Source organism: Peribacillus frigoritolerans, assembly GCF_001636405.1.
Classification (GTDB): Bacteria; Bacillota; Bacilli; order Bacillales; family DSM-1321; genus Peribacillus; species Peribacillus frigoritolerans.
Genome location: NZ_KV440950.1, coordinates 5,001 through 120,343, shown reverse-complemented (window position 1 = coordinate 120,343; position 115,343 = coordinate 5,001). Strand labels below are relative to the sequence as shown.

The window sequence follows — 115,343 nt, the reverse complement described above, 5'->3', positions numbered from 1 at the left end:
TACGGTACTAAGCGTCCGAAAGCAGCAAAAAAATAATCTAAAACCAAAATTGAACTTTCTTGAAAGGAGGAAATATAATGCCTCGTAAAGGACCTGTAACGAAAAGAGACGTATTACCAGATCCAATATATAATTCAAAACTTGTGACTCGCTTAATCAACAAATTAATGGTTGATGGACAAAGAGGTAAATCACAAAAAATTCTTTACTCTGCATTTGATTTAATCAAAGAACGTACTGGCAATGAGCCGATCGAAGTTTTCGATCAAGCACTTAAAAACATCATGCCTGTACTAGAAGTAAAAGCACGCCGTGTGGGTGGAGCTAACTACCAAGTACCAGTTGAGGTGCGTCCAGACCGTAAATCGACTCTAGGACTTCGTTGGTTAGTAAACTACTCTCGCCTTCGTGGAGAAAAAACGATGGAAGAGCGTTTAGCTTATGAAATCATGGATGCTGCCAACAATACTGGAGCAGCAGTTAAGAAACGTGAAGATACACACAAAATGGCTGAAGCCAACAAAGCTTTCGCACATTATCGCTGGTAAGATTAATCACTATAAAATCCTTATAGAAGGAAGGAGAAAGACAAATGGCAAGAGAGTTCTCCTTAGCAAACACTCGTAATATCGGTATCATGGCTCACATCGATGCTGGTAAAACGACAACAACAGAACGTGTTCTATATTATACTGGTAAAATTCACAAAATCGGTGAAACGCACGAAGGTGCTTCACAAATGGACTGGATGGAACAGGAACAAGAACGCGGAATCACGATCACTTCCGCTGCAACAACTGCGCAGTGGAAAGGTCACCGTGTAAACATCATCGATACACCGGGACACGTAGACTTCACAGTTGAAGTTGAACGTTCTTTGCGCGTACTTGATGGAGCTGTAGCTGTACTTGATGCCCAATCAGGTGTTGAGCCTCAAACTGAAACGGTTTGGCGCCAAGCTACAACTTATGGTGTACCACGTGTCGTATTCGTAAATAAAATGGACAAAATCGGTGCAGACTTCTTGTATTCAGTTGGAACTATCCACGATCGTTTACAAGCTAACGCTCACCCAGTTCAGTTACCAATCGGAGCAGAGGATCAATTCTCTGCAATCATTGACCTAATTGAAATGAAAACTCATTTCTACGGTAATGACCTAGGAACTGATATCACTATCGGTGAAATTCCTGAAGAACACCGGGAATTAGCTGAAGAATACCGTGAAAAGTTAATTGAAGCAGTAGCAGAAGTTAATGAAGACTTAATGGAAAAATACCTTGGCGGCGAAGAAATCAGCATTGCTGAATTAAAAGCAGCCATCCGTACAGCAACCGTTAATGTTGAATTCTTCCCAGTTATCTGCGGATCGGCTTTCAAAAACAAAGGTGTTCAATTAATGCTTGATAACGTTATCGACTTCCTTCCTTCTCCATTGGATGTACCAGCTATCAAAGGTACATTACCGGATTCAGAAGATGAAGTTGAACGTCATTCAGATGATTCTGAACCGTTCTCTGCTTTAGCGTTTAAAGTTATGACTGACCCTTACGTTGGTAAACTTACATTCTTCCGTGTGTACTCTGGTACACTAGAATCAGGATCTTATGTAATCAACTCAACTAAAGGAAAACGTGAGCGTATTGGACGTATCCTTCAAATGCACGCAAACAGCCGTGAAGAAATTTCTACTGTATATGCAGGAGATATCGCAGCAGCCGTTGGTTTGAAAGATACTACAACTGGAGATACTCTATGTGATGACAAGAACCAAGTAATTCTTGAGTCCATGGTATTCCCAGAGCCAGTTATCTCTCTATCAGTTGAGCCGAAATCAAAAGCAGACCAAGACAAAATGTCTCAAGCTTTACAAAAGCTTCAAGATGAAGATCCAACATTCCGTGCGCATACTGACCAAGAAACTGGTCAAACGATCATCGCTGGTATGGGTGAACTTCACTTGGACATCCTTGTTGACCGTATGCGTCGCGAATTCAAAGTGGAAGCAAACGTTGGTGCTCCTCAAGTAGCATACCGTGAAACTTTCCGTGGCTCAGCTAAAGTTGAAGGTAAATTCGTTCGCCAATCTGGTGGTCGTGGACAATTCGGACACGTATGGATCGAATTTGGTCCAAACGAAGAAGGTAAAGGATTCGAATTTGAAAATGCTATCGTCGGTGGTGTAGTACCACGTGAATATATCCCTGCTGTACAAGCTGGATTAGTTGATTCACTTGACCGTGGTGTACTTGCTGGTTACCCGCTAGTCGACATCAAAGCTAAATTATTCGACGGATCTTACCATGACGTTGACTCCAATGAAATGGCATTTAAAATCGCTGCATCTATGGCACTTAAAAATGCAGCATCTAAATGTAGTCCTGTCATCCTTGAACCGATCATGAAAGTGGAAGTAGTTATTCCAGAAGATTATCTAGGCGACATCATGGGAGATATCACATCTCGTCGTGGTCGTGTAGAAGGTATGGAAGCTCGCGGTAACACGCAAATGGTTAAAGCGATGGTTCCACTATCTGAAATGTTCGGATATGCTACATCTTTACGTTCTAACACTCAAGGACGCGGAACATTCTCTATGCACTTCGATCATTATGAAGAAGTACCTAAGAGCATTTCTGAAGAAATCATCAAAAAAAATAAAGGTGAATAATTGATTTTCATCTCTTATTAAAGTATAACTATCTTATGTAAGCTGTGATGGAAGAATTAGTCTTCTTTCACAGCCCCTATATACTTAATTTTTTATTTATAATTTTAAGGAGGAATTCCTAATGGGAAAAGCTAAATTTGATCGTTCAAAACCGCACGTTAACGTTGGAACAATTGGTCACGTTGACCATGGTAAAACAACTCTAACTGCTGCAATCACAACTGTACTTGCTAAATCTGGTGGAGCTGAAGCTCGCGCTTATGACCAAATCGATGGTGCTCCAGAAGAAAGAGAACGTGGTATCACAATCTCTACTGCACACGTTGAGTACGAAACAGCTACTCGTCACTATGCACACGTTGACTGCCCAGGACATGCTGACTATGTTAAAAACATGATCACAGGTGCTGCACAAATGGACGGCGGAATCCTAGTAGTATCTGCTGCTGATGGCCCAATGCCACAAACTCGTGAGCACATCCTTCTTTCTCGTCAAGTAGGTGTACCATACCTAGTAGTATTCATGAACAAATGCGACATGGTAGATGACGAAGAACTTCTTGAATTAGTAGAAATGGAAATCCGTGATCTACTATCTGAATACGAATTCCCTGGCGATGACATTCCAGTTATCAAAGGATCTGCCCTAAAAGCTCTTCAAGGAGACGCTGCTTGGGAAGAAAAAATCCATGAATTAATGACAGCTGTTGACGAGTACATCCCAGAACCAACTCGTGACACTGACAAGCCATTCATGATGCCAGTTGAGGATGTATTCTCAATCACTGGTCGTGGAACAGTTGCAACTGGTCGTGTTGAGCGTGGACAAGTTAAAGTCGGTGACGTTGTTGACATCATCGGTTTCAACGAAGAGTCTAAACCAACAACTGTAACTGGTGTTGAAATGTTCCGTAAACTTCTTGACTATGCTGAAGCTGGTGACAACATCGGTGCACTTCTTCGTGGTGTATCCCGTGAAGATATCCAACGTGGACAAGTTCTTGCGAAACCAAGCACTATCACTCCACACACAAAGTTCAAAGCTGAAGTTTATGTTCTTTCTAAAGAAGAAGGTGGACGTCACACTCCATTCTTTACAAACTACCGTCCTCAGTTCTACTTCCGTACAACTGACGTAACTGGTATTTGTAACCTTCCTGAAGGCGTAGAAATGGTTATGCCTGGAGATAACATCGAAATGACTGTAGAACTTATCGCTCCAATCGCTATCGAAGAAGGTACTAAATTCTCTATCCGTGAGGGTGGACGTACTGTAGGCGCTGGCGTAGTTGCTACAATCCAAGAATAATTGATTGATAAAACAATATTGGAAGGGACGCCTTCCGGAAGAAGCAGATGGGACGCCATCTGCTTCTTTTTTATTTGTAAAGAATATTCATTCTTTCTTCTATAATAACTGGAGTTTATTTAATGGGTTTCTTGATAATTACAAATGAAGAAAATGGATACGAAAGACCTCGTAGAATGTACTTGTAAATACTTGTGATAGTATGTATAATAATAAAAGTGTGTTGCACAAGAAAAAATATAAGTTTGACTTGCATTTCACTTGTGTTATATGTATAATAGACAATGTTGGTCTTTGACTGCGATGATATGGAAGGTTGCTGACACACCCGGCCGCTTTGCCATGGCGAGTGTGTGGGAAATTTCCATTGAGAAGGTCTATTTTAAAATAGGCGAAAAGGAGGGAAAATTATGGCAAAACAAAAAATTCGTATCCGTTTAAAAGCATATGATCACAGAATCCTTGATCAATCTGCTGAGAAAATTGTTGAAACTGCAAAACGTTCTGGTGCGGCTGTATCTGGTCCGATTCCATTACCTACTGAAAGATCGGTATACACGATCCTACGTGCGGTTCATAAATACAAAGATTCTCGTGAACAATTCGAAATGCGTACGCATAAACGTCTAATCGACATCGTTAACCCAACTCCACAAACAGTTGACTCATTGATGCGTTTAGATTTACCATCAGGCGTTGACATTGAAATTAAATTATAATTCATATAAATATGAACAATTACTCTAGGAGGTGTGACTTATGACCAAAGGAATCTTAGGAAGAAAAATCGGTATGACTCAAGTTTTTGCTGAAAACGGTGAACTTATTCCGGTAACAGTTATCGAAGCTGCTAATAACGTGGTTCTTCAAAAGAAAACTGTTGAAACTGATGGCTATGAAGCAGTTCAAGTTGGTTTTGAAAACAAACGTGAAAAGCTTTCTAACAAACCTGAAAAGGGCCATGTTGAAAAAGCAAATACTACTCCTAAGCGCTTCATTCGCGAATTCCGCGGAACGGATCTTACTGAATATGAGATCGGTCAAGAAGTCAATGTTAGTATTTTCGCTGAAGGCGATTTAGTAGATGTATCAGGAATTTCAAAAGGTAAAGGTTTCCAAGGCTCTATCAAGCGTCATGGACAATCTCGCGGACCTATGTCTCATGGTTCTCGTTACCACCGTCGCCCAGGTTCAATGGGTCCTGTAGCTCCAAACCGCGTATTCAAAGGTAAACTTTTACCAGGACGTATGGGTGGAGATCAAATCACTGTTCAAAACTTAGCTATCGTTAAAGTTGATGTTGAACGTAACCTACTATTGATCAAAGGTAATGTACCTGGTGCTAGAAAAGCATTGATCAAAGTTAAATCTGCTGTTAAAGCAAAGTAATTTCTGAGAAAGGAGGAGCAATAGAATGCCAAAAGTTACATTGTTCAACCAAACAGGTTCACAAGTTGGCGACATCGAACTAAATGAATCCATCTTTGGTATCGAACCTAATAATCACGTATTATTTGAAGCAATCATCATGCAACGAGCTTCCTTACGTCAAGGAACTCATAAAGTTAAAAACCGTTCTGAAGTTGCAGGCGGTGGACGTAAACCTTGGAAACAAAAAGGAACTGGACGTGCGCGTCAAGGTTCTATCCGTTCTCCACAATGGCGTGGCGGTGGCGTTGTTTTTGGACCAACTCCAAGATCTTACGCTTACAAGCTACCTAAAAAGGTACGTCGTTTAGCTATTAAATCTGCATTGTCTGCAAAGGCATTGGAAGAGAACATTTTGGTACTTGAAAGCTTGTCTTTCGAAGCTCCAAAAACAAAAGAGTTTGTAGCGGTACTTAAAAACCTTTCTGTAGATACTAAAACGTTAGTGGTTACTGACGGTTTAGATGAGAAAGTTGCTCTTTCTGCACGTAACATCCCTGGTGTTACTGTAGTTGAAGCTGATGGTCTTAATGTTCTTGATGTTGTTTCACACAACAAATTGATCTTGACTAAATCAGCTGTCGAAAAAGTAGAGGAGGTGCTTGCATAATGGATGCACGCGATATCATTAAGCGCCCCGTAATCACTGAACGCTCTTCAGACATAATGGCTGAAAAGAAATATACTTTTGAAGTTGATGTTAGAGCTAATAAAACTCAAGTTAAAGATGCTGTTCAAGAAATTTTCGGCGTTAAAGTTGAGAAAGTAAACATCATGAACTACAAAGGTAAATTCAAACGCATGGGCAAACATGCAGGCTATACTAACAAGCGCCGTAAAGCTATTGTTAAATTAACTGCTGACAGCAAAGAAATCGAGCTATTCGAGGCTTAATTCATTAGAGAAGGAGGGAAATACAAATGGCGATTAAGAAGTATAAACCTACCTCTAACGGTCGACGTAATATGACAACTTCCGATTTTGCTGAGATCACTACAGACAAACCGGAAAAATCATTACTTGCTCCTTTACACAGCAAAGGCGGCCGTAATAACCAAGGTAAGTTAACAGTTCGTCATCAAGGTGGCGGCCACAAGCGTCAATACCGTATCATCGATTTCAAACGGAATAAAGATGGTATACCAGGACGCGTTGCTACTATTGAGTACGATCCAAATCGTTCTGCAAACATTGCATTAATTAATTACGTTGATGGAGAAAAACGTTATATCCTAGCTCCGAAAAACCTAGAAGTAGGTTTGGAAGTTATGTCAGGTCCAGAAGCTGACATCAAAGTGGGTAACGCACTACCTCTAATTAACATCCCAGTTGGTACAGTAATTCATAACATCGAGCTTAAACCAGGAAAAGGTGGACAATTAGTCCGTTCAGCAGGTACTTCTGCTCAAGTACTTGGTAAAGAAGGCCGTTATGTACTTGTACGTTTAAACTCAGGTGAGGTTCGTATGATTCTTGCTACTTGCCGTGCTTCAATCGGTCAAGTCGGTAATGAACAACATGAACTTATCAACATTGGTAAAGCTGGCCGTAACCGTTGGTTAGGTAAACGCCCAACAGTTCGTGGATCTGTAATGAACCCGAATGATCACCCACACGGTGGTGGTGAAGGTAAAGCGCCAATCGGACGTAAATCACCAATGTCTCCATGGGGTAAACCTACTCTTGGATTCAAAACTCGTAAGAAGAAAAATAAATCCGATAAATTTATCGTACGTCGTCGTAAAAAATAACGGGATTGAGCTACGGTTCATAAATAGAACCGTAGAACAGTCACGAAGGGAGGTACTCGCATGGGTCGTAGCTTAAAAAAAGGGCCTTTTGTTGATGATCATTTATTGGTAAAAGTTGAAAAATTAAATGAAGCTGACAAGAAACAGGTAGTAAAAACTTGGTCTCGTCGCTCAACAATCTTCCCGCAATTCATCGGACACACAATCGCCGTTTATGACGGTCGTAAGCACGTGCCGGTTTATGTAACAGAAGATATGGTAGGTCACAAACTAGGCGAATTCGCGCCTACACGCACTTATAAAGGTCACGCAAGTGATGACAAGAAAACAAGACGTTAATGAGAGGAGGGCATCTCATGCAAGCTAAAGCTGTCGCTAAAACAGTTCGTATTGCTCCTCGTAAAGTGCGTTTAGTCGCAGATTTAATTCGAGGAAAACAAGTAGGTGAAGCAGTAGCGATTCTTCGCTTAACACCAAAATCTGCTTCTCCAGTCGTAGAAAAAATTCTGAAATCTGCTATCGCAAATGCAGAACATAACTACGAAATGGATATTAATAACCTAGTCGTTTCAGAAGCATACGTTAATGAAGGACCAACATTAAAACGTTTCCGTCCTCGCGCTCAAGGTCGTGCGAGTGCAATTAACAAACGTACTAGTCATATTACAATCGTTGTATCAGAAAAGAAGGAGGGGTAATCTGTGGGTCAAAAGGTAAATCCAATCGGTATGCGTATCGGGATAATCCGTGACTGGGAATCCAAATGGTACGCTGATAAAGACTACGCAGTTCTTTTGCATGAAGACATCAAAGTTCGTGAATATATCGCGAAACGTCTAAATGATGCTTCTGTTTCAAAAGTTGAAATCGAGCGTGCAGCTAACCGTATCAATGTATCTGTCCACACTGCTAAACCAGGAATGGTTATCGGTAAAGGCGGTACTGAGGTCGAAGCACTTCGTAAAGCTTTGAACCAGTTGACTGGCAAAAGAGTTCATATCAATATCATCGAAATTAAAAGAGCAGATCTTGACGCAAAATTGGTTGCAGAAAACATCGCTCGTCAATTAGAAAACCGCGTTTCATTCCGTCGTGCTCAAAAGCAAGCTATCCAACGTACTATGCGTTCTGGAGCAAAAGGAATCAAAACTCAAGTTTCTGGTCGTCTTGGCGGTGCTGATATTGCTCGTGCTGAACATTACAGCGAAGGAACAGTTCCACTTCACACACTTCGTGCAGACATAGACTATGCTCATGCTGAAGCAGATACTACTTACGGTAAGCTAGGCGTGAAAGTTTGGATCTACCGTGGAGAAGTTCTTCCTACTAAGAAGAAATCTGAGGAAGGAGGAAAATAATATGTTATTGCCAAAACGCGTAAAATACCGTCGTGAACACCGCGGTAAGATGAGAGGGATGGCTAAGGGCGGCACTGAAGTTCACTTCGGAGAATTTGGACTTCAAGCTCAAGAAGCTTCCTGGATCACGAACCGTCAAATCGAAGCAGCTCGTATTGCGATGACTCGTTATATGAAACGTGGAGGGAAAGTTTGGATCAAAATCTTCCCAAGCAAACCTTACACAGCTAAGCCGCTTGAAGTACGGATGGGTTCCGGTAAAGGTGCTCCTGAAGGATGGGTAGCAGTTGTTAAACCGGGCAAAGTTATGTTTGAAATCTCTGGTGTATCTGAAGAGGTGGCAAGAGAAGCATTGCGCCTTGCAGCACACAAACTTCCAATCAAATGCAAGTTTGTAAAAAGAGAGGAAATTGGTGGTGAAACAAATGAAAGCTAATGAAATCAAAGATCTAACCACTGCTGAAATTGAACAAAAACTAAAATCTCTTAAAGAAGAACTATTTAATCTTCGTTTCCAGTTAGCTACTGGACAACTTGAAAATACAGCTCGCATCCGTGAAGTTCGCAAATCGATTGCTCGTATGAAAACAGTTGTTCGTCAAAGAGAAATCGGTGTCACTAATCGATAATGAATGGAGGTTTGCAGAATGAGCGAACGCAACCAACGCAAAATCTACACTGGACGCGTAGTATCCGACAAAATGGATAAAACAGTTACAGTTGTTGTAGAGACCTATAAAAAGCATTCTTTATACGGTAAACGCGTGAAATATTCTAAAAAGTTTAAAGCTCATGACGAGCTAAACGAAGCTAAAGCAGGCGACGTAGTACGTATCATGGAAACTCGTCCACTTTCAGCTACAAAACGCTTCCGTCTTGTAGAAGTAGTAGAAAAAGCAGTAATCATTTAATCTAGTTCGGATTAAGCTAATTCCGAAGGGAGGTACCGTACATGATTCAACAAGAATCTCGTTTAAAAGTCGCTGACAATTCAGGTGCTCGTGAAGTGCTAACAATTAAAGTCCTAGGTGGTTCAGGCCGTAAGACTGCAAACATCGGTGATATCATCGTTTGTACAGTTAAACAGGCAACACCAGGAGGCGTTGTTAAAAAAGGTGAAGTCGTTAAGGCTGTTGTTGTCCGTACAAAACGTGGTATGCGTCGTCCTGACGGTTCTTACATTCGTTTCGATGAAAACGCATGTGTAATTATCCGTGACGATAAGAGCCCACGTGGAACACGTATTTTTGGACCTGTTGCTCGTGAATTACGTGACAATAGTTTCATGAAGATCGTTTCTCTTGCTCCAGAAGTTCTATAATATGTAAAATTTGTATAAAGCCTTTCAAGGAGGTGCCAAGCTAATGCATGTTAAAAAAGGTGACAAAGTCGTAGTCATCTCTGGTAAGGACAAAGGCAAACAAGGAACAATTCTTTCTGCATATCCGAAACAAAATCGTGTACTTGTTGAAGGAATTAACATCGTGAAAAAGCATTCAAAGCCATCTCAACTTAATCCACAAGGTGGAATTATCAGTAAAGAAGCTGCTATTCACGTATCCAATGTAATGCCACTTGATCCTAAATCAGGTAAACCGACTCGTGTTGGATATAAGATCGAAAATGGTAAAAAAGTACGCGTAGCTAAAATATCAGGTGAATCTTTAGATAAATAAGTCATAAATGAAGGGAGGTACACTAAGCAATGAGCCGCCTTAAAGAAAAATTCAAAAGTGAAATTACACCGTCATTGATGGGTAAATTCAACTATCAATCAGTAATGCAAGTACCAAACATTGAGAAAATCGTTATTAACATGGGTGTGGGTGACGCAGTTTCTAACTCGAAAGCTTTAGATACAGCTGTTGAAGAACTTACATTGATCACAGGTCAAAAACCAGTTATAACAAAAGCAAAAAAATCAATCGCAGGTTTCCGTTTGCGTGAAGGTATGCCTATCGGAGCGAAAGTTACATTACGTGGTGAGCGTATGTATCAATTCCTTGATAAGCTAGTATCTGTATCTTTACCGCGTGTACGTGATTTCCGCGGCGTTTCAAAGAAATCCTTTGACGGACGTGGAAACTATACATTAGGCGTTAAAGAACAACTTATCTTCCCTGAGATTGATTACGATAAAGTGAGCAAAGTTCGTGGTATGGACATCGTTATCGTAACGACTGCCAACACTGACGAAGAAGCTCGTGAACTACTTACTCAAGTTGGAATGCCGTTCCAAAAGTAATCTCTAAATAAAGGGAGGCGAAATCGTGGCTAAAAAGTCTATGATCGTAAAGCAAAAACGCGAACAGAAGTTTAAAGTACAAGAATATACACGTTGCGAACGTTGCGGACGTCCACATTCTGTATTACGTAAATTTAAACTTTGTCGTATTTGTTTCCGCGAACTTGCATATAAAGGACAAATTCCTGGCGTTAAAAAAGCTAGCTGGTAAAACCCGAGTTTGGGAAGGAGGTAAAATATAATGGTCATGACAGATCCTATTGCAGATATGCTTACTCGCATCCGTAATGCGAATATGGTTCGTCACGAAAAACTGGAAGTTCCTGCTTCAAAGATCAAAAAGGAAATTGCTGAGATCTTAAAAAGTGAAGGCTTCGTACGTGACTTTGAATTAATCGAAGACAACAAACAAGGTATCATCCGTATCTTCTTAAAATACGGTGCAAACAACGAACGTGTTATCACTGGTCTAAAACGTATCAGCAAACCTGGTTTGCGTGTATATGCAAAAACTGGAGAGGTACCACGCGTTCTTAACGGTTTAGGTATCGCAATTGTTTCTACTTCTCACGGAGTTTTAACAGACAAAGAAGCTCGCTCTAAACAAGTTGGCGGAGAAGTTTTAGCATACGTTTGGTAATACATTTTCACAAGAATGGAGGTGCACATTATGTCTCGTATAGGTAAAAAACCTATTGAAATCCCTGCAGGCGTAACAGTTACTGTTACTGGAAGTGAAGTAACTGTTAAAGGACCTAAAGGTGAATTATCTAGATCATTCAGTCCTGACCTTTCAATCGTTGTTGAAGAGAACGTGTTAACTGTAACACGCCCGTCTGACGAGAAGACTCACCGTTCTTTACACGGTACTACTCGCGCGCTTATCTCTAACATGATTGAAGGTGTATCAACAGGTTTCGTAAAATCACTTGAACTTATTGGGGTTGGGTACCGTGCACAAAAGCAAGGTAACAAGCTTATCCTTAACGTAGGATATTCCCACCCTGTAGAAATAGAGCCAGAAGCTGGCGTTGAAGTCGAAGTTCCTTCTAATACAAAAGTAATCGTAAAAGGTGCAAGCAAAGAACGTGTAGGAGCATTAGCAGCTAATATCCGTGATGTTCGCCCGCCTGAACCGTATAAAGGTAAAGGTATCCGTTACGAAGGCGAATTCGTTCGTCGTAAAGAAGGTAAAACAGGTAAGTAATGCCGCATAAGTAAACGAAAGGAGTGACGTAAATGATTACGAAGCTTGATAAAAATGCTACTCGTCAGAAAAGACATGCGCGTGTACGTGCTAAGCTTTCTGGAACAGAAGCTCGTCCTCGTTTAAATGTGTTTCGTTCAAACAAACACATTTACGCACAATTAATTGACGATGCAAAAGGCGTAACATTGGCAAGTGCTTCAACTCTTGATAAAGAGATCGGTATCGAAGCAGGTAGCAATGCTGAAGCAGCTCAAAAAGTTGGCGAACTTATTGCGAAACGTGCTGTTGAAAAAGGTTTCAAAGCTGTGGTTTTTGACCGCGGTGGTTACCTCTTCCATGGTCGTGTTAAAGCATTGGCTGACGCTGCTCGTGAAAACGGCTTAGAATTTTAATGGATAAGGAGGGACATAACAGATGCGTAGCATTGATCCTAATAAATTAGAACTTGAAGAACGCGTAGTTACAGTAAATCGTGTAGCTAAAGTTGTTAAAGGCGGACGTCGTTTCCGTTTCACTGCACTAGTTGTTGTTGGTGATAAAAATGGTCATGTTGGATTTGGTACTGGTAAAGCTCAAGAAGTTCCGGATGCTATCCGTAAAGCTATTGAGGATGCTAAGAAAAATCTAATTACTGTACCAATGGTTGGTACTACTATTCCTCACCTTGTGAACGGTCGCTATGGCGCAGGTCACATTCTATTGAAACCAGCTTCTGAAGGTACAGGAGTAATTGCTGGTGGTCCTGTTCGTGCGGTACTTGAATTAGGCGGAGTTAGCGATATCTTGTCTAAATCACTAGGTACTAATACACCTATTAATATGGTTCGCGCAACAATTGAAGGATTGAAGCAATTGAAACGTGCTGAAGACGTAGCTAAGTTACGTGGAAAATCAGTACAAGAACTGTTAGGATAAGGAGGGAAATCGAATTATGGCTAATAAATTAGAAATCACCCTCACTCGCAGCTTGATTGGTCGTCCTGAAGATCAACGTGTTACAGTTAACACTTTGGGTTTACGCAAAATGCATCAAACGGTTGTTCAAGAAGATAACCCTGCGATTCGCGGTATGATTACCAAAGTTGCTCATCTTGTTACTGTAAAAGAACAATAAAATAATTTTTAACTTAACAAGGAGGTGCCAACATGAAACTTCATGAGTTAAAAGCTGCAGAAGGTTCTCGTAAAGAACGTAAACGTAAAGGTCGCGGTATTGGATCTGGTAACGGTAAAACAGCAGGTAAAGGACACAAAGGACAAAACGCTCGCTCCGGCGGCGGTGTGCGTCTTGGATTTGAAGGGGGTCAAACTCCTCTATTCAGACGTTTACCTAAACGTGGATTTACCAACATCAACCGTAAAGACTATGCTATCGTGAACCTTGATACGTTAAATCTTTTCGAAGACGGTACTGAAGTAACACCAGCTCTTCTACTTGAGACTGGCGTTGTAAGTAAAGAAAAAGCAGGAATCAAGATTCTTGCCAAAGGAAGCATTGAGAAAAAGCTTACTGTTAAAGCTCACAAATTCTCGTCTACTGCTAAAGAAGCTATCGAAGCTGCTGGCGGTAATACAGAGGTGATCTAATGTTTCGCACGATCTCCAATTTTATGCGCGTGGGTGAAATAAGGAATAAGATTATTTTTACCCTTCTAATGTTAATCGTCTATCGCATCGGTACATTTATACCTGTACCGCATGTGAATGCCGATTTTCTCGCTGAACAGGACCAGCTGAGCGTCATCGGGCTTTTAAACACCTTTGGCGGCGGGGCACTGCAAAACTTTTCCATTTTAGCGATGGGTATCATGCCGTACATCACGGCATCCATTATCGTTCAGCTGCTACAGATGGATGTTGTTCCTAAGTTCACTGAATGGTCTAAACAAGGGGAAGCAGGGCGCCGTAAATTAGCGCAATTCACTCGTTACTTCACTATTATCCTAGGATTTATCCAAGCAGTTGGAATGTCCTATGGGTTCAATAATATGTCAGGTGGACAGTTGATTGAAAATCCTGGAATTGCAACATACTTGCTTATTGCGACTGTCTTAACGGCAGGAACAGCTTTTCTTTTGTGGTTAGGGGAGCTGATCACTGCTAAGGGTGTGGGTAATGGGATTTCCATCATTATCTTTGCTGGTATCGTAGCTAGTTTGCCTACTACGGCAAATCAGATTTACGCACAGCAATTTGAAAATGCCGGTGATCAATTATTCTTACGAATCATAACGATTATCCTCATAGTTTTAGCAGTATTAGCAATCGTGGTTGCTGTTATCTTCATTCAGCAGGCATTACGTAAAATTCCTATTCAGTATGCGAAACGTGCTGCGGTAGGTCGTACGCAAATGGGTGGCCAGTCTACTCATTTACCATTGAAAGTAAATGCTGCGGGGGTTATTCCGGTAATCTTTGCAATGGCATTTATTATTACTCCCACTACAATCGCTTCTTTCTTTGGAAAGAACAGCGTGACTAGCTGGATATCAACAAATCTTGATTACACCAAACCAATTGGTATGATCATATATGTTGCTCTTATCATTGCTTTTGCGTATTTTTATGCTTTCATTCAGGTTAATCCTGAACAAATGGCTGAGAATTTGAAAAAGCAAGGTGGCTATGTGCCGGGGATTCGTCCAGGTAAGAGTACACAAGAATATTTAACACGTGTTTTATACCGTTTGACGTTTGTAGGCTCGATATTCTTGGCCATCATTGCCGTTTTACCGGTATTTTTCATTAAGCTTGCTGATCTACCTCAATCTGCACAGATTGGTGGTACCAGTTTGCTGATCGTAGTCGGGGTTGCCCTTGATACGATGAAGCAGCTGGAATCACAACTTGTGAAGAGACACTATAAAGGCTTTATAAAGTAATGAGTTTTGGGAACGGCTTGTTCCCTTTACCCATTATAGAGTTTGAGGGGGAAGAAAATTGAATCTAGTGTTAATGGGTCTGCCGGGTGCTGGTAAAGGCACTCAAGCTGAACAAATCGTAGAAAAATATAATATCCCTCATATCTCTACTGGAGATATGTTCCGAACAGCTATCAAAGATGGAACAGACCTAGGTCTAAAGGCGAAATCATTCATGGACAAAGGCGAATTGGTACCTGATGAAGTTACCATTGGCATCGTACGTGAGCGTTTAAGCAAGGAAGACTGCCTAAGAGGATTTTTGCTTGATGGATTTCCACGTACTGTGGCACAGGCAGAGGCACTTGAAAGCATTCTAACTGATTTAGATCGCAATATGAATTTTGTCATTAATATCGATGTTGATAAAAGCATCTTAATGGAAAGATTGACAGGGCGTCGTATTTGCAAATCATGTGGTGCGACATACCATCTTGTATTCAATCCTCCTGCTAAAGATGATGTATGCGACCGCTGCGGCGGAGAATTATATCAACGTGCCGACGATAATGCTGAAACGGTTCAAAATCGCTTAGATGTGAATTTGAAACAAACCAAGCCACTTCTTGATTTCTACGGAGACAAAGGTTACTTGGTCAACATTAACGGACAGCAAGATATTAATAAGGTATTTGAAGATATCGATGTGTTGCTTGGTGCTTTACAAAATTAATCATATGTATTGATTTATGAAATTCATACCATTTTTATAACTTACTAGTTAAACTTGGTGCATTCCTATAATACAAAGGGTATAATGGATTTCGCGAGAGCATTCGCACATTTATTAATCAGGTTCTTGTACTTGGTATTCCCTGAATTGGGCGATTACTTTTTAAGTGATCTTCATGGACATATCCGGTCGGCAAAATTGATGAAGAAATGCAGTGACTCTATTGGGATTCCTAAAGAGTCGTGATATAGAGGGTTGAAAGAAGCTATGTCAGGCGTGCGCCTTTCAAACATCTCCCATGCTATTCAAACCTATGTCGAGACTAATTGCTTCTCTATTTCGAGAGTATGTCGGTCACGGAATCGGTCAAGACTTACATGAGGACCCATAAAATCCTCATTTCGGTCCAACTGATAAAGGTCCTCAGTTAAAGCCTGGTTCTACAAAATGGTGAATACTTGATGCAGAATTGTAAGACTTATGAGGATAATTGGACTGTAGTAATGTTGACGGAAAGATGTGCACCTTTAATAGGTTCACGCATAGAGAAGGGAGAATCACTTTAATGGCGAAAGATGATGTAATTGAAGTAGAAGGCACAGTACAAGAGACTTTGCCAAATGCAATGTTTAAGGTAGAATTAGAAAATGGTCATACTGTTTTAGCTCATGTATCCGGTAAAATTCGTATGCACTTTATTCGCATTTTGCCTGGAGATAAAGTTACGGTTGAGCTTTCCCCGTATGATCTAACTCGCGGCAGAATCACATACCGGTTCAAATAATCCGGTTACGCTCCGATCTGTATAAGGAGGTTAGATAGCAATGAAAGTCAGACCATCAGTCAAACCAATCTGCGAAAAGTGTAAAGTTATCCGCAGAAAAGGTAAAGTAATGGTTATTTGCGAAAACCCTAAACATAAACAAAAACAAGGCTAAATAGAAGGAGGTGCACTCAAGCATGGCACGTATTGCTGGAGTAGATATTCCCCGTGACAAACGTATTGTTATCTCATTAACATATATATATGGTATTGGAAAACAAACAGCGATCAAGATTCTTGCAGAAGCAGGCGTTTCTGAAGAAACTCGCGTTCGTGACTTAACGGAAGACGAATTGAACAAAATTCGTGATATCATTGACAAGCTTAAAGTAGAAGGCGACCTTCGTCGTGAAATCTCCCTAAACATCAAACGTTTAATGGAAATCGGTTCATACCGTGGTTTACGTCACCGTCGTGGTCTTCCTGTTCGCGGTCAAAATACAAAAAACAATGCTCGTACGCGTAAAGGACCTCGTCGTACAGTAGCTAACAAGAAAAAATAATTAGTAAAGGAGGTTACTTTTCATGGCACGTAAAACTAATACACGTAAACGTCGTGTGAAAAAGAATATAGAAACTGGTATTGCACATATTCGTTCAACATTCAATAACACTATCGTTACGATCACTGACTCTCATGGTAATGCTATTTCTTGGTCAAGTGCTGGAGCTCTAGGATTCCGTGGATCTCGTAAATCCACTCCATTTGCTGCACAAATGGCTGCTGAAACAGCTGCTAAAACATCAATTGAACATGGTATGAAAACTCTTGAAGTTACAGTTAAAGGACCTGGTGCTGGACGTGAGGCTGCCATTCGTGCACTTCAAGCTGCTGGCCTAGAAGTAACTGCAATTAAAGATGTAACTCCAGTTCCACATAACGGATGCCGTCCACCAAAACGTCGCCGTGTTTAATTTTTCTGTATAGATTTTGTATTCCTGTCAATAATGGGATATAATACTGAGTTTGCGTTCTTACAGAGGATTAATTTTCAGTTGTTGCGCACAGCGGGAACGTATACATGGGGAATTTCGGTTTAAGTGACTTGTTTACTTGCCGGGGTTTTGACGTTTTGAAGGAGGGTTTATTGATGATCGAAATAGAAAAACCAAAAATCGAAACGGTTGAAATCAACGACGATACCAAGTACGGTAAATTCGTCGTAGAGCCACTAGAGCGTGGGTATGGTACTACATTGGGTAACTCCTTACGTCGTATTCTTTTATCCTCACTCCCAGGTGCTGCTGTCACAGCTATACAAATTGATGGAGTGCTACATGAGTTCTCAACAATTGAAGGCGTCGTGGAAGATGTAACATCTATCATTCTTAATGTGAAAAAACTAGCTCTTAAGATTTACTCTGATGAAGAGAAGACGCTGGAAATTGACGTTCAGGGTGACGGAGTCATCACGGCTGCTGATATCACTCATGATAGTGATGTAGAAATTCTTAATCCGGATTTATATATTGCTACAATTGGTAAAAACGGTCATATGCGTATGCGTTTATCTGCACGTCGCGGCCGCGGCTACACTCCTGCTGTTCAAAACAAGAGAGAAGACCAGCCAATTGGTGTAATTCCAATCGATGCTCTTTACACTCCGGTTTCACGCGTATCTTTCCAAGTTGAAAATACACGTGTTGGACAGTTGTCTAACTTTGACAAGTTAACGTTTGATGTTTGGACTGATGGCAGTACTGGTCCGCAAGAAGCGGTAGCACTTGGAGCTAAGATTTTAACAGAGCATTTAAATATCTTTGTTGGTTTAACCGATGAAGCTCAAAATGCTGAAATCATGGTTGAAAAAGAAGAAGATCAAAAAGAAAAAGTTCTTGAGATGACGATCGAAGAATTAGACCTTTCTGTTCGTTCTTACAACTGCTTGAAACGTGCTGGAATCAATACCGTTCAAGAGCTAGCTCATAAAACGGAAGAAGATATGATGAAAGTACGTAATCTAGGTCGTAAATCACTTGAAGAAGTGAAAGCGAAACTAGAAGAATTAGGCTTAGGTCTTCGTAAAGACGACTGATAACATGGCGGAATCAATCCATTATGTTGTGAGCCTTGTTATTGACACACAATATAGAACTTCAACAAAGGAGGGAATCTCTAATGGGTTACAGAAAGTTAGGACGCACTAGCGCACAACGTAAAGCATTACTTCGTGATTTAGCTACGGATCTTATTATCCATGAGCGCATTGAAACTACTGAAGCACGTGCAAAAGAATTACGTTCTGTAGTAGATAAAATGATCACTCTTGGTAAACGTGGTGACTTGCATGCACGCCGTCAAGCTGCATCTTTCATCCGTAACGAAATCGCTGACGCTGAGAATGGCACAGATGCCCTTCAAAAATTATTCAGTGACGTGGCTCCACGTTATGAAGAACGTCAAGGTGGATACACTCGTATCATGAAAGTTGGTCCACGCCGCGGTGACGGTGCACCAGTCGTGGTTATTGAATTAGTTTAATAACAACGATGAAAAAGGGCGGGACAAATGAATATACTCACTTGTTCTATGCCCTTTTTCTTTTTTTAAATAGAAATTCTGTACTTTAGAAATTCGCATTGAGTGTTACGATGGCTGGCGGAACCTGTATCATGCAGGGAGCCTTCACGTCTAGCTCAAGCATCCCTTCCCGCTTTTGATAAGCGATTATAAGAAAACCTGTTTTTCGTAACAGGCCCGCTGTTAGCTGCTCTTAATTTACCGAAAATTCTTTCGGTGGAAGGGGTGCAGCGTTTTTTTATATTTTCAGAAGGAAAAACTACTATATTTATATTGAGTGAGCAGAGCTTAGTTTAGGCGAGTGCAGTCGAGGATGAGGAGGGCCACATGGTGAAGAAGCTGGTTTCTTTAAATAATATTGTTTTTAAATATGAGGGTCAGTCTCGAAACGCCTTGGATGATGTTTCTTTTGATATTCATCAAGGGGAGTGGCTAGCGATAGTCGGACATAATGGTTCTGGCAAGTCGACATTAGCGAAGTTATTGAATGGCCTTCAGTTCGCTAACTCAGGTACCATTACGATTAATGATCAACTTTTGACAGAAGAATCCGTTTGGGATGTGCGCCAGAAAATTGGCATGGTTTTTCAAAACCCAGATAATCAATTTGTAGGCACTACAGTTCAGGATGATGTGGCTTTTGGTTTAGAAAACGCCGGTGTTTCTCAGCAGGTTATGGTGGAGCGTGTTCATGGTGCGTTAAATAAGGTTAAGATGAATGCCTTTCTTAATCAAGAGCCGCACCATCTATCCGGCGGTCAAAAGCAAAGAGTGGCCATTGCAGGTGTAATAGCCTTGCAGCCAGACATAATCATCTTAGATGAAGCAACCTCCATGCTTGACCCAAGAGGCCGTGAAGAAGTGCTTGAAACAGTTAGGGAATTAAAACAGGAAAACGAGATCACTGTCATATCAATCACCCATGATCTTGAGGAAGCTGCGAAAGCCGATCGAATGATAGTCATGAACCAAGGTCGGTTATATCGTGAAGGATCGCCTCAGGATATTTTTGAGTTAGAGGAAGAATTGATTGCTCTTGGACTGGATATTCCCTTTTCAGTGAAACTAACCAAGGAGTTACAAAAAAATGGTGTTCGTGTAGTTGATGGGCATTTGACAGAGGAAGAGTTGGTGAAGGATTTATGCGAATTACACTCGATGATGTAGAATACCGCTATCAGGTGAATACTCCTTTTGAACATCTAGCCCTTCATGATGTCAACATTTCAATGGAGCCGGGAACCTATACCGCAATCATCGGGCATACAGGGTCCGGGAAATCCACGCTACTGCAGCATTTGAATGCTCTTTTAAAACCGACGAAGGGTCGGGTTTTCATTGGGGATCGGACGATTGAAGCCGGAAGAAAAGAAAAGGCTTTGCGGCCAATAAGACAAAAGGTCGGAATTGTTTTTCAGTTTCCGGAACATCAGTTATTTGATGAAACGGTTGAAAAGGATATATGTTTCGGTCCTATGAATTTTGGCGTTTCTGAAATCGATGCAAAGAAAATGGCCAGGAAAGCCATCGCGCAAGTCGGATTGAATGAGGAAGTTCTTGAAAAGTCTCCATTCGACTTATCCGGCGGACAAATGCGACGGGTGGCCATCGCTGGGGTACTTGCCATGGAGCCTGAAGTATTGGTGCTTGATGAGCCTACAGCGGGACTGGATCCTCGAGGACGCAAAGAAATCATGGATATGTTTTATGATCTGCATAAAGCAAGGGGCATTTCAACGATTCTGGTGACCCATAGCATGGAGGATGCAGCCAAGTACGCTGATGACATCATCATCATGCATAAGGGTACGGTGTTCAAAAAAGGAACCCCCCAGGAAATTTTCTCAGAGCCGGAACAATTAATGGAGCTAGGCCTGGATGTTCCTGATACGGTCCGCTTTCAGCTAAAGCTCCAGAAGGAACTTGGTGTTCGATTTGATCATCCGTGTCTTAATATCGGTGATTTAGCGATAGAAATAGATAAAGCCATGAAACGGGGGAACCGCTGATGCTGGATAAAATGATTATCGGGCGTTATGTCCCTGCAAATTCATTGATGCACAAGATGGACCCAAGGGCTAAACTGCTCCTCGTGTTCCTGTTTGTTTGTGTCGTCTTTTTGGCGAATAATGTCGTTTCTTACGGTTTGCTTGCTGTATTCACCATCCTTTTGATCAGTCTTTCCAAAATACCGCTTCGCTATCTTTATAATGGGTTGAAGCCAATCTTTTTCTTGATCGTATTTACATTCCTTCTCCATATATTGTTTACGAAGGAAGGGGAATTGCTTTTTGAATACGGTTGGTTTGAAATCTATGAAGGCGGTTTGATTCAAGGTTTTTTCATATCCATTAGATTTACTTTACTAATCCTTGTTACGTCACTTTTAACTTTGACGACATCCCCGATATCCATTACAGACGGGATGGAAGAGCTGTTGGGACCTTTGAAAAAGTGGAAGATGCCTGTACATGAACTGGCATTGATGATGTCCATTGCCCTTCGATTCATCCCGACGCTAATGGAGGAAACGGAAAAAATCATGAAGGCCCAAACTGCAAGGGGCGTTGACTTTTCATCTGGCCCGATAAAGGACAGGGTTAAATCGATTGTACCTCTGCTGGTTCCTTTATTTGTCAGTTCGTTCAAACGGGCCGAGGAACTGGCAACTGCCATGGAATCAAGAGGATACCGTGGCGGGGAAGGCCGCACGAAATATCGCCAATTGAACTGGAAGACGAGTGATAGTCTTTTGATGGTCTCAATAGGTGTTCTAACGGTCATGTTATTTTTATTACGTTCATAATAAGGAAGAGAACTATGCCAAAATATAAATGTGTGATCGCTTATGACGGCACGGATTTTGCTGGCTATCAGGTGCAGCCTGAGAAACGCACCATACAAAGTGAATTCGAGGCAGTCTTGGCCCAAATGCATAAAGGCACAATTATAAAAGTGACTGCTTCAGGCAGGACAGACTCAGGGGTCCATGCAAAGGGGCAGGTACTTCACTTTGAGTCGCCCCTTACATTCCCTACTGAAAATTGGATAAAGGCGTTCAGCGCGCTTCTTCCGACCGATATCATCGCTCTGGAAGTCGATATCGTGCCTGACGATTTTCATGCGAGGTTCCATACTACTGGGAAAGAGTACCGTTATATCGTAGCCCGTTCGAAACTGCGGGATCCGTTTAAGCGGAATTACGCCTATCATTATCCATACCCTTTAAATGTGGAGGCGATGAGGGAAGCAATCTCCTATTTGATAGGGACACATGACTTTACAAGTTTTTGTTCGGCAAAAACGGAAGTGGTCGATAAAGTTCGAACCATAAAAGAAATGGATTTTGAAGAGAGCGATGATTTCCTGGTTTTCCGCTTCGTTGGCGAAGGCTTTTTATATAATATGGTGCGTATCTTGGTTGGGACGCTCCTGGATGTCGGCAGCGGCAAGATGTCACCCCATGATATGAGCGGGATTTTGGACAAGAAGGACCGCAGCTTTGCAGGGAAAACAGCACCTGCCCAGGGCTTGTATTTATGGAAAGTATTTTACAAATAAAAATATTTTCAAAGTGATACCAGTTTTTTTACAAATGGGTAATGGGCTGAAATCAGTAATGGAGCGGTTTGATGCGATACTGAGCTTTTCCTGGAGTTGCAGAGAGTGTTTTATAGACAACTTATCCTAGTGTAACATTCCCTTGACAATGAATCTGGGAGAAGTTAATATAATATGGTATGTATTTTAATCCCACGATAAGCCCCGGAAGTTTATTGTGATTGAAAATAAATATAAAAAATTAAAAAGTTTTTTAGGAGGTTAACCATGCGTACGACATTTATGGCGAAAGCTAATGAAGTAGAACGTAAATGGTATGTGATTGACGCTGAAGGCAAAACTTTGGGTCGCCTTTCTACTGAAGTAGCATCCATCTTACGTGGTAAACATAAACCAACTTTTACACCGAACATTGACACTGGTGATCATGTAATTCTTATCAATGTTGAAAAAATCCATTTGACTGGTAAAAAATTGACTGACAAAATTTATTACCGTCACACTATGCATCCAGGCGGTCTTAAAACTAGAACTGCTCTTGAAATGCGTACAAACTACCCTGAGAGAATGCTTGAACTTGCTATCAAAGGTATGCTTCCAAAGAATTCTCTTGGTCGTCAAATCTACAAAAAATTACACGTATACGCTGGAGCTGAGCACCCACACGCTGCTCAACAACCAGAAGTATACGAATTACGCGGATAATCACTAAGGAGGTTACTATCTTGGCACAAGTTCAATATTATGGTACTGGTCGCCGTAAGAGCTCAGTAGCTCGTGTACGTTTAGTACCAGGCGAAGGTCGCATCGTTATTAACGGTCGTGACATCAATGAATATATTCCTTTTGCAGCATTACGTGAAGTTGTTAACCAACCACTAGTTGCAACAGAAACTACTGGAAATTACGACGTTCTAGTAAACGTTAGCGGTGGTGGATATACTGGTCAAGCTGGAGCAATCCGTCACGGTATCGCTCGTGCATTGCTACAAGTTGATCCAGAATACCGTCCATCTCTTAAAACTGCTGGTTTACTAACTCGTGACCCACGTATGAAAGAACGTAAAAAATACGGTCTTAAAGGCGCACGTCGTGCACCTCAGTTCTCAAAACGTTAATTCTATTACCGTTTCGAAAGGCTCTCAACCATATTGGTTGGGGGTCTTTTTTTTGACCAGAAATAATAATAAAGCATATCCGTGATCTCCCGGATATGCTTTATTTTAAATACTTCGGTTAACAATCTTAGTTTTGAGATTCACCTTCACCTTTATTGATTGCGGCTTTTTTCGGCATGAAGCATGCTATTATTAATGCCACAAAAGATAAGGCCAGCATGAAAACATAGGCATCACTTGAGCCAAGGATGGAAGCTAATGCCTCTAGTCGTATAGCTGTAATGTTTTCATTTTCCATTGATAGCTCAGAGGCATGTGAAGTTGCCTGCATTGTATATACTGTGATGACAACTGCTGTTCCGATGGCACCTGACAATTGGCGAATGGTATTATTTACAGCTGAACCATGGGAACCCAATTCTCTTGGTAAAGCATTCAACCCTGCTGTATTTAATGTCATGGTAATGAAGCTCAAACCAATTCGTAATATTATGGTACGAATCATGATATACATATACGTCGTTGAGTCGCTTATATCTATGACTCCCCACATCGAAACAATGATGAATACCAAACCTGTAATAAAGAGTGGTTTGGCGCCGTATTTATCAAACATTTTACCTGTGACTGGGGATAAGAAGGCATTAATCACAGCTCCGGGTAATAGCAGTAAACCTGCTTCAAATGCTGTAAAACCTCGTCCATTTTGCAAGTAGATTGGTAAAAGGATCAAATCCGCATACATGATCATCGTAATTAGTACATTGATGAAGGATGTAAGCTTGAAAGTTTTATACTTGAATACAGTTAAATTTAATAGTGGATCGCTCGATTTCATTTGACGTAAACAGAATAGAGCCGACACGATCATTCCGACGATTATTGCAGTGATGACAACGGGATCATCCCATCCCTTGCTTCCTGCGCTACTAAATCCAAATAATATACAGCCGAAACCAATCGTTGATAAAATGACACTTGTAATATCCAATTTTGCTTTTGTTGTCTCTGTAACATTCATTAAATATTTGAACGCTAGAACGATGACGATTAGTAAGAATGGGATTAACCCAATGAATAGCCATCTCCATGAAACATATTCAATGATAAAACCAGATAAGGTAGGGGCAATGGCCGGGGCAAAAATTATCGCAAAGCCGATTGTCCCCATGATGCTTCCGCGCTTTTCGCTAGGATATAAATATAAAATAACCGTCATCATTAGAGGTATAATAATCCCGGCACCGATTGTTTGAATCATTCTGCCCGTTAACAGCACGCCAAAATTCCCTGCACATGCGCAAAGTACAGAGCCGATGAACAAAAGAACATCGAGCTAATAAAAAGCTGCCTTGTTGTAAACCGTTGCATTAAAAAGGCAGTGATTGGCACAAAAACACCGTTCACTAGCATAAACCCTGTAGATAACCATTGTACAGTTGCAGCCGTTACATCAAATACTTCCATTAATCCACTCAATGCAACATTTAATAAAGTCTGATTTAATGTTGATAAAAAGCAACCGGCAATCAGTACGATTAATAAAACTTTTTTATTTCTTTCGGTAATGTCCATCGTAAACCCCTTCGTTTTTGACTTGCATTCTCAACACCGTGTCGATAAAATCGATGGTAACAAAAATATATGTTACCTACCATGAACAGTTTTCTTGAAAATGTTCACTAATCGACATAGAAATATATGCTGTTGAGAAAGTTAAAGAAAATCTATAAAGGAGATTAAAATGTCTATACCTAAAAAAGAAGATCCTCGTACAATTCGCTCGAGGGAAATGTTTAAAGACGCTGTCATTGCTCTCTTATGCGAGGACCCCATTATTTCGAATTTAACGGTCCGGGAAATCGCAGCCAAAGCAGGGCTGAATCGGACAACATTTTACCTGCATTATCAGGATATTCAAGATTTATTAACGCAAATCACCGATGAGATTCTAAATGAGCTATCTGAGAAAGTTTTTGCTTTAATACATGCAAAAGACTTATCGGAAAAACAACAGCTAACAAAATTGCTTGATTATTTATATATTCATCGAAATTATTTACTTATTTTATTTAAAACGAATCAGTTTGAAGAACAATTGTTTTCATTATTAAAGCAATTAGTAGAAATAAGAAGGAAGAATACCAAAGAGGATTTACCTGCTGATTATGTTGATATTGACATTAAAACGGCCTCATTGGCAGGCATTATAATATGGTGGTTAAGAAAGGGGCTTCATTTTAGTTCGGATTATATTGCCAATCAAATTTATTTAATGTACAGAGTGCAATGATTCTTAATCCGTTAGAATGAATTTGAATTTCATTAATTCTTTTTAATGACCGGATATAATATGACCCACAACATGCTCCATGCACCCTTCTGCGTCATTATATAAATCCCTGCCAGTCTCCAGCCACAATGCGATTTTACCCCGTGGGGAGGGTGCTTCGGATGTTGGGGCTGGTAGGTACCATTTGTTTACACATGAGTTTATTTGTGGAATACTGAATTATTTGTAAAATCGATATTTATTAAGTCTCTGTTTAGGAGTATGATGATACTTAAAAAAAGAAAGAGGACTTCATATGAATTCAACATACTCACCGATTGAAACAACTAAAACAAAAGCCTTGGTCATCAATGCACTATTCATCGCGTTAACCCTTGTAGCGACCATGTTCATCAACATCAAGCTCCCAATAATGGGTAACGGCGGCCTGGTCCATTTGGGCAACGTTCCCCTTTTTATAGCAGCCTTGGTATATGGCAAAAAAACAGGGGCGATAGCAGGCGCCTTCGGTATGGCCTTCTTCGATCTATTCTCCGGTTGGGCAGCATGGGCACCGTTTACATTCGTCATCGTCGGAGCAATGGGCTATCTAGCAGGCCTAATATCCGAAAAGGTACCGGGCAAAAGAGAACTTGTATACACTTTGGCCGTTGCCGTTGCATTGATCATAAAAATCGTGGGCTATTATTTTACTGAAGTTATCCTTTACGGTAACTGGATACAGCCATTTGGCTCCATCCCCGGAAACGTAATGCAGGTCGTAATAGCCGGAATAATCGTCGTGCCTCTAGCTGGCCGATTAAAGAAAAGGGCTGGACAGATATAAAGTGAAACGAATATAGGAAGCCATTCAAACTTTGTGTAGTACCAGCGACTGGATATACTGTGCTTTATGAACCTCTGGCAGTTCATCCTGCTAAGTAGGTATGTATTTAAATAAATTCGCTATTATAAAATGTAATATCATGTGAGATAAGGACATCCGTTTACCACGGATGTCCTTTTTATCGATAGATCACAAAGCTTGCTTGAATTTAAGTAAGAACACGACATGAATAATCAGGTGTGATCAATGTAAGGCATGCGCAGTGAGCTACCCAAGTCGCAAGGTCCGCCTCGGGTAGCATCCTAAATTAACGGGTTACGGGTGCGAGTAAATATCATCCGAAATGTTTGGGCTGTCCTTTTAAGCTTCTTATGGAAGATAGAATATGAAAGGCATTTCAATTACCTGTTGAACCTATCCTCATTATTTTTTGCCAATGGAATAAATGAATGGTTCAAAATAGAACGCTAAAACTAAATTATGTCTTGGGAAATAATTTTGGGAAATGGGGAATTGCCCCGGAGGTGAATTATGGCTGTGATATTAGGTTTACAGGAGATGCAAAGGGAAAGGCAATTGAAGTTCGAACGCAGGTTGCTCAGGGAACTTTCTATCGAGGATATGAAGGGGAGGATTCAGCGTTACTTCGGACAGGATTTGATGGATGTTTTGGAGGAAGGCTACTTCGATGTTGCCATCGAAGCTTATTTATTAGGAGCGAACTATAGTAAGTTTGGCTATTATGGGGAGTCGGAAGATGATGTAAGGTCCAGGTGCTGGAAGGAAGAGAAGTTTCTGGTCGATACTCTTTTTAACTTTATTTTGTATTGGCGGGAAGTTACAGCGAATAACGCCTTCGATGAAGGATTGTTTTATTGTTGTGAAGGATTTGTGGGGGATTGGTGGCTGGACGGTTTTAAGACTGGAGAGAAACGATATAAAATGAAATTGCATTAAGAAGGCAAAATCCCATTCCTTGTTCTAATTCCATGGTTTGTCCCATACTTTTTAGTAGAGAGATCATGGAAGGGGAACGGTCATGCGCAGAAAGCTGAAATATACAGGAATCGCTATGGGATTGTTTGTCCTTTTTTTAATTGTGACTTTTAAATTCGTAGAAGATGATTCTTGGGACTCCTGGAACCTTCCGTTGGCCGGGAAGGTCATCATTCTTGATGCAGGTCACGGGGGAATGGACGGCGGGGCAAATGTACAAGAGATAATGGAAAAGGAAATTGCCCTTTCCGTTTCATTAAAGGTCAGGGACTATTTGCAGGAACAAGGTGCACTTGTCATCATGACCCGTGAGAAGGATGAGGATCTGGCACAGGGTAATACAAAGGGGATCCGCCAGCGAAAACAGGAGGACTTAAGGAATCGGGTTAAAATGATCAATGATTCGGAAGCGGACTTATTCTTAAGCATTCATCTGAACTCTTTTCCATCGGCGTCATCGAAAGGTGCCCAAACCTTTTATACAAGCAGGTTTGAGGAAAATGAACAGGTGGCTAAATTCATTCAGACTGAAATCATCAGAAACCTGGAAAATACAAAGCGTGATGCAAGAACGATCAATCATGTGTATTTGATGAATTATGCTAAGAAACCAGGAGCGCTTGTGGAAATTGGCTTTCTTTCCAATTCTGAGGAAAGGGAACGCCTTATCAGCGATAAATATCAGGAAAAGATTGCCAGTTCAATTTATATGGGGATTTTACGGTACTTCACAGAAGAAAAACTATCGGATGACGAGTGATGTCGGGGTCTTGTAAGGTACAAGGCCTTTTTATCATGGGGAAATAATCTGGCCCAGCATACAAGGCAGATAATAAGTTTTCTTTCGGTAATATGTTATACTGAAAAATGGGAAAATAAAATTCAAAGGGGTGCTCGACTTGTTAACAGAAGAGAAAGTACTGAATTTATTAAAGGATCTTAAAGACCCTTTTCTACATAAAAACCTTGAAGAGACAAATGGAATTATAGAAATCAAAATAAAACCTGAAAAGAATCATGTAAGCGTTAAACTTGCGATTGCGAAAACGGGGACTGCCGAGCAAATGCAAATGCAATCCGAAGTTGTGGACTTGCTGAAAGCGAACGGAGCGGAATCGGTAGGCATCCGTTTCACGGAACTTTCAGAAGAGGAATTAGCCAAGCATCGTGAAAGCATTCCCCAGGGTGAGGCGGACCAAGGTTTGCTTGGACCTAACAGTAAGACAGAATTCATCGCGATCGCCAGTGGTAAAGGCGGAGTGGGAAAATCTACGATCTCAGTGAATTTTGCCACTTCACTTGCTCGTCTAGGCAAAAAGGTCGGACTGGTTGATGCCGATATTTACGGATTCAGCGTACCTGATATGATGGGGATAACAAAACGACCGGTTGTTCGCGGGGAAAAAATCATCCCTGTAGAACGGTTTGGCGTTCAAGTTATCTCAATGGGCTTTTTTGTAGAGGATAACGCGCCGATCATCTGGAGAGGGCCAATGCTGGGTAAAATGCTTAACAGTTTCTTTAATGAAGTGGAATGGGGAGATTTGGACTATTTGGTCCTTGACTTACCGCCGGGTACAGGCGATGTTGCATTGGACGTGCATACGATGCTCCCTTCATGTAAAGAAATCATTGTTACGACACCGCATCCGACTGCAGCCTTCGTTGCTGCAAGAGCTGGTGCCATGGCCATCAAGACAGAACACGAAGTCATTGGTGTCATAGAGAATATGTCATTTTTCGAAAGTAAAACGACCGGTGAAAAGGAATATGTATTCGGAAAAGGCGGCGGAGAGAAGCTTGCAGAAGAGCTTCGTACAGAAGTTTTAGGTCAACTTCCCCTGCAACAGCCAGATTGGAACGAAGAGGACTTTGCTCCATCCATTTACGCAGCGGACCATAGGCTTGGCAGGATTTACGAAGATATTGCTAAAAAGGTCATTGAAAAACTGCAATAAAAAGAAGGCTGATTCCGATTGGGAATCAGCCTTCTTACATTCTTTTTACTTTTTCTCCTTCTCGGCCGCTTTTGTGGCTGCTTTATCCAATTTCTCTTGCATTTTCGCTTGGACGAGAGGACTCTCCATGGTCTCGATGATCAGTTCTTTATAAACCGATCGCATTTCCTTGGTTTTTAATAATTTATTCATTTCTTTTTCCATATCCGGTTCTTTCATTATTTCCATGAGCATTCCACGATACTGAGGATCAGCAGTTAAGTCCTTCAATACCTTTTTATGTTCGTCTTCTAATGCTTTAGCATAAGCGGAAGCAAATTCAGGATCACTAAATGTCTTTTTCCAAAATTCCTTCCCTTTATCTGAAGTGACCATATCTTCAATGGATTTCTTAATGGCATCCGAATCCATAATGAGTTCAGCTTTCGTTTTATCATCAGTAATGATATCCTGGATGGCTTTTTTTCCATCATCTGTCTTCAAGATATCGACGACCATTTTCTTTGTCTCTTCGTACTCCATTTTTTCTGCGCCTGCTCCATTTTGAGCACAACCGGAACAAACGAGTAAGAATGACGTGAAAAGCAAAGCAACTCCCACTCTCATACGCAGGGCCCCTTTCATCCTTCTTACTGTTAATATGGTTCCAATCGGCGATATTATTCCTTGGTGGAATAAGTGGATTTTTCCAAATTTGGTTGGTACAATTAAGGAAATGAATAGAAATGTATGGAGGAAAACAATGAACAGCCGTAATTTAGTTAAATTGTTTTTAACAACATTGCTTATAGGTGGCGTAACTGGTGGAGTTGTAGGGTTCTTGGCTCGATGGAGTGAGTTTAAGCCTTATTTTTCTTCTTTTGAAGTCAGTGCCATCCTATCAACTTTTATTTGGTTATTCGGTGTTGGATTAATTTTCAGTGTCATAAGCCAAGCCGGCTTTTTTGCCTATTTAACAATACATCGTTTTGGTCTGGGGATATTTAAAAGCGCTTCCTTATGGAATGCCGTTCAACTTGTACTCATTCTTTTTGTTGTATTCGATCTTGTTTACCTGCGATATCTTAGCTTTGGTTCAGGCGAGGGAATCAGTTCGTATATCGTGTTAGCATTGGTTGTATTGGCCGCAGGGCTTATTACAGCTTATTTCAAAATGAAACAAACGAATAAACAGTCTTTCATACCGGCCTTGTTTTTCATGGTCGTGGTAACGGTATTGGAGTGGGTACCTGTCCTGAAAACCAATGATGAAGGCTGGCTTTACTTCATGCTGCTTCCATTGCTAGTCTGCAATGCTTATCAATTACTGATCCTTGGCAAATTGATTGAAATTTCACAAAAGGAATTGGCCGATAGAAGAGAGCGTAAGCAAACTCCAGCAAAGGGAAAGATGAAAGCCGGTCAATTAGGTAAAGGCAGCTAACCAATATGTAGGCTGGACCTTACATAAAGAAGTCAAAACAGAAAAACTGCGTACTAAAGGTTCAAGGAGACCATTAGTACGCAGTTTTTTAAGTCAGCGGACTTCCTCACTGCTTGCCGAGGAATTGGAAATCATCTCTGAAACGTTAACGAAGTTTAAATTTTTTGATCGAAGTTCACTTAATAACTCCGGTAATGCTTTATTCGTTTGTTTTGCTGAGTCTGAAGCATGTAATAAAATGATATCACCTTTTTGGGCCTTGGTGATGTTCTGTATGATCCGATCCACACCTGGATTGGTCCAATCCTTCGAATCGATGCTCCAATGGACAACGGTATATCCAAATTTCTCGCTGATCTTCAAGAGTCGTTTATCAAAGTGGCCGGTGGGAGCGCGTAAAAGTTCTATATTCTTTACATTAAGTTTTTTAAATGCTTCCTGGGCTTTAGAAATATCCCGGATGATTTCTTGATCTTCCATTTCGGTATAATCCTTATAATCGTAACCAAGCATGCCGATTTCATACCCTTCTTTCACAATTTCAGCTACTATGTCAGGGTGACGTTCTGCCCAAGATCCCGAAAGGAAAAAAGTGGCCGATTTAATCTTTTCTCTTTTTAATGTCTCTATTATCGGAGCGGCTTTCTCATCACCCCAGCCAATATTGAACGTGATCGCAACATTCTTTTCCCCTTTATAAACCGCTTTCGGCCCATCTTCCGTTGAAAAAACGGGGGCATGAAGAATGTTTTGTACAAAAAGAAACCAAGCGGTAAAAAGTGCGGTAAGCAAAATTAACGAATAATACTTGATGTTCTTGGCTTGAAGCACCATGAAAAATTTCATTAATCCATCCCCTTGTCCAAAGTACTCTTGTCTTCAAATTTATGCGCGAGGATTATTGTTATGCAAAAAAATGGGTTGAAAATTCATAAAATTGATAGGAATGGGGAAAGATGTCTGATGGAGGTGTGAACCATGCTCGGTTTATTGATCAATGACAAAGAAAAAATGGAATTGGAGTACCTTTTAAAAAGAGAGATGGATGAAATACTATTCGATTTACAGGATGACAGAATCGATCACTTAGTCAAAAGGGCAATAAACGAGAAATATAACATCCTTTTCAGGCTGTTTAAAAGAGTGAGCACCGAGGAGGAAATCCTAATGTATATGAAGGGGAAATCGAATTTATCCAAGTGGAATCAGTCATGAAATTTAAAAGTGAATTAAATTCAAAAAACCTATTGACTATTGATTTATACGCTGGTATATTATAAAAGTTGCTGCAACGTCAAAGCATTTGAAAAAGATTGATAAAAACTTTTTTAAAAAAAGTTATTGACGAAGTGGTAATAAGATGTTAAGATATTAAAGTCGCTAAGAGAAATGGCGAACAAATTGCTCTTTGAAAACTGAACAAAACAAAGCGCCAACGTTAAATTTTAAGTGAGCACACACTATCAAAAAAGCAAATGAGCAAGTCAAACATTTCTTCGGAGAGTTTGATCCTGGCTCAGGACGAACGCTGGCGGCGTGCCTAATACATGCAAGTCGAGCGAATCGACGGGAGCTTGCTCCCTGAGATTAGCGGCGGACGGGTGAGTAACACGTGGGCAACCTGCCTATAAGACTGGGATAACTTCGGGAAACCGGAGCTAATACCGGATACGTTCTTTTCTCGCATGAGAGAAGATGGAAAGACGGTTTACGCTGTCACTTATAGATGGGCCCGCGGCGCATTAGCTAGTTGGTGAGGTAATGGCTCACCAAGGCGACGATGCGTAGCCGACCTGAGAGGGTGATCGGCCACACTGGGACTGAGACACGGCCCAGACTCCTACGGGAGGCAGCAGTAGGGAATCTTCCGCAATGGACGAAAGTCTGACGGAGCAACGCCGCGTGAACGAAGAAGGCCTTCGGGTCGTAAAGTTCTGTTGTTAGGGAAGAACAAGTACCAGAGTAACTGCTGGTACCTTGACGGTACCTAACCAGAAAGCCACGGCTAACTACGTGCCAGCAGCCGCGGTAATACGTAGGTGGCAAGCGTTGTCCGGAATTATTGGGCGTAAAGCGCGCGCAGGTGGTTCCTTAAGTCTGATGTGAAAGCCCACGGCTCAACCGTGGAGGGTCATTGGAAACTGGGGAACTTGAGTGCAGAAGAGGAAAGTGGAATTCCAAGTGTAGCGGTGAAATGCGTAGAGATTTGGAGGAACACCAGTGGCGAAGGCGACTTTCTGGTCTGTAACTGACACTGAGGCGCGAAAGCGTGGGGAGCAAACAGGATTAGATACCCTGGTAGTCCACGCCGTAAACGATGAGTGCTAAGTGTTAGAGGGTTTCCGCCCTTTAGTGCTGCAGCTAACGCATTAAGCACTCCGCCTGGGGAGTACGGCCGCAAGGCTGAAACTCAAAGGAATTGACGGGGGCCCGCACAAGCGGTGGAGCATGTGGTTTAATTCGAAGCAACGCGAAGAACCTTACCAGGTCTTGACATCCTCTGACAACCCTAGAGATAGGGCTTTCCCCTTCGGGGGACAGAGTGACAGGTGGTGCATGGTTGTCGTCAGCTCGTGTCGTGAGATGTTGGGTTAAGTCCCGCAACGAGCGCAACCCTTGATCTTAGTTGCCAGCATTCAGTTGGGCACTCTAAGGTGACTGCCGGTGACAAACCGGAGGAAGGTGGGGATGACGTCAAATCATCATGCCCCTTATGACCTGGGCTACACACGTGCTACAATGGATGGTACAAAGGGCTGCAAACCTGCGAAGGTAAGCGAATCCCATAAAGCCATTCTCAGTTCGGATTGCAGGCTGCAACTCGCCTGCATGAAGCCGGAATCGCTAGTAATCGCGGATCAGCATGCCGCGGTGAATACGTTCCCGGGCCTTGTACACACCGCCCGTCACACCACGAGAGTTTGTAACACCCGAAGTCGGTGAGGTAACCTTCATGGAGCCAGCCGCCTAAGGTGGGACAGATGATTGGGGTGAAGTCGTAACAAGGTAGCCGTATCGGAAGGTGCGGCTGGATCACCTCCTTTCTAAGGATAATTACGAGAGCGCTTTTGTTTTGTTCAGTTTTGAATGAGTAATTCATTCAAATAGGAAAGACGAACATCACGATGTGATGGATTCTTTCTGCTTTGTTCCTTGAAAACTAGATAATAGATAGAAGGCAATTAATTTTTTTCAAAGCATCTGTAAGATCTTTTTTAACGGTTAAGTTAGAAAGGGCGCACGGTGGATGCCTTGGCACTAGGAGCCGATGAAGGACGGGACTAACACCGATATGCTTCGGGGAGCTGTAAGTAAGCTTTGATCCGGAGATTTCCGAATGGGGAAACCCACTGTTCGTAATGGAACAGTATCTTTACCTGAATACATAGGGTACTGAAGGCAGACCCGGGGAACTGAAACATCTAAGTACCCGGAGGAAGAGAAAGCAAACGCGATTTCCTGAGTAGCGGCGAGCGAAACGGAATTAGCCCAAACCAAGAGGCTTGCCTCTTGGGGTTGTAGGACACTCAACATGGAGTTACAAAGGAACGGGGTAAATGAAGCGACCTGGAAAGGTCCGTCGAAGAAGGTAAAAACCCTGTAGTTGAAACTTCGTTCCCTCCTGAGTGGATCCTGAGTACGGCGGGACACGAGAAATCCCGTCGGAAGCAGGGAGGACCATCTCCCAAGGCTAAATACTCCCTAGTGACCGATAGTGAACCAGTACCGTGAGGGAAAGGTGAAAAGCACCCCGGAAGGGGAGTGAAATAGATCCTGAAACCGTGTGCCTACAAGTAGTCAAAGCCCGTTAATGGGTAATGGCGTGCCTTTTGTAGAATGAACCGGCGAGTTACGATTTCATGCGAGGTTAAGTTGATGAGACGGAGCCGCAGCGAAAGCGAGTCTGAATAGGGCGAATGAGTATGAGGTCGTAGACCCGAAACCAGGTGATCTACCCATGTCCAGGGTGAAGTTCAGGTAACACTGAATGGAGGCCCGAACCCACGCACGTTGAAAAGTGCGGGGATGAGGTGTGGGTAGCGGAGAAATTCCAATCGAACCTGGAGATAGCTGGTTCTCTCCGAAATAGCTTTAGGGCTAGCCTCAAGATGAGAGTATTGGAGGTAGAGCACTGATTGGACTAGGGGCCCCCAACGGGTTACCGAATTCAGTCAAACTCCGAATGCCAAATACTTATTCTTGGGAGTCAGACTGCGAGTGATAAGATCCGTAGTCGAAAGGGAAACAGCCCAGACCACCAGCTAAGGTCCCAAAGTATACGTTAAGTGGAAAAGGATGTGGAGTTGCTTAGACAACCAGGATGTTGGCTTAGAAGCAGCCACCATTTAAAGAGTGCGTAATAGCTCACTGGTCGAGTGACTCCGCGCCGAAAATGTACCGGGGCTAAACGTATCACCGAAGCTGTGGATTGACACCGTATGGTGTCGATGGTAGGAGAGCGTTCTAAGGGCGTTGAAGTCAGACCGGAAGGACTGGTGGAGCGCTTAGAAGTGAGAATGCCGGTATGAGTAGCGAAAGAAGGGTGAGAATCCCTTCCACCGAATGCCTAAGGTTTCCTGAGGAAGGCTCGTCCGCTCAGGGTTAGTCGGGACCTAAGCCGAGGCCGAAAGGCGTAGGCGATGGACAACAGGTTGATATTCCTGTACCACCTATACATCGTTTGAACGATGGGGGGACGCAGAAGGATAGGGTAAGCGCGCTGTTGGATATGCGCGTCCAAGCAGTTAGGCCGGAAACGAGGCAAATCCCGTTTCCATTAAGGCGGAGCTGTGATGGCGAGGGAAATATAGTACCGAAGTTCCTGATTCCACGCTGCCAAGAAAAGCCTCTAGTGAGATGTAAGGTGCCCGTACCGCAAACCGACACAGGTAGGCGAGGAGAGAATCCTAAGGTGTGCGAGAGAACTCTCGTTAAGGAACTCGGCAAAATGACCCCGTAACTTCGGGAGAAGGGGTGCTTTTTAGGGTGAATAGCCCAGAAAAGCCGCAGTGAATAGGCCCAGGCGACTGTTTAGCAAAAACACAGGTCTCTGCGAAGCCGCAAGGCGAAGTATAGGGGCTGACACCTGCCCGGTGCTGGAAGGTTAAGGGGAGAGGTTAGCGCAAGCGAAGCTTTGAACCGAAGCCCCAGTAAACGGCGGCCGTAACTATAACGGTCCTAAGGTAGCGAAATTCCTTGTCGGGTAAGTTCCGACCCGCACGAAAGGTGTAACGATCTGGGCACTGTCTCAACGAGAGACTCGGTGAAATTATAGTACCTGTGAAGATGCAGGTTACCCGCGACAGGACGGAAAGACCCCGTGGAGCTTTACTGCAGCCTGATATTGAATTTTGGTACAGCTTGTACAGGATAGGTAGGAGCCTGAGAAGCCGGAGCGCCAGCTTCGGTGGAGGCGTTGGTGGGATACTACCCTGGCTGTATTGAAATTCTAACCCGCGCCCCTTATCGGGGTGGGAGACAGTGTCAGGTGGGCAGTTTGACTGGGGCGGTCGCCTCCTAAAGAGTAACGGAGGCGCCCAAAGGTTCCCTCAGAATGGTTGGAAATCATTCGTAGAGTGTAAAGGCACAAGGGAGCTTGACTGCGAGACCTACAAGTCGAGCAGGGACGAAAGTCGGGCTTAGTGATCCGGTGGTTCCGCATGGAAGGGCCATCGCTCAACGGATAAAAGCTACCCCGGGGATAACAGGCTTATCTCCCCCAAGAGTCCACATCGACGGGGAGGTTTGGCACCTCGATGTCGGCTCATCGCATCCTGGGGCTGTAGTCGGTCCCAAGGGTTGGGCTGTTCGCCCATTAAAGCGGTACGCGAGCTGGGTTCAGAACGTCGTGAGACAGTTCGGTCCCTATCCGTCGCGGGCGCAGGAAATTTGAGAGGAGCTGTCCTTAGTACGAGAGGACCGGGATGGACGCACCGCTGGTGTACCAGTTGTCTTGCCAAAGGCATAGCTGGGTAGCTACGTGCGGACGGGATAAGTGCTGAAAGCATCTAAGCATGAAGCCCCCCTCAAGATGAGATTTCCCATGGCGCAAGCTAGTAAGATCCCTGAAAGATGATCAGGTTGATAGGTCAGAGGTGGAAGCATGGTGACATGTGGAGCTGACTGATACTAATAGATCGAGGACTTAACCAACGCTTTTAAAAAAATGAAATACCTTCTTATTATCTAGTTTTGAAGGAACAACGTTCCTTTTATGTTTGGTGGCGATAGCGAAGAGGTCACACCCGTTCCCATTCCGAACACGGCAGTTAAGCTCTTCAGCGCCGATGGTAGTTGGGGGTTTCCCCCTGTGAGAGTAGGACGCCGCCAAGCTGTTCATTTAAATCTTTAATGGGTTTTAGGAAACATTATATTATTCCGCAGTAGCTCAGTGGTAGAGCATTCGGCTGTTAACCGAACGGTCGTAGGTTCGAGTCCTACCTGCGGAGCCATATGCTTCCATAGCTCAGTAGGTAGAGCACTTCCATGGTAAGGAAGAGGTCAGCGGTTCGAATCCGCTTGGGAGCTTCCCAATCTATCTATGAACAAAAAAACAGTTCGGCCCGTTGGTCAAGCGGTTAAGACACCGCCCTTTCACGGCGGTAACACGGGTTCGAATCCCGTACGGGTCACCATTTTAAATCATTAATCCGGAGGATTAGCTCAGCTGGGAGAGCATCTGCCTTACAAGCAGAGGGTCGGCGGTTCGATCCCGTCATCCTCCACCATTTTATTCTTTACTTGCCGGTGTAGCTCAACTGGTAGAGCAACTGACTTGTAATCAGTAGGTTGGGGGTTCAAGTCCTCTTGCCGGCACCATTTACAACCATATATTGCGGAGGGGTAGCGAAGTGGCTAAACGCGGCGGACTGTAAATCCGCTCCTTCGGGTTCGGCAGTTCGAATCTGCCCCCCTCCACCATTTAAATAAAATCCTGTGGATCAGTTATATATTCTCTGTATTGGGGAAATATATGATTACCACCTTTTTATTTTGTTGTACATTAATCATTGCATATCATATATTGGGCTATAGCCAAGCGGTAAGGCAACGGATTTTGATTCCGTCATGCGAAGGTTCGATCCCTTCTAGCCCAGCCATTTGCGGAAGTAGTTCAGTGGTAGAATACAACCTTGCCAAGGTTGGGGTCGCGGGTTCGAATCCCGTCTTCCGCTTAATATATTTTAAATTCCTTAGGGGCCTTAGCTCAGCTGGGAGAGCGCCTGCCTTGCACGCAGGAGGTCAGCGGTTCGATCCCGCTAGGCTCCACCATCAACTACATACACCAAAACTTACGTCTTAAGCCAAAAATGGTTTAAGACTTTTTTTGTTTATGGCATAGTTGGGTAAACTAATCCCCAGAAAGATATTTTTTCACAAAAAACATATGTTATCGGAAAACGTGCATCTTTATACATGGAAATGGCGAGTTGAACCAATTGGCATATACGATATAAAATGGTGGAAAGGGGGAATTATATGTCTATTCAGAAAATTTCCGTCATCGGATTGCCTATGGACCTTGGTCAAGCAAGGCGAGGGGTGGATATGGGACCTAGTGCCATCCGCTGCGCAGAGATTGTCGAGCGTCTTGAAAAGTTGAATATAGAAGTAGAGGATTTAGGGGATATAATTGTAGGGCGTCCTGAAAATGCAGATGAGCCCGGGACAAATTTAAAAAACTTACACCTTGTAGCAAAAGGTAACACCCAGTTAGCTACAAGAGTTGATGAAATAATAGAAGAAGGTTCCTTTCCGCTTGTATTGGGAGGGGACCATTCAATAGCGATAGGCACACTGGCAGGAGTCGCAAAGCACTATGAGAATCTAGGTGTGATTTGGTACGATGCACATGGCGATTTAAATACGGAAGATACTTCACCATCAGGAAATATACACGGGATGCCCTTGGCTGTCAGTATTGGGATTGGCCATCCGGACCTGATCAATATACATGGTTTTGCTCCAAAAGTGAAACCGGAAAACATCGTAATCATTGGAGCGAGGTCATTGGATGAAGGGGAAAAGGAACTTATCCGTGAGAAAGGGATTAAAATATTCACGATGCATGAGATCGACCGGTTGGGAATGACACGGGTCATGGAAGAATGCATTGATTATTTAAGGGAAAGAACGGATGGCGTCCACCTTTCACTGGATTTGGATGGAGTGGACCCAGCAGATGCACCCGGAGTCGGGACCCCGGTGATTGGTGGTATAAGTTATCGGGAAAGTCATTTGGCCATGGAAATGCTTGCGGAATCCAACTTGATTACATCTGCTGAATTCGTTGAAGTGAATCCCATTTTAGATGAGCGAAATAAAACGGCAATCGTTGCCGTGGCCTTAATGGGTTCGCTATTTGGAGAAAAGTTATTATAACTAATAATTAAAAGAAACAGTAACCGGCTTGTAATGGGTTACTGTTTTTTATATGCTAGAAGACGTAGGTTTATTTACCAGGGTGTATGTAACAGAAACATATCTATAGATAAATGGTTGCAATTTCCTATCCATATTCACTTGAGAGCACGTCTGTCCATGAGATCTCCGTTTTTAGTTAAATGGATGTATTGAATGATTAAAGAATCCAGTTTGCTGCTAACTTCAATAACTTCATTATCCACCATGGAAGAACGGGAAGCCAAGAACATCATTTTCTGTCTGCATTGTTCAATATGGTCTAAAATTTGTTCAGTACTCATATAGAGAATCACTCCTTTGGATTTTACAATTTCTTACTATATAGCCCTGTTTTTTTTTTCTTAAACATAAAATGTAAAACTTTGTTAAAATTAATGTATTAAATTTTTGAAACCTTTCAGCTTACGATTCGTAGTAATCGTATAGCCGCATGAGCGGGGGTAATACCGGAAAATGGATGCACTCATTAAAGAGAGAATTAATCAAGTATTAAAAGGAGACCATAATGCCTTTGGGGAAATTGTCGAAATTTACAAGGACAAAGTTTTCCAAATATGTTTCAGGATGCTCGGAAACAGGCAAGAAGCAGAAGATTTGGCTCAAGAGGCCTTTGTAAGGGCCTACGTGAACATTCGAAGTTTCAATATAACAATGAAATTTTCTACATGGTTATATCGGATTGCGACCAATCTTTGTATTGACCGGCTTCGCAAGAAAAAACCAGACTACTATCTGGATGCAGAGGTGGCAGGAACAGAGGGATTGAATATGTATTCCCAAATTGCATCGGATATGGCGAAACCCGAGGAAGAGGTTGAATCATTAGAACTGCAGGAAACCATTCAAGTGGAAATAATGAAATTGCCCGAGAAATACCGATCGGTAATCGTATTGAAGTATATTGAAGAATTATCTCTAAAGGAAATCAGTGAGATACTCGATTTGCCGGTCGGTACGGTTAAGACGAGGATACATCGCGGTCGCGAAGCCTTGCGTAAACAACTACGCCATTTATAAAAAGAAGGTGAGAAAAATGAACTGCCATGAGGAAATCATTGAATATATGCATGATTATTTAGATGAGGACATCAAACCGGAGCATAAAGAAATTTTACGGGAGCACTTGCATGACTGTGCTGAATGCCGGGATTACTTTCATGAAATGAAAAAGGCGGTCGCTCTTGTACAAAGCACTTCCCATATAAAGGCCCCGGATGATTTTACAGCGAAGGTTATGGCTCAATTGCCAAAGGAAACGAAAACAACAGGTGCCAAACGTTGGTTCAAAAGCCATCCTTTCATGACAGCGGCAGCGATGTTCATCATATTGATGACAGGATCTGTTTTTTCCACTTATAATCAGGACGAACATTTTTCAGTTTCAAAGCAGCCTAACTTAGTGGTCGAAGGTGAAACGGTTATTGTGCCTGAGGGTGAGACAATCAAGGGAAATGTGGTAGTTCAAAATGGTAATATTCAAATAGATGGTGAAGTAGAGGGAGATGTGACAGTCATAAATGGGCATAAGTATATGTCTAAAGCAGGTAATGTGACCGGAAGCATCCATGTTATTGACCAAGCTTTTGAGTGGATGTGGTATAAAGTGAAGGACACTGCAGCCTCGTTGGTTCCTGCCAAAGAGGAGAAAAAGGAATAAGGAAAAGAAGCTGGGCAGGGGCATCGTTTTTGATTTACGATGACTTCGCCCAGCTTTATTTTTTAAACGAAGGGGAACCATTTTTAATGGTTCTTTTTTTCTGTGTAAATTTCTCACACTAGTTTTTAGATGAATCATTTAAAAAATGGTATACTATTAAGGTTATTGTAAATAAAGATTGTATTGGTATTTGGAGTAATACTGACTGGAGGAAACAACATGTCTTTAACCAATTTGACTGTTTGGGACTATGTAGTAAATTTCATTGATATTCTCCTTGTATGGTTTGTGATATATAAATTGTTAACTATTATTCGAGGCACGAAGGCTATTCAGCTGCTAAAAGGAATTTTTGTAATTGTCATTGTAAAAAGCTTAAGCAACCTGTTTGGTTTCAATACACTCGGATGGTTAATGGCACAAGTCATGAATTGGGGAGTATTGGCCATTCTCGTCATTTTTCAACCTGAACTGAGAAGGGCACTTGAACAATTAGGACGCGGGAAGCTCTTTGCAAGGGGCACCGTTCCAGAAGAGAATCAGCAAGAGCGTTTAGTCGAGGAAATCCTAAAGGCGTCCACCTATATGGCAAAAAGGCGGATTGGTGCCTTGATTACGATAGAAAAAGGTACGGAGCTGGGGGATTATGTTGAAACGGGGATACCCCTGAAATCCTATATTTCTTCAGAACTGCTCATTAATATCTTCATCCCTAATACGCCGCTCCATGATGGTGCAGTTATTTTACAAAATAACCAGGTGGCAGCTGCCGCTTGCTATTTGCCATTATCAGAGAGTCCATTCATATCAAAGGAACTTGGCACACGGCATAGGGCAGCCATAGGCATGAGTGAAGTTACGGATAGTCTGACGATTGTCGTATCAGAAGAAACGGGAGGAATATCCGTCACTAAAAACGGGGAACTTTACCGGGATTTGAATCAAGAATCATTTAGGGCCATGCTTACAAGTGAACTGGTAGTGGAAAATATCAAATCAACTTCCTCAAGCATCTTTAACTGGAGGGGGAAAAAGAATGGATAAATTCACCAATAGCGCTTGGTTTATGAGAATCGTAGCTTTTGCCTTGGCAGCACTTTTGTTCATTTCCATTAACTTTGAGATGGAGTCGGATAAAAAATCCCTTGGTTTATCGACTGCCCCTGAAATCAGTACGGAGACCATCGAAAATGTACCGGTTGAAGTGTACTATGACCGTGAGAATCTAGTGGTGAGCGGGGTGCCTGAAACAGTTGATGTTACTCTAAAGGGAGCAAAAAGCCTATTGATTAATGCGAAAAACCAAAGGGATTTTAAAGTGTATGTAGACCTTTCTGATCCTGCAATCTCAATGGGGGACAGAACTGTCACATTTAAAATAAGTGATTTGAATGAAAAGTTAGTGGCGACGATCGATCCGGAATATGCGGAAGTCAACGTTCAGGAACGGGTGACGAAGGAATTCTCCGTTGAGGCCGAGTATAACAGCTCTTTACTTGAAGAGGGGTATACAGCCGGTCAGCCAACAGTCAGCCCGCAAACTGTTAAAATAACGGGTGCTAAAGATGCAATTGAACAAATTTCCTATGTAAAGGCAAACCTTGAAATAAGTAAGGGACTTAACGAAACGGTGAACAGCAAGGCAACCGTTAAAGCCTTGGACAGAGATTTGAATAAGCTGGATGTGACGATCGAGCCATCTTCTGTTGCCGTTTCCTTAAAAGTGAGCATTCCTTCTAAGACGGTGTCGATAGCACCGAAGCAAACCGGCAAGGCAAAGGATGGAATCAGGATCACGAGTATAAGTGTCGATCCAAAAGAGGTCACCTTATTTGGTTCGGAAACGAGCCTGGAGAAAATAGATGAAATAAATCTTCCTGTAAATATCTCGAAAATTGATGGTGATACAGAACTGGAACTCGATCTTAATAAACCGGATAGTGTACAAAAAATGTCCTTGGGTAAGGCGCAGGTCAAGATTCGTACAGAAAAAGTTGATGTAGATGAAGAGAATGCAGAGCCAGTCGTGGAAGAGGAAGAACCAGAAACCGAACAAAAACAAGAAGAACAAGTAGTCGAAGAAAAACCAGAACCAGAAGAAGAAGATGAACCGGCTGCCATTGAGTCCAAAACTTTCAACAATATACAAATAGTTCCTGTGGGCATACGGGATGACCAAGATGCCGAATTGGAATCCGATGTAACCAGCATCACTTTGCTTGGTGAGGCGGATGATTTGAAGAAAATAACTAAAGACGACATTAATCTTACAGTAGATGTGAGTAATTTAGATGAAGGTACGCATGATGTGGATCTGGCGGTAACAGTGCCTGAGGGAGTGGAATGGGAACTGGATTCTAAAACGGTTTCGGTCACCATCACACAAAAAGAAGAAGAGACATGACCTTCCTTTAACATCATCATTAAATTCAGTAACGATTCGAAGAAGGAGCGATAAAGATGGGTAAATATTTTGGAACAGACGGAGTAAGGGGTATAGCGAATAGCGAGTTAACACCGGAGTTGGCATTTAAACTAGGCCGTTTTGGTGGCTACGTTCTTACTAGAAATACAGAAAAACCCAAAGTGCTTATAGGGCGCGATACTCGTATTTCAGGTGAAATGCTGGAAGGTGCGCTTGTTGCAGGTCTTTTATCCATAGGGGCTGAGGTGATGCGCCTGGGTGTCATTTCGACACCGGGAGTAGCCTATTTAACAAAGGCCTTAAGTGCTGAAGCAGGTGTCATGATTTCCGCTTCGCATAATCCGGTAGCGGATAATGGCATTAAATTCTTTGGACCGGATGGGTTTAAGTTATCCGATGATCAAGAAGCGGAAATTGAAGCACTATTAGATAAGGAAAAGGATGAGCTTCCACGCCCGGTTGGCGGAGATTTAGGCCATTTGAACGATTATTTCGAAGGAGGGCAAAAGTATCTCCAGTATTTGAAACAATCAGTGGATGAAGATTTTACAGGCATTCATGTTGCTCTTGATTGTGCACATGGGGCTACATCTGCCTTGGCCATGCATTTGTTTGCAGATCTTGATGCAGACATCTCTACAATGGGGGCATCGCCCAATGGCTTGAACATTAATGATAAGGTAGGTTCCACCCACCCAGAGGCACTTGCTGAATTCTTAAAAGAAAAAGGTGCGGATGTCGGGCTTGCGTTTGATGGCGACGGAGACCGCGTCATTGCAATAGATGAAAAAGGAAATATAGTGGACGGCGACCAAATCATGTATATCTGTGCGAAATACTTGAAGGATAATAACCGTCTGAAACAGGGAACAGTGGTTTCTACGATCATGAGTAACCTTGGTTTTTATAAAGGTCTTGAAGAGCATGGTATACAAAGCGCCCAGACGGCAGTGGGGGATCGCTATGTGGTCGAGGAGATGCGTAAAGGCGGCTATAACCTTGGCGGAGAGCAATCCGGACATATCATCTTCCTGGACTATAACACGACAGGAGATGGCTTATTGACGGGCTTGCAGCTTGTGAACATCATGAGCGACACCCAAAAAACCTTATCCGAGCTCGCTGGCGAGATGAAGAAATATCCACAAACGTTGATCAATGTCAGAGTTACCGATAAACACGCTGTAACAGATAATGAAAAGGTACAGGAAGTCATCAAGGCAGTCGAAGGGGAAATGAACGGAAACGGCCGCATTTTGGTGAGACCATCCGGTACTGAACCTCTGGTCCGTGTTATGGCTGAAGCACCGACAGCTGAGGAATGCACTAATTATGTAGATCGCATCGTCGCAGTTGTAAGAGCGGAAATGGGAATGAACGAATAACTAATTCTATGCATAAAAGGAACGAAATTTCCTTTTATGCATATTTTTATAAAGAAGTCTTTTTTGTTGGTAAAGGTAATTAAGAATTGACCTATGTCCCTTGTTTAAGGTATGATTATCCTGATTTACAACTCATTTTCTAAAAATGGTTGTTTTAAAAAGGAGGGTAGGCAAGGAGAGAATGGATTCACAAAAGCGCCTGAACTAAGTCTGGACGAGAAATGACTTAGTTGACGAGGAGGAGGTTTATCGAATGATCGGCGGATACCTCCCGGCTGAAGTGCACAGCCGCAGTAATTCCAATCTTAAAACAGTAGGGCAACTTACTGCACAAAGGGTCGGAAATGCACAATGGGAAAAAGTGCTTTAGGGCATTTCCTTTATAAAAATATATATCAGAGATGAGGGGGCAGGGATGCCCCCGTGCATTCCTGTTCCCTCGAATCGGTTGGAGGAACAGAAATTATGTGTGGAATTGTTGGATATATTGGACTTAACGATGCAAAGGAAATTTTATTAAAAGGTCTTGAAAAACTTGAATACCGCGGTTATGACTCTTCAGGGATTGCTGTGAGAAATGAAGCAGGAGTGACAATCTTTAAGGAAAAGGGAAGAATAGCGGACTTACGAGCAGCCGTGGATGAAAATACTATGGCGCATACCGGAATAGGACATACGCGCTGGGCTACACATGGTGTGCCAAGCCGTGAAAATGCCCATCCTCACCAAAGTAATTCAGGTCGATTGACTTTAGTTCATAATGGTGTCATTGAAAACTATGCGATTCTAAAACGTGAATATTTGAAGGATGTTGCCTTTAAAAGTGAAACGGATACGGAAGTTATCGTTCAACTCATAGAGAAGTTCGTGAACGAGGGCATGGAAGTGGAAGAGGCGTTCCGTCAAACACTCACTCTATTAGAGGGTTCATATGCCATTGCCCTATTGGATGCTGAAAATGATGAAACCATCTTAGTCGCCAAAAATAAAAGCCCGCTGCTGATCGGTGTCGGAAAAGACTTTAACGTTGTCGCTTCGGATGCAATGGCGATGCTGCAAGTCACAGATCAATTCCTTGAACTGATGGATAAGGAAATGGTTATCGTGACAAATGAAAAGGTAACGATCAAGAACCTTTCCAACGAAGAAGTTATGCGTGCTCCTTACACGGCTGAACTGGATGCAAGTGATATTGAAAAAGGTACGTATCCTCACTATATGCTCAAGGAAGTCGACGAGCAGCCAGCTGTAATACGTAAAATCATTCAAGCATACCAAAATGAAGAAGGTAAACTTGCAATCGACTATAACATTACTGAAGCCGTAAGTGAGGCTGACCGTATTTATATCATCGCTTGCGGAACCAGCTATCATGCAGGGTTGATTGGTAAGCAATTCATCGAAAAAATGACTGAAATTCCGGTTGAGGTCCATGTGGCATCGGAATTCACTTACAATATGCCGTTATTATCGAAAAAACCGCTATTCATCTTCATTTCACAAAGTGGTGAAACTGCAGATAGCCGTGCCGTGTTAGTGTCCATCAAAGCGCTTGGTCATAAAGCCCTGACCATCACGAACGTACCTGGCTCTACATTGTCACGTGAAGCGGATTATACGCTCTTGCTGCATGCTGGTCCTGAAATTGCCGTAGCCTCTACAAAGGCCTACACAGCCCAAGTGGCAGTCTTATCCATCTTGGCGAATGTAACTGGCCAATTCCGTAACATGGAGTACGGTTTCGACCTTGTGAAAGAGCTTGGAATCGTTGCGACGGCTATGGAAGCACTATGTGATTCGAAAGAAGAGATGGAAGACATCGCCCGAGAATATTTGTCCGTTACGAGAAACTGCTTCTTCATCGGCCGTTCCCTTGACTACTATGTTGTACTTGAAGGGGCACTTAAGCTGAAGGAGATTTCTTACATCCAGGCGGAAGGCTTTGCTGGCGGAGAGCTTAAACATGGAACGATTGCCTTGATTGAAGAAGGTACACCTGTCATAGCCCTTGCTACTCAAGCAGGCGTCAACTTAAGCATCCGTGGTAATGTGAAGGAAGTGGTTGCCCGTGGCGCCAACCCTTGCATCATTTCCATGAAGGGTCTGGAAGAAGAGGATGACCGTTTCGTCATCCCGGAAGTGAATGAACTATTAACACCCCTTATCTCTGTTATCCCGCTGCAGCTCATTGCCTACTACGCAGCCTTGCACCGCGAATGTGACGTGGATAAACCGCGTAATCTCGCGAAAAGTGTAACGGTTGAGTAAGTTGGAATGAATGCAATGTAGATTATAAAAAGTTGCGAAGCTTTACCCCTTTGGCTATGATTAGCCAAAGGGGTATTTTTTATGTTTAAAACAACGAGAACCTCTCAAGTTGACAAGTGGATTAGAAGACCGAGGTAATATGAATCGGTGTGCAGTGTAATATAATCTATCAAATCCATCAGTAGGTAGTCATGGCAACGATTAGAGCAATGTTAATGACCTTCCTATGGTGTGCATTGTTGAAAATGATGTCTTCATAAAATTTTTAAATTTAGGAGAGAATAGCATGGAAGTCTTTGCAGAGTTTTTAACGAATATTGATAACCCGCAACATAGGGAACGAACGGAAGAAGTCCTGGCTTGGGTAACTAAGAAATTTCCACATCTAAAGCCGAAGATTGCGTGGAATCAGCCTATGTTTACCGATCATGACACATATATTATTGGCTTTAGCGTAGCCAAACATCATTTGGCTGTTGCCCCTGAAAAGGCAGGGATCGATCATTTCTCTGATGAAATCGTGCAGGCTGGCTATGATCATACCAAGCAGTTGGTACGTATCAAGTGGGACAGTCCGGTTGATTACTCATTACTTGAGAAAATGATAGAGTATAATATTTTTGATAAGGCAGACTGTTCAACTTTTTGGCGGAAATAAAAAAATGATTATTAAGGGTGAAAACCAATAAAAAACAGCTGCCATTGCAGCTGTTTTTTATTACCTATGATTTAAAATGAATTTTTAAAATTACAAAACCCTCACGAAATAGGAAGCAGAATGGTGAAGGTCGTTCCCTTTTCGGGTTCGCTTTTCACGGATATGGTCCCTTCATGCATCTCTATAATCTTTTTCACGATGGATAGTCCTAAACCGCTGCCGCTTTTTGAGCGTTCCCTTGCCAGGTCGGCTTTATAGAATCGCTCGAATATATGGAATTGGTCGGTTTCGGAAATGCCGATTCCATTGTCGGATATCGTTATGGATGCCAGGTCATCAATCTGTTGTAATCGAATCGTGATCTTTCCGCGATGGCGGGTGAATTTGATGCTATTGTGCATTATATTTGTCCATACTTGGCTCATCAAATCCTGGTCTGCCACTATTGGAATCTTTTCCAAGGTTATATCCAATTCGAGTTCTTTGTCCGACCAAGCGGGTTCACAAGCCAAAATAATGGTCCGTATTTGCTGATCCAGCCGGAAATCTGTCCTTTCAAAAGGATGGTGCTCGGATTCAAGGGATGTAAGCTTTAGAAGGTTATCACTTAATTTGGATAATCTCCTGCTCTCTGTCTCTATTATATGAAGATAATGATTTCGTTCTTCGATTGTCAGCTTATTAAATTGAAGTGCTTGGGCAAATCCTACAATGGAGGTAAGGGGCGACTGTATTTCATGTGAGACGTTAGAGATGAACTCCTGCCGCATTTCTTCCATTTGCTTCAATTGTTTGGCCATGTGATTGAAGTGGTTAATGATATCGGTCATTTCGTTTCTCTTGTCCATATTAAAATCCAGTTGTACATTATAATCGCCATTTGCTATTTTCCTTAAGGCATCTATGATCTCGAGGTAAATATTTACCCGTTTATTATGATGGACAGCATGGATAAGGTGACCAATTACTATCATGATTGCGATGCTTGTCACGATTGTAGCCAGATACCGAACATAATCGGTTAACCTTAAGGGCAAAAGCTCAATGATATAGTACCCTGCGGAAAAGGAAATTGAAATAAACGTTACAAAAAACAGCATGCCAAGCATTTGTTTGAAAAATCGATTGCCTCTCATCTCGTTATCTCCAAACGGTAGCCCAATCCCCAGATCGTTTTAATCCGGAAGGGGAATTCCGATTCAGGAAACCGTTCCCTCACCCTTTTTATATGAACATCGACAGTTCGTTCATCACCTTCATAATCATAGCCCCAAATGTCTTCGATAAGATCTTCCCTGGAAAAAGTTTTTCCAGGATAGCTTGCTAATTTAAACAGCAATTCGAATTCTTTTAATGGAATCGTATATTCCTGTTCTTTGAATGACATTTCATGCGTGTTACGATTCATCTTTAATTCGCCGATATTTAATGTTTGTGAAATAGTGATTTTATACCGTTTTAATAATGCCTTTATTCTAAGAACCAATTCGATCGGTTCAAATGGCTTTACAAGATAATCATCTGCCCCAAGCCCGAATCCTTTTACTTTTTGTGTTGTTTCCCCTTTTGCAGTCAGCATTAAAATGGGGATATCACTAAATTCCCGTAACTCTTTGCATAATTGCCATCCATCCATGTTAGGCATCATAATATCGATGACTGCCAAATCGATTTTCACTTTTTCCATTACTTTCAATGCTTGCATTCCATCTGACGCTTCATATAGATCAAAGCCTTCTTTTCTTAACAACAGGTTTATAAGTTCGCGAATATGTGCATCATCATCGACTATCAATATTTTTGTCATCCTTCTTCTTTCCTTTCGGCGAATTAGGCCAGTTCAAGCTTGTGCAACTGCTGTTCAGCAAATTCGTGATATAATGAGTGCGTATTATATAGCTCTTTATGTGTTCCGCTGCCTGTTATTTTCCCTTTTTCAAGGAAGATGATTTGATCCGAACCGATAACGGTCGATAGGCGGTGGGCGATGACTATTGTTGTTCTTCCTTTCATTAAATGATTTAATGCCTGTTGAACCACTTTTTCTGATTTGCTGTCCAGGCTGGAGGTTGCCTCATCCAGCATTAATATTTTCGGGTTTCTTAAAAATGCACGGGCGATTGCGATTCTTTGTCTTTGACCGCCTGATAATTTCATGCCCCTTTCACCGACCTCTGTATCATATCCGTTCGGAAGCTCAGAAATGAATTGATCTGCATACGCCATTTTAGCCACTTGATTTAATTCTTCATCTGTTATATCCCGATCGATGCCATAACAAATATTATCTCGAATTGTACCGGATACAATCGGGCTTTCTTGTGAAACATATCCAATCTGGCTTCTCCATGAAAGCAGTGTGAAATCATTTATGGATGTCCCGCCTATGGATATGGATCCTTCCTGTGGTTTGTAGAAACGCTCGAATAATGAAAAAAGGGTCGTTTTTCCGCTGCCGCTTGGGCCGACTATTGCAGTGACCTTACCGGCCTCAACGTTAAAGCTTATATCTTTAAGTACCTGTTCTCCATTATTGTAACTATAGTTCAGGTGATCCACGCTGATGGATTGGCTCATATTTTGAACGGGCTGCTTCGCATCTTCTTCCTCCACAGAATCCAGAATGGAAATGATGCGCTCTGTTGCACCCGTTGCTTTTTGGAATTGTGTAAAGAAACTGGCCAATTGAGCCATTGGCATGATTATTTGGAAAAGATACATGATGAATGCAACTAGAGCCCCAGCAGTCAGTGCTCCTGAAGAAACACGCATTCCCCCATAACCTAAAATCAGGACGAGTAATGCCATCATGACCAAACTCATTAGCGGCGCAATCAACGCTTGGATTTTTGCCTCTTTCAATCCGAATTGAAATAATTTCTGGATTCCTTTTTGTCCATTTTGATATTCCAAAGCTTCTGCATTAGACGCCTTAACAAGACGTATTTCCGTTAGAACCTGCTGAAGGACTGCGGTGAAGCTTGCTGTCTCGTCCTGCATCCCTTTTGATATTTTGTGCATTTTTTTCCCTAGCGGCATCAATATCAAAACAGAGAGCGGAATTGCAGTGAACATCAATAATGTCATTTTCCAATCCAGTACGAATAACACGATCATGGAACCTACGATGGAAATGATTCCTGTAACGAAATTAGAGAGATGTTCAGAGATTAATCCCTTCACTACAGTTGTATCATTTGTCATTCGGCTGACTGTTTCCCCCGATGGATGATCATCAAAATAACTCACGGGTAATACGAGTAATTTTTTCCATAGTTGATCGCGGATACCTGCCACTACGGATTGACCGATCCGATTTAATAAATAGATGGAAAATCCACTGGCCAATGCTTGAACAATGATGGCAACAACGAGAAGTGTGATTCTTTCAGCGTTTAGTGAACTGACTGAAAAATCATTGATTAGATTTTTTGTGAATAATGGGACTAATAAAGCTACACCTGTTGTGCCTAGGCTTAATGCTAATGCAATCCCTATCATTAGTTTGGAAGGCTTCGTTTGTTGAACCAATCGAATGAACTGGCGCCATCCTTTTTGTTTTTTTGCTTCTGACATATGTAAATACATCCTTTCTCGATTTTCATTACAGAAAAGTATATAAAGAAGTTATGAATTGAATATGAACGAGTCTTAGTTATTCCACGAAAATTTTGGTGAACCTTTTCAGAATGATAAATTTGCAAAAATATGGCAGACACTTAAAATAGTGTCGGCTTTTTTTCATGAAGATACAAGGAAATTAAATATTCGATGGTTAACGGTAAGGAATATGTGTAAGGATCTCAAGTTTATGACTGATAGGTAAAAAGATATAGTGATATCTTGATTTTTAATAATAAATACCTATATAAGCTAAAAACTTACCGGTTTTAACCGATTAAATATGGAGATACAAAAAACAGTATAAGTTAGGTGGAAAAAATGATTATTTTGAATGAGTCGATTGTGTCTCCAATTCTTCTAAAGGTGTTAGAGGAACAGCAAATCCCAGTATTGGAACAAGGTCAATGGGGAGACACATTAACATCAGAAAAGCTAAACATTCAAAAGGATACAGAATTTTTCAAGTCCATGGAAAAGGACAAAAGAATTCTTACAAACTCTGAAAATGGCATAACACTATTAGGGCATTTTCAACCGGATAGCAATGAATACATTTGGTCAAAGTTATTGAAGGATAAGAGCCAGTGCGAAATTTGACGAAATCTTTATATCCTGATTTCTATTTCCAAGATATCGATTTATCCATGATAAGTGAGCTGGATATAAATCAAATACCGTTTCCGGTAGTTATCAAACCCAATATTGGCTATTCCAGTGTAGGTGTGCACAAAGTCAAGAATGAACAGGATTGGGATATAGCCGTGAACCAGCTTAAAGTGGATTTACTTCATTCGGGTGGATTATATGATTCAGAAGTGGTCGGATCCCAGACCGTTTTGATAGAAGAGTGGATTCAGGGTGAAGAGTATGCCATTGATGGTTATTACAATCAAGATGGTGAACCGGTCATTTTGAATGTCTTCAAACGATTATTCAAGGATGATTACGATACTTCCGATCGAATTTATTATACTTCGAAGTTGGCCATTGATGAAATCTATCATGATGCACTGAAGTTCATGAAGAATATCCAAACGGTCCTTCCGCTTAGGAATTATCCTGTACACTTTGAAATCCGCAAAAAGGAAAACCGGGTGATACCCATCGAAATCAATCCCCTGCGTTTTGCTGGGGCGGGTACAACGGATCTAGGTTACCATGCCTATGGAATGAATATGTATGAACACTATTTTTCAGGAACGAAACCCGATTGGAACCGGATATTGGAAGAGATGGACGATCGAATATATAGCTTTTTCTTTGCAGAGGTTCCGCTTGAAATAAATCAGGAAGGTGTTGCACGTATTGATCATGATGGACTCCGTCATGAATTCGAACAAGTTTTGGAATATAGGCAGCTTCCTTTTCAAAATGACCGGAGCATGGCCATCATCTTTTATAGAAGTGAGGATTTGAATGAAAATCTCCAATTGCTTCATTTGGATTTAATACCATATTTGACTATAAAAAACCTGGTATTCAACTAAGGGGGGGCATGGAAATGAGATTTTCAAAGCTGAATCCTAAAAAATCTCTATTGGCAAAACTATTCTTGTTTTATATTATTCCTTTCGTGATTTTCGCAGGGGCCATGGGCCTTTGCTTTTCCTATATTACGAATAAAATGATCAATGAGAATGTCCTTCCGCAATTCGATAATCGCCTTTCTGAAAATGCCCACAGTTTAGCAGCGAGCCTCAATCCCACTTTGATAAACAAGGCTTCCGAACGGGGCGAAGAGATTAAGCGGAAACTGGATGCCTTTGTTGAAGATAAAAAGGGAATTGAATATGTTTATGTTTTGAAGCGGGAGAATGATGCCGACATGATTGTAGCCTTGAGCGGCAGCGATGACTATATGGTGGAATCCCCCTTCACACCGGAACAGGCAAAATCGATAAATGGAAGCGAAGACGTCTTGAGTGAAATATATAAAGATAAGTGGGGAACGCACAAGTCGTACTTTACGCCAATCGAAGGAACGGACGCGATTGTCGGAATCGATATGGATGCAAGCTTCATTGATGAATTGAAAAGCACAATGATATTCTATAATATCTTATTTCTTGCAAGTGCCGTTATATTGGGTGTGCTATGCGCCGTTGTCATCGGGAAGAAGATTTCGGGACCCGTCAATGAACTTGTTGGTTACACGAATGAAATGGCAAAAGGGGACTTAAGTAAATCGATTCCCGTTGGCAGAGAGGATGAGATTGGCGATCTGTCAAATGGATTCGAAGATATGAGATTAAGTTTGTCCCATATTATCCAGAATGTCCGTGAACACGCCCAAACGATGAATCAAACGACAGTTTCCATTCAGCAATCCTTTGAGGAGATGGTGGAATCCTATGGCCAGATAGTGACGGGGACAACGGAAGAAGCAAGGGCTTCGGAAGAACGTGCCCATCATATTGACCGGATTTCCAATATGATCAGTGACTTAACGGATACGATCCGTTTAATGAACGAGCAAACGAATGAAATGAATGAATTTACGATGCATGCAAATACACTTGCTGAGCAAGGGAGTAAACAAGTGCAAGGTGTAACGAGCCAGATGGATAAAATCATGGAAAACGGCCAAGCGAATAAAGCCAATTTGTTGAGCCTGGAAGAGGATGTAGTGAAGATAAATGAAGTGATTGGCCTAATAAGGGTGATTGCTTCCCAAACGAACCTGCTGTCCCTGAATGCGTCCATAGAAGCGGCACGGGCGGGTGATGCTGGCAGAGGTTTTGCCGTAGTCGCTCAAGAGGTGCAAAAATTGGCTGTGCAAACCGATGAATCCATCGATATCATTTCAGAATCGATCATGCGGATTAATGATCAAACAGCCAAAGTCATCCAAAATAATGATGAGAGTTTTCAGGATATACTAAATGGTGTTTCCTTAGTGGAAAACAATGGCGAGATTTTCAATAAGATATTCGAATCCGTAGAGAAATTGCTGAAAGGCACAGAACAATTGGCCGCCCATTCGAAAAAAATCAATGAGTCTTCGGATGAAAGCCTGGCATCCATACAGGAAATTGCAGCGATTTCCGAAGAAGGAGTCGCAACAACGGAGCAAATCTCGGCAGCTGCCATTCAACAAAGTACCATAATGGCTGGATTGAAGGAACAAAATGAAGATTTAGCAAAAGAATCGGCGATTTTAGAAGAAATGGTGGAAAAGTTCATTACGGAAAAATAAATATTTGATGTATACATCTACAAAGACCTTTCTTAATTTTGTTTACGGGAGGTTTTTGGAGACAAAATGGGTTCTATCTGAGTTTTTAAACATAGTTGATTGGTACGGAAGGTACGAGACTCCTGCGGGAAAGTGCGCCGAGGGAGGACCGCCCGGAGGGGAAATCAACGTTCCGTTTTACACTCCCTCAAAAAAAATGTAGAAAATATCGAGTTTATCTATACTATGAAACCTCTTTAAATTAGTAAACGAGAGGTTTTTGTTTGGATGATGTAAGAGTTCATGTGTAATAGATAGAGTCACTTTCATTACTGCTTTTTTTATAGAATTTAGAGAGTATTAAAAATTGCTGGAAAAAAGTTTCCCCAAACTATTTGCAATCGCTACCATTTAATGTTATGCTTAGTCTTAATTATTTTTGTTCGGTACTAAGGATACTAAAAGTACTACTTTTCGTTTTCGATGATGACTTAGAGCAAGGATAGTAATACATTGTGCTTAGATGCACTAGGAGGCAACAACAATGGAACAAGGTAAAGTAAAATGGTTTAACGCAGAAAAAGGTTTTGGATTCATCGAACGCGAAAACGGAGACGACGTATTCGTACATTTCTCAGCTATCCAAAGCGAAGGTTTCAAATCTTTAGACGAAGGCCAAGAAGTTACTTTTGAAGTAGAACAAGGTCAACGCGGACCTCAAGCTTCTAACGTTCAAAAAGCATAATTTCGATAACAAAAAAAGACGGATCCTTTTTAAAGGGTCCGTCTTTTTTTTGTTTTGTGAAAATACATAACAAAAAACCCTGCTAAACGATAAGCAGGGTAAATGGTACAAGTAAAGTAAAACGCTTAAAAAGGTTTGACTAAGTATATCATAGTTTTTCAAAAAAATACTAAATTAAATATATTATACGTATCAAGGTAACGATAGGTAATTACTGAAATCATTGATTGAAGGGGCGTAAAGCAATTTATGTCCCTTCTTTTTTTCGCCTGAAGATCAGGGAAGAGGGCGGCATGACCTTTTTGTTAGCAAAAAGGGAAACAAAAAAACGATGGCCCACATAACATATGGGCACTTTCATTAATTTCTTTGGGAAGTGGAAAAGATTCTTATACATTCAAATATGGATTTGAATATTCAGGGAATTATGTTATATTATAATCAAACGAAGATTTGAATGAGAGGTGTGAGAAGATGACGGAACTGAAAGATATATGTGATGTTCACCTGCATGATGAAGTGAAGGTCAATCGCATTCAAGAGGAAATGGGCCAGGTGGATATATCCAGCATGTCGAAGCTGTTTAAGGTTATAGGCGATGAAAATAGGGCGAAGATAGCTTATGCGCTCTGTACGGACGAGGAATTGTGTGTGTGCGATCTGGCCAATATCATTGGTGCTTCGATGGCGACGACGTCACATCATCTTCGTACCCTTTATAAACATGCAATCGTAAAATATCGAAAAGAAGGTAAGTTGGCTTTTTATTCTTTGGATGATCACCATATTAAGCAATTGATTCTCATTGCATTAGAACATCAGCAGGAGGTAAGGGCTGATGGCTGAGTCCCCAATGAAAACATATCGTATCCAGGGTCTATCCTGCACGAATTGTGCGGCTAAATTCGAGAACAATGTCCGTGAACTAGAGGGTGTGAAGGATGCCAAAATCAACTTTGGCGCCTCGAAGATATCGGTACAGGGCAGCGCGACCATTGAACAGATTGAAAAGGCGGGAGCTTTCGATAACCTGAAGATCCGCGGTGAACAGGAACAGGTAACTCAAAAAGAACCATTTTGGAAGCAAAAAGAAAATATTAAAGTGGTGTTTTCGGTTATCTTATTGCTGATCAGCTGGATATTGGATAATCGATATGCTGATGGAAGCATCATGCCGGTAATCGGTTATGCGGCTGCAATCATAGTTGGAGGATATTCATTATTTGTCAATGGTTTGAAAAACCTTGTAAGGCTTCGCTTTGATATGCACACCCTTATGACGGTTGCCATCATCGGGGCGGCCGTGCTTGGTGAATGGGGCGAGGGCGCGACCGTCGTCATTCTATTTGCGATAAGTGAAGCATTGGAAAAATATTCAATGGATAAGGCGCGTAATTCCATCGAATCATTAATGAACATCGCACCTAAAGAAGCTTTGATCCGCAGAGGGCATCATGAAATGATGGTTGCTGTTGATGAGATTGAAGTGGGCGACATCATGATCGTTAAACCTGGTCAAAAACTTGCAATGGATGGCCGGATCATGAAGGGCGCCTCGACACTTAATCAAGCAGCCATTACTGGTGAATCCGAGCCGGTTTTTAAAACGGTTGAGGGTGAAGTATTTGCCGGAACCCTAAATGGTGAAGGGCTGCTCGAAGTGGAGGTCACGAAGCGGGTCGAGGATACGACGATTGCAAAAATCATCCACCTTGTTGAAGAAGCACAGGCCGAAAAGGCTCCTTCCCAAGCCTTCGTGGATAAATTCGCAAAATTTTATACGCCGGCCATCATGCTCATTGCCCTGGCCATTGCGGTATTACCCCCGATCGTTGTGAACGGGGATTGGAGTGAATGGATTTATCGGGGATTGGCTGTACTGGTTGTCGGCTGTCCTTGTGCTTTGGTCATTTCTACGCCCATCGCCATCGTGACAGCAATCGGAAATGCTGCGAAACATGGTGTGCTGATTAAAGGCGGGGTCCATTTGGAGGAAGCGGGAGCCTTAAAGGCAATCGCGTTTGATAAAACGGGTACTTTAACAAAGGGCGTACCTGAGGTGACCGATTTCAAAATGTTATCTGATGTGTTGAATGAACAGGACGTGCTGGCTATCGCCGCTGCTTTAGAAAGCAGATCACAGCATCCCCTTGCCACGGCAATTCTTCAAAAGGCGGAAACCAACGATGTGGACTATCATTCTTTATTGGTAGAGGATTTTACTGCAATCACGGGTAAAGGGATAAAAGGGAAAATCAATCAAGAAATCTATTACATTGGTAAACCCCACCTTTTTGTGGAAGAGGCAGGTTTCGTTTTCTCTGATGATGTGCTTAAATTAATCAGCGGCTATCAAAATACAGGGAAAACGGTGATGGTGCTTGGCGATCAAGTGAAGCTCCTTGCAATCATCGCGGTGTCTGATGAAATAAGGGAAAGCAGTAAGGAAGCCATTCGGAAATTGCATGCTTTGGGCATTGAAAAAACGATCATGCTGACTGGCGATAATATCGGAACGGCAAAAGCGATTGGAGCGGCAGCTGGCGTTCATGAAATTGAGGCGGAGCTATTGCCGCAGGATAAATTGACCATCATTAAACGATGGAAACAAAAATACGATCGAGTGGCCATGGTAGGCGATGGTGTCAATGATGCTCCGGCCTTGGCAGCTTCGACGGTAGGAATCGCAATGGGAGGGGCGGGCACGGATACAGCCCTTGAAACAGCTGATATTGCCTTAATGGGTGATGACTTATCGAAGCTGCCTTATACAATCCGCTTAAGCCGCAAAACATTAAAAATCATTAAGCAGAACATCTCGTTTTCATTGGTGATTAAAGTCCTGGCCTTATTATTGATAGCGCCGGGCTGGTTAACACTTTGGATGGCGATTTTTGCCGACATGGGTGCGACGCTATTAGTTACATTGAACAGTCTTAGGTTATTGAGAATAAAAGAATAGAATAATATGGGCTCCCTGGTGCATCTTAAGGTGCACCAGGGAGCTTTTATTTTGAGCTTTCCAATTGTTTCATGTGAAACTTTGAAAAAAATAGTCGGTCGTCATATTTTTTGTTGAAAGTAAAAGGAAGTCCAATAAAAACACTTTGCTAAGGGCAGAAACCGTTATGCAAGCGAAGCCTGGTATGCTACAATGTGCTCGCTTTTAGGCAGCATGACAGTTTGTTTAAATATAATATAGGGAGTAAGAACGGAAGGGATTTGAAATGATGGAATTACAGCAGAGGGCAATTTTGGTTGGAGTCAATCTCAACGGTTCAAAGGATTTTGAGTATTCGATGGAGGAATTGGCCAATTTAACGGAAGCATGTGAGGTAGAGGTTGCAGGGACCATCACACAAAATTTGCATCGGGTGAACTCATCACATTTTATCGGTACCGGGAAGATCGAGGAAGTGAAAAATCTAGTTGAGCATAAAGAAGCTAATGTCGTCATTTTTAATGACCAGCTCTCACCTTCGCAACTTCGTAATCTGGAGAGGGACATGGATTGCAAGGTGATTGACCGGACAATCCTGATTCTGGATATTTTCGCGCATCGGGCGAAAACGAAGGAAGCACAGCTTCAGGTAGAAGTGGCAAAGCTGCAGTATATGCTCCCGCGTCTCGTTGGTTTAAGGGAGTCATTAGGGCGTCAGAGCGGCGGGGTCGGTACAAACAAAGGTGCAGGTGAAAAGCAGTTAGAGCTTGACCGCAGGAGGATCGAGGAAAATATAAGTGTTTTGAATAAAGAACTGGAAGACCTTGTTGCACACAGGCAAACGCAGAGGAAACAACGGAAAAAGAATGCCATCCCTGTCGTATCCTTAGTCGGTTATACCAATGCAGGTAAATCTTCGATCATGAATGCACTGATTGAGATGTTCCATCCAACTGCCGAGAAGCAGGTGTTGGAGAAGGATATGCTGTTCGCTACGCTTGAGACGTCCGTCCGAAACATTCCGCTGCCGGATAAAAAGGAATTCTTATTGACGGATACGGTGGGATTTGTGTCTAAATTGCCGCATCATCTAGTGAAGGCATTCCGATCCACATTGGAAGAAGTGGTAGAAGCGGATCTGTTGGTCCATGTTGTCGATTTTTCCAATCCTAATCATGAGCAGCAAATAGAGATAACGGAAAAGACTTTAAACGATATAGGCATTAAAGGGATTCCGACGATCTTTGCGTATAATAAAGCGGACCTTACCGATTTGGATATCCCTCAGGTGAATCGTGGCTCTGTATATATGTCAGCAAAAAACAAAGTTGGCATCGAGGAATTGATAAATCAAATTCGCAAGCATATTTTTGTCGACTATACCCACTGTGAAATGCTGATTCCATTTGATCAAGGGCAGCTGGTTTCTTATTTCAATGAAAATGGTCACATAACGGAAACAGAATATGAGGCAATCGGTTATCGAATAAAGCTTGAGTGCAAGAAAACGGATTATGAGAAATATAAACGATACGTTATACATCCGGAATGAACCTGCTTGTTGATAAATTTTTAATGGGTTGTTGATAAGTGGAAAAGTCGATTCGTTAATGTGGATAACTTTTGGTGAAGTGCCTCTGTTCTGCAAAAACAAAGAGAATAACACCATATAATATGTGAATAAGTTGTGGATAAAAGTGAAAAGACCCAGAAAACCAAGAATTTTCGTTTCTGGGCTTTTTTTTATGTGGACAAAGTGTTGATAAGCGGGTAATCGGAACAAATCAGCCAAAAATATCAGTAAGTATGATGAAAAGTAAGTTTGGATGTAGAAAAATGACGAGGCTTATCACTTATTGTTAGGAAATATAACATGAATATTACATATTGCAAATTTAGTGACTGGAAATACTTTACACTTTGTATAATGTAACTTGCTTTTCAACATTATAGAATAAAGAATACTCAATTCCCTGATTTATAATCAGGATTTGAGTTTTTAAGATTAGTAGGGGGGGCTTTTTGTGTTTGAAGGAAACAGGGACCGGGGCGTGGCCAGTGAGAGAATGAGAGAGAAAATAATAAAAAAATAAGAGATTCTTGGCTGGGAAATCGCCATGACTTGTTAGGTGATTAAATTGATGGAAACCATGTTGGCAATGCTTTCAATCGTTTAAATATGAGGACAGTAGAGAGAATGCACGCAATTCCTCCCTTTTTATTTTTCAAAATAAATGTTTGGAAGGAGAAATAGTGGATGAGTATGACGAGCCCGTTAAAAGGTGGTCTAGAGATTAACTTTCAGGAAGCGGAGAGGGGATTATCCCCAAGGGAAGCTTTGGAAGAATCGAATCGATGTTTATACTGCTATGATGCCCCATGTATCCAAGCCTGTCCGACCGGAATAGATATTCCCGGTTTTATCAAGAAGATAGCATCAGGTAATTTTAAAGGGTCGGCCAAGACAATCATGACGGCCAATCCTGTCGGTGCCAGCTGTGCGCGGGTATGTCCGACTGAAGAGTTATGTGAGGGGGCATGTGTCCTGAACCATTCTACAAAGCCGATCATGATCGGCAATCTCCAGCGTTATTCCACAGATTGGGCCATCCAAAATAAACAAGCCCTATTCAAGGCCGGGAAGAAGAATGGCAAAAAAGTTGCCATTGTAGGAAGCGGTCCGGCGGGTTTGTCTGCAGCAAGGGAGTTAGCCTTGCTTGGCTACAGTGTAACCATTTTCGAAGCTGAAAAGAATCCAGGCGGATTAAATACTTACGGAATTGTATCGTTCCGTTTACCTCAGAGCATTTCTTATTGGGAAGTCGAACAAGTAAAGAGTTTGGATGTTGATATTAAAACGAATACACGGGTCGGGGTGGATATTTCCGCAAATCAGCTGACTGCGGACCATGATGCGGTCATTTTAGCGATAGGCATGTCCGATGTTCCTAAGCTTGGGATCGAAGGGGAGAATTTAGCTGAAGTTTATGATGCAATCGATTTCGTAAAGGCCACGAAAACAGGGACAATCACTGATAAATTCATTGGGAAGAAGATGGCGGTGATTGGGGCTGGAAACACGGCGATCGATGCAGCTACCTGTTCTATTCGCCTAGGCGCCGAACAGGTGAGCATTATTTATCGTCGTACCCAAAAGGAAATGACTGCCTATGATTTTGAGTATGAGTTTGCCAAACAAGAAGGTGTCGGTTTTCACTGGCTGACTGCCCCCTCCAGGATACTATCGGATGAAAGCGGTCAGGTAACGGGTATCGAGTGCGTAAAAATGGTGCTTAGCGAGGCAGGTGAAGATGGCCGGCGCCGTCCAGTCCAAATTTCCGGATCAGAGTTCGTCATTCCGGTCGATGGCGTCATTCGTGCCATAGGCCAATCCAGGTATGTAGGATTGATTGAACAGTTCGGCATTCAACATGATGATGGCGTCGTGACATTGGAGGGTGATTCCTACAGGACATCGAATGAAAAGATCTTTGCGTGCGGTGACGTGATCTTCGGAAAAGGCCAAGGTGAGGCAATGGTTGTTTCAGCTGCCCAGCAAGGGAAAAAGACAGCCTATGAAATTGATTCGATTTTGATGGGCGGAGCGGTGGATATTGCTTAAATAACTATGAAAAATAGGAGGCTTATCATGGCTGATTTATCAATTGATCTTGCAGGTATTAAATCTCCCAATCCTTTTTGGCTTGCTTCAGCACCACCTACTAATTCGGGTTATCAAGTTCAGCGTGCATTTGAAGCTGGCTGGGGAGGAGCCGTTTGGAAGACATTGGGTGACCCCATCCTGAATGTCTCATCACGTTTTGCAGCGGTCAGTTTTAATGGACAAAGAGTTGCCGGGTTCAACAATATAGAATTGATAACGGACCGTCCGCTGGAAGTGAATCTGAAGGAAATATATGAAACGAAGAAGAGGTTCCCTGATCACGCAATCATTGCATCGGTGATGGTGGAGCCACAACAGGAAAAGTGGCATGAGATCATCAAGCGCATAGAAGATGTAGGGGTCGATGGTTACGAGTTGAACTTTGGCTGCCCGCACGGTATGGCAGAGCGTGGGATGGGAGCTGCTTCGGGACAGGTTCCAGAACTGGTTGAAAAGCAAACATACTGGGCGAAGGAAGCTGCATCCAAGCCCGTCATCGTCAAGCTTACACCCAATATAACCGACATTACGGTTACGGCTGAAGCGGCGGTGCGCGGCGGTGCGGATGCAATAAGCATGATCAATACGATCAACAGCTTGGCAGGAGTGGATATCCATTCATGGAATACGATTCCCCATGTAGGCGGCAAGGGTGCTCACGGAGGGTATTGCGGTCCAGCTGTGAAGCCGATTGCTTTGAATATGGTGGCAGAGTGTGCAAGGAATAAAATGATCAATGTTCCCATTTCGGGAATTGGCGGCATTTCAAATTGGCAGGATACGGTGGAATTTTTGCTGATGGGTTCGACTGGAGTGCAAATTTGCACGGCTGCCATGCATCACGGTTTTAGAATCGTTGAAGACTTGATCGATGGCCTGTCCAATTATCTTGATGAAAAAGGGATATCCTCCGTGATGGATATTGTCGGTAAGTCCGTACCTCGCTATTCCGACTGGGGGAACTTAGATCTTAATTATAAGGTCGTTGCGCGCATTAATAATGATGTGTGCATTAACTGCAATAAATGCCATATTGCGTGTGAAGATACATCGCATCAATGTATAGATATGTTAAAGGACACGTCAGGCAGCTCATTCTTGAGAGTGCGCGAAGAGGATTGCGTAGGCTGTAATCTTTGCTCGATCGTCTGTCCGGCCGATGGGGCGATCGATATGATCGAATTGACAAATGAATTGCCGCCAATGACGTGGAATGAACGCCAATCGTTCCTTGGGGGCATAAGCAGTGAAAGTGTTGATTTCGTAAAATGATGGAGGGGTCGAATATGAAGAAAATCATTAAAAATGGAACGATTGCAACGGCTGCAGATACGTATCAAGCGGATATATTGATTGAAAATGAGAAGATTGCAATGATTGGAAAGGACCTGTCGGCTGAGGGGGCTGAAATCATTGATGCAAAAGGCGCATATATTTTTCCGGGGGGCATAGATCCGCATACCCATCTCGATATGCCGTTTGGCGGGACAACGACAAAGGATGATTATGAAACAGGTACAATCGCTGCTGCATATGGAGGCACGACAACGATCATCGATTTTTGCCTGACCGAAAAAGGGGTGCCTTTAAAGAAAGCAATTGAAACATGGCATGAAAAGGCCAATGAAAAAGCGGCCATAGACTATGGTTTTCATTTAATGATCAGTGAGATTAATGATGAAGTATTGGCTGAGTTGCCAAGTATCATCGATAATGAAGGGATTTCGTCCTTTAAAGTATTCATGGCTTACAAGAATGTTTTTCAAGCTGATGATGCCACGCTATACCGCACTTTGTTGCAAGCAAAGGAACTTGGCGCACTTGTCATGGTTCATGCTGAAAATGGTGATGTCATCGATTATCTTACAAAGCAGGCGCTTGCCGAAGGGAACACCGATCCAATTTACCATGCATTAACAAGGCCTCCGGAGCTTGAAGGGGAAGCAACTGGACGTGCAGCTAAACTGACGGAAATGGCAAATGGCCAGCTCTATGTCGTTCATGTCACCTGTGAAGATGCGGTTGAAAAGATCACTGAGGCAAGGAATAAAGGGGTGGATATTTGGGGTGAGACTTGTCCGCAATATTTGGTTCTTGACCAGTCTTATCTTGAAAAGCCCCATTTTGAAGGATCTAAGTATGTATGGTCCCCGCCGTTAAGGGAGAAGAAAAACCAGGAAGTGCTATGGAATGCTCTGAAAATGGGGCAGCTGCAAACGATCGGCTCCGATCAATGCTCTTTTGACTTTAAGGGACAGAAGGAACTTGGACGTGAAGATTTCACGAAAATACCGAACGGCGGCCCAACGATAGAGGACCGCATGAGTATCCTCTTTTCTGAAGGGGTCATGAAAGAGCGCATTACTTTGAATCAATTCGTCGACATGACCTCTACACGTGCTGCCAAACTATTTGGATTATTCCCTAAGAAAGGGACGATTGCCGTAGGCTCGGATGCTGATATTGTCATTTTTGACCCGAGGATTGAAAGGGCCATTTCTGCAGATACTCATCACATGGCGGTGGATTATAATGCGTTTGAGGGTATGGAAATTACGGGTGAGCCGGTTTCCGTTTTATCGAGAGGTCAATTCGTCATTAAAGACAAACAATTTGTGGGCGAAGCTGGAAAAGGACAATTCTTGAAACGGGCAAAATATAATTCGGCGTTGAAGCCGGATACCGGGAAAAAGCTTACAGTCTAACTTCGGTAAGGAATCTTGCAAATTAAATTAGGGGGATTTTTATGAGTGAGAAGAAAGATTATTTAAAGTCTCCCGATTTGCTGCCTATACCTCATAGTGAGAAAAACATAAGTGCAGCCGGATTTGGTTTCATTTGGGTGGGCATGGCTGTAGTATTGGCTGCCTTCGCGATCGGTGGGAACGGTGTTCAAAGTTTATCCTTAGGCTGGGTCGTTCTTGCAACGGTCATTGCCTGTGTGGTTCTCGGCTTTTTGATGACAATGACAGGGGATATCGGTGTTGAACATGGAATATCATTTCCAGTCTATATGAGGGCGCCGTTCGGTACGATTGGCACCCACATCCCTTCGGTTGTGCGCGGTTTTGTAGCGTCATGCTGGTTCGGCCTCAATACTTACTTTGGAGCCACTGCAATGAATGCTATCTTTACAACTCTTTTTGACTTTGATAATTGGTTTATCTGCTTCCTCATTTTTGCCGTTTTACAATTAGTCAACACGGCAATGGGAATAAAGTCGATTGAACGATTCGCCGACTTGGCGGCGCCCGTCATCATTCTAATTTCTGGATGGATGTATTTCACCCTATCCGATCAGGCTGTGGCCCAAGGAAGGGAGGTATGGTCCTGGATTGAAAGTCCGGTCACTGGCGGGGCCGCCGCGACGGCTTTCATGGTCGTCATTATGGCAAATATGGGATTTTGGGGCACATTGACTGCAGATATGCCGACGCTTTCCCGCTATATAAAGGCACCAAAAAATGAAAAAAATTGGTTCAAGCGCAATAAGGGGCAAATAATTGGGAATATTATCACCTATCCCATCACCCAGACGTTCATGGTGATTATCGGAGCGGTTTCTTATATGGCTGTTTCCAATTATGACCCTGTAGTTGCCATACAGGGATCAGCAAGTGGAATTGCCCTCGGCGTCCTTTTGATCATGATCGTATTTGCTCAATGGTCGACGAATACTACGGCCAATGTCATTCCCGCAGCTACCATTTTCTCCAATGTCATGGGTCCTAAAATGCCATTTTGGGCGGGAGTCGTTGTAGCGGGGGTTATTGGGATAGTAGTTCAGCCATGGAGCCTGTTCGGCATCATCATAGAAGTTTTATTAATAATAGGTGGAATCCTGGCATCCATTGTCGGCATCCTGGTAGCGGATTACTATTTCCTTCGTAAACGGAGAGTGAATGTACAAGAACTCTATGAGAGTGAAGGCCAGTATAAGTACTTGAATGGAGTGAATTGGGCAGGAATCATTTCTTGGGTGATTGGAGGAATCGGTGCCACGATTTTTTCAAATTATTCGTTTATTATCGGTTTTCTACTCGGCGGTGCTTGTTATTTTATATTAGCTAAGTATTGGTGGTTCAAGCGATATGAACAAGCTGAAATCATCGATCCAAGCGATGAGAAATATTTAGGTATTTCAGTTGGAAGGGATTGGATAATTGAAAAAGGTCCAGAACTTGAGGTAGAGGTGGTTTTTACGGCTTCGACCGGCAAGAAGAACGTTTGAAAAAGGGGGAATGGAAATGTCCGAATATCAAGAGTATCGCTTAGAAAGGGAACAAATCGATTTTTTGCTTGAAAGAGGATATCGAATCACCCGGGTTTCCGAAAGTTTAAGTGGAGCTTTTCTCGATTTTGAACTGATTGAAGGAACGAAGCAGGAATGGAAGCAGTTGAACATCAAAACCCCGGAAGGTAGGAAATACTTCTCTACATTGCTTTTCAAAAAAAAGTTGAATTGAGTAAGTTACGGACCGGGCCTATTCCTCACGAATGGGTCCTTTTTGTTTGAGTTTTTTGTAGAATTTTGACGTTAGATTTTCTGACAAGTGTCTGGAGATTTAAGGGGTGTCCGTTTATAATAGATTTTAAAGCAGTTTTATAAAAGGATGTGGCTGGATGAATACATCGATTACAATCGAGGAAATTCTAACACGCAAGCATTTTAATCTGACGGATATAATTGCAGGCAGCAGTGGGATAAAGCGTCAAGTGAAGTGGGTCCACTGCATGGAAGTCACGCAAATCAGCCATTTGTTAAATGGAAACGAACTGATACTGACTACCGGTTTAGGGTGGAAAGACTGCGATGACACATTTCTATCCTGCTTAAGACAGTTAATAGAGTGCGATGCAGCTGGACTCTGTATAGAGATTGGCGCCAACACCATGGCAGTGCCGCAATGTGCCATCGATCTCGCTAATGAACGGCAATTCCCTATCATCCTATTTCATGAAGAAGTCCCTTTCGTGGAAATCACGCAGGATATACATTCCCTTATCATCAATAAACAATATCAGATGATCTCCAACTTAGAAAACTACTCACAGCAGTTAAATAAAAATCTCCTCGAAATTGACCATTATGAACCAATTCTAAAATTTCTCCACAGCTATTTAAATGTACAGGTTATTCTTATCTTTAATGAAAATGATATAGCCAGCATTCCAAAAATAAAGAAAAAAACAACCTATCAAATGGTAGCGGATATATATGAAGAGAAGCGGAAATTGGATAAAACCGTTCTTGGACAGCCGATACAAGTGCTTGGCGAAAATTATGCGGAACTGCTCATCAGCAGCAACGGCAGGGAGTTGACTGATTTTGATTCATTGATCTTGGATCGAACGGCTACCGCATTGGCACAGCATCTATTAAGGGAGTTATATATAGAAGAAAAGAAAATGTCGGAAGAAAGTATATGGCTTACAAATTGGATTGAAGGTGAATATAGTGACGAAGCAATCCGGGAAAGGCTTTCCTATATTGATCCGAAAATGCAGTTGGATGGCGGAATTGTTTGCATTTGCAAACAACACCCAAAGTATAATAAAAATTCCGCAAAATTAGATGGAACCTATTTTAAGATAATGTTTAGAACTGTTTTTGAACAGTACGGCTTTCAGATATTTTCCATGGAAATACATCAGCATCTTGTTTTTATTTTAGGTGATAATCGTTCATCCGAAGATTGGAAATCAAGGGTTACAAGCGCGGTGGATCGAATCATGAAAATGGATGTAAGCGGGCGTAATCGTATGGGGCTGCTTTCCATTGGTTTTGGTAAGCATGTTCAAAGGTTAAGTGAGATTTATAAAAGCTATGAAACGGCCCGTGAGACGTTGCTGCTTCAGGATACATTACCAGAGGATGACAGGAGCTTCTTTTATCAGGACTTACATATGCATCGCATGATTTCACTCATAAATAAACATGGCAATCTGGAGGAAACGGTATATGAATATTTAGGTCCTGTCATTGAATACGACAAGCAAAACAATGGAGAGCTAATGCCTACCCTGAAGACATACCTTGCCTGTAACGGTTCTAAACAGGAAACATCAAAACAATTATTCATTGTCCGGCAAACGTTATATCATAGGCTTGAAAAATTGGAGAAACTGCTAGGTTCTGATTTTATGCGTTCCGATAAGCGTCTGGGCCTTGAATTCATGATTTTTGCATTGGACTTCTTACAATACAGCAGCAGGAAGATCAGCGGGAAGTATGTAGATAAATATATTGGGAGATGAAAAGATAGTAAGACTGAAGGGTGTCCAGGGGACATCCTTTTTTGAATGCAAGGAAAGGGAGGCAGATAACAAGGTTAATGCTGACATCAAAATGGCCTATATAGCTCCTTGATGTCAGCATCTTTTATTAATATTCATCTTTTTTGGAAAGGCAGCGGTCACATTCCAAGAGGTAGGATTCAGCTTGTTCAATGATATGGGTCCCGCATTCCGAACATTGTTTAGGCGGCAGTGTCCTGAAGAATTCCAATGGGTTTTTGGTTTGCATGGTGATTCCTCCTTATGATTTGGTTTGATCAGTCTTCGTGTTTGGAGAGGCAGCGGTCACATTCCAAGAGATAGGATTCAGCTTGTTCAATGATATGGGTCCCGCATTCCGAACATTGTTTAGGCGGCAGTGTCCTGAAGAATTCCAGTGGGTTTTTGGTTTGCATGATGATTCCTCCTTATGATTTGGTTTCAGTCTTCGCGTTTGGAAAGGCAGTGGTCACATTCCATCAAGTAAGATTCAGCTTGTTCAGTGATATGGGTTCCGCACTCCGTACATTGTTTAGGCGGCAGTGTCCTGAAGAATTCCAGTGGATTTATAGTTTGCATGATGGTTCCTCCTTTTTGATTTGGTTTAATCAGTCTTCGCGTCTGGAAAGGCAGCGGTCACATTCCATTAAGTAGGATTCAGCATGCTCGATAATATGGTCACCGCACTCAGGGCAATGTTTAGCAGGGATATTGTTAAAAAACTCAATGGATTTTTTCATTTGCATGATGATTTCCTCCTTTTAATGTTAGATATATTTTCCGGCCGCTTTATTCTTCACGTTTGGAAAGGCAGCGATCGCATTCCATCAGATAGGAATTTGAATGGTCCACATGTGTTTCACCACATTCCGGGCAATGTTTAAATGAATCGATTATGAGTAAATCTGATTGATTTGCTTGCATGTCTCGCTCCCCCCTATTTATAGTACAGTTTTTGTTGTTTGCTTGTTGTTATAATACAGTATATACCCGAATCTGGAAAATGTATAGGTATTTTACAGAAAATTTGAAATTTTTTTCACCCATAGTGTGAAAACCCTATTGGCAAGGGATTTATCATCTGTATATTTTTTTATTTTTCTTCACGGCAAGTAGAAAATGAAAGAAATAATGCTTTTTATAAAACGAAAAAACAATCAGGGAGTGAAACGGACAAACAATTTTCAATGTGTTGAGTGGGGCATTAATATAACAGATGGGAAACAGGAGGTTGGGTGAACATTGAATGCCTGTTTCACAGTCTATGTAACATAAAAGTGCTTGTTCTAAAATGTCAGCAATATCCAAACGGCAGAGATTTATATGTAAGTTCCTGTCTGTATGGTTTTAATACTTCAGTAAAGAGGTAACTTGCTAGTAGAAGTACAATAATGGGAGGTAGCATATGTCGAAAGCGATGATTATCGTCAATCCATCTTCAGGCAAGGAAAAGGCAGGGAAGATTTTGCCGAAAGCGGAAAAGGCACTTGGCGAAATTTTTGATGAGGTATGCGTTCGTAAAACGGAAGGAGAGGGGGATGCGACGGGGTTTGCAAAGGAGGCCTGTGCAGAAAGATTCGATGCTGTCATTTCCATGGGTGGTGATGGAACGGTGAACGAGATAGTGAATGGCTTGGGCGAGCAGCAGCATCGGCCTATCTTCGGGATCATTCCACTAGGAACCATCAATGATTTCGCCAGGTCTTTGGGTATACCACTGAATCCCAATTCAGCCATCGAGATATTGAAGGATATGCATATTAAGGAATCGGACATAGGGAAGATCAATGACCGTTACTTCATGAATGTGTTGGCGGTAGGGGCAATCGCGGAGGCCACCTATAATGTTTCCGTTGAACAAAAAACCCGTCTTGGGTCTTTTGCCTATTTCATTGAAGGAGCAAAAGCGATCATTAAAAAGACTCCGTTTCCTTTAACGGTTGAACATGATCACGGGAAGTGGATGGGGGAGGCTCATTTACTAATTGCAACCATGACTAACTCTGTCGGCGGTTTTGAACAACTTGCACCAGAGGCGGAAGTGAATGATGGAAAGCTGCACACATTCATCATTAAGGATTTATCTCTTCCTCTCATCGTCAAGATCATTCCCAGCTTGATCAGGGGGGAGATCATGGGGAATGACGAAGTCGAATATATTAAAACATCCAAGCTCCATTTAAACACGTCAGAGGAACTTGCAGTCAATATCGATGGCGATGAAGGCACTCTTCTTCCTTTCCAGGCAGATGTACTGCATAAACATCTTCGTCTATTCGTCCCGGGAACTAAATGAGTCGTTTAGTTCCCATTTCTTTTAACATGTGGGAAAAGCTGATCATGGTTTAGCCAATCAGCTTTTTTCTTTGCGGATGTTCATCGTACACAACGTAAGCTCCTTCGCTTTTATAAAAGGTATCATTATTCAGAAGGATTCCAGGTTAGAATAGTTAATGCATGATTGACTGGGTATAAATATGTTACGCTAATATTTATGATTATAGATGAGAGAGGAAGTTTGATGTTCGTATGGAGTTTTTTCTTGTTATATTAGCCCTTCTTATATTGATAGGAGTGTCTAATGTAATTAACCATTTTATACCCTTTATACCTGTACCATTAATACAAATAGCACTCGGTGTCATATTGGCACTTTTACCCTTGGGTATGCATGTTGAGATGGAGACGGAATTATTTTTGCTATTATTCATCGCACCCCTATTGTTCAATGATGGCAAAAATGTACCCCGAACAGCACTATGGAAGTTGAGAGCACCCATTCTGATGCTTGCACTGGGCCTTGTATTCATAACGGTTTGGGCAGGCGGGTATTTAATTAATTGGATGATCCCTTCGATACCATTGCCGGCAGCATTCGCTTTGGCGGCCATTTTGTCACCTACGGATGTAGTGGCAGTAAGCGCTTTGGCGAGTCGGGTCAAATTGCCGAAGAGCATCATGCATCTTCTCGAAGGCGAAGGGCTGATGAATGATGCCTCAGGTTTAGTTGCCTTTAAGTTTGCTGTTGCAGCTACAGTCACTGGTGTTTTCTCCTTAGTCGACGCAACCTTCAGTTTCATATGGATTGCAATTGGTGGGTTTGTAGGTGGAGCTATACTAGCTTTCATCATTATCAGGCTTCGCGTATTTCTTCGCCGTTTAGGGATGGAAGATGTCACGATGCATATGCTTATCCAAATCCTGACTCCTTTTATTATTTTCCTCGCTGTGGAACATTTCCACCTTTCTGGGATTTTGGCAGTCGTGGCTGGGGGAATTGTCCATGCCATTGAACGAGATCGGGAAATTTCACCAACAGTGGAACTTCAAGTCGTTTCAAAGAGTACATGGTCCGTCATTTTATATGTATTGAATGGTCTTGTATTCGTTTTGCTTGGCTTGCAAATCCCAAGCGTTGCGAAAACGATATTTCAAGATCCAGCCTTCAATAATGGACAAGTGATCCTTTATATCGTGATCATTACACTTTTCCTTTTCGCTTTACGATTCATTTGGCTTACGGCTGCCTGGTCGATTGGCTGGATGACGAAAAAAGCGGGAGCACAAAAACCGGACTTCAAAGCGGCCGGGATCATTACCATTTCCGGAGTTCGCGGAGCTGTAACGTTAGCGGGTTCGTTCTCGATTCCATATGTGTTGGAAGATGGAAGTCCTTTTCCTGAGCGTTCATTAATCATTTTCATTGCAGCAGGTGTCATATTGCTGACACTGATTATTGCGAGTGTATTTCTGCCAATCGTGGCACGGTCGGAAGAAGAGGAAGTGGTGGATAAGCAGGCTGACAAAACGAAGGCTGCTGCCATCCACTCACATCAAGCCGCTATACGGGTGATTGAGTCCCAAATGACAGATGAAAACCGGGAAGCGGCTTTGTCGATCATTTCCAGGTATTGTACCAAGATCAATGAACTGTCCTATGTAGAACAGGAGAAAGAACCGGCTGCATTAAGGGAAGAAGAGAAGGATCTTCGCTTCAAGGCCCTTGAAGCAGAGCAAAGATTCCTTGATAAACTCATTAAGGATGAAAAAGTGGACCGGGAGACGGCGTATATATGCAAGGAATATATCCAGCGTATGGAAGGTGCCGTAACAAATCGACTGAAGTTCCGTTTTTTTAGGTCAGTAACGCTGTTCAGGAGAAGTATGCTGAGGGTTTTAAAATTATTTTTCCCTAATAAAAGTGAAATAAGAAAAATCAACCTTAAGAGATTGGAAAAGGTCAGGGATCTTAAAATCAGGATGTATAAAGCCGCCATCCAAGAGATACAGGCCGGAATTACAGCCGATAATCATAAGACATCCTCGATGATCATAGACGAGTATAAAGTGTTGATTTTAAAATGCAAACGTGAGAACAGAGGCAGTACCCCGAGTAAAATGGTTGAGTATGAAAGGGAGCTGTTCTATAAAGCGATCCAGGCAGAACGGGACGAAGTGCAGGATATGTTTGAAAAACGACAAATCTCCCGTGATGTTGCCAACATACTCCGCCAGCAAATCAATTTACGGGAAGCACTCACTATCAATGAAAATACACATTGATTATACACAAGGAGCACTGTCGATATATTCGACAGTGCTCCTTCCGGTTTGTGAAGGGAATATCGGACAGGGCATCGAATCATTATTGTATTCAATAATTGATGAAAGAGAGTGTGCTTAATGGAAAAGGAAATCGAGACCATAACTTTAACGCCTTATATACCGGAACACCTTCACCAGCTTTCCCAGTTTTATTTACCGAATACACAAACTCCTTTTTCAGCTCTGCCGGAAGAGTCACTGAAATATTGCCGGGAAGATTGCGACAGGCACCCTTTCGTAATATTGGCCGATGGTATCCCGGTTGGCTTTTTCGTTTTACACATTGGCGAAAACACCGACCCTTTCACCAGCGATAGAAAAGCGATTTTACTCCGGGGATTCCTTGTTGATCAAAAACATCAGGGAAAAGGGATTGGAAAGAAAGCCTTGCAAATCCTTCCGGAATTCGCAAAAGGGATTTTTCCAAACAAGGATTCGATTATTCTGGCTGTGGACGTCATGAACGTGAATGCAAAAACGCTTTATGCGAAATCGGGGTTTCAGGATACAGGCATTCAGAAGGAAGGCAGAAGCGGGTTGATGGAGATAATGGAATATAGATTGGATATGGGGAACAAGGATATCGAATAAGGGAGGAATAACAAATAAAATTGGCTAATGGACTTTTCCAAAAGGGGAAGTCTTTTTTGTCCAATTTGTTACAGGTTTCGTTATGTAACCGAAGATTTTAGAAGGGCTGCTTTTAATAATGCCGCTGCCTTATGGTACACTTTACTTATTGCAAAATCTTAATCGAGGTGTAGTCCTAATGAAAACAGTCGTAGTCGTAGGTGGAGGCATTACCGGTTTATCAACCATGTATTATTTACAAAAGACAGTTAAAGCGAGGAGTCTCTCCGTACGATTAATATTAATAGAAGGAAATGAGGAACTAGGCGGTAAAATAAGGACTGTGCACGATGGTCCTTTTAAAATTGAAGCGGGTGCCGATTCGATCGTCGCCAGGAAACAGAATATACAGCCATTTCTTAAAGAATTGAACCTGGAGGACCAAGTCGTCTATAATGCGACGGGAAAATCATTCATTCATACAGATGGGATGCTGAAGGGAATCCCCGAAGATGCCCTATTCGGAATACCAATGAGCCTGGAGTCACTGGCCAAAAGTGATCTGGTTTCCGCCCAAGGTAAGGTCGACGCCTTAAAGGATTTCTACACAAAAAATGAGACATTTACGAAGAATGACTCCATCGGTTTATTTCTTGAAAGTTTCTTAGGCAAGGAATTGGTGCAAAAGCAGATATCGCCTGTCCTATCAGGTGTTTACTCAGGAAAATTAAATGAATTGACCATTGCCAAAACACTGCCAGAGATGCTGGATTATAAAAATGAATATGGCAGTATAATACGAGGTCTATCGGAAAATAAGCAGAAATACAAAAGCAAGGGAAATAAGAAGTTCCTTTCGTTTAAAAATGGCTTATCAACACTGGTGGAAAGAATAGAGGAAAGCCTCAATATGGTCGAGATATTAAAAGGGGTCAGTGTAGATAAAATCGGAAGAAATGATGAGGCGTACATCATTACATTGGCAAACGGTGAAACGCTGGAAACGGACTTTATCGTATTGAGTACACCGGATACAATTGCACAGAAATTATTGGGGGATCGGGAGTTGGATGAGGATTTCAACGGCTTGATCAATAGTTCGATGATTAGCGTTTATCTTGGATTCGATATCCCGGACAGCATGCTTCCTAAAGACGGGACAGGTTTCATTGCAGGCGATAATAGTGATTTGATTTGTAATGCATGCACCTGGACAAGCCGGAAATGGAAGCATACTTCTGAAAACAGTCAGCTTTTGGTAAGGCTTTTTTATAAAAGCTCTAGTCCGGACTATGAACGATTACAGTCCCTTACAAAACAGGAATTGATCTCTGTGGCTTTACACGACATTATGAAAAGTCTAAGCATTTCTGGGAATCCAATTACGAGTGAAGTGACGAAATGGCATGAAAATATGCCGAACTACCATATTAAACATCCTCAAATCGTTCAATCACTGGAGGCGAAAATCTCCGAGAATTATCCGAATGTTTTACTTGCGGGTTGTTCATACAATGGAGTCGGAATCCCGGATTGTATTGCTGATGGGGAAAAGAAAGCGGAAGAGATATGTCTGAAGTTGTAAAAGGGGGACTGCCAGGCGGCAGTCCTTTTTTTAATGAATGCCGGAAATTCCGTTTGAAGTTTCCGGCATTTCCTGTATAATGATATTCGTAAAATTAAACTGAAAGTTTACTTATATAAAACTTTATCTACTGTGTGTTTACTATAAGTAAACCGATTGAGGGTTATGGAATGCAAATTGGAAAAAAAATAAAGAACCTTCGCTTGAAAAAAGGATTGACCCAGGAAGAATTGGGCGAAAGAACGGATTTAAGCAAAGGTTATATTTCACAGTTGGAAAGGGATCTTAGTTCCCCTTCGATTGAAACTCTTTTCAATATTTTAGAAGTACTCGGCTGCAAGCCGAAGCAGTTCTTCGATGATGAGGATCAAGTCCAAAAAGTAGTGTATGAAGAAGAAGCACAAACATTTTTCATCGATGAAGAACGGGGATACCAAATTCAGTGGCTCGTGCCTGAATCGAATGAAAAGGAAATGGAACCTATTCGCCTGACTCTCCAGGAAAAAGGGGAGTTCAAACAATTTGAACCATCCTTGTCGGAAACATTCGGTTATGTATTAAGCGGAAGAGTCATTGTAAAGCTAGGTACACACACGTATTTCGTCAAGGCAGGGGAATCGATTTATTTTCATGCTTCAGATGAACATCAAATCATCAATGATTTTGAAGGTCCGTCCGAATTATTACTCGTGGTGACGGAATCATATTTATAGAAATAAAATAAAGCAATCGTTGAAGATTGATGAGTAAGGGTATGGAGAGAGGGAAGAAGCTATGGCAAATGGGAATATAATACGCTTCGATCAGGTTACGAAGCAATTTGATGATGAAACGGTAGTTCTCGATAATGTTAGTTTTGAAATCGAGAGAGGGAAGTTCTATACGCTATTGGGTCCTTCCGGTTGTGGGAAGACCACGATCCTTCGTTTGATTGCCGGATTTACGGAAGCTTCCAAAGGTGATATTTACTTTGAAGGAAAAAAGATCAATGATGTTCCAGCCAATAAAAGGCAAGTGAATACGGTATTTCAAGATTATGCACTTTTTCCGCATTTAAATGTTTTTGAAAATGTAGCATTTGGTCTTCGAATCAAAAAAATGAAGAATTCGGAAGTGGAAATCAAGGTGAAGGAAGCCCTCAGCTTTGTTAATTTGGAGGGGTATGAAAAACGGGAGATCAGGGAAATGTCCGGCGGTCAGCGGCAACGGGTAGCGATTGCGAGGGCTATTGTTAATGAACCTGAAGTCATCCTCCTGGATGAACCGTTATCTGCCCTCGATCTGAAATTGCGTACAGAAATGCAATATGAATTGCGGGAACTGCAACAGAGGCTGGGAATCACGTTTATCTTCGTCACTCATGACCAAGAGGAAGCATTAGCGATGTCAGATGAGATTTTTGTCCTTAACAAAGGGAAAATTCAGCAAAGCGGGACCCCTACGGATATTTATGATGAACCGCTGAATCGATTCGTTGCCGATTTCATCGGTGAGTCCAATATTGTAAAAGGAAAAATGATTGAAGATTACCTCGTGGAATTCGTCGGCAGACAGTTCGAATGTGTTGACCAAGGATTGAACAGTAATGAAGCTGTCGATATTGTCATCCGCCCGGAAGATTTAGAGATTACTTCCGTCGATCGCGGAAAACTGCAAGTTCGGGTGGACTCCCAGCTATTTCGCGGTGTTCATTATGAAATCAGCTGTTATGACCATGATGGAAATGAATGGCTTGTCCAATCAACGAAAAAAGTGGCAGTCGGAGATGAAATAGGTCTTTATTTCGAACCGGAATCGATCCATGTCATGCGATTGGGTGAAACTGAAGAAGAATTCGATAAGCGTCTGGAAGCGTATCATGATGGGGAAAGTCATGAAGAATAGAATATCCCGTAATATTTACTTCATACCCTATGTCTTATGGATTTCTTTATTCGTGATCGCACCCATTTTGTTAATCCTTTACTATTCCTTCTTTGACATTGAAGGCAATTTATCATTGATTAACTATCAAAAGTTCTTTACGCCAGTATATTTAAAAATGACATTGAGCTCATTTTGGTATGCTTTCCTGATTACGGGAATATCCCTTTTAGTCGCTTACCCGACAGCCTATTTGTTAACGAAAACCAAGCATAAGCAGTTGTGGCTTTTACTGATTATCGTGCCTTCCTGGATCAATTTACTTTTGAAGGCATATGCCTTCATTGGAATTTTTGGCACGTATGGTGTGGCGAATGGTTTCCTGGAGGCGGTAGGAATCGGAAAGCAGCAGATTCTCTTTACGGATTTCAGCTTCATATTCGTCTCGGTTTATATTTTCATCCCGTTTATGATTTTACCGATATTCAATGCGCTTGATGAAATGAATCCAACCCTTTTGGATGCGGCCAATGACTTGGGAGCGTCCCGATGGATGACATTCCGCCGTGTCATTTTTCCATTGACGTTAGATGGGGTAAAGACGGGATGCCAAGTAGTCTTCATCCCGGCACTTTCATTGTTCATGCTTACTAGATTGATTGCCGGTAACCGAGTCATTACGCTTGGTACGGCTATCGAGCAGCACTTCCTTGTAACACAGGATTGGGGAATGGGTTCCACGATCGCGGTATTTTTGATTATTATAATGTTCCTGATTATGTTTGTAACGGGTAACCGAAAGCAGGGTGTGTAAAATGGGCAATAAATTATCACCAATATCAAAAGCGTTTCTCGTTTTGATTTTTCTCATTCTCTATGCACCGATTTTCTTTTTAGTCTTTTACTCTTTTAACAGCGGTGGAACGATGTATGACTTTAAAGGGTTCACGATGGAGTGGTACAAAGAGCTGTTCCAAGATACGAGGCTGTTGATCATTGTATTGAATACACTTGTGATAGCTTTATTATCTGCACTGATCGCAACGATCATCGGGGTGATAGGGGCAATTGGAATTCGCTCCTTTACGAGCAGTAAAGCAAAGAATACGGTATTGTCACTGAATAATGTATTGATTGTCAGTCCCGATGTGATTATCGGTGCTTCCTTCCTGATTTTATTCACAATGGCCGGGATCAAGCTTGGATTCTACTCGGTACTGTTGTCACATATCGCCTTCAGTATCCCAATCGTTGTGCTGCTGGTCCTTCCAAAACTTCAGGAAATGAGCCCTACTTTAATTGATGCGGCCCGGGATTTAGGGGCAAGCCGGTGGGATGTATTGACGAAAGTCATCCTTCCATACATCTTGCCAGGTATCTTTGCTGGTTTTTTTATGGCATTGACTTATTCACTTGATGATTTTGCGGTAACGTTCTTTGTGACCGGTAATGGTTTCTCCACTCTTTCCGTGGAAATCTATTCATTGGCCCGCCGTGGAATTTCATTGAATATCAATGCACTATCGACACTGTTGTTCGTCGTGACACTGCTGTTGGTTGTCGTCTATTACTTTATAACTCAACGTGTTAGGCAAACGGGAATGGGGGGGAAACGATGAAAAGGCTTCTCCAAATGTTTTTGCTCATTTCCCTCGTATCCGCTTTGCTGCTATATGCGATTTCAAGATTGAATTCAGCGCAGGGATTTACGAGCAGCAATACGCTTACCATCTATAATTGGGGCGATTACATCGATACGGATCTAATCGAACGTTTTGAAGAAGAAACAGGTATAAAGGTCATTTATGAGACGTTCGATTCGAATGAGGCCATGATGACTAAAATCGAACAGGGCGGTACCACTTATGATATTGCCATACCGTCTGAGTATATGATCGATAAGATGAGGCAAGAAGACTTGCTGGTTCCATTGGATCATTCCAAGCTTCCGAATTTGAAAAATATCGATGAGCGATTCATCGATCTGCCATTCGATCCGGAGAATAAATATTCCGTCCCGTACTTCTGGGGAACGGTTGGAATTGTTTACAATTCCAAGATGCTCGGTGGCAAAGAAATAACGGCCTGGGCGGATTTATGGGATAAAGATTTAAAAAATGAAATCCTTTTGACGGATGGCGCTAGAGAAGTGATGGGCATGGGTCTGAACTCTTTGAATTATTCATTGAATGATACAGATGAAGAACACCTTCAAGAGGCAAAAACCAAACTTGATGCCCTCACCCCGAATATTAAAGCGATAGTGGGAGATGAAAGCCGCATGCTATTGGAAGCCCAGGAAGCGGCTATTGGCCTTGTTTGGTCGGGAGTTGCTTCTGAAATCATGGCTGAAAATGAAGATCTCGAATACGTTGTTCCAAAAGAGGGGTCCAATTTATGGTTTGATAATATGGTCATACCGAAAACAACGAAAAATGTCGATGCGGCCCACCAGTTCATCAACTTCATGCTGGACCCGAAAGTTGCAGCTCAAAATGCTGAATATGTAAGTTACTCGACACCTAATAAAGAAGCACTTAAATATATGCCTGAAGAAGTGGTTAAGGATGAACGTTTCTATCCATCACCTGAACTGACGAAGAAACTGGAAGTGTACGAAAACCTTGGGAAGAAAAACTTGGCCCGTTACAATGAACTCTTCCTTGAATTCAAGATGCATCGTAAATAACAAAATAAAAAAGCATGGTGTAGGAATTCCCTCCGTACACCATGCTTTTTCGTTTGCTCGAAATTCACGAGTGAAAGCCGAATTATACTCTGTTACCTATATATCAAGAGTTGATATAACGGTATAATACCGTTTTTTGTTATAATCATCCAAAATTTAATGTAAATCCATAGCAGAATGAAATGCTCTAAAATATCTGCAGAGATATAAGTATGTTAGTATAATGATAGAGTTCATACATATTGAAGGTTAAGTTAAAGTCTTAAGGATTAATTAATATTTATAAGCTATCATAATAGAAAACTTAAGGGAGATTATTCATGAAACTATTAAAAAGCACGAAGGCATATATTTGGGCAGGAAGCATTTTAATCATTGCCGGGATCATGGCATTTGCGATGATTTCGGCAATGGATAGGACAATTGCGAGTATCGATGGCGAGAAAATCAATGAGGATGAGCTGTATGACGCGCTTGTTGCGGGATACGGAGCAGATACTTTAGACCTGCTAATTACAAATAAATTGGTGGAAATGGAAGCGGAAAAAGCAGGAATCAAAATTAAGGATGAAGAAATCCAGAAAGAAATCGATGTTATGGTGGAGTCCTATGGTGATGAAAAGTCGTTAAAAGAGCAATTGGAAGCAAGCGGTTCTTCAATGGATGCTTTAAAAAAGGACATCGTGGTTTACCTGCAAACGAAAAAACTGGTCGAACCGAGAATTACCGTAACGGACGATGAAATCAGTACGTATTTTGAAGATAATAAAGATACATTTGCTCAAGCGGAACAAGTGGAAGCTAGTCATATTTTAGTCGAAGACGAAAAAACGGCTAAAAAGGTTGCGAAAGAACTTGCAGCAGGCGGTGATTTCGCTAAGTTGGCAGCTGAATATTCCACTGATACTGAAACGGCGGATAACGGTGGAAGCCTAGGGTATTTTGGAAAAGGCGATATGGTGGGAGAGTTTGAAGATGTTGCATTTGACCTTGATATAAATAAAGTCAGTGATCCAGTCAAAACCGAATATGGGTACCATATCATAAAAGTAACCGGTAAGAAGGAAGCAAAAAAAGCTAATTTAGAAGACAGTAAAGAAGTAATTAAAGAAACGCTTCTTTCTGAAAGATTACAAGAGGAATATCCAGTTTGGTTAGCCGAAGTGAAAAAAGACCATGATATAACGAATAAATTGGAGGGCTCTAACTAAGGTATCAAGTGAAGGATATAACGAAACAAAGAAGCTGAGGCAAAATGCCTCAGCTTTTATTATGGCTTGTATTTGGATGTTGTTTTCCGCTTCAGGCACTCGCTTTCCGCGGGCGGTCGTGGAGCCTCCTCGGCTTGCGCCTGCGGTGTCTCCCCTAGACGCGCTTTTCTAAGCAGGAGTCTCGTACCTTTCACTCCAATCAACTCTGTTTTTAAATTTAGATAAAACCATCCCTATTTAGTTGAAGGTGTTGTTTTGGTTGTTCGGGAACTTCATTTGATGAAACGCGCATTTTCCGGGCCCATTTTCACTACAAAAAAAGCTGAGGCATAATGCCTCAGCTTTTTTATATATTAGAAGTTGGATGAGATGGATTTTTGATTGGATAATCCTGATTTTTTAACCATTTCATCACTCTCTTTTTCACCTTTATCATTATTGGATTTCAATGATTGTGCTGGCGTTTCTTTCAGCTGCTTGCCGGCAATGACCACTTTTGAACTGATGTCTTTTAATTCACTTGTTGCGTCCTTCGCTGTACCAAGGGCATCAGTGGAGATATCCTTTACTTCGGATACTTTACCCACCACGTCTTCATTCACGGTTTCATATAGTGTTTCAACGTCATTGATTGCCTCTTTAATCGTATCAGTTGCCCCTTTGACTCCTGATACCATCTGTTCCTTCATTTCGCCGGGATTTTCCTTGACCTGTTCAATCATATTCATGGAGTTGTCTTTTAAAAGGATGGCAGATCGCTTTACTTTATTTCTTGTGTTGGAGTCGAGCAAGGTCAATGCACCGCCGACAAGCCCCCCGATTAGAATCCCTTTTAAAAGTTTGCTATTCGTTTGAGTTTCGATAGTTGTTTGAGTCATTTATATTTCCTCCTTTAGAATAGTAGATTGTTTGCTTATTTTGGGTTTTCCCTTATTTACCATAAGTTAAACTGGAAATAATAAACTATCATGGGATTGACATGATAAATAAAACAATAGTACTCTACATATAGTTAAATGACTGAACTACTTTTTGGGAGGTGCACCGATGACTAATGAAAAAGTTTCTGGATTGATTGATCGATATATGCAGGTTTCTTTCTATGTCAATAAGATGGGGGAGCTTTTAATAAAAGATCAGATTTGTGATGTGCTGACGAACGAACAATACTATACTTTACGGTTCATTCAACAACAGCGGTTGTGTACATCGACGGAAATCAGTGATGCCTTTTATATTAATAAGAGTGCCGTCACGTCCAACATCAACAGGCTGGAAGGCAAAGGATTGATAGAACGGGAACAGGACCAGGTTGACCGAAGGGTCTTTCATTTGAAGCTTTCCAAAGAGGGGGAAGCGTTGTTACAGGAAACGGAAAATAAGATTCATAAATTGGTAGAGAGCATCATGACGAAATTCGATTATGAAGAGATTGTTAAATTCCTTGATACATATGAGAAGCTTTCACAAATTTTCATTCAAATGAAGAATGAGGAACGGGAGGAATATAAATGAGGGGGATCATAAAGGGAAGATGGCTGGTCATTATCGTATGGGTTGCCATTACGGCAGGTTTATTGTTTGCGGCACCGAATATGGCGGAGCTTGTCCGGAATAAGGGCCAGCTGGATGTGCCGGCAGAGTATTCCTCCGGGATGGCCAATGAGCTAATGAAAGAGATCCAGGATAAGGATGAGTCACAAGTGGCTCTCGTATTTCATGGTGATAAGAAGCTGTCTTCCCCGGAATTGAAAGAGATCGAAGTAGCGATCCAAAAGCTTGAAAAGAATAAAGCGGAGCTTGGCATTAAAGAGGTCATGACTCATTTTAAAGAGCCCTCGCTAAAAGGTCAGTTGGTCTCGGAGAATGAATCAACGGTTTTGACATCCATCACGATGGTCAAGGGGGACCGGGAAGCTAAGGAAGTGATCGATGCCCTTTATAAAGAGTTGGAACAAGTGGATGTCGAGCATTATTATACAAGCAGCTGGATGATTGATGAAGATCTTAATGCCAATTCCCAAGAGGGGCTGAAGAAAACTGAAGGCATCACGGTGGTCTTCATTCTGGCTGTATTGCTGATAGTCTTCCGTTCAGTGGTGACACCGATCATTCCGTTAGTGACAGTCGGTTTCACTTATTTATGTTCCCAATCCATCGTCTCATTCCTGGTGGATAAATGGGACTTTCCGATTTCGTCTTACACCCAAATATTCCTGGTTGGCATTTTATTTGGAATCGGAACTGATTATTGCATCCTGCTGCTTAGTCGTTTCAAGGAGGAGCTATCGTCTCGGGAGTCCTTGCCTGAAGCTATCGTGGAGACATACCGAACCGCCGGTAAGACTGTCTTCTTCAGCGGGCTGACCGTAATGATTGGCTTTGCGGCAATTGGTTTTTCTACTTTTAAGCTCTATCAATCTGCGGCGGCCGTTGCCATAGGGGTCTTCATTTTAATGATCGCCCTTTATACGATCGTTCCATTTTTCATGGCGGTTCTTGGAAAGAAGCTATTCTGGCCGGCGAAAGGGAAACTTGCGCATAGTGAAAGTAAACTATGGGGAATTCTAGGCAACTTCTCCTTGAACCGCCCATTATTGGCGCTTATGATCGTCGCAATCGTCTGTGTTCCCTTTTTGTTTATGTATGATGGGAAGATTTCTTATAACTCCCTTGAAGAAGCGGGTGATGATGTTCCTTCCATCATGGCATTTAATATCATTTCCGATGAATTCGGCCCGGGACAATCGATGCCAACACAGATTGTCATAAAAAATGACGAACGTATGGATTCGGAAGATTATGTCGCACTTGCTGAAAAAATCAGCCAGGAAATCGTCAAGGTCGATGAAGTTGAAATAGTTCGATCCATGACGCGCCCGACAGGTGAACCCATTAAGGACTTATTTGTCTCCAATCAAGCCGAAACCTTGGAAAAGGGAATCGGGGAAGGAAATGAAGGCATTAAACAAATCAGCGATGGATTGAAAACGGCAGGCAGTGAGCTTTCCGATTCAGGACCGCGATTGAAGCAAGCGACGGACGGAATAGGGGGGCTCATATCCGGGACCAATGAATTAAAGAGCGGCGTAGGTCAGGTGGAGAAGGCATTAACAAGCATTGAAGCAGGCATCCGCGATGGGTCTTCAGGAACCGGGGACATAAAAAACGGATTGAATGAGGTCAAGTTAAACTTGGATAAGCTCGCTACCGGAAGCGGACAGCTTCTCGAAGGCTATAAACAATCAGCTAATGGGTTAAGTGAGCTCACGGGTCGATATAAAGAAATTCAAACTAACCTTACGGGTGTATCACAAAGCCTTGCCGGTTTAAATCCTTCCTTTGAGCAAATGGAAGCCACTCATCCAGAATTACAGGCTGATCAGTCCTATCAAACGATCAAGCAAACAGTGCAAGGGGCACAGGGTGGCTTGGAGCCCATGGCAGCAGGCCTTTCAGAGCTCAATAGGAATCTTGGCTCAGTGTCCGGCGGTTTGAATACGGCGAATGAAAATATGGAAGAAATCGTAAAGGGGCAAAATTCTCTTGGGGAGGGCCTGAACCAATTGATTTCAGGTGTTGACACTTTACAAAAGGGTCTAAGCACCATGGCTAATGGTCAGGGGGAAGTCATAAATAATCTGTCAGGATTTAAAGGAGGCCTTACTAGCTTAAGTAATGGGCAGCAAGAACTCCTAAATGGTTTTTCAAGCCTCGGGGGACAGCTTACTGATCTGACTGAGGGCTTAAATGAAAGTGCGGATGGTCTGAATGAAGTCCATGATGGACTATCGTCCGCACAGGGTTATTTATCAGGGCTGGCAAAAACGGATAAAACGGTAACAGGCATGTACATTCCCAAAGAAGTAGTGGAAAGCGAAGAATTCGGGGAAGCATTGAATGCGTATTTATCTGAAGATGGTAAAATCATGACCATGGATGTGGTATTCAAGGCGAATCCTTATTCCAATGAAGCAATCGAGCAAATCGATTCGATTGAAGCAACCGTTGAAAGAGTAACGAAAGATACAAAGCTTGAAAACGCGCAGGTGGCGATAGGGGGAATCACAAGTACACATCATGACTTGGGCATGATGTCTGGGGAGGATTTCTCAAGGACGGTCGTTTTGATGCTGTCGGGTATTGCAATCATTCTCTTTTTCATGCTGCGATCCTTGATCATGCCTGTCTATTTGATAGTGTCGCTCGTTTTGACTTATTATACAGCGGCAGCCATTACAGAGTTGATTTTTGTTAATATTCTCGGTTATGCCGGCATTGGCTGGGCAGTTCCTTTCTTTGCCTTCGTCATCTTGATTGCTCTTGGCATTGACTATAGCATTTTCTTGATGGATCGCTTTAACGAGTGGAAAGATAAGCCGGTCAAGGAAGCGATGTTACTGTCCATGAGAAAAATGGGAACGGTGATCATCTCGGCGGCTGTCATTCTGGGCGGAACCTTTGCTGCCATGATGCCAGCAGGAGTTTTATCGCTCTTGGAGATAGCCACTTTAATATTGGTGGGGCTTGCTTTATATGCGTTTGTCATCTTGCCATTGTTTATACCGGTTATGGTTGCAACGTTTGGAAACGCGAATTGGTGGCCGTTTTTAAAAAATAAGGAATAAAAGGGAATATAAAATAAAGAAGGCCTCCATTCGGATGCCTCCAGACTGTAGACAAAAGGGTTTCGGAATGCTCCTATTCCGAAACCCTTTTGAATGATTATAAAATGGGAATGGATTTAAAAGCTCGCCCGGTGGAGGAAGAATTACAATCATAAGTCCCATCATACACATAATCAGGCGTACTGGTTTTGTAAGCTGCATCTTCAACAGCTTCAGGTTTTCCAACTTTCTCAATCGGTGTTACTCTCGTCTACAACACAAATCTGTTACGTCTGCTGGTGCATGAAACGAATGTGTGGAATCAACAAATACATGCCCTGCACTCATTCGTTAAATGAAACTTTTAGTTAAGAGGGGATGGAAAAGCGTTTCAATAAAAGTTGCAGAAAGACTGTTGGCCCATGGAGTTCTGTCTAATTACTAAAACTCTGTTGACTGGAACGGAAGGTGCGAGACTCCTGCGGGAATACGAGTGCAGGGGAGACACCGCAGGCAGGCGCAAACGCCGAGGAGTCTCCCGGACCACGGACCGCCCGCGGAAAGCGAGTGCCTGCAGTGGAATTCAACGCTCAACTTCCAAACTCTCAAAAAACTGTAGACCAACTCGATGGAGTTTGACTACAATAAGAAATAAACAACCGAAACAAAAAATATGTATTCCATTTCATAATTGGGGGATTCTTGTTTTATATTTCGCGATGATCTTTTGATTGTGTTCATCTGCCCCTTCGATATTACTGCTTAGGAATACGGGAGGGGTTTCCCCTGATTCAATGATCGTTTGGATGACTTGAGTGAAAACCATATTGAGGAGAACGGCCCCGACCACGGTCGATCCGGAACCAAAAGGTATATTATTTGATTTCAGTAATGTGTCACCTTTGGCAATATGATTGTCTATGACCAAATCAACGACATCGTGGAGATAATGCTTCTGTTTATGCCGTGAAGAACAACTTTTTGCATACTCCGGTGATGTTAGTCCAATAACGAATGCCCCTTTTTCTTTTGCGATAGTGGCTACATCTATCGGAACGGGATTTACGCCGGATGACGAAATGACAATACAAACATCACCAGGACGGATATCTTCATCATGCATGAATTTCTCTGATAGGTCATTTTGGCGTTCAAGTTGGGATGACCTTGAAGCTCCTTTAAAAAGCATTAGATCTTCAACGAAAATTGGACGAATTGCGGCTAACCCACCTGCCCGGTAGAATACCTCTTCGGTCAAAATGTGGGAGTGTCCGCTTCCGAATAAATGGATGATCCCATCCGACATGACTGCTTTTGAGATATGTTTCACAGATTCCTTAATTGATTGCTTTTCCTGTTCTCCCACAATTGTGAGTAAAGCCTGCACTTCTTCAAAGTATGAGTTCATATATGTGACACCCTCCGATTACCTTTGGCAATTAAAAGACTATAGTGATGAAAATATTCAATTTTATCTGCTTATGTTGATAGTGAACTTATACCTGTCCGCACGATAAGCCGATTTAACATATTCAAGGGGAGTTCCGTCTATTAAGAACGTATTCCTTTGAATGAATAATATGGGTGAGTGCTTTGGAATTGCTAAATGGGTCACTTCCAATTCAGAAGCAATCGATGATTCCAACGTTTGTGAAGCATAGTCTATCTTTAGTTTAATGTAGTTCTCCACATATTGGTAAAGGGAAAGGTTAATGATTTCTTCCGTTAATCCTTTAATTAAATTGGCAGACATGTACACGGTCTCGAGCGCCATTGGAACATCATCAGCCAACCGAATGCGTTTTATTTCATAAATGGGAGCATAAAGGGAAATGTGCAATTCACTGGCAATCTTCTTATCAGCCGGAATGATTTCAAAGCTCAGCAGTTTAATCCCCTGGCCTTCATGTCCTCGGTAAAACTGGTCAGCCCATTGAGCTGCTGCTCCAATTTCTTATCGGCGACAAAGGTTCCCCTTCCTTTCTGACGGTATAAGTATCCGTCATTCACCAAATTATTTATGGCTTGGCGGACGGTCATCCGGCTAATTTCGAATTGCTCGGCATATTCACGTTCAGATGGAAGGGCATCGTGCGCTTGGAACTCACCGTTTTCTATTTTTCTTTTTATTTGTTCTTCGATTTGAAAATAAATCGGAAGAGGTGAGTTTTTATCAATCATCGACTTTCGCTCCTTTAGGGTATTATCACTCCGGATAACGCTTTTTGGTCTGCGATAATTGTAACACTATTATGTTTTTTTAGGATAGATGCAGGAAATTCCTCGGAAATGTCACCGTGTATCAATTTCTTCAGTGTTTCGGCTTTTTCTTCACCAGAAATCAGCAGCAGTATTTCTTTGCTTTTCATGATTGTTGAAATGCCCATCGTAACGGCATGTGTCGGAACTTCGTCTATGGAGTCGAAATAACGTGCATTCGCTTGGCGCGTCGAATCTTCAAGTGTCACGACATGTGTACCGGATGTGAAGGAAGTTCCAGGTTCATTAAAACCAATATGGCCATTTTGGCCAATGCCAAGTATCTGAAGATCGATCCCGCCCACGGAATCAATCATTTCGTCATACCGTTGACATTCTCCATTCGTGTCATCGGCTGTGCCATTAGGCAGGTGAGTACGCTCTTTATTTATATTGATGTGTGTGAATAAGGAATCATCCATATAAAAATGGTAACTGTTTGGATCATTTGGTTTTAAGCCGATATACTCGTCAAGGTTAAAAGACGTTACATGTTCATATGAAGTATGATTAGTCAAGTGATCTTCAATCAAATTATCGTACATTCCTTTAGGGGTGCCGCCTGTTGCAAGGCCCAATTTGATATTCGGATTTCCTTTGACTTTTCCGATCACTATTTCTGCGGCTGTCCGGCTCATTTCCGTGTAGTCCTGCACTTGTATGATATTCATTATGCATTCTCCTTTTTAAAAGCTAAATTTCCTCTGCAGAAAGTCATTTCAACGTCCAGGCGGTCATTCAATATTACAAGATCTGCGTCTTTGCCGACTTGGATGCTTCCTTTTCTGTCAAAAATCCGAAGTTGTTTGGCAGGGTTTTCAGCCGTCATTTTTATAATGTCAGTCATGGAACAACCGGTATATTCCATTGTGTTCTTGATGGCATCGTTCATTTTCAATATACTGCCGGCTAGTGTGCCGTCTGAAAGCGTTGCTTTCGTTTCGTCAACATTAACAGGCTGACCACCTAAATCATAAGTTCCCTTTTCAAGCCATTTGGCACGAAGTGAGTCCGTTATCAGTATCATTCGTTCGCTGGTAATTTGGTTATATGCGAGCTTGATCATTTCCGGCCTGCAGTGAATGCCGTCAGCAATAAGTTCAACATATAGCTCGTCTCGAAGATAAGCAGCTCCCAAAACGCCAGGTTCGCGGTGATGGAGTCCACGCATCCCATTATAAAGATGTGTAACGTGGGTAGTCCCTGCCTGGATTGCTTCATCTATTTGGTCATATGTTGCATCTGAATGGCCGATGGAGGCGACGACGCCAGTTCCCCTTAAGTGGGTGGCAAGATCTAATCCGTTCGGTTGTTCAGGAGCAAGCGTTACAAGCTTGATTTGATTTTCCGCCATTTTCTGCCATCTTTTAAATAGAGTGACATCAGGATCAACGATATAATCCTCAGGTTGTGCTCCTTTACGGGCCGGTGAAATGAAAGGACCTTCTAAATGAATTCCAACTATTTCAGCATTTTCCTGAGTTTGATTTTCGATATATTTACCAGCATTAAGAAGTGCTGATTCAATGGCTTGGTTGGATTGGGTCATTGTAGTGGCCAGAAAGCTGGTGGTTCCTTCTTTAGGAAGGGTCTTTGCCATTATGGATAATGCGTCATGTGTGGCATCCATTGCATCGGAATTGGATGCTCCGTGAATATGAATGTCGATGGCACCGGGAATTACCTGATAATCCGGTGAAAGAGTAATCACCTTGGCATCATCGTCCTGTTTGTATTGGCTGGCTGGACCAACTTCGGCAATTTTTCCATCCACGACTTTAATGTACCCATTTTTGTATGTTTCCTTTTCGCTGTGAACCATCAGATTATTAATAATGAATGTTTTCATACATAATCTCCTTTATGAAAGTAAAACTTAATGAATGAGTCATGAAATGGTCTCATATATTTTGCCCTCATTTTATCGTTTTTATTAAAAGTTGTCTAGACCAGTTAGAGAGTATCAAGAACAAAAATGATATTTTTACTTTGTTTTCAAAGAATATAGTATATTTACAAGTAAATTGGTATAGACATCTATATATTTTCTGTGCTAGTATAATCCCAAAGAAAAGTTATTATATTGATAAAATGAAAACGCTTAATACATCTTGTTGTTGATCAAAGAAGTTAGGTACAAGGGAGATGAGTTCGATGTTAAATTTTTTACAAAAGATTGGGAAAGCTTTAATGCTACCGATTGCCGTTTTACCAGCAGCCGCGTTATTGCTTCGTTTAGGGCAACCGGATTTACTTGATATTGCCTTTATTGCCGCAGCTGGAAAGGCGATATTCGATAACCTTGCGATATTGTTCGCCTTGGGAATAGCGATTGGATTATCCAAAGATGGAAGTGGCGCTGCGGCATTATCAGGCCTTGTTGGATACTTTGTATTAACGAATGGTACACAAGCGATTGATAAAGAAATCAACATGGCTGTTTTAGGCGGTATTATATCGGGGATAGTTGCCGCTCTTCTATATAATAGATACTCCGACATAAGACTCCCTGAATGGCTTGGATTCTTTTCAGGGAAACGATTCGTCCCGATCATCACTTCGCTTGCGATGATCATACTTGCGGGAATATTCGGTTTTGTGTGGCCGCCGATTCAAGATGTAATAAATAGTGTCGGTGACTGGATTACAGGTGCAGGGGCATTTGGTGCTGGCGTATTCGGAGTATTGAATCGCTTATTGCTTCCAGTAGGATTGCATCATGTCTTGAATAGTATGGTTTGGTTCGTCTTTGGTGAGTACAATGGAGCGACGGGTGATATAAATCGTTTCTTCGCAGGGGACCCGACTGCTGGGCCCTTCATGACCGGCTTTTTCCCGATCATGATGTTCGGTCTTCCAGCTGCAGCATTAGCGATGATTGCAGCTGCTAAGAAAGAGAAACGTAAATTGGTGACGGGGATGCTTGTTGGATTGGCTTTCACTTCTTTCCTTACAGGAATCACTGAACCGATTGAATTTCTTTTCATGTTCATCGCACCGGTGTTATATGTAATACATGCCCTTTTAACCGGGGTCTCTCTGGCACTTGCTGTTATATTGGATATCCATCATGGGTTTGGATTCTCTGCAGGAGCCATTGATTATTTCTTGAACTTTGGTATTGCGCAAAAACCGCTATGGTTAATCCCGATTGGATTGGTATACGCGGCAGTTTACTTCGTGATTTTCTATTTTGTCATCAAGATCATGGATTTAAAAACACCTGGCCGTGAAGACGATGAGGAAGAAGTGGAAGAAGAAACCATTGTGAAAACAGGGGATAAATATACCGATATGGGATCGCTTTTCATTCAAGATCTTGGCGGTAAAGAGAATATAAAGCTAATTGATAACTGTGCAACACGCTTGCGTTTACAAGTGGCTGATTCAGGAAATGTGAATGAAGCAGCCTTAAAACGGCATGGTGCGCGCGGTGTCATGAAGTTGAATAAATCGAGTGTGCAGGTCATTGTTGGAACGAATGTTGAATTCGTTGCAAATGCAATGAAACAACTTGTCAAGGATGGCGTCTATCCAAGCCAAGTGAAAGCAGGTCCATCTGCACAAGTACAAGTGGCAGAGGATATAGTAGAGGAAAATCAAGCTTTGGATGCAAATGACTTTGTCCTTCCGATTGAAGGAACCATTTTACCGATAGAACAAGTTCCCGATCAAGTGTTTGCCATGAAAATGATGGGGGATGGCTTCGCTATCGAGCCAGTCAACGGAAAACTAGTATCCCCAATCGATGGGGAAGTGCTAAGTATCTTCCCGACAAATCATGCACTGGGATTGAAAATGGATAATGGTCTGGAAATTCTGATCCATGTTGGTTTGGATACAGTTAAATTAAATGGAGAAGGGTTCACAGCTCTTGTTCAAGAAGGCCAAAGAATAACAAAAGGAACACCTCTTTTGGAAATTGATTTAGATTTCATTAAACGGAATGCACCATCAACGGTCACTCCTATTATATTCACTAACTTACCTGAAGGAACGGCAGTGAAGTTGCAAAAGTCAGGGATCCAGAAACAAAATACACCAGATATCATCCAGTTGGAAAAACTATAAAGCGGTTAAAAAAGGGGTGTCGACTTGTCGACATCCCTTTTAACTTTAGACTGTAGACAAACTCAAGGAAAAGTGGTTTGCCTGCAGTTTTGGGCTTGTACAATTTGGATGTTGATTTCCAATCCACAATCCAGGCACTCGCTTTCCGCGAGCGGTCGGGGAGCCTCCCCGGCTTGTACCTAGGGGGTCTTCCTAGACGCGCTTTTCTAAGCAGGAGTCTCGAACACCCGCCCCAATCAACTATGTTATAAAATTCAGATGGAAACCATACCTGAGGAGTTTGGTGTTGGTTTGAATCAGTTGATTCGGGAATATCATTTGATGAATTATACGTTTTACGAACCACACCTTTCAATTGGATAAAACGGTTTCTTTATATACTTCTTGCTGTGATAAATTGTCATAACCAAAACAAACGGGTACCCCATTGGCCTGATCTATCATAACCCTTGCATGAATACGAAAGACTTCCACTAAAACGGCAGGTGTGATGATTTCCCCCAGGGTACCGATTTTAACGATTTCCCCTTCCTTCATCGTTATGATTTCATGTGAAAACCGGGACGCATGGTTAATATCATGCAATACCATGACAGTCGTTATTTTTTGTTCTTTATTAAGCTTTTCAACTATTTGCAAAACCTTTAGTTGATGAGCCATATCAAGGTAGGTGGTTGGCTCATCCAATAATAAAATCTCCGTTTTCTGTGCTAAAGCCATTGCCAGCCGAACCTTTTGTCTTTGACCACCGGATGGATTGGCGATTTGCCGGTTTCGAAATGGCTGGAAGCCCATCTTTCCATTGGAACAAAAAGTGGTTCCGTGAGGAGGAGGAGAAGTTTCTTTCCCGATTGAATCAAGGAAATGGTGATATTTCCTTTTTGCTTGGCGTGGGGGAGCTGGAAGGCACCCATAAAAGCGGCACGAATGAAAATGCTTTGGAATTATCAAAACGATTATCCTTGAAGGATAGCAGAGTGAATGTTCAATTCAACGAGTTTGAAGGGGAAGGGCATCTTTCAGTTTTTCCTTTGATTAACAGGGCATTGCGTTTTGCTTTGAAGAGAAATGTGCCTGGTAAGAAATAGGACTTTCTCAGTAAATCCACGGAAGGCACTTGACCTGTAAGTTATAAATATATATCATTACCTGTAGATTATGATTGATAATGATTATCATTATTGATTGACTGGGAGATTGCTAACAAACATTCACTATCGAGAATTTGAAAAAATTATGAAGGAGGACAATGACTGATGACCAACCGTTTCGTGAATGAAAATGGGATCTACAATGAATTTATAATTGAAGAAGGTCGAAATTCCCTTTTGCCCGTCTTTTTGGTTATTCCAGAAGGCTGGTCATTGATATATCGAGAGGACTGCTGGAAATACATAAAACTAGTTGCTAGCATTGATGGAATAAAATGAAAGTAAGGATGCAAATGGACCCTAAAATAGTAGTTAGCATCGTTTATGTCATAGCGATGTTCATGGTTTCGATGGACGGGACGATTGTCAATGTGATCCTGCCAACGATCAGTAGTGAATTTAACCTTGATCCCTCTTCAGCCAGTGGCATTAATGTTGGATATTTAGTAAGCCTGGCTGTATTCCTTCCGGTAGCTGGGTGGCTTGGGGATCGTTTTGGAACCAAGAAAATCTTCTTGATGGCATTGGGTGTCTTTACGGCAGCCTCCTTTTTATGCGGATTCGCTAATAATCTTCAAACTTTGAATTTGTTCAGGGTTTTGCAGGGGGCAGGAGGCGGGATCCTTACACCAGTTGGAATGGCCATATTATTTAGAACGTTCTCTGTTGAAGAACGCCCAAAGGTGTCCCGTTCCCTTGTGCTTCCCATAGCATTCGCACCAGCTGTTGGTCCGATTGTAGGCGGATTCCTTGCGGAGCAGCTGTCTTGGCGTTGGGCATTTTATATAAATGTCCCTTTCGGAATTATGGTCCTGTTATTCGGTGTATGGTTTTTAAAAGAAAATAAAGAACCAACTGCTGGCAGATTGGACCTTCCAGGATTCTTATTGTCAGCTGCAGGCTTTTCCATGCTGATGTATGCAATGAGCTTAGGACCATCTAAAGGATGGGACTCCCCCGTTATCATATATACAGGAATTATCGGTGCAGTTCTTGTTCTCTCATTTATTCTATTGGAGCTGCGTGTGAATGAACCGATGCTTGATTTGCGTTTATTATCCGATCGATTGTTTCGGACATTGGGCATCATTTCATTATTTTCAATGGCGGGCTTATTGGGGATGCTCTTCGTGTTCCCGTTAATGTATCAAAGTTCGCTTCATGCTTCAGCTTTAGAAAGCGGGCTGACCACTTTCCCGGAAGCTATAGGTTTGATGGTGGCCTCCCGGATGATGCCTTGGACTACGAAGAAACTGGGCATACATCAGGTGATCCGGATAGGGCTGATTGGTACAATCATCATTTATACATTGATTAGCATTGTCGGGCCGACAGCCAACCCCTGGTTCCTTCGTGCCTTATTATTTAGCGTCGGTATCTGTTTGGGACATACTGTTGTGGCCGTACAGTTTTCCACTTTCACCAATATCAACTTTGCTTCGATGGGAATGGCGGCCACATTGTTCAATGTCCAAAACCGGATTGGCTCTGCCATTGGTGTAGCCATCCTAGCCAGCATTCTGGGGGAAGTGGGCACTAGCTCGATAGGAACGAATGGGGAGCACGATGTTAATTTAATATCCTATCAATTTGCTCTCCTAGGTTCTGTGGCTTTGCTCGTCATAGCCCTATTATTTGCGATGCGTTTGAAAAAGGATGATTTTAAGGCCAAGATACCGAAACAGCATATGGCTAAATCCCTTGATGTAAAGCAGGTGAGCAGCGGATAACTGTGATTTTGCCAGTGACCTCACTTTCATTTTTCTAGCTGTAAAGGGACTGCACTGCCTACATGATATTAATTAAAGGTTGGCTTTGCGGCTCACTGCCGTATAAAAAAAGAGCCTGTTCGATTCGAACAGGCTCTAATCTTTTAAACACGTTATGCATTCGAGCATATGTTGGTTATTTCCAAAGCGTCAACGATACGCTGAACTTCAGATCCCTCAAGTGTCTCTTTTTTCAATAACTCTTCAACGAGCTCTTCATACTGTAGGCGATTCGAGTTAATCAACATTTCCGTTTCCTGAATCGCTTTCGTGAATAATTCCTGCATCTTTTGCTCCTTCTCACCTTTATTGAAAGTGAGGGTGAATCCATCTTGAAGCATTCCGGTATCGACCATTTGTTCCAGCAGATGTTTCGCCTGCTGTACATCTCCGCCTACACCTATGCTATGTTCCCCTAAATACATTCTTTCCGCCACGCCGCCTGCCAAGATCATTTTGACTTGATCGAGCAATTCACTGGCTGTTGCCAGATGGAGCTCTTTCGGTATCGGCGCTACATATCCAAGGGCTTCCCCACGCGGAATGATGGTCGCCTTTCTAACGGAGCCAGGCTTTGTCAAAGCCGCAATCAGGGCATGTCCACTTTCATGAATGGCCACACGCCGCTTCGTATCCGCATCATTCAAAGTACGTGATGTCGCTCCAAGTATCGTACGGTCAATCGCGTAATCAAGATCCTGTTTACGAATCATATCCTGTTCATTCCTCAGGGCATGACGTGAGGCAGTATCGAACAGGGAGCTTAAGTCAGCGCCGGAGAAACCGGATGTACTTTCAGCCAACTCATCCAGGGAAGCCAGGACATCTGTCGCTAGACGCTTTCCCTTCGTATGGATATCGATGATTTCCTTTCTTCCTTGTGTATCCGGAAGTGGGACTTGGAAAGAGAAATCGATCCTGCCCGGACGTAGAAATGCCTCATCGAGCATATCTTTCCGGTTGGTCGCTGCAATGAATAAAATGCCTTCATTTGGATGGCCCCCATCCAATTGGACAAGCAGTTCGGTTAACGTTTTTTCGCCTTCTTCCCCGCCGTGGGGTTTCCTTTTACCAGCCAATGCATCCACTTCATCGATGAAAATGACAGCTGGCGATTGTTTACGTGCATTTTGGAAAAGGCTGCGGACACGGGCTGCACCGACTCCAACAAACATTTCGTTGAAGGCTGAACCGCTCGTTGAGAAGAAGTTGGCACCAAGCTCTTTTGCAATTGCCTGAGCAAGCAGCGTTTTCCCCGTTCCAGGAGGGCCGTATAATAAAATGCCTTGAGGCGGCTTAATTCCAATTTTAGCTGAACGTTCAGGTTCCTTTAGTGTAGTAAGTGTCTGAAGGATCTCCTGTTTGATTTCGGATTGCAAACCGCCTACATCATCCAAAGTTATCTCTGGCAGGGGTTTTGGGGTGGAAAGGCTTTGTTTTTTGCTGCCGATCCGCAATCCGCCCTTTGATTTTTTCTGTATAATGACACCGGTTGTGACGAGGGCCGCCATTAACCCGCCTAAAATCCATAATGCTGATTTATTAGTTGATGAAAAAGAATATTGAACGTTATAAGTTTCGACAAGTTTATTGATCATTTGACTGTTGGGAGGAATACTTGAAACGTATTCTCCATCTGGTGTGGAGATGTGAAGAGTGCCATTTCTTTTTTCTTCAATGGTGACAAGAGCTCCATTTTGGGCTTTAATCGTTTTTTCCACCGATGAAAAAGGAATGACCATATCCTTTGACTGAGTAACAGCATACCAACTGATTCCAGCAATTATCACAATGAGAGCCGTAAGGAACGGCAGCAATTTCGAAACTAATTTAGAGTTCGAGTTCAATTTTTCATCTCCTTTAAGTATATATATTCAGTATAAAATTTTTAAACATGTAATCTATAGGTCTTTGTACCCTAAATTAAAGGTAAATAATGTTAAAGGAAAGAAATAACACTTATGTATGGGAGTTTAAAGAGTCCGGAATTTAGAAATATTTAATCTATCCGGGATATTAGACTTTTTAAATGCGAAATGCTAAAGTGAAATGGTCTAAGTCATGAAAAAATAAAATGGTAGAAGAGTGTGAAGTTCTATGAGTAAATTTATAAAAGACTATATGATTACGATGAAGGATATCGTTAGAGAAGGGGATCCCATTCTGCGTCAGGTAACGGATGAAGTTAGCCTGCCGATTTCGGATGAAGATCGTGAAACGCTGGAATGCATGATGCAATACTTGAAAAACAGTCAGGATCCAAAACTCCAAAAGAAGTTCAACTTGCGTGAAGGAGTTGGGTTGTCTGCCAATCAGATAGGCTTGAATAAACGCATGTTCGTCATGTATTTCCCCGACGAAAAGGGGAAGCTGTTTGAATATGCCCTTGTGAATCCGAAAATCATCAGCCATTCCGCCACAATGATCTATTTACCGCAAAGTGAAGGCTGCCTTTCTGTCGACCGTGATATTAAAGGATATGTACCGCGTTATGAACGGGTTAAAATCAAAGCTTTTGACGGTAATGGTGAGGAAATAGAGATGCGGCTGAAGGGCTTTGCTGCAATCGTGTTTCAACATGAGCTAGATCATTTGAACGGGATGATGTTTTATGACCGGATCAATACCGAAAACCCTTTCAAGCTTCCGGAAAACGTGGAAGTGAAAAGTCTGTAAAACCCAAAAAGGCAAAGCGCCATGCTTTGCCTTTTTACCGTTTTATGGCTTTAGGAAACATATCTTCTTCCATATGCTTCAGCAAATCACTGAAAATGGCCAGGCTCATTTGCTGGTATCCTTCTGAAGTGAGGTGGATGCCATCATCGCTAATCAAGGGACCCAAGTCACCGGAGGATTTAATATGGGAACGGACGTCGATCAAAGGCACCTTTAGTTCCTCTGCAAGGCTTTTCAATTGGCGATTGTACATCCCATGCCAATGTTCAATACCGCCGACATGGGAAACGAAATACCCGATTGAATGACCGAACTTATCGGCGATGGATCTGTAATATCTGGCAGGATCCAGTGGCGGAAGAGTTAAAAGGAAAGGGGTTATATGCTTGTCCTGAACCTGCTTGACAAGTTGTGTGACATTTTCCAGGTAGCGTTCGATTGGAACGATGGGTTCATGGTCACCTTCTGGATTCTTGGCTACTTCGTCCCAATGGAAGTTACAGTCATTTCCACCGACCTCTATTAATACGATATCGGGATTTTCCGACATAACGTCTTTCTCGATCCGGCTAACCAACAGGTCGGAGTTATCATTGAAAACCCCTTTATTCAAAACTTCGACGAATGGCAAAGATTCTGTTAGCTTAGCTAAAGAGTTTGGATAATTTTCTTTAATGATGCGAAGGCGCCCCCTAACATAAGAAATGCCTCTGGTTAAACTGTCTCCAAAACATACGATCTTCAAACTTCTCACCTCGGTATGTGAATGTGTTACTTATATTTTAGTAGCGGAATGATATTTCGGCAATCTTCACCTCCTTTATAGAAGGGAGATGAAAATACAAAAAGCGCTGGGAGTGCAGCGCTTTTTGTTTATTGCAATGATTCCTTTTTTGAAGGTGTTTCCACCCTTGTTTTTCCCATGAAGAACACAGTGATGGCTGCAAGACCGATCGGAATGAGGGCCAAGGTGAAGATGAATGAAATCGAATCGGACATCGCATGAACGATTTTATCCAGGATAAAATCCGGAATCTCCGCACGTGTTTCCGATTGGAAGAGCTGGCGTGGGTCCTCCATCAATCCGGCTGTATCCGGACTTCCTTGCATTCCTTTAAACGCATCCGTCATTTTACTTGTGAATACATTGTTCTGAATCGCTCCATAAATCGTTACACCGAGTGTCATCCCAAAAGAACGGAGAAAGGAGTTTGTTGAGTTGGCCGACCCCCGGAATCTAGGTTCCAAGTTGTGGATGGATGCTATAGGCAAAAGGGAGAAGGAAAAGCCCATGCCAAATCCAGTCAAAATCATGTACAAAGTTAATAAAGTCCTGCTGGTATCAGGGGTGATGGTCCCTAATAAAAGCATTCCTGCAAAATAACAGATGACGGAAACCGTCATTAAGTTACGAAAGCTTGTCTTTGTATTGAATATCCCGCCAATTGCACTGCCGAATACAGAACCAAGCATCATGGGAGTTAGGATCAGTCCGGCATTTGTTGCTGAACCACCGTAAACTGCCTGCACGAAAATCGGGATATAGACGGTTAAAATAATGAATGTACCGCCATAAAGAATGGCTAAAATTTGAGAAGTGGCAAATAATCGCCTTTTAAACAGCCATAATGAAATGATTGGATCACTTGCTCTTTTTTCGAAAAAGAAAAATGAAACGAAGAAAACCACAAAACTGGCAAACAGGCCTATGATGGGAGAGGAACTCCAACCATACTCCCCGCCTAGTTCAAGAGCGAACATTAAGCTGATAACGGCTATGACGAGAGTTGCTGCTCCACCCCAATCAATTTTTTGCTCCTGGGTGTTGGGTGACTCCTTGTAATAATTCCAGATGAAAAGTAAAGAAATGATCCCAATCGGAACATTGACGTAGAAAATCCAGTGCCAGCTGGAGTATTCGGTAATATAAGCACCTAAAAGTGGTCCCAATACGCTTGATGCTCCAAATACAGCACCGAAAAGGCCAGTTAATTTCCCCCGTTTTTCAGGTGGGAAAATATCAAAAATAATCGTAAAGGCTATAGGCATCAAGGCGCCTCCGCCGATCCCTTGGATTGCACGGAAGATACTTAACTGCACTATGCTCTGAGCCATGCCGCATAATGCGGAACCAATCAAAAAGACTATAAGTCCGAAAATAAAAAACCGCTTTCTTCCATACATGTCCGAAAGCTTACCGAATATCGGCATACTTGCCATCGTTGCGACCATATAGGCGGATGTCACCCATACAAACTTATCAAATCCGCCTAAATCAGAAACGATCGTTCCCATCGCAGTCGCAACAATCGTATTATCCATTGCTGACATCAGGATACCCAGTAGTAAACCGGCAACAATGAATTTTTGTTTTTTTTGAACGTTCATTTATTTTCCTCCTTCATATCAACCAGCTCATGAATTTTCCTTTACATGGTTGAAGGGTAAACGTTAAGATGAAACAAAACATTTATCTTGATAATCAAGATAAATTCAAGTGTAAAAGGGGTGGCATTTTATGTCAAGCGATAATAGGTTGAATTCAGCTCTGTTAGAGAGTTTAACACACAGATTGCAGCGGTATGGAATGAGATCCGTTTTATTTCAACAAAATATGGCCCAGAAAATAGGGGTGTCCCATACGGACTTAAAGAGTGCTGAAATATTGAATGAAACAGGACCGATTACCGCTGGTGAATTATCCAAAATTACAGGATTGAGCACGGGTTCGGTTACGGCACTGATCAATCGCCTGGAGAAGTCGGGTTATGTTAAAAGGGAACGAGATCAATTGGACGGAAGAAAGGTCATGATTATGCCGATACCGGAAAGGCAGGAACAGATTAAATCGCACTATCAATCGCTCTCCATGGCCACAAAAGAATTATGCTCAGCTTATAATGAACAAGAGCTAATATTGATCAATCAATTTGTTGAGGAAATCACAAAAATTATGGATAAAGAAAATGACAAGTTAATGAGTGAGCGTGAAAGGTAGCTGATATGTAGGCTGCCTTTTTTATTTTTAGCCAGCTGGGATCTACTTATCCTGCGTAAGCAAAAGGGATAGCGTGGATTCTTTTCAAAGAGAATGAATAATGTCACGTTTCCATTAAAAATATATATTGATAATGATTCTCATTATCTGCTAATATAAATCTACAAATCATTTCAAAGGGAGAATACAAAATGAAGAAAGCAAATGCGTCATTAGCAGTCTTACTATCAACCAGCCTATTATTTGGCTGTACGCAGGAAAAGGAAGGAACTGAACAGGCAGATGATAATGCCAAAGAAGTGAGTGCGAGTAAGCTTGATGATGTATCTAGTGAGTACCGGGAATATGCCATTGGTGAAATAGAAGAGTTCGTAAACGCAACGGAAGAATTCACCACGGCCGTATCTGCCGGCGATATAGAAAAGGCGAAGGAATTATACGCACCAGCCCGCATGCATTATGAGAGAGCGGAACCCATCGCTGAAGTATTTGGGGATCTTGACCCCAAAATCGATGCGCGTGAAGGGGATGTCAAAGATGAAGAATGGGGCGGTTACCATAGGATTGAAATGGGGTTATGGCAAGAAAATACAACGAAAGGATACGAAAAGTTTGCAGATCAATTAATGAGTGATGTCAATTTGCTTCGTGCCAAAGTTGAAACGGTTGAGGTAACGCCCGATTTGTTGATCACGGGTGCAGTGGATTTATTGAATGAAGTTTCAACAAGTAAAGTGACAGGAGAAGAGGACCGATACTCCCATACCGATTTATATGATTTCGTGGCTAATGTTGAAGGTGCAGAGAAGATCTATGAACTGCTTACTCCTGCTCTAAAAGAAAAGGATGCGAAGCTTGCTGCGGAAATCCAACAACGTTTTGACGATGTATACGGCTTGCTTGAAAAGCATAAAGAAGGGGATGGATACATCTCATATACGGATTTAAAGGAATCTGAAGTCAAGGAGTTAAGTCAAGCAATTGATGCATTGGCTGAACCACTTTCGCAAATAGGGATTGTAACGGAGGAATCTTAATTGAAAGAACATACGCCGAAAGATGAAACCGGACTTTTTACAAAAAAGGTGAGTCGTCGTAACATGCTGAAAACGGCAGGAGTGGGTGGAATCGGAGTCGTGATAGGAGCATCCGGATTTGGCGGGCTGCTGACACTTTCTGAACAAAAGGCGAAGGGACAAACTAAGGATATTGTACCTTTTTATGGAGCGCATCAAGCTGGTATCACCACTGAAGCGCAAGATAACCTTTATTTCGCGTCATTGGAAGTAACCACGGATAAAAGATCAGACTTAATCCAGTTATTCAAGGATTGGACAGAGGCTGCGGCTCAGATGACAGCGGGGAATTTGATTGGTGATACATCACTTAATACGAATATGCCCCCAAAGGATACGGGGGAAGCGAAAGAATTATCACCTTCCAATTTAACGATCACTTTTGGAGTGGGTCCGACCCTGTTTTCGAAGGATGGCAAAGATCGATTTGGTTTGAAATCAAAAAGACCTGCTGAATTAAAGGACCTGCCCCAATTCCCTTTAGATGCTTTAGAAGAAGAATGGAGCGGTGGGGATATTTGTATTCAAGCATGTGCAGATGATCTCCAAGTGGCTTTCCATGCCGTTCGGAACTTAGTGAGGATCGGCAGAGGGAAAGCGATCATTCATTGGGCACAAACAGGTTTTCAACGGACTAAGCAAGCCGATTCACAAAAAACGACACCGCGTAACCTTTTCGGGTTTAAGGATGGGACCGTCAATCCGGATACGAATGATAATAATGAAATGAATGAACATGTTTGGGTGAAGGGCGAGGACGGTCCTGACTGGCTTGTTGGAGGCAGTTATATGGTGGTGCGGCGAATCCAGATGTACATTGAAGTTTGGGACCGGACGATTTTGAAAGAACAAGAAAATACGTTTGGCCGTCATCGCGACAGTGGAGCTCCACTAGGAATGAAAAATGAGTTCGATACCGTGGATCTCGAAGCTAAAGACCCAAATGGAAATCGGATCATTCCAGAAGATTCACATGTAAGTCTCTCCAGAGGGGACGGAAAAGCAAAGATATTGCGGCGTCCATATTCATATGCAGATGGAATGGATCCCAAAACAGGGAGCTTCAATGCAGGCTTGCTATTCATTTGTTTTCAGAGAAACCCAAGTAAACAATTCATACCGATACAAGAGCGACTGGCAAAAAATGATAAGCTCAACGAATATATCGTTCACAGGGGCAGTGCCCTGTTCGCTTGTTTACCAGGTGTGAAAAAGGGTGGCTATATCGGGGATTCCCTTTTTGGATAAATATCATTTCAAATGAGGATGTGAAAATCGCCAGCATGGATATTATCCAGTTGGCGATTTTAGTTCATGAATAAGGAGGGACCACTATGACCGTTTCTAGATGGAAGAGTGGAATATTTGTTTTAGTCGTCAGTCTTTTATTTCTTTCGACTGATATTAAGATGGTTTCGGCGGGTGAAAACCATGATAAGCTCTTTGTTTATATTGGCGATAGTTTAATGAAGGTGAAATCAGGCGATCTTGAGGAAGTATCGAAAAATATCGAGCGATTCGAGCAAGATTGGAAAACGATAAAAACGGACAGCGAAAGTGCGAGGAAAGTCGACGAGAAGCTATCCGCAGTAAAACGTGCTGTGAGTGACCAAGCCTCCACAGATGAAATCAAAAAGCGATTATCGGCATTATCAAGTACGCTTGTTATTTATGATACAAACGAAAACCCTGTTGACAAGACTGACTATAAAGAACGGTTACAAGCGATACTTCCATTAATAGATAAGTTGGAGGCTTTGATAACTGAAGGTGACTTTGATCAAGCTAAAGTTCAATATACCAATCTCCTGAATCAATGGACCGATGCAGAGGTCATTGTCAGGGAGAAAAGTGTTGCTACATATGGTGAGTTTGAAACGAAAATGGCCTTTGTGCGGATAGCGATTACCCAAGACCCACCTGATCCGGAAAAAGCTCAAAAAAATCTAACTGAATTGAAGGGTTTAATCGAGGATTTCCTTGCTGGTAAAGTTGAAGTAGGAAGCCAGAAGAACACCTCTTCACTTGGGGATGTAACACAACTTTTACAAGGAAGTGCATCGGATATTGAAAAGGATGAAATCGATTCTGCCGTTGATAAGCTAAATGAAATCTTAACAATTTGGCCTAATGTAGAAGGGGAGGTTTCCACAAGGGACAGCAAACTTTACAGCGATATGGAAACGAAGGTCCCGACCGCAATCAGCCTATTGCAATCGAAAAATGTAAAGGCGGATGAAGCAAAGGGAATCGTAACCGATTTAAACACAAGGTTACTCCCTTTAATTGAGGATACGGGTTATACAACATGGGATGCAGCTCTGATCCTTTTACGGGAAGGATTGGAAGCACTCTTGATTGTAGCTACATTGCTGTCTTTCCTAAAGAAAATCGGGCAAGCGGACAAACAAAAATGGATTTGGACAGGAGTTGGTGCGGGGTTAGTTGCCAGTTCCATATTGGCGGTCATAATCAATATCGTTTTCTCTCAGATCACGGCTGCTTCAAGCCGGGAATATATCGAGGGAATCACTGGGATAATAGCCGTATTGATGATGTTGACAATTGGTCTTTGGCTTCATAGTAAATCGAACGTCCATGCATGGAACCGATATATCAGCAAGCAAATGAACCAAGCCATTGCGACGGGGAGCATCATCTCTTTCGCTTTAATCAGTTTTCTATCCATCTTCCGTGAAGGTGCCGAGACGATTATCTTTTATGCGGGAATGGCTCCTTATATGGAATTAAAGCAGCTGCTGAGCGGAATTTTCCTTGCCTTCCTCATTTTAGTGGTTATTGGTTTCATCATGCTGCGGTACAGTGTGAAATTACCGATGACCCTATTCTTTAAAGTGGCAACGATACTCATATATGCATTGGCTTTCAAGATTCTTGGAGTCTCCATCCACTCACTTCAGGTTTCTCAAGTGATACAGACAAATACGATCAGCTCCTTCCCATTTGAAGAAACGATAGGTCTTTATCCAACAATGGAAACGCTGGTGCCGCAAGCTGTATTATTATTGCTGATTGCATTGGCCGCTATTTGGGTCAAAAAGAGTAATTCCTTACGTGCAGCCGAATAATAAATGGGACTGACGCATGTCAGTCCCATTTATGTGTGCTATTAGCGTAGTGATCGGCGATAGGTATATTGCTTCCATTGATAAAGGATGAAGCAGCCGATGCAGAATCCAAGAATGGCTATGAGTGAAGCCATTCCGACCATCAAGGTAAATATATAACCGGTAACATTCCAACCAAGCAAAAAAGAAATGAATCCAAGTCCTAAGCAAACGACTGCTATTGCCTGGTTGAATTGTTGCTGTGAATGATCTTCAGGAATATAATCGGACGGTTTCTTTTTAAGAAAGAGCTTTGCCAGACGCATCACTGGATTGATATTAAAGAGAAGACCCAAAAGCCCCGCTGTTAAAGGAATGGCTAATATCCATATTTGTCCCGTCAATAAGGCGGTGGCTGCGCTTAACAAAATGACCCATTGATTCGTACGTACTAAGGGACGGGGAATGGAACGAATTTCACTCGTCATATAATACCAACCTTCCTTATGTGTTTTATTATATTTTATCCTTATTTTAATCACTTGTGAAGAGAAAGGTTAATAAAATAAAAGGTGCCCTTATTTATAATTATTTTAATTTAGTATTGATTATTATTATTATAAAAGTAGTATAATATATTTATCATGAAACAAAAGTTAGGAGGACAGTATAAATGGTAGCAAAAGTTTGTGAAACATGTGGAACACCAATAAAAAAGCTAAAGCATTCTTCCCTATGCCAGTGCGGTCCTAAGATACTGAGCAATCAATTCTCAGTTAAAACGAAAAAATAAACTCCACTGGAACAGATCATAAACTAAACCATTAATCGGTTTGAGTTTGTATATAGAAAGGGTTCCATCTTAATTTTTAAACATAGTTGATTGGAGCGGTTGTTCGAGGCTCCCGGACCGACCGTGGAAAACGAGTGCCTTACGTTCCAATCAGCGTTCATATTTTATACACTCTCAAAAAGTGAACCGATTATTCAATTAATCGGTTTTTATTTTTCCAATAAGGGGTAAAGAGCATAATAAATATTTTTCATTTCAATTAAAATAATGTACGATTATGGAATAGAATAAAACGTCATGAAGATTTGTCTAAACCATAACGTGACGGTTAGGAGGGGCTATGTTGGGAACGAGACTTTAAAAATTGGCGAGTTAGCGGAAATGGCGAATGTTACGAAACGAACCGTAGATTATTATACGAATCTTGGCTTGCTTAAAGCAGAACGTTCCGCCTCTAATTACCGTTATTATTCAGTCGGTGAACTTGAAAGGCTCCGCCGTATCGAAGGATACAAAAGAGAAAACCTTTCATTGGAAGATATTAAAGAAATACTTAAAAAGGATAAGGAAGCCGCATCAGCAATTGAGACAAAAGGTCTTCAGCTCAAGAATAAAATGGATGGCCTGAACGAAGAACTTCAGGAATTCATCAGCTTGATTGAAAAGGACGGAAAAAGTGAGCTTATTCTAAAAAAACAGATATCCCGTGAAAGCATGGCCTTGATCCAATCATTACTAGTGTTGCTCGTATGATTAAAATTTATCTCTATAGTTTTATGCACAAAGGTGCATAGTAACAATATAGGCTAAATGGTTTTGGTTCATGTTATAAGGCAAAAATGCTTATTAAACGAAAATAACCATTTATACAGGAGGTGCTTGGGATTAAGCCATATATGTCTAATCCGAAGGTCAGTAGGATTGGAACTATATGGAGAACCCGCACATATTGGAGATTTTTATAAAATTATTGGCAGTAGCTGCATTAATAGCATTAACCGCATTTTTCGTTGCATCGGAATTTGCAATCGTGAAAGTCAGAAGTTCCCGTATCAATCAATTAATTGAAGAAGGGCATAGAAATGCCCTCGCAGCCAAGAAAGTGACATCGCATATCGATGAGTACTTATCTGCCTGTCAATTGGGGATTACAGTAACCGCCTTAGGTTTAGGGGTGTTGGGTGAACCGACGGTCGAGGCGATCTTAAAACCATTGTTCACTAAATGGGGATTAGAGGAATCTGTAAGTCACATCATCTCGTTCCTGATCGCGTTCGGTTCCGTGACATTCCTTCATGTTGTAGTCGGCGAACTCGCACCGAAAACAGTTGCGATTCAAAGGGCAGAAGAGGTAACCTTGCTATTTGCAAAGCCATTAATTCTCTTTTACCGCATTTTGTACCCATTCATTTGGTTACTGAATGGTTCTGCACGTCTCCTGACGGGCATGTTCGGATTAAAGCCTGCTTCCGAGTCCGAAATAGCTCATTCCGAAGAAGAGCTGCGCATCATTTTATCGGAAAGCTATAAAAGCGGTGAGATCAACCAATCGGAATACAAATATGTCAATCAGATATTTGAATTTGATGAGCGTATTGCCAACGAAATCATGGTTCCGCGTACGGAAATGACCGTTATCGAAAAAGGCATGCCATTATTGGAAGTTGTTGAACTGATACAGGAAGAACAATACACAAGGTATCCTGTCATAGAAGGTGATAAAGACAATGTCGTGGGAATGGTCAATATCAAACGCCTTTATACAGCGACGATTACTGAAGATAATGTAACGGCTTTAACGGTGGATTCCTTTATAACACCCATCATCCGTGTTCTTGAAACGATCGCCATTCATGATCTGCTGCTAAAAATGCAGAAGGAAAGGATTCATATGGCAGTTTTGACCGATGAATATGGCGGAACAGCTGGTCTTGTAACGGTTGAAGACATCCTTGAAGAAATCGTCGGGGAAATCCGTGATGAATTTGATCAGGATGAACGTCCGCTCATTCAAAAAATTGATGAAGGGCATTATGTATTCGATGCTAAAACATTGGTTGAAGATGTCAATGATACCCTTGCGATCGATTTGCCGGAGGAAGATATCGATACATTGGGTGGATGGTTCCTGACAGGCAGATTTGAAATTGCTGTCGGAGATAGAATTGAATACGCCGGATATGAATTTACTGTAAAGGAAATGGACGGCCACCATGTTTTATATGTTGAAGTGAAGAAGATTAAATAAACAGGATCACACCAAAAGCTGAAAGTGAAAACTTTCGGCTTTTGTTATGTACGGACCATTTATGAAAATGGTAAGGCAGACTGTTACTTAATTGGAAAAGGAATTCATGTAAAATGATAGTGTGGGTAACCATTTTAGCTTGGAAAATGTTAAAATTGATTTTGAACAATGAAACTATCTATATATCATTTCAAAGAATATAAGGTGAGTTCTAGTATTTTGCAATGCCGTTATTTCGGGCTGGTATAAATAAGTATTGAAGGTGGGCGGGAAAAAATGGGTTTTAAGAAAAAGCAAATGTTGGGATTTGGTTTAATCTTGCTTTTCTTGGCTATTTTACTTTCATTCATGATGTTTACGCTAAACAATTTAAAGAGCAGCATGACTGAAATAGTTGAAAATCGCTATGATAAGGTTCAAGCTTCGATGGAAATCCGTCAGCTTTTTTCTAGATCGGACCGTGAGATTTTGTTTGCAGCTAATGATGCAAATAAAGAAGAAAGAGCAGAGAGCCTCGAAATCATCAATGAAAATCATAGTTTGATTGAATCAAAAATTGCCGGGTTATCAGGTTCGTTAAATAAGTCGAAAGCGAAGCAGCTATTGAAAGAGTTCGAGACCCAATATGCTTCTTACTCCATAACGGAGGCTGAGATCATCCAAAAGATAAAATCGGGAAACTCTTCTGATAATCTTTCAAGCCTGATGGATGACCAAAGGGAAAAACGAACGAAAGTCATCAGTACGATGGATGAATTTAAGGATTACCAAGAAGGTGTCATGAAAGATACCTTAAGTAATTCGAGACAAACCTATGAAGATATGATCGGTTTTGTGATTTTTGCGGTTATTCTCAGCATTTTGGTCATTTCCGTAACGGTTGTTTGGATGATTCGGAGCACATCGAAAGATCTGCAATCGATTACGAAGGTCATCGAAGATATCGATTTTAAAAATTTGTCGGTCATACCAAGAATTCCGGTTCGGACCACTGATGAAATTGGGGATATAGCGAAATCGTTCAATGATATGGCGGAATCGCTTGAAATCTATAACCAAAAAGAAAAAGATTTCACTGAAAAGATCAGTGAACAGAACTGGATTCAGACCCGTGTTGCAGATATAGCTACCATGTATCAGCGCATTGTTGATGTGGAAGTCCTTGCTGACCGGTTCATTACAAGACTTGCACCGATGATGGGAGCTTCAATTGGAGCTTTTTACGTCAAACGGGGTGAGGGTGTGGATATGCGCTTTGTGAAGCTTGCCAGCTTTGCTGGAGATGGTGAAGATTCGGGCAGGCGTGAATTTCGTCTTGGCGAAGGTTTGATCGGTCAATGCGCCCTTGAAAAGAAAACCAAAGTCATCGAAGATATCCCTGAGGATTTCCAATTGGTTACGACAGGATTGGGGGAAATCAACCCGAAAAGCATTGTCATTGCGCCAGTCGTTTTTGAGGATGAAGTGGTGGCGATGGTTGAACTGGCGAGTTTGGAGGCCTTTACGAAGCTGCAAAAAACGTTCCTGAACCAGGTTCTTGATACTCTGGGCATCACGATCAATAATGTAGAGGGCCGGATGGAAATAGAGCGTTTATTGAAAGAATCACAGGCACAGACTGAAGAGTTACAGGCTCAATCGGAAGAATTGCAATCACAGTCAGAGGAAATGCAAGCCCAATCGGAGGAACTGCAAACACAGGCTGAAGAGTTGCGAATGATCAATGAACAATTGGAAGAGAGAAATCGTGAAACGGAAGAAAAATCGAAAGAGCTTCAAGTCGCTAAACTGAATCTTGAAAAACAAGCGGAAGAATTGAAGTTAAGTTCAAAATATAAATCGGAATTCATGGCAAATATGTCCCATGAATTGCGGACACCGCTTAATAGTATCCTGATTTTATCGGAAATGCTTTCAGATCCTAATGATAGTAAATTAAATGAAGAGCAACAGGAATTCGCTCGTGTCATTAATTCATCAGGTCAAGACTTATTAACGTTGATCAATGACATTTTGGATTTATCAAAAGTTGAAGTCGGAAAGCTTGAAGTGGTCTTTGATGAAATGAATCTGAGTGAGCTTCCTGAGTTATTGCACCGTAACTTCGATCATGTAGCGAAGAAAAAGAACATTGACTTTATAATCGAAAAAAGTAAAAACGTTCCGGATATTTTCTTTACGGATGAACAGCGCTTCCAGCAAATTTTGAAAAACCTGCTATCCAATGCATTTAAATTCACGGAAAAAGGTTCTGTGTCTGTCCAAATCAAAAAAGCTGATGAAGAAAATGTAGCACAATGGATACAGACAAAAGGAGCGAGCAATTGGGTTGAAATTAAGGTGACGGATACTGGCATCGGAATATCAAAAGAGAAGCAAAAACTTATCTTTGAAGCATTCCAGCAAGGTGACGGAGCTACAATGAGAAAATATGGCGGTACAGGACTTGGGCTATCGATTTGCCGGGAGTTTGCCAAACTTCTGGGAGGCTGGGTCATTGTAGATAGTGAAGAAGGGCAAGGCAGTACCTTTACTTTCTTTATTCCAAGCATGCCGGAGGGCTTCAAAAATGTCGACGAAGCAATAGCTGCTTCTCCGGAAGTGGCAGCAGCTAACCACGATGATTCTGCAGCGCCTTTTGGCGAGCAGGGAGGACCGGATGCAGGTATGATGGATGAAGAAGACCGGGATAAGGCCAAACCTTTCTGCAATAAAACAGTACTGGTCGTCGATGATGATCACCGCAATATATTTGCCCTGAAAAATGCGCTGAAGCATGAGGGAATGGAAATCCTTACAGCTGAAAACGGCTTTGAATGTTTGGAACTCCTTGAAAAAGGTAACAATATAGATGTTATATTGATGGATATCATGATGCCGGGTATGGACGGTTACGAAACGATGACCAGAATTCGCGAGCAAAGTAAATTCGAGAATCTTCCAATCATCGCGTTAACTGCGAAAGCGATGAAAGGCGATAGGGAAAAATGCCTGAAGGCCGGCGCTTCCGATTATGTCAGCAAACCATTAAAATTGGATCAGCTGCTATCAGTCCTAAGAGTATGGCTGACTAATTGATTGATAGTATGGGTGAGGAAGGATTTTCATGAAGGATACTTTAACGATTGAAGAAAGAGAAGATTTAGAAATCGAATTATTGCTAGAGGCCATTTATTCCGTTTCTGGCTTTGACTTTCGTAAGTATATGCGTTCTTCAATAAAAAGAAGAGTTGAAAATAGAATGAGGCTGGACCATGTTCGCAGGATCAGCGGAATGATTGAAATGGTTTTATATGAAAAAGGGTATGTCGAGAAGCTATTGAGAGATTTTTCAATTAATGTCACTGAAATGTTTCGCGATCCGGATTTCTTTAAAGCCTTTCGTTTAAATATTGTACCGCTCCTGAAAAAACTTCCTGAAATCAGAATTTGGCATGCGGGATGTTCAACCGGTGAAGAAGCCTTTTCCATGGCGATCATCCTCAAGGAGGAGGGACTTTATGATAAGGCGAGGATTTATGCCACTGATATGAATGATGAAGTCCTCCGTCATGCGGAAAAAGGGATATTACCTTTAAATAGAATGCAGTCTTATACGAAAAACTATCTGCAAGCTGGAGGTAACCAGGAATTTTCGGAGTATTATACAACCGATTATCAAAATGCTTATCTTGATTCGGGTCTCCTTAAAAACATTGTGTTTTTCCAGCATAATTTAGTTACTGATGGTTCGTTCAATGAGTTCCATATCATCATGTGCCGGAATGTGATGATTTATTTTACCGGTGAATTACAGACCTATGTTAATCAGTTGTTTTATGACAGCCTTTGTAAAGATGGCTTCCTTGCGGTCGGCAGCAAGGAAACTCTTCATACATCATCCTTTTCGGAGGATTATGAGGACTTTGATTCAAAGGAACGGATTTATCGGAAACTGTAAAAAAGAAAGAGTTCGCATTTATGCGGACTCTTTCTTTTTTTGATTAAATTATTTTTCATTTTTTTTGCTTCACTATGTTTAAGGCATCCGAAGAAGGGGTATATATAATGAGTTGGTCTCCATGCAGAATCTCGACTGCAGTTTATTATTATTAAAAGAGACTGAACTTCGTTATAATATAATGGAAAAATCCCTGTTAAGGGAGCTTTATATAAGTACTGTTCCATATAAAAAAGATAAATGTTGCCGCTCGATATAAGCCAAAAGGGGAATGAAAGAATGACGATTTTAATCGTAGATGATAACCAGGTTAACCTTTTCGTTATAGAGAAAATTCTAAAACGAGCTGGCTATACGGATTTTCTATCATTAACTTCAGCTGTTGAGATGTTTGAATATTTACAGGTGGATAGTCCGCAACCTAAAGAGACTTCAGTTGATATCATTTTGCTTGATATCATGATGCCGGAGATCGATGGGATAGAGGCGTGCAGGAGACTTCAAAGTATTCCTCACCTTAGAGATATTCCCGTCATTTTTGTGACCGCCCTTGAAGATTCAAACAAGGTGGCCGAGGCACTTGATGTTGGCGGAATTGATTATATAATGAAGCCCATCAATAAAATAGATTTACTTGCGAGGATTCGCGTGGGGTTAAGACTTAAATATGAAAAAGATTGGCATAAAATGCAGGATGAAAAAATCCGCAATGAATTGGATCTTTCCATGCAGGTTCAAAGCAGCTTATTAAGTGAACCCATTATAAATGACCACTTAACTATAAGGGCATCATACTTACCTGCGAATAAATTAGCAGGGGATATGTACTATTGGCACCGCATTGATGAAAATCGGTATGGGATCATCCTGTTGGATATGATGGGGCATGGCATATCCGCCTCACTTGTGTGTATGTTCATTTCCTCCGTATTGAGGGATGCCATCAGGACCCATTCGGACCCAGTGTCAGTAATAAATGAAATGAATCGCTGGATGAGTACACTTAATAAAGATGATAATCAAGTGCATTATTATTTTACCGCTATTTATATGATCATTGATACAGAGCAAAAGACAGTGGAATATGTAAATGCCGGACATCCTCCTGGATTTGCTTTAATGGACGATGGAAAAGTGGTCTCCCTTTCAAAAGGGACATGTCCTGTTGGTTTCTTCACCGAGATGAAAATAGAGAAATCAGTCATTCATTATGAAGAAAAGATTCAGCTTATGCTTTTTACGGATGGAGTCATGGAAGCAATAGATCGAGAAGGGACGGAAGGGCTCGACCAAATAAAAGAAGCGGTCTCGACAAGATGGTTTGATTGTAAAGAATCTCCCCCTATCGATTTTTTGATGTCACCTGAAATGCAGCAAGATCAGCCTGATGATATGTGTGTTGTGGTTATTCAAGCGAATTGAAGAAGGAAGAGGCGGCAGATCATCTGCCGCCTCTTCTCTATAAAAGGGGGGTCACTTTTATATGAAATGAGAATGTTTGTTAAGAGAGTGAATCCTGTATTTGGCTATTTGCAATTAACGGTCATTTTTCAATTTACTAATGCCATCTTGGAGATTGCCTTTTAATTTATCGGCTTTACCTTCTGCTTGTAAGTGAGGATCATTTTTCGCGTTTCCGACTTGGTCTTTCGTTTCACCTTTAACTTTATTTACAGCACTCTTTACTTTGTCTGATAAACCGCTCATTATGTTACCTCCTTTTTCTTTATATACTGTATTTACCCATGAAGTGTATGGGTAAACCTGATTTATGGAGAAAGGAGTTTTAAGAAGCGATTATTTCCCTTTTACTTAACCTTTGAATGAACTGATAGGAATGTTCAATGATATGATCTTTGTCATGGTCCAACGACGCCACATGATATGAATTTTCAAGGCGCACCATCTCTTTATCACCGGACATGACAGTATCGTAAATCTGATAGGAACACGAGTCCGGTACAACGTGGTCTTCTGGTGAATGGAAGATAAGAATCGGGCACGAAACGTCTATTAGTTTTTGACTGGTATGTTCCATTATATCAAGCAATTGATTAATCGCTTTTGACGGAACTTGGTCATATGTGATTTCTTTAGGTATATCGTCTTTTATGTCAGGCTTGCCTTCGGGAATGAAGCGTGGAACCGATTGGTTACGATATCTTTCATATTCAGGAACTTGGAGAGCGGCGTTGATGGTGAGAATTCCATCACAAGCCAATTTTGTCGCTAAATCGAGAACAAGGGCGCCTCCCATTGATTGTCCGATGGCGAAAACATGGGTGCAGGTTCGCTTTAATTTTGCATAAGCCATTTCAACATCTTGTATCCATTCCTGATAATGACTTGTTTCCATTTCATATTCATCCGTTCCGTGGCCTGCCAGTCGAGGAGCGAAGACAGTAAAGCCTTTGGCGGCAAATCTTTCACCTAAATACCTTACGCTTTGTGGCGTTCCGTTAAAACCATGGCAAATAAGGATGCCGATAGAATTGCCGGGTAAGAAAAAAGATTCCGCACCTGGTATTACCATTGCTGCTGTCATATTCCCATCTCCTTTGATTTAGCTAAGTTTTGTTAATAGAAGGTTTTAATAAAATTAACTATTCCGATTATTTTACTTGGTTATATAATAGCATAATGAAAATTATGAAGTCAACTTGGTTATGTTCCAAAACTTCACTATTATTAAGAAGCATCAAAAGGATATAAAGGTAATTATCAGGTCATTTTCGTCTTTCTATTATATAAGTGCTGTCTTATGAATTGTTGATAAACTGAAGATGCTAATCACCGGTAATATATAAATATAAGAAATGGTGAAAAAGCATTGACTTTAAAGTGAAATGGGATTAATATAAATAAGCACCAACTAAGACATGCAAAAAACTTCATCGCTTTTGGCAGGTGCTGAAAGAAATAATAACTATTGACTTCTTACTATGAAAGTGATAAGATGAAATGGTCGCTGAAAAACACAGCGATTTAAAATAAGTTAAAAACTTCGTAGAAGTTGACAACTAATCAATAAGATGTTATGATGAATAAACAGCCGTTCGAAAGAACGATTGTGGAAATTGCTCTTTGAAAACTGAACAAAACAAAGCGCCAACGTTAAATTTTAAGTGAGCACACACTATCAAAAAAGCAAATGAGCAAGTCAAACATTTCTTCGGAGAGTTTGATCCTGGCTCAGGACGAACGCTGGCGGCGTGCCTAATACATGCAAGTCGAGCGAATCGACGGGAGCTTGCTCCCTGAGATTAGCGGCGGACGGGTGAGTAACACGTGGGCAACCTGCCTATAAGACTGGGATAACTTCGGGAAACCGGAGCTAATACCGGATACGTTCTTTTCTCGCATGAGAGAAGATGGAAAGACGGTTTACGCTGTCACTTATAGATGGGCCCGCGGCGCATTAGCTAGTTGGTGAGGTAATGGCTCACCAAGGCGACGATGCGTAGCCGACCTGAGAGGGTGATCGGCCACACTGGGACTGAGACACGGCCCAGACTCCTACGGGAGGCAGCAGTAGGGAATCTTCCGCAATGGACGAAAGTCTGACGGAGCAACGCCGCGTGAACGAAGAAGGCCTTCGGGTCGTAAAGTTCTGTTGTTAGGGAAGAACAAGTACCAGAGTAACTGCTGGTACCTTGACGGTACCTAACCAGAAAGCCACGGCTAACTACGTGCCAGCAGCCGCGGTAATACGTAGGTGGCAAGCGTTGTCCGGAATTATTGGGCGTAAAGCGCGCGCAGGTGGTTCCTTAAGTCTGATGTGAAAGCCCACGGCTCAACCGTGGAGGGTCATTGGAAACTGGGGAACTTGAGTGCAGA

General features: G+C 41.9%; 115 protein-coding genes, 9 tRNA genes, 4 rRNA genes and 3 pseudogenes (2 of these 131 cut by a window edge). 107 read left to right on the top strand and 24 right to left on the bottom strand.

Going from position 1 to position 115,343, the window contains the following annotated elements:
- The 40 genes and pseudogenes from rpsL to rpsI all read left to right on the top strand — a co-directional run.
- Positions 1–36, top strand: partial view of a 30S ribosomal protein S12 gene (rpsL, locus tag A6755_RS00625; RefSeq protein WP_034305038.1) — the final stretch only. It extends 387 nt beyond the left edge of the window; the window shows 36 of its 423 coding nt (coding positions 388–423); the start codon falls outside the window, past its left edge; the stop codon is at positions 34–36.
- A 41-nt stretch (positions 37–77) separates the two neighbouring features.
- On the top strand, positions 78–548 hold the full coding sequence (gene rpsG / locus A6755_RS00620) for a 30S ribosomal protein S7 (RefSeq protein ID WP_048677878.1): 471 nt from the start codon (positions 78–80) through the stop codon (positions 546–548).
- Positions 549–592: 44 nt separating this feature from the next.
- Positions 593–2,671, top strand: coding sequence for an elongation factor G (gene fusA, locus A6755_RS00615; RefSeq protein ID WP_048677880.1), 2,079 nt, complete (start codon positions 593–595; stop codon positions 2,669–2,671).
- A gap of 121 nt (positions 2,672–2,792) precedes the next feature.
- Positions 2,793–3,980 (top strand): elongation factor Tu, encoded by a 1,188-nt coding sequence (tuf, locus tag A6755_RS00610; RefSeq protein ID WP_048677883.1) that lies wholly within the window; start codon positions 2,793–2,795, stop codon positions 3,978–3,980.
- A 410-nt stretch (positions 3,981–4,390) separates the two neighbouring features.
- Positions 4,391–4,699, top strand: coding sequence for a 30S ribosomal protein S10 (gene rpsJ, locus A6755_RS00605; protein ID WP_019244375.1), 309 nt, complete (start codon positions 4,391–4,393; stop codon positions 4,697–4,699).
- Positions 4,700–4,739: 40 nt separating this feature from the next.
- Positions 4,740–5,369: a 50S ribosomal protein L3 gene (rplC, locus tag A6755_RS00600; protein ID WP_048677885.1), complete on the top strand. Its 630-nt coding sequence runs from the start codon at positions 4,740–4,742 to the stop codon at positions 5,367–5,369.
- A 25-nt stretch (positions 5,370–5,394) separates the two neighbouring features.
- The gene (gene rplD / locus A6755_RS00595; protein ID WP_034305025.1) at positions 5,395–6,018 is read left to right on the top strand and encodes a 50S ribosomal protein L4; all 624 of its coding nucleotides are present in this window, start codon (positions 5,395–5,397) and stop codon (positions 6,016–6,018) included.
- The gene (gene rplW, locus A6755_RS00590; protein WP_034305023.1) at positions 6,018–6,302 is read left to right on the top strand and encodes a 50S ribosomal protein L23; all 285 of its coding nucleotides are present in this window, start codon (positions 6,018–6,020) and stop codon (positions 6,300–6,302) included. Before rplD ends, rplW begins: the two co-directional genes overlap by 1 nt.
- A gap of 26 nt (positions 6,303–6,328) precedes the next feature.
- Positions 6,329–7,159 carry a 50S ribosomal protein L2 gene (gene rplB, locus A6755_RS00585; protein ID WP_034305021.1) on the top strand — a complete coding sequence of 277 codons (831 nt, stop codon included), beginning with the start codon at positions 6,329–6,331 and terminating at the stop codon, positions 7,157–7,159.
- Between the two features lie 60 nt (positions 7,160–7,219).
- Entirely contained in the window at positions 7,220–7,498 is a 279-nt protein-coding gene (rpsS, locus tag A6755_RS00580) for a 30S ribosomal protein S19 (RefSeq protein WP_034305018.1), read from the top strand.
- A 17-nt stretch (positions 7,499–7,515) separates the two neighbouring features.
- Positions 7,516–7,857 carry a 50S ribosomal protein L22 gene (gene rplV / locus A6755_RS00575; protein ID WP_034305017.1) on the top strand — a complete coding sequence of 114 codons (342 nt, stop codon included), beginning with the start codon at positions 7,516–7,518 and terminating at the stop codon, positions 7,855–7,857.
- 3 nt (positions 7,858–7,860) lie between these two features.
- Positions 7,861–8,517 carry a 30S ribosomal protein S3 gene (gene rpsC / locus A6755_RS00570; protein WP_034305014.1) on the top strand — a complete coding sequence of 219 codons (657 nt, stop codon included), beginning with the start codon at positions 7,861–7,863 and terminating at the stop codon, positions 8,515–8,517.
- Position 8,518: 1 nt separating this feature from the next.
- A complete protein-coding gene (rplP, locus tag A6755_RS00565; protein ID WP_034305012.1) occupies positions 8,519–8,953 on the top strand; it encodes a 50S ribosomal protein L16 in 435 nt (144 codons plus the stop codon).
- Positions 8,943–9,146, top strand: coding sequence for a 50S ribosomal protein L29 (gene rpmC, locus A6755_RS00560; protein ID WP_034305010.1), 204 nt, complete (start codon positions 8,943–8,945; stop codon positions 9,144–9,146). Before rplP ends, rpmC begins: the two co-directional genes overlap by 11 nt.
- Before the next feature lie 18 nt (positions 9,147–9,164).
- Positions 9,165–9,428 (top strand): 30S ribosomal protein S17, encoded by a 264-nt coding sequence (rpsQ, locus tag A6755_RS00555; RefSeq protein WP_048677887.1) that lies wholly within the window; start codon positions 9,165–9,167, stop codon positions 9,426–9,428.
- 41 nt (positions 9,429–9,469) lie between these two features.
- Positions 9,470–9,838 (top strand): 50S ribosomal protein L14, encoded by a 369-nt coding sequence (gene rplN, locus A6755_RS00550; RefSeq protein ID WP_034305005.1) that lies wholly within the window; start codon positions 9,470–9,472, stop codon positions 9,836–9,838.
- A 43-nt stretch (positions 9,839–9,881) separates the two neighbouring features.
- Positions 9,882–10,193 carry a 50S ribosomal protein L24 gene (gene rplX, locus A6755_RS00545; RefSeq protein WP_034305002.1) on the top strand — a complete coding sequence of 104 codons (312 nt, stop codon included), beginning with the start codon at positions 9,882–9,884 and terminating at the stop codon, positions 10,191–10,193.
- Positions 10,194–10,222: 29 nt separating this feature from the next.
- A complete protein-coding gene (gene rplE / locus A6755_RS00540; protein WP_048677889.1) occupies positions 10,223–10,762 on the top strand; it encodes a 50S ribosomal protein L5 in 540 nt (179 codons plus the stop codon).
- 25 nt (positions 10,763–10,787) lie between these two features.
- The gene (locus A6755_RS00535; RefSeq protein ID WP_034304998.1) at positions 10,788–10,973 is read left to right on the top strand and encodes a type Z 30S ribosomal protein S14; all 186 of its coding nucleotides are present in this window, start codon (positions 10,788–10,790) and stop codon (positions 10,971–10,973) included.
- A 30-nt stretch (positions 10,974–11,003) separates the two neighbouring features.
- Positions 11,004–11,402 carry a 30S ribosomal protein S8 gene (rpsH, locus tag A6755_RS00530; RefSeq protein WP_034304995.1) on the top strand — a complete coding sequence of 133 codons (399 nt, stop codon included), beginning with the start codon at positions 11,004–11,006 and terminating at the stop codon, positions 11,400–11,402.
- A 30-nt stretch (positions 11,403–11,432) separates the two neighbouring features.
- Positions 11,433–11,969, top strand: a complete 537-nt coding sequence (rplF, locus tag A6755_RS00525) for a 50S ribosomal protein L6 (RefSeq protein ID WP_048677892.1) — start codon at positions 11,433–11,435, stop codon at positions 11,967–11,969.
- Between the two features lie 32 nt (positions 11,970–12,001).
- Positions 12,002–12,364 (top strand): 50S ribosomal protein L18, encoded by a 363-nt coding sequence (gene rplR, locus A6755_RS00520; RefSeq protein ID WP_034304989.1) that lies wholly within the window; start codon positions 12,002–12,004, stop codon positions 12,362–12,364.
- A 22-nt stretch (positions 12,365–12,386) separates the two neighbouring features.
- A complete protein-coding gene (rpsE, locus tag A6755_RS00515; RefSeq protein WP_034304987.1) occupies positions 12,387–12,887 on the top strand; it encodes a 30S ribosomal protein S5 in 501 nt (166 codons plus the stop codon).
- A gap of 16 nt (positions 12,888–12,903) precedes the next feature.
- Positions 12,904–13,086 (top strand): 50S ribosomal protein L30, encoded by a 183-nt coding sequence (gene rpmD / locus A6755_RS00510; RefSeq protein ID WP_034304984.1) that lies wholly within the window; start codon positions 12,904–12,906, stop codon positions 13,084–13,086.
- Between the two features lie 32 nt (positions 13,087–13,118).
- Positions 13,119–13,559: a 50S ribosomal protein L15 gene (rplO, locus tag A6755_RS00505; protein WP_034304982.1), complete on the top strand. Its 441-nt coding sequence runs from the start codon at positions 13,119–13,121 to the stop codon at positions 13,557–13,559.
- Complete coding sequence (gene secY, locus A6755_RS00500; protein ID WP_034304981.1) at positions 13,559–14,854, top strand: preprotein translocase subunit SecY; 1,296 nt, start codon at positions 13,559–13,561, stop codon at positions 14,852–14,854. Before rplO ends, secY begins: the two co-directional genes overlap by 1 nt.
- A gap of 58 nt (positions 14,855–14,912) precedes the next feature.
- Positions 14,913–15,566 (top strand): adenylate kinase, encoded by a 654-nt coding sequence (locus A6755_RS00495; protein WP_048677894.1) that lies wholly within the window; start codon positions 14,913–14,915, stop codon positions 15,564–15,566.
- Between the two features lie 71 nt (positions 15,567–15,637).
- A pseudogene (locus A6755_RS27415) lies at positions 15,638–16,089 on the top strand (M24 family metallopeptidase); the annotation flags it as partial.
- A 42-nt stretch (positions 16,090–16,131) separates the two neighbouring features.
- Complete coding sequence (gene infA, locus A6755_RS00490) at positions 16,132–16,350, top strand: translation initiation factor IF-1 (RefSeq protein WP_028390440.1); 219 nt, start codon at positions 16,132–16,134, stop codon at positions 16,348–16,350.
- 40 nt (positions 16,351–16,390) lie between these two features.
- On the top strand, positions 16,391–16,504 hold the full coding sequence (rpmJ, locus tag A6755_RS00485; RefSeq protein ID WP_003156543.1) for a 50S ribosomal protein L36: 114 nt from the start codon (positions 16,391–16,393) through the stop codon (positions 16,502–16,504).
- Between the two features lie 22 nt (positions 16,505–16,526).
- Positions 16,527–16,892, top strand: coding sequence for a 30S ribosomal protein S13 (gene rpsM / locus A6755_RS00480; RefSeq protein ID WP_034304978.1), 366 nt, complete (start codon positions 16,527–16,529; stop codon positions 16,890–16,892).
- Positions 16,893–16,914: 22 nt separating this feature from the next.
- On the top strand, positions 16,915–17,304 hold the full coding sequence (gene rpsK, locus A6755_RS00475) for a 30S ribosomal protein S11 (RefSeq protein ID WP_028390438.1): 390 nt from the start codon (positions 16,915–16,917) through the stop codon (positions 17,302–17,304).
- Between the two features lie 176 nt (positions 17,305–17,480).
- Positions 17,481–18,425 carry a DNA-directed RNA polymerase subunit alpha gene (locus tag A6755_RS00470; protein WP_034304976.1) on the top strand — a complete coding sequence of 315 codons (945 nt, stop codon included), beginning with the start codon at positions 17,481–17,483 and terminating at the stop codon, positions 18,423–18,425.
- Between the two features lie 83 nt (positions 18,426–18,508).
- Positions 18,509–18,871, top strand: coding sequence for a 50S ribosomal protein L17 (gene rplQ / locus A6755_RS00465; protein ID WP_034304973.1), 363 nt, complete (start codon positions 18,509–18,511; stop codon positions 18,869–18,871).
- 366 nt (positions 18,872–19,237) lie between these two features.
- Positions 19,238–20,077, top strand: a complete 840-nt coding sequence (locus A6755_RS00460; protein WP_034304970.1) for an energy-coupling factor ABC transporter ATP-binding protein — start codon at positions 19,238–19,240, stop codon at positions 20,075–20,077.
- Positions 20,053–20,919 (top strand): energy-coupling factor ABC transporter ATP-binding protein, encoded by an 867-nt coding sequence (locus A6755_RS00455; RefSeq protein WP_034304967.1) that lies wholly within the window; start codon positions 20,053–20,055, stop codon positions 20,917–20,919. Before A6755_RS00460 ends, A6755_RS00455 begins: the two co-directional genes overlap by 25 nt.
- Complete coding sequence (locus tag A6755_RS00450) at positions 20,919–21,716, top strand: energy-coupling factor transporter transmembrane component T family protein (RefSeq protein ID WP_048677921.1); 798 nt, start codon at positions 20,919–20,921, stop codon at positions 21,714–21,716. The genes A6755_RS00455 and A6755_RS00450 overlap by 1 nt, the downstream gene beginning before the upstream one ends.
- Before the next feature lie 14 nt (positions 21,717–21,730).
- On the top strand, positions 21,731–22,471 hold the full coding sequence (truA, locus tag A6755_RS00445; RefSeq protein WP_034304963.1) for a tRNA pseudouridine(38-40) synthase TruA: 741 nt from the start codon (positions 21,731–21,733) through the stop codon (positions 22,469–22,471).
- Positions 22,472–22,738: 267 nt separating this feature from the next.
- Positions 22,739–23,176, top strand: a complete 438-nt coding sequence (gene rplM / locus A6755_RS00440; protein ID WP_034304960.1) for a 50S ribosomal protein L13 — start codon at positions 22,739–22,741, stop codon at positions 23,174–23,176.
- Positions 23,177–23,196: 20 nt separating this feature from the next.
- A complete protein-coding gene (gene rpsI / locus A6755_RS00435) occupies positions 23,197–23,589 on the top strand; it encodes a 30S ribosomal protein S9 (RefSeq protein ID WP_034304957.1) in 393 nt (130 codons plus the stop codon).
- Between the two features lie 127 nt (positions 23,590–23,716).
- Here the strand turns inward: rpsI and A6755_RS00430 are convergent.
- Positions 23,717–25,164, bottom strand: a pseudogene (locus A6755_RS00430) (DHA2 family efflux MFS transporter permease subunit).
- A gap of 169 nt (positions 25,165–25,333) precedes the next feature.
- Here A6755_RS00430 and A6755_RS00425 point away from each other — a divergent pair.
- The 5 genes from A6755_RS00425 (at position 25,334) to A6755_RS00405 (ending at position 29,662) form a co-directional block, all read left to right on the top strand.
- Positions 25,334–25,882: a TetR/AcrR family transcriptional regulator gene (locus A6755_RS00425; RefSeq protein WP_063589557.1), complete on the top strand. Its 549-nt coding sequence runs from the start codon at positions 25,334–25,336 to the stop codon at positions 25,880–25,882.
- Positions 25,883–26,177: 295 nt separating this feature from the next.
- Positions 26,178–26,708, top strand: coding sequence for an ECF transporter S component (locus A6755_RS00420; RefSeq protein ID WP_063589556.1), 531 nt, complete (start codon positions 26,178–26,180; stop codon positions 26,706–26,708).
- 531 nt (positions 26,709–27,239) lie between these two features.
- On the top strand, positions 27,240–27,665 hold the full coding sequence (locus A6755_RS00415) for a DUF2521 family protein (protein WP_034304952.1): 426 nt from the start codon (positions 27,240–27,242) through the stop codon (positions 27,663–27,665).
- Between the two features lie 82 nt (positions 27,666–27,747).
- Complete coding sequence (gene cwlD / locus A6755_RS00410) at positions 27,748–28,464, top strand: N-acetylmuramoyl-L-alanine amidase CwlD (RefSeq protein ID WP_034304950.1); 717 nt, start codon at positions 27,748–27,750, stop codon at positions 28,462–28,464.
- Between the two features lie 139 nt (positions 28,465–28,603).
- Positions 28,604–29,662 (top strand): Mrp/NBP35 family ATP-binding protein, encoded by a 1,059-nt coding sequence (locus A6755_RS00405; RefSeq protein WP_063589555.1) that lies wholly within the window; start codon positions 28,604–28,606, stop codon positions 29,660–29,662.
- A gap of 45 nt (positions 29,663–29,707) precedes the next feature.
- Here the strand turns inward: A6755_RS00405 and gerD are convergent, their stop codons facing one another.
- Positions 29,708–30,268: a spore germination lipoprotein GerD gene (gene gerD, locus A6755_RS00400; protein ID WP_053537050.1), complete on the bottom strand. Its 561-nt coding sequence runs from the start codon at positions 30,266–30,268 to the stop codon at positions 29,708–29,710.
- 136 nt (positions 30,269–30,404) lie between these two features.
- Between gerD and A6755_RS00395 the strand changes: the two genes are divergently transcribed.
- Positions 30,405–31,085: a KinB-signaling pathway activation protein gene (locus A6755_RS00395; protein ID WP_063589554.1), complete on the top strand. Its 681-nt coding sequence runs from the start codon at positions 30,405–30,407 to the stop codon at positions 31,083–31,085.
- A 93-nt stretch (positions 31,086–31,178) separates the two neighbouring features.
- Here A6755_RS00395 and pdaB read toward each other — a convergent pair whose 3' ends face one another.
- Positions 31,179–31,931: a polysaccharide deacetylase family sporulation protein PdaB gene (pdaB, locus tag A6755_RS00390; protein ID WP_034304945.1), complete on the bottom strand. Its 753-nt coding sequence runs from the start codon at positions 31,929–31,931 to the stop codon at positions 31,179–31,181.
- A gap of 132 nt (positions 31,932–32,063) precedes the next feature.
- Between pdaB and A6755_RS00385 the strand changes: the two genes are divergently transcribed.
- From A6755_RS00385 to rocF, 14 genes are all read left to right on the top strand, one after another.
- Entirely contained in the window at positions 32,064–32,300 is a 237-nt protein-coding gene (locus A6755_RS00385; RefSeq protein ID WP_053537052.1) for a hypothetical protein, read from the top strand.
- A gap of 278 nt (positions 32,301–32,578) precedes the next feature.
- Positions 32,579–34,129: ribosomal RNA gene (locus A6755_RS00380) — 16S ribosomal RNA — on the top strand.
- A gap of 176 nt (positions 34,130–34,305) precedes the next feature.
- Positions 34,306–37,238 (top strand): 23S ribosomal RNA (locus A6755_RS00375).
- A 64-nt stretch (positions 37,239–37,302) separates the two neighbouring features.
- Positions 37,303–37,418, top strand: a 5S ribosomal RNA gene (gene rrf / locus A6755_RS00370).
- The 16S, 23S and 5S rRNA genes sit together here with 9 tRNA genes alongside, the layout of an rRNA operon.
- Positions 37,419–37,462: 44 nt before the next feature.
- A tRNA-Asn gene (locus A6755_RS00365) sits at positions 37,463–37,537 on the top strand.
- A gap of 3 nt (positions 37,538–37,540) precedes the next feature.
- Positions 37,541–37,613 (top strand) — tRNA-Thr (locus tag A6755_RS00360).
- A gap of 32 nt (positions 37,614–37,645) precedes the next feature.
- Positions 37,646–37,720 (top strand) — tRNA-Glu (locus A6755_RS00355).
- A 17-nt stretch (positions 37,721–37,737) separates the two neighbouring features.
- A tRNA-Val gene (locus A6755_RS00350) sits at positions 37,738–37,813 on the top strand.
- A 15-nt stretch (positions 37,814–37,828) separates the two neighbouring features.
- Positions 37,829–37,904, top strand: a tRNA-Thr gene (locus A6755_RS00345).
- An 18-nt stretch (positions 37,905–37,922) separates the two neighbouring features.
- Positions 37,923–38,006: transfer RNA gene (locus A6755_RS00340), tRNA-Tyr, on the top strand.
- Positions 38,007–38,110: 104 nt separating this feature from the next.
- Positions 38,111–38,185, top strand: a tRNA-Gln gene (locus A6755_RS00335).
- A 3-nt stretch (positions 38,186–38,188) separates the two neighbouring features.
- Positions 38,189–38,260: transfer RNA gene (locus A6755_RS00330), tRNA-Gly, on the top strand.
- A gap of 21 nt (positions 38,261–38,281) precedes the next feature.
- Positions 38,282–38,357, top strand: a tRNA-Ala gene (locus tag A6755_RS00325).
- A gap of 207 nt (positions 38,358–38,564) precedes the next feature.
- Positions 38,565–39,467 carry an arginase gene (gene rocF, locus A6755_RS00320; protein ID WP_063589553.1) on the top strand — a complete coding sequence of 301 codons (903 nt, stop codon included), beginning with the start codon at positions 38,565–38,567 and terminating at the stop codon, positions 39,465–39,467.
- 137 nt (positions 39,468–39,604) lie between these two features.
- Here the strand turns inward: rocF and A6755_RS00315 are convergent, their stop codons facing one another.
- Positions 39,605–39,790, bottom strand: coding sequence for an aspartyl-phosphate phosphatase Spo0E family protein (locus A6755_RS00315; protein ID WP_034304941.1), 186 nt, complete (start codon positions 39,788–39,790; stop codon positions 39,605–39,607).
- Between the two features lie 172 nt (positions 39,791–39,962).
- On the opposite strand from A6755_RS00315, the gene sigW reads away from it, so the two are divergent.
- The 7 genes from sigW to A6755_RS00280 all read left to right on the top strand — a co-directional run bounded on the left by sigW (position 39,963) and on the right by A6755_RS00280 (position 47,902).
- Positions 39,963–40,526 carry an RNA polymerase sigma factor SigW gene (sigW, locus tag A6755_RS00310; RefSeq protein ID WP_048685727.1) on the top strand — a complete coding sequence of 188 codons (564 nt, stop codon included), beginning with the start codon at positions 39,963–39,965 and terminating at the stop codon, positions 40,524–40,526.
- A 16-nt stretch (positions 40,527–40,542) separates the two neighbouring features.
- Entirely contained in the window at positions 40,543–41,166 is a 624-nt protein-coding gene (locus A6755_RS00305; protein ID WP_063589552.1) for an anti-sigma factor family protein, read from the top strand.
- Between the two features lie 219 nt (positions 41,167–41,385).
- Positions 41,386–42,210: a diadenylate cyclase CdaA gene (cdaA, locus tag A6755_RS00300; RefSeq protein ID WP_034304935.1), complete on the top strand. Its 825-nt coding sequence runs from the start codon at positions 41,386–41,388 to the stop codon at positions 42,208–42,210.
- Positions 42,203–43,570: a CdaR family protein gene (locus A6755_RS00295; protein WP_063589551.1), complete on the top strand. Its 1,368-nt coding sequence runs from the start codon at positions 42,203–42,205 to the stop codon at positions 43,568–43,570. The genes cdaA and A6755_RS00295 overlap by 8 nt, the downstream gene beginning before the upstream one ends.
- A gap of 56 nt (positions 43,571–43,626) precedes the next feature.
- Positions 43,627–44,976, top strand: coding sequence for a phosphoglucosamine mutase (gene glmM / locus A6755_RS00290; RefSeq protein ID WP_034304929.1), 1,350 nt, complete (start codon positions 43,627–43,629; stop codon positions 44,974–44,976).
- A 465-nt stretch (positions 44,977–45,441) separates the two neighbouring features.
- Positions 45,442–47,244, top strand: coding sequence for a glutamine--fructose-6-phosphate transaminase (isomerizing) (gene glmS / locus A6755_RS00285; RefSeq protein WP_034304927.1), 1,803 nt, complete (start codon positions 45,442–45,444; stop codon positions 47,242–47,244).
- A 286-nt stretch (positions 47,245–47,530) separates the two neighbouring features.
- Positions 47,531–47,902, top strand: a complete 372-nt coding sequence (locus A6755_RS00280; protein ID WP_063589550.1) for an iron chaperone — start codon at positions 47,531–47,533, stop codon at positions 47,900–47,902.
- A 101-nt stretch (positions 47,903–48,003) separates the two neighbouring features.
- On the opposite strand, the gene A6755_RS00275 is transcribed toward A6755_RS00280, so the two are convergent.
- The 3 genes from A6755_RS00275 to A6755_RS00265 are packed head-to-tail and all read right to left on the bottom strand — an operon-like array spanning position 48,004 to position 51,490.
- Positions 48,004–49,038: a sensor histidine kinase gene (locus tag A6755_RS00275; RefSeq protein ID WP_084737276.1), complete on the bottom strand. Its 1,035-nt coding sequence runs from the start codon at positions 49,036–49,038 to the stop codon at positions 48,004–48,006.
- Entirely contained in the window at positions 49,035–49,709 is a 675-nt protein-coding gene (locus A6755_RS00270; RefSeq protein WP_034304920.1) for a response regulator transcription factor, read from the bottom strand. The genes A6755_RS00275 and A6755_RS00270 overlap by 4 nt, the downstream gene beginning before the upstream one ends.
- 23 nt (positions 49,710–49,732) lie before the next feature.
- The gene (locus tag A6755_RS00265) at positions 49,733–51,490 is read right to left on the bottom strand and encodes an ABC transporter ATP-binding protein (RefSeq protein WP_063589549.1); all 1,758 of its coding nucleotides are present in this window, start codon (positions 51,488–51,490) and stop codon (positions 49,733–49,735) included.
- Between the two features lie 354 nt (positions 51,491–51,844).
- Here A6755_RS00265 and A6755_RS27410 point away from each other — a divergent pair, with 354 nt between their 5' ends.
- The 13 genes from A6755_RS27410 (at position 51,845) to A6755_RS00205 (ending at position 68,309) form a co-directional block, all read left to right on the top strand.
- A complete protein-coding gene (locus A6755_RS27410) occupies positions 51,845–52,123 on the top strand; it encodes a hypothetical protein (RefSeq protein ID WP_244889612.1) in 279 nt (92 codons plus the stop codon).
- Positions 52,111–53,013, top strand: a complete 903-nt coding sequence (locus A6755_RS00260) for an ATP-grasp domain-containing protein (protein WP_244889611.1) — start codon at positions 52,111–52,113, stop codon at positions 53,011–53,013. Before A6755_RS27410 ends, A6755_RS00260 begins: the two co-directional genes overlap by 13 nt.
- Positions 53,014–53,027: 14 nt before the next feature.
- On the top strand, positions 53,028–54,722 hold the full coding sequence (locus tag A6755_RS00255; protein WP_063589548.1) for a methyl-accepting chemotaxis protein: 1,695 nt from the start codon (positions 53,028–53,030) through the stop codon (positions 54,720–54,722).
- Positions 54,723–55,245: 523 nt separating this feature from the next.
- Positions 55,246–55,446 (top strand): cold-shock protein, encoded by a 201-nt coding sequence (locus A6755_RS00250; protein ID WP_034304915.1) that lies wholly within the window; start codon positions 55,246–55,248, stop codon positions 55,444–55,446.
- A 474-nt stretch (positions 55,447–55,920) separates the two neighbouring features.
- A complete protein-coding gene (locus A6755_RS00245; protein WP_048685756.1) occupies positions 55,921–56,292 on the top strand; it encodes an ArsR/SmtB family transcription factor in 372 nt (123 codons plus the stop codon).
- Entirely contained in the window at positions 56,285–58,408 is a 2,124-nt protein-coding gene (locus tag A6755_RS00240; RefSeq protein WP_063589547.1) for a heavy metal translocating P-type ATPase, read from the top strand. Before A6755_RS00245 ends, A6755_RS00240 begins: the two co-directional genes overlap by 8 nt.
- A 265-nt stretch (positions 58,409–58,673) precedes the next feature.
- A complete protein-coding gene (gene hflX, locus A6755_RS00235; RefSeq protein WP_063589546.1) occupies positions 58,674–59,939 on the top strand; it encodes a GTPase HflX in 1,266 nt (421 codons plus the stop codon).
- 711 nt (positions 59,940–60,650) lie between these two features.
- Positions 60,651–62,009 carry an NAD(P)-dependent oxidoreductase gene (locus A6755_RS00230; protein WP_377307433.1) on the top strand — a complete coding sequence of 453 codons (1,359 nt, stop codon included), beginning with the start codon at positions 60,651–60,653 and terminating at the stop codon, positions 62,007–62,009.
- Positions 62,010–62,036: 27 nt separating this feature from the next.
- Positions 62,037–63,323 carry an NAD-dependent dihydropyrimidine dehydrogenase subunit PreA gene (gene preA / locus A6755_RS00225; protein WP_034304903.1) on the top strand — a complete coding sequence of 429 codons (1,287 nt, stop codon included), beginning with the start codon at positions 62,037–62,039 and terminating at the stop codon, positions 63,321–63,323.
- 14 nt (positions 63,324–63,337) lie between these two features.
- Positions 63,338–64,756: a dihydropyrimidinase gene (gene hydA / locus A6755_RS00220; protein WP_063589544.1), complete on the top strand. Its 1,419-nt coding sequence runs from the start codon at positions 63,338–63,340 to the stop codon at positions 64,754–64,756.
- Positions 64,757–64,797: 41 nt separating this feature from the next.
- Entirely contained in the window at positions 64,798–66,282 is a 1,485-nt protein-coding gene (locus tag A6755_RS00215) for an NCS1 family transporter (protein WP_063589543.1), read from the top strand.
- Positions 66,283–66,298: 16 nt separating this feature from the next.
- Positions 66,299–66,517: a hypothetical protein gene (locus A6755_RS00210; protein WP_034304894.1), complete on the top strand. Its 219-nt coding sequence runs from the start codon at positions 66,299–66,301 to the stop codon at positions 66,515–66,517.
- A gap of 157 nt (positions 66,518–66,674) precedes the next feature.
- Positions 66,675–68,309: a PucR family transcriptional regulator gene (locus A6755_RS00205; RefSeq protein WP_063589542.1), complete on the top strand. Its 1,635-nt coding sequence runs from the start codon at positions 66,675–66,677 to the stop codon at positions 68,307–68,309.
- Between the two features lie 127 nt (positions 68,310–68,436).
- Here A6755_RS00205 and yhfH (A6755_RS25770) read toward each other — a convergent pair whose 3' ends face one another.
- From yhfH (A6755_RS25770) to yhfH (A6755_RS27865), 5 genes are read right to left on the bottom strand one after another with little or no spacing between them, the layout of a single operon-like run.
- Positions 68,437–68,577, bottom strand: a complete 141-nt coding sequence (gene yhfH / locus A6755_RS25770; RefSeq protein ID WP_082201098.1) for a protein YhfH — start codon at positions 68,575–68,577, stop codon at positions 68,437–68,439.
- A 28-nt stretch (positions 68,578–68,605) separates the two neighbouring features.
- On the bottom strand, positions 68,606–68,743 hold the full coding sequence (yhfH, locus tag A6755_RS25765; RefSeq protein ID WP_082201097.1) for a protein YhfH: 138 nt from the start codon (positions 68,741–68,743) through the stop codon (positions 68,606–68,608).
- A 25-nt stretch (positions 68,744–68,768) separates the two neighbouring features.
- Entirely contained in the window at positions 68,769–68,906 is a 138-nt protein-coding gene (gene yhfH / locus A6755_RS25760; RefSeq protein ID WP_082196596.1) for a protein YhfH, read from the bottom strand.
- Positions 68,907–68,935: 29 nt separating this feature from the next.
- Positions 68,936–69,073: a protein YhfH gene (gene yhfH / locus A6755_RS25755; protein WP_082162914.1), complete on the bottom strand. Its 138-nt coding sequence runs from the start codon at positions 69,071–69,073 to the stop codon at positions 68,936–68,938.
- A gap of 43 nt (positions 69,074–69,116) precedes the next feature.
- On the bottom strand, positions 69,117–69,251 hold the full coding sequence (gene yhfH / locus A6755_RS27865; protein ID WP_258249957.1) for a protein YhfH: 135 nt from the start codon (positions 69,249–69,251) through the stop codon (positions 69,117–69,119).
- Positions 69,252–69,732: 481 nt separating this feature from the next.
- On the opposite strand from yhfH (A6755_RS27865), the gene A6755_RS00200 reads away from it, so the two are divergent.
- From A6755_RS00200 to A6755_RS00155, 10 genes are all read left to right on the top strand, one after another.
- Positions 69,733–70,623 (top strand): diacylglycerol/lipid kinase family protein, encoded by an 891-nt coding sequence (locus A6755_RS00200; RefSeq protein ID WP_063589541.1) that lies wholly within the window; start codon positions 69,733–69,735, stop codon positions 70,621–70,623.
- A gap of 233 nt (positions 70,624–70,856) precedes the next feature.
- Complete coding sequence (locus tag A6755_RS00195; RefSeq protein WP_063589540.1) at positions 70,857–72,890, top strand: Na+/H+ antiporter; 2,034 nt, start codon at positions 70,857–70,859, stop codon at positions 72,888–72,890.
- A 120-nt stretch (positions 72,891–73,010) separates the two neighbouring features.
- Positions 73,011–73,523 (top strand): GNAT family N-acetyltransferase, encoded by a 513-nt coding sequence (locus A6755_RS00190; RefSeq protein ID WP_063589539.1) that lies wholly within the window; start codon positions 73,011–73,013, stop codon positions 73,521–73,523.
- Between the two features lie 178 nt (positions 73,524–73,701).
- A complete protein-coding gene (locus tag A6755_RS00185) occupies positions 73,702–75,087 on the top strand; it encodes a protoporphyrinogen oxidase (protein WP_063589538.1) in 1,386 nt (461 codons plus the stop codon).
- Between the two features lie 170 nt (positions 75,088–75,257).
- A complete protein-coding gene (locus A6755_RS00180) occupies positions 75,258–75,800 on the top strand; it encodes a helix-turn-helix domain-containing protein (RefSeq protein WP_034304877.1) in 543 nt (180 codons plus the stop codon).
- A 61-nt stretch (positions 75,801–75,861) separates the two neighbouring features.
- Positions 75,862–76,971 (top strand): ABC transporter ATP-binding protein, encoded by a 1,110-nt coding sequence (locus tag A6755_RS00175; RefSeq protein ID WP_034304875.1) that lies wholly within the window; start codon positions 75,862–75,864, stop codon positions 76,969–76,971.
- Positions 76,961–77,764, top strand: coding sequence for an ABC transporter permease (locus A6755_RS00170; protein ID WP_063592385.1), 804 nt, complete (start codon positions 76,961–76,963; stop codon positions 77,762–77,764). Before A6755_RS00175 ends, A6755_RS00170 begins: the two co-directional genes overlap by 11 nt.
- Position 77,765: 1 nt before the next feature.
- A complete protein-coding gene (locus A6755_RS00165; protein WP_034304873.1) occupies positions 77,766–78,569 on the top strand; it encodes an ABC transporter permease in 804 nt (267 codons plus the stop codon).
- On the top strand, positions 78,566–79,639 hold the full coding sequence (locus A6755_RS00160; RefSeq protein ID WP_057276338.1) for an ABC transporter substrate-binding protein: 1,074 nt from the start codon (positions 78,566–78,568) through the stop codon (positions 79,637–79,639). Before A6755_RS00165 ends, A6755_RS00160 begins: the two co-directional genes overlap by 4 nt.
- Before the next feature lie 320 nt (positions 79,640–79,959).
- On the top strand, positions 79,960–80,850 hold the full coding sequence (locus A6755_RS00155) for a peptidylprolyl isomerase (RefSeq protein WP_063589537.1): 891 nt from the start codon (positions 79,960–79,962) through the stop codon (positions 80,848–80,850).
- A gap of 353 nt (positions 80,851–81,203) precedes the next feature.
- Here the strand turns inward: A6755_RS00155 and A6755_RS00150 are convergent, their stop codons facing one another.
- Positions 81,204–81,728: a hypothetical protein gene (locus A6755_RS00150; protein ID WP_063589536.1), complete on the bottom strand. Its 525-nt coding sequence runs from the start codon at positions 81,726–81,728 to the stop codon at positions 81,204–81,206.
- 169 nt (positions 81,729–81,897) lie between these two features.
- Between A6755_RS00150 and A6755_RS00145 the strand changes: the two genes are divergently transcribed.
- Positions 81,898–82,365, top strand: coding sequence for a MarR family winged helix-turn-helix transcriptional regulator (locus tag A6755_RS00145; protein ID WP_063589535.1), 468 nt, complete (start codon positions 81,898–81,900; stop codon positions 82,363–82,365).
- Complete coding sequence (locus A6755_RS00140) at positions 82,362–85,478, top strand: MMPL family transporter (protein ID WP_063589534.1); 3,117 nt, start codon at positions 82,362–82,364, stop codon at positions 85,476–85,478. The genes A6755_RS00145 and A6755_RS00140 overlap by 4 nt, the downstream gene beginning before the upstream one ends.
- Positions 85,479–86,142: 664 nt before the next feature.
- Here the strand turns inward: A6755_RS00140 and A6755_RS00130 are convergent.
- From A6755_RS00130 to nagA, 4 genes and pseudogenes are all read right to left on the bottom strand, one after another.
- Positions 86,143–86,865, bottom strand: coding sequence for an SIS domain-containing protein (locus A6755_RS00130; protein WP_034304861.1), 723 nt, complete (start codon positions 86,863–86,865; stop codon positions 86,143–86,145).
- 63 nt (positions 86,866–86,928) lie between these two features.
- Positions 86,929–87,638: pseudogene (locus tag A6755_RS00125) on the bottom strand (GntR family transcriptional regulator).
- Between the two features lie 14 nt (positions 87,639–87,652).
- Entirely contained in the window at positions 87,653–88,387 is a 735-nt protein-coding gene (gene nagB / locus A6755_RS00120) for a glucosamine-6-phosphate deaminase (RefSeq protein ID WP_063589532.1), read from the bottom strand.
- Entirely contained in the window at positions 88,387–89,565 is a 1,179-nt protein-coding gene (nagA, locus tag A6755_RS00115; RefSeq protein ID WP_063589531.1) for an N-acetylglucosamine-6-phosphate deacetylase, read from the bottom strand. The genes nagB and nagA overlap by 1 nt, the downstream gene beginning before the upstream one ends.
- Positions 89,566–89,870: 305 nt before the next feature.
- Here nagA and nagE point away from each other — a divergent pair, with 305 nt between their 5' ends.
- Positions 89,871–91,787 carry an N-acetylglucosamine-specific PTS transporter subunit IIBC gene (nagE, locus tag A6755_RS00110; RefSeq protein ID WP_063589530.1) on the top strand — a complete coding sequence of 639 codons (1,917 nt, stop codon included), beginning with the start codon at positions 89,871–89,873 and terminating at the stop codon, positions 91,785–91,787.
- Positions 91,788–92,138: 351 nt separating this feature from the next.
- Here the strand turns inward: nagE and A6755_RS00105 are convergent, their stop codons facing one another.
- A complete protein-coding gene (locus tag A6755_RS00105) occupies positions 92,139–92,582 on the bottom strand; it encodes an ABC transporter ATP-binding protein (RefSeq protein WP_084737271.1) in 444 nt (147 codons plus the stop codon).
- A gap of 56 nt (positions 92,583–92,638) precedes the next feature.
- Between A6755_RS00105 and A6755_RS00100 the strand changes: the two genes are divergently transcribed.
- From A6755_RS00100 to A6755_RS00095, 3 genes are all read left to right on the top strand, one after another.
- The gene (locus tag A6755_RS00100) at positions 92,639–92,875 is read left to right on the top strand and encodes an alpha/beta hydrolase (protein ID WP_052137160.1); all 237 of its coding nucleotides are present in this window, start codon (positions 92,639–92,641) and stop codon (positions 92,873–92,875) included.
- A 168-nt stretch (positions 92,876–93,043) separates the two neighbouring features.
- Positions 93,044–93,217, top strand: coding sequence for an MbtH family NRPS accessory protein (locus A6755_RS26500; protein ID WP_134402070.1), 174 nt, complete (start codon positions 93,044–93,046; stop codon positions 93,215–93,217).
- Entirely contained in the window at positions 93,214–94,668 is a 1,455-nt protein-coding gene (locus A6755_RS00095) for a DHA2 family efflux MFS transporter permease subunit (protein ID WP_063589529.1), read from the top strand. The genes A6755_RS26500 and A6755_RS00095 overlap by 4 nt, the downstream gene beginning before the upstream one ends.
- A gap of 152 nt (positions 94,669–94,820) precedes the next feature.
- Here the strand turns inward: A6755_RS00095 and A6755_RS00090 are convergent, their stop codons facing one another.
- Positions 94,821–96,554: an AAA family ATPase gene (locus A6755_RS00090; protein ID WP_063589528.1), complete on the bottom strand. Its 1,734-nt coding sequence runs from the start codon at positions 96,552–96,554 to the stop codon at positions 94,821–94,823.
- A 250-nt stretch (positions 96,555–96,804) separates the two neighbouring features.
- Between A6755_RS00090 and def the strand changes: the two genes are divergently transcribed.
- Entirely contained in the window at positions 96,805–97,383 is a 579-nt protein-coding gene (gene def, locus A6755_RS00085; protein ID WP_034304843.1) for a peptide deformylase, read from the top strand.
- A gap of 34 nt (positions 97,384–97,417) precedes the next feature.
- On the opposite strand, the gene A6755_RS00080 is transcribed toward def, so the two are convergent.
- Positions 97,418–98,128 (bottom strand): SGNH/GDSL hydrolase family protein, encoded by a 711-nt coding sequence (locus A6755_RS00080; protein WP_063589527.1) that lies wholly within the window; start codon positions 98,126–98,128, stop codon positions 97,418–97,420.
- A 128-nt stretch (positions 98,129–98,256) separates the two neighbouring features.
- A complete protein-coding gene (locus A6755_RS00075; RefSeq protein ID WP_063589526.1) occupies positions 98,257–99,771 on the bottom strand; it encodes an MDR family MFS transporter in 1,515 nt (504 codons plus the stop codon).
- A 130-nt stretch (positions 99,772–99,901) separates the two neighbouring features.
- Here A6755_RS00075 and A6755_RS00070 point away from each other — a divergent pair, with 130 nt between their 5' ends.
- The 4 genes from A6755_RS00070 to A6755_RS00055 all read left to right on the top strand — a co-directional run bounded on the left by A6755_RS00070 (position 99,902) and on the right by A6755_RS00055 (position 104,546).
- Positions 99,902–100,381 (top strand): MarR family winged helix-turn-helix transcriptional regulator, encoded by a 480-nt coding sequence (locus A6755_RS00070; RefSeq protein WP_034304838.1) that lies wholly within the window; start codon positions 99,902–99,904, stop codon positions 100,379–100,381.
- Positions 100,382–100,572: 191 nt separating this feature from the next.
- Complete coding sequence (gene efeO, locus A6755_RS26495) at positions 100,573–101,418, top strand: iron uptake system protein EfeO (protein ID WP_063589525.1); 846 nt, start codon at positions 100,573–100,575, stop codon at positions 101,416–101,418.
- Positions 101,419–102,705: an iron uptake transporter deferrochelatase/peroxidase subunit gene (gene efeB, locus A6755_RS26490; protein ID WP_034304833.1), complete on the top strand. Its 1,287-nt coding sequence runs from the start codon at positions 101,419–101,421 to the stop codon at positions 102,703–102,705. It abuts the gene before it with no gap.
- An 86-nt stretch (positions 102,706–102,791) separates the two neighbouring features.
- Positions 102,792–104,546 carry an FTR1 family protein gene (locus A6755_RS00055; protein ID WP_063589524.1) on the top strand — a complete coding sequence of 585 codons (1,755 nt, stop codon included), beginning with the start codon at positions 102,792–102,794 and terminating at the stop codon, positions 104,544–104,546.
- Between the two features lie 41 nt (positions 104,547–104,587).
- Here A6755_RS00055 and A6755_RS00050 read toward each other — a convergent pair whose 3' ends face one another.
- Complete coding sequence (locus A6755_RS00050) at positions 104,588–105,013, bottom strand: DUF4395 domain-containing protein (RefSeq protein WP_063589523.1); 426 nt, start codon at positions 105,011–105,013, stop codon at positions 104,588–104,590.
- Between the two features lie 602 nt (positions 105,014–105,615).
- Between A6755_RS00050 and A6755_RS00045 the strand changes: the two genes are divergently transcribed.
- The 5 genes from A6755_RS00045 (at position 105,616) to A6755_RS00025 (ending at position 112,928) form a co-directional block, all read left to right on the top strand.
- On the top strand, positions 105,616–106,071 hold the full coding sequence (locus A6755_RS00045) for a MerR family transcriptional regulator (RefSeq protein WP_084737267.1): 456 nt from the start codon (positions 105,616–105,618) through the stop codon (positions 106,069–106,071).
- A gap of 196 nt (positions 106,072–106,267) precedes the next feature.
- The gene (locus A6755_RS00040) at positions 106,268–107,566 is read left to right on the top strand and encodes a hemolysin family protein (RefSeq protein ID WP_063592383.1); all 1,299 of its coding nucleotides are present in this window, start codon (positions 106,268–106,270) and stop codon (positions 107,564–107,566) included.
- Positions 107,567–107,842: 276 nt separating this feature from the next.
- Positions 107,843–110,644: a response regulator gene (locus tag A6755_RS00035; protein WP_063589522.1), complete on the top strand. Its 2,802-nt coding sequence runs from the start codon at positions 107,843–107,845 to the stop codon at positions 110,642–110,644.
- Positions 110,645–110,672: 28 nt separating this feature from the next.
- Positions 110,673–111,506 (top strand): CheR family methyltransferase, encoded by an 834-nt coding sequence (locus tag A6755_RS00030; protein ID WP_034304823.1) that lies wholly within the window; start codon positions 110,673–110,675, stop codon positions 111,504–111,506.
- A gap of 279 nt (positions 111,507–111,785) precedes the next feature.
- Positions 111,786–112,928 (top strand): PP2C family protein-serine/threonine phosphatase, encoded by a 1,143-nt coding sequence (locus A6755_RS00025; protein WP_034304820.1) that lies wholly within the window; start codon positions 111,786–111,788, stop codon positions 112,926–112,928.
- A gap of 114 nt (positions 112,929–113,042) precedes the next feature.
- On the opposite strand, the gene A6755_RS25680 is transcribed toward A6755_RS00025, so the two are convergent.
- Both A6755_RS25680 and A6755_RS00020 read right to left on the bottom strand, forming a co-directional pair.
- Complete coding sequence (locus tag A6755_RS25680) at positions 113,043–113,213, bottom strand: CsbD family protein (RefSeq protein ID WP_065310846.1); 171 nt, start codon at positions 113,211–113,213, stop codon at positions 113,043–113,045.
- Between the two features lie 79 nt (positions 113,214–113,292).
- Positions 113,293–114,051: an alpha/beta hydrolase gene (locus A6755_RS00020; RefSeq protein ID WP_063589521.1), complete on the bottom strand. Its 759-nt coding sequence runs from the start codon at positions 114,049–114,051 to the stop codon at positions 113,293–113,295.
- 624 nt (positions 114,052–114,675) lie between these two features.
- Here A6755_RS00020 and A6755_RS00015 point away from each other — a divergent pair.
- Positions 114,676–115,343: ribosomal RNA gene (locus A6755_RS00015) — 16S ribosomal RNA — on the top strand; it runs 883 nt beyond the window's last position.

Bases quoted from the DNA above. Each gene is read 5' to 3' on its own strand.
- rpsK (WP_028390438.1), top strand. From the start codon at position 16,915: ATGGCACGTAAAACTAATACACGTAAACGTCGTGTGAAAAAGAATATA.
- A6755_RS00055 (WP_063589524.1), top strand. From the start codon at position 102,792: ATGACCGTTTCTAGATGGAAGAGTGGAATATTTGTTTTAGTCGTCAGT.
- A6755_RS00030 (WP_034304823.1), top strand. From the start codon at position 110,673: ATGAAGGATACTTTAACGATTGAAGAAAGAGAAGATTTAGAAATCGAA.
- pdaB (WP_034304945.1), bottom strand. From the start codon at position 31,931: ATGAAATTTTTCATGGTGCTTCAAGCCAAGAACATCAAGTATTATTCG.
- A6755_RS00170 (WP_063592385.1), top strand. From the start codon at position 76,961: ATGAAGAATAGAATATCCCGTAATATTTACTTCATACCCTATGTCTTA.
- truA (WP_034304963.1), top strand. From the start codon at position 21,731: ATGCCAAAATATAAATGTGTGATCGCTTATGACGGCACGGATTTTGCT.
- yhfH (WP_082201097.1), bottom strand. From the start codon at position 68,743: ATGCAAACCAAAAACCCACTGGAATTCTTCAGGACACTGCCGCCTAAA.
- A6755_RS00245 (WP_048685756.1), top strand. From the start codon at position 55,921: ATGACGGAACTGAAAGATATATGTGATGTTCACCTGCATGATGAAGTG.
- rplW (WP_034305023.1), top strand. From the start codon at position 6,018: ATGGATGCACGCGATATCATTAAGCGCCCCGTAATCACTGAACGCTCT.
- rplO (WP_034304982.1), top strand. From the start codon at position 13,119: ATGAAACTTCATGAGTTAAAAGCTGCAGAAGGTTCTCGTAAAGAACGT.
- A6755_RS00270 (WP_034304920.1), bottom strand. From the start codon at position 49,709: ATGACAAAAATATTGATAGTCGATGATGATGCACATATTCGCGAACTT.
- A6755_RS00280 (WP_063589550.1), top strand. From the start codon at position 47,531: ATGGAAGTCTTTGCAGAGTTTTTAACGAATATTGATAACCCGCAACAT.
- rpsE (WP_034304987.1), top strand. From the start codon at position 12,387: ATGCGTAGCATTGATCCTAATAAATTAGAACTTGAAGAACGCGTAGTT.
- A6755_RS00315 (WP_034304941.1), bottom strand. From the start codon at position 39,790: ATGAGTACTGAACAAATTTTAGACCATATTGAACAATGCAGACAGAAA.
- A6755_RS00145 (WP_063589535.1), top strand. From the start codon at position 81,898: ATGACTAATGAAAAAGTTTCTGGATTGATTGATCGATATATGCAGGTT.
- A6755_RS00140 (WP_063589534.1), top strand. From the start codon at position 82,362: ATGAGGGGGATCATAAAGGGAAGATGGCTGGTCATTATCGTATGGGTT.
- rplM (WP_034304960.1), top strand. From the start codon at position 22,739: ATGCGTACGACATTTATGGCGAAAGCTAATGAAGTAGAACGTAAATGG.
- A6755_RS00130 (WP_034304861.1), bottom strand. From the start codon at position 86,865: ATGAACTCATACTTTGAAGAAGTGCAGGCTTTACTCACAATTGTGGGA.
- yhfH (WP_082196596.1), bottom strand. From the start codon at position 68,906: ATGCAAACTATAAATCCACTGGAATTCTTCAGGACACTGCCGCCTAAA.
- infA (WP_028390440.1), top strand. From the start codon at position 16,132: ATGGCGAAAGATGATGTAATTGAAGTAGAAGGCACAGTACAAGAGACT.
- rplX (WP_034305002.1), top strand. From the start codon at position 9,882: ATGCATGTTAAAAAAGGTGACAAAGTCGTAGTCATCTCTGGTAAGGAC.
- A6755_RS00215 (WP_063589543.1), top strand. From the start codon at position 64,798: ATGAGTGAGAAGAAAGATTATTTAAAGTCTCCCGATTTGCTGCCTATA.
- nagE (WP_063589530.1), top strand. From the start codon at position 89,871: ATGTTAAATTTTTTACAAAAGATTGGGAAAGCTTTAATGCTACCGATT.
- A6755_RS00205 (WP_063589542.1), top strand. From the start codon at position 66,675: ATGAATACATCGATTACAATCGAGGAAATTCTAACACGCAAGCATTTT.
- A6755_RS00045 (WP_084737267.1), top strand. From the start codon at position 105,616: ATGAAGATTTGTCTAAACCATAACGTGACGGTTAGGAGGGGCTATGTT.
- A6755_RS00190 (WP_063589539.1), top strand. From the start codon at position 73,011: ATGGAAAAGGAAATCGAGACCATAACTTTAACGCCTTATATACCGGAA.
- rpmJ (WP_003156543.1), top strand. From the start codon at position 16,391: ATGAAAGTCAGACCATCAGTCAAACCAATCTGCGAAAAGTGTAAAGTT.
- A6755_RS00180 (WP_034304877.1), top strand. From the start codon at position 75,258: ATGCAAATTGGAAAAAAAATAAAGAACCTTCGCTTGAAAAAAGGATTG.
- nagA (WP_063589531.1), bottom strand. From the start codon at position 89,565: ATGAAAACATTCATTATTAATAATCTGATGGTTCACAGCGAAAAGGAA.
- A6755_RS00025 (WP_034304820.1), top strand. From the start codon at position 111,786: ATGACGATTTTAATCGTAGATGATAACCAGGTTAACCTTTTCGTTATA.
- A6755_RS00295 (WP_063589551.1), top strand. From the start codon at position 42,203: ATGGATAAATTCACCAATAGCGCTTGGTTTATGAGAATCGTAGCTTTT.
- A6755_RS00050 (WP_063589523.1), bottom strand. From the start codon at position 105,013: ATGACGAGTGAAATTCGTTCCATTCCCCGTCCCTTAGTACGTACGAAT.
- rpmC (WP_034305010.1), top strand. From the start codon at position 8,943: ATGAAAGCTAATGAAATCAAAGATCTAACCACTGCTGAAATTGAACAA.
- hflX (WP_063589546.1), top strand. From the start codon at position 58,674: ATGATGGAATTACAGCAGAGGGCAATTTTGGTTGGAGTCAATCTCAAC.
- yhfH (WP_082201098.1), bottom strand. From the start codon at position 68,577: ATGCAAACCAAAAACCCATTGGAATTCTTCAGGACACTGCCGCCTAAA.
- A6755_RS00200 (WP_063589541.1), top strand. From the start codon at position 69,733: ATGTCGAAAGCGATGATTATCGTCAATCCATCTTCAGGCAAGGAAAAG.
- sigW (WP_048685727.1), top strand. From the start codon at position 39,963: ATGGATGCACTCATTAAAGAGAGAATTAATCAAGTATTAAAAGGAGAC.
- rpsS (WP_034305018.1), top strand. From the start codon at position 7,220: ATGGGTCGTAGCTTAAAAAAAGGGCCTTTTGTTGATGATCATTTATTG.
- A6755_RS00455 (WP_034304967.1), top strand. From the start codon at position 20,053: ATGCGAATTACACTCGATGATGTAGAATACCGCTATCAGGTGAATACT.
- A6755_RS00240 (WP_063589547.1), top strand. From the start codon at position 56,285: ATGGCTGAGTCCCCAATGAAAACATATCGTATCCAGGGTCTATCCTGC.
- A6755_RS00450 (WP_048677921.1), top strand. From the start codon at position 20,919: ATGCTGGATAAAATGATTATCGGGCGTTATGTCCCTGCAAATTCATTG.
- A6755_RS00185 (WP_063589538.1), top strand. From the start codon at position 73,702: ATGAAAACAGTCGTAGTCGTAGGTGGAGGCATTACCGGTTTATCAACC.
- glmS (WP_034304927.1), top strand. From the start codon at position 45,442: ATGTGTGGAATTGTTGGATATATTGGACTTAACGATGCAAAGGAAATT.
- A6755_RS00070 (WP_034304838.1), top strand. From the start codon at position 99,902: ATGTCAAGCGATAATAGGTTGAATTCAGCTCTGTTAGAGAGTTTAACA.
- A6755_RS00250 (WP_034304915.1), top strand. From the start codon at position 55,246: ATGGAACAAGGTAAAGTAAAATGGTTTAACGCAGAAAAAGGTTTTGGA.
- rpsM (WP_034304978.1), top strand. From the start codon at position 16,527: ATGGCACGTATTGCTGGAGTAGATATTCCCCGTGACAAACGTATTGTT.
- rplF (WP_048677892.1), top strand. From the start codon at position 11,433: ATGTCTCGTATAGGTAAAAAACCTATTGAAATCCCTGCAGGCGTAACA.
- A6755_RS00075 (WP_063589526.1), bottom strand. From the start codon at position 99,771: ATGAACGTTCAAAAAAAACAAAAATTCATTGTTGCCGGTTTACTACTG.
- A6755_RS00195 (WP_063589540.1), top strand. From the start codon at position 70,857: ATGGAGTTTTTTCTTGTTATATTAGCCCTTCTTATATTGATAGGAGTG.
- yhfH (WP_258249957.1), bottom strand. From the start codon at position 69,251: ATGCAAGCAAATCAATCAGATTTACTCATAATCGATTCATTTAAACAT.
- A6755_RS00020 (WP_063589521.1), bottom strand. From the start codon at position 114,051: ATGACAGCAGCAATGGTAATACCAGGTGCGGAATCTTTTTTCTTACCC.
- A6755_RS00150 (WP_063589536.1), bottom strand. From the start codon at position 81,728: ATGACTCAAACAACTATCGAAACTCAAACGAATAGCAAACTTTTAAAA.
- nagB (WP_063589532.1), bottom strand. From the start codon at position 88,387: ATGAATATCATACAAGTGCAGGACTACACGGAAATGAGCCGGACAGCC.
- rplR (WP_034304989.1), top strand. From the start codon at position 12,002: ATGATTACGAAGCTTGATAAAAATGCTACTCGTCAGAAAAGACATGCG.
- rpsH (WP_034304995.1), top strand. From the start codon at position 11,004: ATGGTCATGACAGATCCTATTGCAGATATGCTTACTCGCATCCGTAAT.
- rplE (WP_048677889.1), top strand. From the start codon at position 10,223: ATGAGCCGCCTTAAAGAAAAATTCAAAAGTGAAATTACACCGTCATTG.
- A6755_RS00385 (WP_053537052.1), top strand. From the start codon at position 32,064: ATGCTCGGTTTATTGATCAATGACAAAGAAAAAATGGAATTGGAGTAC.
- efeO (WP_063589525.1), top strand. From the start codon at position 100,573: ATGAAGAAAGCAAATGCGTCATTAGCAGTCTTACTATCAACCAGCCTA.
- glmM (WP_034304929.1), top strand. From the start codon at position 43,627: ATGGGTAAATATTTTGGAACAGACGGAGTAAGGGGTATAGCGAATAGC.
- rplB (WP_034305021.1), top strand. From the start codon at position 6,329: ATGGCGATTAAGAAGTATAAACCTACCTCTAACGGTCGACGTAATATG.
- tuf (WP_048677883.1), top strand. From the start codon at position 2,793: ATGGGAAAAGCTAAATTTGATCGTTCAAAACCGCACGTTAACGTTGGA.
- cwlD (WP_034304950.1), top strand. From the start codon at position 27,748: ATGCGCAGAAAGCTGAAATATACAGGAATCGCTATGGGATTGTTTGTC.
- rplD (WP_034305025.1), top strand. From the start codon at position 5,395: ATGCCAAAAGTTACATTGTTCAACCAAACAGGTTCACAAGTTGGCGAC.
- preA (WP_034304903.1), top strand. From the start codon at position 62,037: ATGGCTGATTTATCAATTGATCTTGCAGGTATTAAATCTCCCAATCCT.
- A6755_RS00105 (WP_084737271.1), bottom strand. From the start codon at position 92,582: ATGGGCTTCCAGCCATTTCGAAACCGGCAAATCGCCAATCCATCCGGT.
- rpsQ (WP_048677887.1), top strand. From the start codon at position 9,165: ATGAGCGAACGCAACCAACGCAAAATCTACACTGGACGCGTAGTATCC.
- A6755_RS00470 (WP_034304976.1), top strand. From the start codon at position 17,481: ATGATCGAAATAGAAAAACCAAAAATCGAAACGGTTGAAATCAACGAC.
- A6755_RS00095 (WP_063589529.1), top strand. From the start codon at position 93,214: ATGAAAGTAAGGATGCAAATGGACCCTAAAATAGTAGTTAGCATCGTT.
- A6755_RS00420 (WP_063589556.1), top strand. From the start codon at position 26,178: ATGAATTCAACATACTCACCGATTGAAACAACTAAAACAAAAGCCTTG.
- rpsG (WP_048677878.1), top strand. From the start codon at position 78: ATGCCTCGTAAAGGACCTGTAACGAAAAGAGACGTATTACCAGATCCA.
- rplP (WP_034305012.1), top strand. From the start codon at position 8,519: ATGTTATTGCCAAAACGCGTAAAATACCGTCGTGAACACCGCGGTAAG.
- A6755_RS00265 (WP_063589549.1), bottom strand. From the start codon at position 51,490: ATGTATTTACATATGTCAGAAGCAAAAAAACAAAAAGGATGGCGCCAG.
- rplN (WP_034305005.1), top strand. From the start codon at position 9,470: ATGATTCAACAAGAATCTCGTTTAAAAGTCGCTGACAATTCAGGTGCT.
- A6755_RS00175 (WP_034304875.1), top strand. From the start codon at position 75,862: ATGGCAAATGGGAATATAATACGCTTCGATCAGGTTACGAAGCAATTT.
- gerD (WP_053537050.1), bottom strand. From the start codon at position 30,268: ATGAGAGTGGGAGTTGCTTTGCTTTTCACGTCATTCTTACTCGTTTGT.
- A6755_RS00155 (WP_063589537.1), top strand. From the start codon at position 79,960: ATGAAACTATTAAAAAGCACGAAGGCATATATTTGGGCAGGAAGCATT.
- cdaA (WP_034304935.1), top strand. From the start codon at position 41,386: ATGTCTTTAACCAATTTGACTGTTTGGGACTATGTAGTAAATTTCATT.
- secY (WP_034304981.1), top strand. From the start codon at position 13,559: ATGTTTCGCACGATCTCCAATTTTATGCGCGTGGGTGAAATAAGGAAT.
- yhfH (WP_082162914.1), bottom strand. From the start codon at position 69,073: ATGCAAATGAAAAAATCCATTGAGTTTTTTAACAATATCCCTGCTAAA.
- A6755_RS00395 (WP_063589554.1), top strand. From the start codon at position 30,405: ATGAACAGCCGTAATTTAGTTAAATTGTTTTTAACAACATTGCTTATA.
- A6755_RS00255 (WP_063589548.1), top strand. From the start codon at position 53,028: ATGAGATTTTCAAAGCTGAATCCTAAAAAATCTCTATTGGCAAAACTA.
- A6755_RS00275 (WP_084737276.1), bottom strand. From the start codon at position 49,038: ATGAGAGGCAATCGATTTTTCAAACAAATGCTTGGCATGCTGTTTTTT.
- A6755_RS00230 (WP_377307433.1), top strand. From the start codon at position 60,651: ATGACGAGCCCGTTAAAAGGTGGTCTAGAGATTAACTTTCAGGAAGCG.
- A6755_RS00210 (WP_034304894.1), top strand. From the start codon at position 66,299: ATGTCCGAATATCAAGAGTATCGCTTAGAAAGGGAACAAATCGATTTT.
- A6755_RS00460 (WP_034304970.1), top strand. From the start codon at position 19,238: ATGGTGAAGAAGCTGGTTTCTTTAAATAATATTGTTTTTAAATATGAG.
- rpsJ (WP_019244375.1), top strand. From the start codon at position 4,391: ATGGCAAAACAAAAAATTCGTATCCGTTTAAAAGCATATGATCACAGA.
- hydA (WP_063589544.1), top strand. From the start codon at position 63,338: ATGAAGAAAATCATTAAAAATGGAACGATTGCAACGGCTGCAGATACG.
- A6755_RS00305 (WP_063589552.1), top strand. From the start codon at position 40,543: ATGAACTGCCATGAGGAAATCATTGAATATATGCATGATTATTTAGAT.
- A6755_RS27410 (WP_244889612.1), top strand. From the start codon at position 51,845: ATGATTATTTTGAATGAGTCGATTGTGTCTCCAATTCTTCTAAAGGTG.
- A6755_RS00425 (WP_063589557.1), top strand. From the start codon at position 25,334: ATGTCTATACCTAAAAAAGAAGATCCTCGTACAATTCGCTCGAGGGAA.
- fusA (WP_048677880.1), top strand. From the start codon at position 593: ATGGCAAGAGAGTTCTCCTTAGCAAACACTCGTAATATCGGTATCATG.
- A6755_RS00165 (WP_034304873.1), top strand. From the start codon at position 77,766: ATGGGCAATAAATTATCACCAATATCAAAAGCGTTTCTCGTTTTGATT.
- rpmD (WP_034304984.1), top strand. From the start codon at position 12,904: ATGGCTAATAAATTAGAAATCACCCTCACTCGCAGCTTGATTGGTCGT.
- A6755_RS00415 (WP_034304952.1), top strand. From the start codon at position 27,240: ATGGCTGTGATATTAGGTTTACAGGAGATGCAAAGGGAAAGGCAATTG.
- rplV (WP_034305017.1), top strand. From the start codon at position 7,516: ATGCAAGCTAAAGCTGTCGCTAAAACAGTTCGTATTGCTCCTCGTAAA.
- A6755_RS26500 (WP_134402070.1), top strand. From the start codon at position 93,044: ATGACCAACCGTTTCGTGAATGAAAATGGGATCTACAATGAATTTATA.
- A6755_RS00035 (WP_063589522.1), top strand. From the start codon at position 107,843: ATGGGTTTTAAGAAAAAGCAAATGTTGGGATTTGGTTTAATCTTGCTT.
- rocF (WP_063589553.1), top strand. From the start codon at position 38,565: ATGTCTATTCAGAAAATTTCCGTCATCGGATTGCCTATGGACCTTGGT.
- A6755_RS00160 (WP_057276338.1), top strand. From the start codon at position 78,566: ATGAAAAGGCTTCTCCAAATGTTTTTGCTCATTTCCCTCGTATCCGCT.
- rplC (WP_048677885.1), top strand. From the start codon at position 4,740: ATGACCAAAGGAATCTTAGGAAGAAAAATCGGTATGACTCAAGTTTTT.
- rplQ (WP_034304973.1), top strand. From the start codon at position 18,509: ATGGGTTACAGAAAGTTAGGACGCACTAGCGCACAACGTAAAGCATTA.
- A6755_RS25680 (WP_065310846.1), bottom strand. From the start codon at position 113,213: ATGAGCGGTTTATCAGACAAAGTAAAGAGTGCTGTAAATAAAGTTAAA.
- def (WP_034304843.1), top strand. From the start codon at position 96,805: ATGAGTAAATTTATAAAAGACTATATGATTACGATGAAGGATATCGTT.